113 protein-coding genes, 2 riboswitches and 1 other annotated feature (2 of these 116 cut by a window edge) are annotated in these 115343 nt (G+C 50.4%); of the genes, 78 read left to right on the top strand and 35 right to left on the bottom strand.

Annotation, left to right across the window (positions count from 1 at the left end):
* Positions 1-243: the 5' portion of an AraC family transcriptional regulator gene (locus M3194_RS18445; protein WP_251655549.1), read on the bottom strand. The gene continues 609 nt to the left of window position 1, outside the view; the window shows 243 of its 852 coding nt (coding positions 1-243); the start codon lies at positions 241-243; the stop codon falls past the left edge of the window.
* Positions 244-409: 166 nt separating this feature from the next.
* Between M3194_RS18445 and M3194_RS18440 the strand changes: the two genes are divergently transcribed.
* The 6 genes from M3194_RS18440 to M3194_RS18415 all read left to right on the top strand — a co-directional run bounded on the left by M3194_RS18440 (position 410) and on the right by M3194_RS18415 (position 7291).
* Positions 410-1690, top strand: a complete 1281-nt coding sequence (locus M3194_RS18440) for a glucuronate isomerase (RefSeq protein ID WP_251655548.1) — start codon at positions 410-412, stop codon at positions 1688-1690.
* Between the two features lie 133 nt (positions 1691-1823).
* Positions 1824-2165 carry a hypothetical protein gene (locus M3194_RS18435; protein ID WP_251655547.1) on the top strand — a complete coding sequence of 114 codons (342 nt, stop codon included), beginning with the start codon at positions 1824-1826 and terminating at the stop codon, positions 2163-2165.
* Positions 2166-2321: 156 nt separating this feature from the next.
* Positions 2322-3554 (top strand): MFS transporter, encoded by a 1233-nt coding sequence (locus M3194_RS18430; protein ID WP_251655546.1) that lies wholly within the window; start codon positions 2322-2324, stop codon positions 3552-3554.
* A 129-nt stretch (positions 3555-3683) separates the two neighbouring features.
* A complete protein-coding gene (locus M3194_RS18425) occupies positions 3684-3974 on the top strand; it encodes an ArsR/SmtB family transcription factor (protein WP_251655545.1) in 291 nt (96 codons plus the stop codon).
* Between the two features lie 51 nt (positions 3975-4025).
* Complete coding sequence (locus M3194_RS18420) at positions 4026-6518, top strand: DsrE/DsrF/DrsH-like family protein (protein WP_251655544.1); 2493 nt, start codon at positions 4026-4028, stop codon at positions 6516-6518.
* A gap of 74 nt (positions 6519-6592) precedes the next feature.
* Positions 6593-7291 (top strand): hypothetical protein, encoded by a 699-nt coding sequence (locus M3194_RS18415; protein ID WP_251655543.1) that lies wholly within the window; start codon positions 6593-6595, stop codon positions 7289-7291.
* A 95-nt stretch (positions 7292-7386) separates the two neighbouring features.
* Here the strand turns inward: M3194_RS18415 and M3194_RS18410 are convergent, their stop codons facing one another.
* A complete protein-coding gene (locus M3194_RS18410) occupies positions 7387-7614 on the bottom strand; it encodes a 3-dehydroquinate dehydratase (protein ID WP_091185155.1) in 228 nt (75 codons plus the stop codon).
* Positions 7615-7977: 363 nt separating this feature from the next.
* On the opposite strand from M3194_RS18410, the gene M3194_RS18405 reads away from it, so the two are divergent.
* From M3194_RS18405 to M3194_RS18390, 4 genes are all read left to right on the top strand, one after another.
* A complete protein-coding gene (locus tag M3194_RS18405; protein WP_251655542.1) occupies positions 7978-8748 on the top strand; it encodes a sugar phosphate isomerase/epimerase family protein in 771 nt (256 codons plus the stop codon).
* Positions 8749-8778: 30 nt separating this feature from the next.
* Positions 8779-9798: a Gfo/Idh/MocA family protein gene (locus tag M3194_RS18400; protein ID WP_251655541.1), complete on the top strand. Its 1020-nt coding sequence runs from the start codon at positions 8779-8781 to the stop codon at positions 9796-9798.
* Positions 9799-10176: 378 nt separating this feature from the next.
* Positions 10177-10992, top strand: a complete 816-nt coding sequence (locus M3194_RS18395) for a CAP domain-containing protein (RefSeq protein WP_251655540.1) — start codon at positions 10177-10179, stop codon at positions 10990-10992.
* Between the two features lie 128 nt (positions 10993-11120).
* The gene (locus tag M3194_RS18390; RefSeq protein WP_251655539.1) at positions 11121-11768 is read left to right on the top strand and encodes a 3D domain-containing protein; all 648 of its coding nucleotides are present in this window, start codon (positions 11121-11123) and stop codon (positions 11766-11768) included.
* Between the two features lie 32 nt (positions 11769-11800).
* Here M3194_RS18390 and M3194_RS18385 read toward each other — a convergent pair whose 3' ends face one another.
* The gene (locus tag M3194_RS18385; protein WP_251655538.1) at positions 11801-12598 is read right to left on the bottom strand and encodes a polysaccharide deacetylase family protein; all 798 of its coding nucleotides are present in this window, start codon (positions 12596-12598) and stop codon (positions 11801-11803) included.
* A gap of 134 nt (positions 12599-12732) precedes the next feature.
* On the bottom strand, positions 12733-13998 hold the full coding sequence (locus tag M3194_RS18380) for a methyl-accepting chemotaxis protein (protein ID WP_251655537.1): 1266 nt from the start codon (positions 13996-13998) through the stop codon (positions 12733-12735).
* Between the two features lie 242 nt (positions 13999-14240).
* On the opposite strand from M3194_RS18380, the gene M3194_RS18375 reads away from it, so the two are divergent.
* Positions 14241-14675 (top strand): O-methyltransferase, encoded by a 435-nt coding sequence (locus M3194_RS18375; RefSeq protein WP_251655536.1) that lies wholly within the window; start codon positions 14241-14243, stop codon positions 14673-14675.
* Positions 14676-14753: 78 nt separating this feature from the next.
* Here the strand turns inward: M3194_RS18375 and M3194_RS18370 are convergent, their stop codons facing one another.
* Together M3194_RS18370 and M3194_RS18365 are read right to left on the bottom strand one after the other, a co-directional pair.
* Positions 14754-15185, bottom strand: a complete 432-nt coding sequence (locus M3194_RS18370) for a DUF1980 domain-containing protein (RefSeq protein WP_251655535.1) — start codon at positions 15183-15185, stop codon at positions 14754-14756.
* A complete protein-coding gene (locus M3194_RS18365) occupies positions 15182-16192 on the bottom strand; it encodes a permease (protein ID WP_251655534.1) in 1011 nt (336 codons plus the stop codon). The genes M3194_RS18370 and M3194_RS18365 overlap by 4 nt, the downstream gene beginning before the upstream one ends.
* Positions 16193-16319: 127 nt before the next feature.
* Positions 16320-16575: a binding site (T-box leader), on the top strand.
* A 66-nt stretch (positions 16576-16641) separates the two neighbouring features.
* On the opposite strand from M3194_RS18365, the gene trpS reads away from it, so the two are divergent.
* Positions 16642-17631: a tryptophan--tRNA ligase gene (gene trpS / locus M3194_RS18360; RefSeq protein WP_251655533.1), complete on the top strand. Its 990-nt coding sequence runs from the start codon at positions 16642-16644 to the stop codon at positions 17629-17631.
* A gap of 28 nt (positions 17632-17659) precedes the next feature.
* On the opposite strand, the gene M3194_RS18355 is transcribed toward trpS, so the two are convergent.
* Complete coding sequence (locus tag M3194_RS18355) at positions 17660-17842, bottom strand: DUF5325 family protein (protein WP_251655532.1); 183 nt, start codon at positions 17840-17842, stop codon at positions 17660-17662.
* A gap of 129 nt (positions 17843-17971) precedes the next feature.
* Here M3194_RS18355 and M3194_RS18350 point away from each other — a divergent pair, with 129 nt between their 5' ends.
* Positions 17972-18193: an alpha/beta-type small acid-soluble spore protein gene (locus tag M3194_RS18350; protein ID WP_251655531.1), complete on the top strand. Its 222-nt coding sequence runs from the start codon at positions 17972-17974 to the stop codon at positions 18191-18193.
* A gap of 158 nt (positions 18194-18351) precedes the next feature.
* On the opposite strand, the gene M3194_RS18345 is transcribed toward M3194_RS18350, so the two are convergent.
* Positions 18352-19341 (bottom strand): metal-dependent hydrolase, encoded by a 990-nt coding sequence (locus M3194_RS18345; RefSeq protein WP_251655530.1) that lies wholly within the window; start codon positions 19339-19341, stop codon positions 18352-18354.
* A gap of 252 nt (positions 19342-19593) precedes the next feature.
* Between M3194_RS18345 and M3194_RS18340 the strand changes: the two genes are divergently transcribed.
* Positions 19594-19902, top strand: coding sequence for a hypothetical protein (locus tag M3194_RS18340; RefSeq protein WP_251655529.1), 309 nt, complete (start codon positions 19594-19596; stop codon positions 19900-19902).
* Between the two features lie 3 nt (positions 19903-19905).
* Here M3194_RS18340 and gerQ read toward each other — a convergent pair whose 3' ends face one another.
* Together gerQ and M3194_RS18330 are read right to left on the bottom strand one after the other, a co-directional pair.
* A complete protein-coding gene (gerQ, locus tag M3194_RS18335; protein WP_251655528.1) occupies positions 19906-20511 on the bottom strand; it encodes a spore coat protein GerQ in 606 nt (201 codons plus the stop codon).
* A gap of 42 nt (positions 20512-20553) precedes the next feature.
* Positions 20554-20976: a cell wall hydrolase gene (locus M3194_RS18330; protein ID WP_251655527.1), complete on the bottom strand. Its 423-nt coding sequence runs from the start codon at positions 20974-20976 to the stop codon at positions 20554-20556.
* Positions 20977-21168: 192 nt separating this feature from the next.
* Here M3194_RS18330 and cyoE point away from each other — a divergent pair, with 192 nt between their 5' ends.
* From cyoE to M3194_RS18315, 3 genes are all read left to right on the top strand, one after another.
* Positions 21169-22077 (top strand): heme o synthase, encoded by a 909-nt coding sequence (cyoE, locus tag M3194_RS18325; protein WP_285889380.1) that lies wholly within the window; start codon positions 21169-21171, stop codon positions 22075-22077.
* A gap of 93 nt (positions 22078-22170) precedes the next feature.
* Positions 22171-22800: an SCO family protein gene (locus M3194_RS18320; RefSeq protein WP_251655525.1), complete on the top strand. Its 630-nt coding sequence runs from the start codon at positions 22171-22173 to the stop codon at positions 22798-22800.
* Between the two features lie 3 nt (positions 22801-22803).
* Positions 22804-23742, top strand: coding sequence for an AEC family transporter (locus tag M3194_RS18315; protein ID WP_251655524.1), 939 nt, complete (start codon positions 22804-22806; stop codon positions 23740-23742).
* On the opposite strand, the gene M3194_RS18310 is transcribed toward M3194_RS18315, so the two are convergent.
* Positions 23720-24073: a toprim domain-containing protein gene (locus M3194_RS18310; RefSeq protein ID WP_251655523.1), complete on the bottom strand. Its 354-nt coding sequence runs from the start codon at positions 24071-24073 to the stop codon at positions 23720-23722. The genes M3194_RS18315 and M3194_RS18310 overlap by 23 nt on opposite strands.
* A 415-nt stretch (positions 24074-24488) precedes the next feature.
* Positions 24489-25649 carry an MFS transporter gene (locus M3194_RS18305; RefSeq protein WP_251655522.1) on the bottom strand — a complete coding sequence of 387 codons (1161 nt, stop codon included), beginning with the start codon at positions 25647-25649 and terminating at the stop codon, positions 24489-24491.
* A 236-nt stretch (positions 25650-25885) separates the two neighbouring features.
* On the opposite strand from M3194_RS18305, the gene M3194_RS18300 reads away from it, so the two are divergent.
* The 17 genes from M3194_RS18300 to M3194_RS18220 all read left to right on the top strand — a co-directional run bounded on the left by M3194_RS18300 (position 25886) and on the right by M3194_RS18220 (position 43841).
* The gene (locus M3194_RS18300) at positions 25886-26344 is read left to right on the top strand and encodes a hypothetical protein (protein ID WP_251655521.1); all 459 of its coding nucleotides are present in this window, start codon (positions 25886-25888) and stop codon (positions 26342-26344) included.
* Positions 26345-26390: 46 nt separating this feature from the next.
* Positions 26391-27548 (top strand): transglutaminase domain-containing protein, encoded by a 1158-nt coding sequence (locus tag M3194_RS18295; RefSeq protein ID WP_251655520.1) that lies wholly within the window; start codon positions 26391-26393, stop codon positions 27546-27548.
* Positions 27549-27576: 28 nt separating this feature from the next.
* On the top strand, positions 27577-29622 hold the full coding sequence (locus M3194_RS18290; RefSeq protein ID WP_251655519.1) for a peptidoglycan D,D-transpeptidase FtsI family protein: 2046 nt from the start codon (positions 27577-27579) through the stop codon (positions 29620-29622).
* Between the two features lie 205 nt (positions 29623-29827).
* Positions 29828-30793 (top strand): metal ABC transporter solute-binding protein, Zn/Mn family, encoded by a 966-nt coding sequence (locus tag M3194_RS18285; protein WP_397334354.1) that lies wholly within the window; start codon positions 29828-29830, stop codon positions 30791-30793.
* A 22-nt stretch (positions 30794-30815) separates the two neighbouring features.
* Positions 30816-31628: a metal ABC transporter ATP-binding protein gene (locus M3194_RS18280; protein WP_285889360.1), complete on the top strand. Its 813-nt coding sequence runs from the start codon at positions 30816-30818 to the stop codon at positions 31626-31628.
* Positions 31629-31638: 10 nt separating this feature from the next.
* A complete protein-coding gene (locus tag M3194_RS18275; RefSeq protein WP_251655517.1) occupies positions 31639-32595 on the top strand; it encodes a metal ABC transporter permease in 957 nt (318 codons plus the stop codon).
* Positions 32592-33464 (top strand): metal ABC transporter permease, encoded by an 873-nt coding sequence (locus tag M3194_RS18270; protein WP_285889359.1) that lies wholly within the window; start codon positions 32592-32594, stop codon positions 33462-33464. Before M3194_RS18275 ends, M3194_RS18270 begins: the two co-directional genes overlap by 4 nt.
* A gap of 194 nt (positions 33465-33658) precedes the next feature.
* On the top strand, positions 33659-34411 hold the full coding sequence (locus tag M3194_RS18265) for a Cof-type HAD-IIB family hydrolase (RefSeq protein WP_251655516.1): 753 nt from the start codon (positions 33659-33661) through the stop codon (positions 34409-34411).
* A gap of 7 nt (positions 34412-34418) precedes the next feature.
* Positions 34419-34904 carry a DUF456 domain-containing protein gene (locus M3194_RS18260; RefSeq protein WP_251655515.1) on the top strand — a complete coding sequence of 162 codons (486 nt, stop codon included), beginning with the start codon at positions 34419-34421 and terminating at the stop codon, positions 34902-34904.
* Between the two features lie 15 nt (positions 34905-34919).
* Complete coding sequence (locus M3194_RS18255) at positions 34920-35645, top strand: ThuA domain-containing protein (protein WP_251655514.1); 726 nt, start codon at positions 34920-34922, stop codon at positions 35643-35645.
* Between the two features lie 31 nt (positions 35646-35676).
* Positions 35677-37314, top strand: a complete 1638-nt coding sequence (locus M3194_RS18250) for a polysaccharide biosynthesis protein (protein WP_251655513.1) — start codon at positions 35677-35679, stop codon at positions 37312-37314.
* 124 nt (positions 37315-37438) lie between these two features.
* Complete coding sequence (locus tag M3194_RS18245) at positions 37439-39007, top strand: copper amine oxidase N-terminal domain-containing protein (RefSeq protein ID WP_251655706.1); 1569 nt, start codon at positions 37439-37441, stop codon at positions 39005-39007.
* A 30-nt stretch (positions 39008-39037) separates the two neighbouring features.
* Positions 39038-39385 (top strand): thioredoxin family protein, encoded by a 348-nt coding sequence (locus tag M3194_RS18240; RefSeq protein ID WP_251655512.1) that lies wholly within the window; start codon positions 39038-39040, stop codon positions 39383-39385.
* Between the two features lie 220 nt (positions 39386-39605).
* On the top strand, positions 39606-40538 hold the full coding sequence (locus M3194_RS18235) for a COX15/CtaA family protein (RefSeq protein WP_251655511.1): 933 nt from the start codon (positions 39606-39608) through the stop codon (positions 40536-40538).
* A complete protein-coding gene (locus M3194_RS18230; protein ID WP_251655510.1) occupies positions 40535-42295 on the top strand; it encodes a UbiD family decarboxylase in 1761 nt (586 codons plus the stop codon). Before M3194_RS18235 ends, M3194_RS18230 begins: the two co-directional genes overlap by 4 nt.
* 33 nt (positions 42296-42328) lie before the next feature.
* Positions 42329-43036 (top strand): Cthe_2314 family HEPN domain-containing protein, encoded by a 708-nt coding sequence (locus M3194_RS18225; RefSeq protein ID WP_251655509.1) that lies wholly within the window; start codon positions 42329-42331, stop codon positions 43034-43036.
* 19 nt (positions 43037-43055) lie between these two features.
* Entirely contained in the window at positions 43056-43841 is a 786-nt protein-coding gene (locus tag M3194_RS18220; RefSeq protein ID WP_285889358.1) for an SDR family oxidoreductase, read from the top strand.
* A gap of 53 nt (positions 43842-43894) precedes the next feature.
* On the opposite strand, the gene M3194_RS18215 is transcribed toward M3194_RS18220, so the two are convergent.
* On the bottom strand, positions 43895-44137 hold the full coding sequence (locus tag M3194_RS18215) for a NifU family protein (RefSeq protein WP_015846404.1): 243 nt from the start codon (positions 44135-44137) through the stop codon (positions 43895-43897).
* An 87-nt stretch (positions 44138-44224) separates the two neighbouring features.
* Here M3194_RS18215 and M3194_RS18210 point away from each other — a divergent pair, with 87 nt between their 5' ends.
* Entirely contained in the window at positions 44225-44458 is a 234-nt protein-coding gene (locus M3194_RS18210) for a YuzB family protein (RefSeq protein ID WP_285889357.1), read from the top strand.
* Between the two features lie 30 nt (positions 44459-44488).
* Here M3194_RS18210 and M3194_RS18205 read toward each other — a convergent pair whose 3' ends face one another.
* Both M3194_RS18205 and mqnE read right to left on the bottom strand, forming a co-directional pair.
* Positions 44489-45556 carry an NAD(P)/FAD-dependent oxidoreductase gene (locus tag M3194_RS18205; protein ID WP_251655507.1) on the bottom strand — a complete coding sequence of 356 codons (1068 nt, stop codon included), beginning with the start codon at positions 45554-45556 and terminating at the stop codon, positions 44489-44491.
* A 71-nt stretch (positions 45557-45627) separates the two neighbouring features.
* A complete protein-coding gene (mqnE, locus tag M3194_RS18200) occupies positions 45628-46731 on the bottom strand; it encodes an aminofutalosine synthase MqnE (protein ID WP_251655704.1) in 1104 nt (367 codons plus the stop codon).
* A 302-nt stretch (positions 46732-47033) separates the two neighbouring features.
* Here mqnE and M3194_RS18195 point away from each other — a divergent pair, with 302 nt between their 5' ends.
* Positions 47034-47390, top strand: coding sequence for a HesB/IscA family protein (locus M3194_RS18195; protein ID WP_251655506.1), 357 nt, complete (start codon positions 47034-47036; stop codon positions 47388-47390).
* Positions 47391-47859: 469 nt separating this feature from the next.
* Here M3194_RS18195 and pstA read toward each other — a convergent pair whose 3' ends face one another.
* The 4 genes from pstA to M3194_RS18175 all read right to left on the bottom strand — a co-directional run bounded on the left by pstA (position 47860) and on the right by M3194_RS18175 (position 52053).
* Positions 47860-48765: a phosphate ABC transporter permease PstA gene (gene pstA / locus M3194_RS18190; protein ID WP_251655505.1), complete on the bottom strand. Its 906-nt coding sequence runs from the start codon at positions 48763-48765 to the stop codon at positions 47860-47862.
* Entirely contained in the window at positions 48762-49715 is a 954-nt protein-coding gene (pstC, locus tag M3194_RS18185) for a phosphate ABC transporter permease subunit PstC (RefSeq protein WP_251655504.1), read from the bottom strand. The genes pstA and pstC overlap by 4 nt, the downstream gene beginning before the upstream one ends.
* Positions 49716-49798: 83 nt before the next feature.
* The gene (locus M3194_RS18180; RefSeq protein WP_251655503.1) at positions 49799-50665 is read right to left on the bottom strand and encodes a phosphate ABC transporter substrate-binding protein; all 867 of its coding nucleotides are present in this window, start codon (positions 50663-50665) and stop codon (positions 49799-49801) included.
* 56 nt (positions 50666-50721) lie between these two features.
* The gene (locus tag M3194_RS18175) at positions 50722-52053 is read right to left on the bottom strand and encodes a TolB family protein (RefSeq protein WP_251655502.1); all 1332 of its coding nucleotides are present in this window, start codon (positions 52051-52053) and stop codon (positions 50722-50724) included.
* A gap of 294 nt (positions 52054-52347) precedes the next feature.
* On the opposite strand from M3194_RS18175, the gene M3194_RS18170 reads away from it, so the two are divergent.
* From M3194_RS18170 to M3194_RS18155, 4 genes are all read left to right on the top strand, one after another.
* The gene (locus M3194_RS18170; protein ID WP_251655501.1) at positions 52348-53067 is read left to right on the top strand and encodes a response regulator transcription factor; all 720 of its coding nucleotides are present in this window, start codon (positions 52348-52350) and stop codon (positions 53065-53067) included.
* Positions 53064-54125 (top strand): sensor histidine kinase, encoded by a 1062-nt coding sequence (locus tag M3194_RS18165; RefSeq protein WP_251655500.1) that lies wholly within the window; start codon positions 53064-53066, stop codon positions 54123-54125. Before M3194_RS18170 ends, M3194_RS18165 begins: the two co-directional genes overlap by 4 nt.
* 140 nt (positions 54126-54265) lie before the next feature.
* Complete coding sequence (locus M3194_RS18160) at positions 54266-55042, top strand: ABC transporter ATP-binding protein (RefSeq protein ID WP_251655499.1); 777 nt, start codon at positions 54266-54268, stop codon at positions 55040-55042.
* Complete coding sequence (locus tag M3194_RS18155) at positions 55017-56945, top strand: ABC transporter permease (RefSeq protein WP_251655498.1); 1929 nt, start codon at positions 55017-55019, stop codon at positions 56943-56945. Before M3194_RS18160 ends, M3194_RS18155 begins: the two co-directional genes overlap by 26 nt.
* 23 nt (positions 56946-56968) lie before the next feature.
* On the opposite strand, the gene M3194_RS18150 is transcribed toward M3194_RS18155, so the two are convergent.
* On the bottom strand, positions 56969-57916 hold the full coding sequence (locus M3194_RS18150) for a hypothetical protein (protein ID WP_251655497.1): 948 nt from the start codon (positions 57914-57916) through the stop codon (positions 56969-56971).
* 87 nt (positions 57917-58003) lie between these two features.
* Positions 58004-59161: a metallophosphoesterase gene (locus M3194_RS18145; RefSeq protein ID WP_251655496.1), complete on the bottom strand. Its 1158-nt coding sequence runs from the start codon at positions 59159-59161 to the stop codon at positions 58004-58006.
* 171 nt (positions 59162-59332) lie between these two features.
* On the opposite strand from M3194_RS18145, the gene M3194_RS18140 reads away from it, so the two are divergent.
* The 3 genes from M3194_RS18140 (at position 59333) to sda (ending at position 62818) form a co-directional block, all read left to right on the top strand.
* Positions 59333-61492, top strand: coding sequence for a DNA topoisomerase III (locus tag M3194_RS18140; RefSeq protein ID WP_251655495.1), 2160 nt, complete (start codon positions 59333-59335; stop codon positions 61490-61492).
* Between the two features lie 123 nt (positions 61493-61615).
* On the top strand, positions 61616-62287 hold the full coding sequence (locus M3194_RS18135; RefSeq protein WP_251655494.1) for a YheC/YheD family protein: 672 nt from the start codon (positions 61616-61618) through the stop codon (positions 62285-62287).
* 387 nt (positions 62288-62674) lie between these two features.
* Positions 62675-62818, top strand: a complete 144-nt coding sequence (gene sda / locus M3194_RS18130; protein WP_251655493.1) for a sporulation histidine kinase inhibitor Sda — start codon at positions 62675-62677, stop codon at positions 62816-62818.
* Here the strand turns inward: sda and M3194_RS18125 are convergent.
* Positions 62815-63063, bottom strand: coding sequence for a hypothetical protein (locus tag M3194_RS18125; protein ID WP_251655492.1), 249 nt, complete (start codon positions 63061-63063; stop codon positions 62815-62817). The two genes, sda and M3194_RS18125, sit on opposite strands and share 4 nt — an antisense overlap.
* A gap of 85 nt (positions 63064-63148) precedes the next feature.
* Positions 63149-64150 (bottom strand): NAD(P)/FAD-dependent oxidoreductase, encoded by a 1002-nt coding sequence (locus M3194_RS18120; protein ID WP_251655491.1) that lies wholly within the window; start codon positions 64148-64150, stop codon positions 63149-63151.
* A gap of 354 nt (positions 64151-64504) precedes the next feature.
* Between M3194_RS18120 and M3194_RS18115 the strand changes: the two genes are divergently transcribed.
* A complete protein-coding gene (locus M3194_RS18115; RefSeq protein ID WP_251655490.1) occupies positions 64505-65698 on the top strand; it encodes an NAD(P)/FAD-dependent oxidoreductase in 1194 nt (397 codons plus the stop codon).
* On the top strand, positions 65698-65958 hold the full coding sequence (locus M3194_RS18110) for a hypothetical protein (protein ID WP_251655489.1): 261 nt from the start codon (positions 65698-65700) through the stop codon (positions 65956-65958). The genes M3194_RS18115 and M3194_RS18110 overlap by 1 nt, the downstream gene beginning before the upstream one ends.
* Positions 65959-66352: 394 nt before the next feature.
* Here M3194_RS18110 and hemQ read toward each other — a convergent pair whose 3' ends face one another.
* Positions 66353-67099 (bottom strand): hydrogen peroxide-dependent heme synthase, encoded by a 747-nt coding sequence (gene hemQ / locus M3194_RS18105; protein WP_251655488.1) that lies wholly within the window; start codon positions 67097-67099, stop codon positions 66353-66355.
* Positions 67100-67257: 158 nt separating this feature from the next.
* Here hemQ and M3194_RS18100 point away from each other — a divergent pair, with 158 nt between their 5' ends.
* The 12 genes from M3194_RS18100 to M3194_RS18045 all read left to right on the top strand — a co-directional run bounded on the left by M3194_RS18100 (position 67258) and on the right by M3194_RS18045 (position 79730).
* Complete coding sequence (locus M3194_RS18100) at positions 67258-67545, top strand: YuiB family protein (protein WP_091185295.1); 288 nt, start codon at positions 67258-67260, stop codon at positions 67543-67545.
* A 150-nt stretch (positions 67546-67695) separates the two neighbouring features.
* Positions 67696-69213, top strand: a complete 1518-nt coding sequence (locus tag M3194_RS18095) for a replication initiation and membrane attachment family protein (protein WP_251655487.1) — start codon at positions 67696-67698, stop codon at positions 69211-69213.
* 23 nt (positions 69214-69236) lie between these two features.
* Complete coding sequence (gene dnaI, locus M3194_RS18090) at positions 69237-70193, top strand: primosomal protein DnaI (protein WP_251655486.1); 957 nt, start codon at positions 69237-69239, stop codon at positions 70191-70193.
* A 376-nt stretch (positions 70194-70569) separates the two neighbouring features.
* Positions 70570-72312, top strand: coding sequence for a peptide-binding protein (locus M3194_RS18085; RefSeq protein ID WP_251655485.1), 1743 nt, complete (start codon positions 70570-70572; stop codon positions 72310-72312).
* Between the two features lie 119 nt (positions 72313-72431).
* Entirely contained in the window at positions 72432-73403 is a 972-nt protein-coding gene (locus tag M3194_RS18080) for an ABC transporter permease (RefSeq protein WP_251655484.1), read from the top strand.
* Positions 73400-74371, top strand: a complete 972-nt coding sequence (locus tag M3194_RS18075; protein WP_397334353.1) for an ABC transporter permease — start codon at positions 73400-73402, stop codon at positions 74369-74371. Before M3194_RS18080 ends, M3194_RS18075 begins: the two co-directional genes overlap by 4 nt.
* Entirely contained in the window at positions 74338-75363 is a 1026-nt protein-coding gene (locus M3194_RS18070) for an ABC transporter ATP-binding protein (RefSeq protein ID WP_251655483.1), read from the top strand. Before M3194_RS18075 ends, M3194_RS18070 begins: the two co-directional genes overlap by 34 nt.
* On the top strand, positions 75360-76349 hold the full coding sequence (locus M3194_RS18065) for an ABC transporter ATP-binding protein (protein ID WP_251655482.1): 990 nt from the start codon (positions 75360-75362) through the stop codon (positions 76347-76349). Before M3194_RS18070 ends, M3194_RS18065 begins: the two co-directional genes overlap by 4 nt.
* A 224-nt stretch (positions 76350-76573) precedes the next feature.
* Complete coding sequence (locus M3194_RS18060) at positions 76574-77680, top strand: sulfate ABC transporter substrate-binding protein (protein WP_251655481.1); 1107 nt, start codon at positions 76574-76576, stop codon at positions 77678-77680.
* Between the two features lie 35 nt (positions 77681-77715).
* Positions 77716-78558, top strand: coding sequence for a sulfate ABC transporter permease subunit CysT (gene cysT, locus M3194_RS18055; protein ID WP_251655480.1), 843 nt, complete (start codon positions 77716-77718; stop codon positions 78556-78558).
* Positions 78559-78571: 13 nt separating this feature from the next.
* On the top strand, positions 78572-79456 hold the full coding sequence (cysW, locus tag M3194_RS18050) for a sulfate ABC transporter permease subunit CysW (protein ID WP_251655479.1): 885 nt from the start codon (positions 78572-78574) through the stop codon (positions 79454-79456).
* Positions 79457-79508: 52 nt separating this feature from the next.
* Entirely contained in the window at positions 79509-79730 is a 222-nt protein-coding gene (locus tag M3194_RS18045) for a YezD family protein (protein ID WP_251655478.1), read from the top strand.
* Between the two features lie 56 nt (positions 79731-79786).
* On the opposite strand, the gene M3194_RS18040 is transcribed toward M3194_RS18045, so the two are convergent.
* The gene (locus M3194_RS18040; RefSeq protein WP_251655477.1) at positions 79787-79933 is read right to left on the bottom strand and encodes a YqzM family protein; all 147 of its coding nucleotides are present in this window, start codon (positions 79931-79933) and stop codon (positions 79787-79789) included.
* A gap of 225 nt (positions 79934-80158) precedes the next feature.
* Here M3194_RS18040 and uvrC point away from each other — a divergent pair, with 225 nt between their 5' ends.
* Positions 80159-82033, top strand: coding sequence for an excinuclease ABC subunit UvrC (gene uvrC, locus M3194_RS18035; RefSeq protein WP_251655476.1), 1875 nt, complete (start codon positions 80159-80161; stop codon positions 82031-82033).
* A gap of 32 nt (positions 82034-82065) precedes the next feature.
* Here uvrC and M3194_RS18030 read toward each other — a convergent pair whose 3' ends face one another.
* The 3 genes from M3194_RS18030 to M3194_RS18020 form a co-directional block, all read right to left on the bottom strand.
* Positions 82066-82818, bottom strand: a complete 753-nt coding sequence (locus tag M3194_RS18030) for a hypothetical protein (protein WP_251655475.1) — start codon at positions 82816-82818, stop codon at positions 82066-82068.
* 105 nt (positions 82819-82923) lie between these two features.
* Positions 82924-83427, bottom strand: coding sequence for a hypothetical protein (locus M3194_RS18025; RefSeq protein WP_251655474.1), 504 nt, complete (start codon positions 83425-83427; stop codon positions 82924-82926).
* 165 nt (positions 83428-83592) lie between these two features.
* The gene (locus tag M3194_RS18020; protein WP_251655473.1) at positions 83593-85185 is read right to left on the bottom strand and encodes a CPBP family intramembrane glutamic endopeptidase; all 1593 of its coding nucleotides are present in this window, start codon (positions 85183-85185) and stop codon (positions 83593-83595) included.
* A gap of 250 nt (positions 85186-85435) precedes the next feature.
* Positions 85436-85595, top strand: a riboswitch (cyclic di-AMP (ydaO/yuaA leader).
* A 72-nt stretch (positions 85596-85667) separates the two neighbouring features.
* Here M3194_RS18020 and M3194_RS18015 point away from each other — a divergent pair.
* Together M3194_RS18015 and M3194_RS18010 are read left to right on the top strand one after the other, a co-directional pair.
* The gene (locus M3194_RS18015) at positions 85668-87008 is read left to right on the top strand and encodes a TrkH family potassium uptake protein (protein WP_251655472.1); all 1341 of its coding nucleotides are present in this window, start codon (positions 85668-85670) and stop codon (positions 87006-87008) included.
* Positions 87009-87025: 17 nt separating this feature from the next.
* Positions 87026-87688 carry a potassium channel family protein gene (locus M3194_RS18010; protein WP_251655471.1) on the top strand — a complete coding sequence of 221 codons (663 nt, stop codon included), beginning with the start codon at positions 87026-87028 and terminating at the stop codon, positions 87686-87688.
* 378 nt (positions 87689-88066) lie between these two features.
* Here M3194_RS18010 and M3194_RS18005 read toward each other — a convergent pair whose 3' ends face one another.
* A complete protein-coding gene (locus M3194_RS18005; RefSeq protein ID WP_251655470.1) occupies positions 88067-88942 on the bottom strand; it encodes a LysR family transcriptional regulator in 876 nt (291 codons plus the stop codon).
* A 290-nt stretch (positions 88943-89232) separates the two neighbouring features.
* On the opposite strand from M3194_RS18005, the gene M3194_RS18000 reads away from it, so the two are divergent.
* From M3194_RS18000 to sdhB, 3 genes are read left to right on the top strand one after another with little or no spacing between them, the layout of a single operon-like run.
* Positions 89233-89904 carry a succinate dehydrogenase cytochrome b558 subunit gene (locus M3194_RS18000; RefSeq protein WP_251655469.1) on the top strand — a complete coding sequence of 224 codons (672 nt, stop codon included), beginning with the start codon at positions 89233-89235 and terminating at the stop codon, positions 89902-89904.
* A 27-nt stretch (positions 89905-89931) separates the two neighbouring features.
* Complete coding sequence (sdhA, locus tag M3194_RS17995) at positions 89932-91689, top strand: succinate dehydrogenase flavoprotein subunit (RefSeq protein WP_251655468.1); 1758 nt, start codon at positions 89932-89934, stop codon at positions 91687-91689.
* A 2-nt stretch (positions 91690-91691) separates the two neighbouring features.
* On the top strand, positions 91692-92450 hold the full coding sequence (sdhB, locus tag M3194_RS17990) for a succinate dehydrogenase iron-sulfur subunit (protein WP_251655467.1): 759 nt from the start codon (positions 91692-91694) through the stop codon (positions 92448-92450).
* A gap of 171 nt (positions 92451-92621) precedes the next feature.
* Here the strand turns inward: sdhB and M3194_RS17985 are convergent, their stop codons facing one another.
* Positions 92622-92930: a winged helix-turn-helix transcriptional regulator gene (locus M3194_RS17985; protein WP_251655466.1), complete on the bottom strand. Its 309-nt coding sequence runs from the start codon at positions 92928-92930 to the stop codon at positions 92622-92624.
* 195 nt (positions 92931-93125) lie between these two features.
* Between M3194_RS17985 and M3194_RS17980 the strand changes: the two genes are divergently transcribed.
* The gene (locus M3194_RS17980; RefSeq protein ID WP_251655465.1) at positions 93126-93524 is read left to right on the top strand and encodes a DoxX family protein; all 399 of its coding nucleotides are present in this window, start codon (positions 93126-93128) and stop codon (positions 93522-93524) included.
* Positions 93525-93598: 74 nt separating this feature from the next.
* Here the strand turns inward: M3194_RS17980 and M3194_RS17975 are convergent, their stop codons facing one another.
* The 3 genes from M3194_RS17975 to M3194_RS17965 all read right to left on the bottom strand — a co-directional run bounded on the left by M3194_RS17975 (position 93599) and on the right by M3194_RS17965 (position 96473).
* Positions 93599-94444, bottom strand: a complete 846-nt coding sequence (locus M3194_RS17975) for a DMT family transporter (protein ID WP_251655464.1) — start codon at positions 94442-94444, stop codon at positions 93599-93601.
* A 195-nt stretch (positions 94445-94639) separates the two neighbouring features.
* Positions 94640-95449, bottom strand: coding sequence for a histidinol-phosphatase (locus M3194_RS17970; protein WP_251655463.1), 810 nt, complete (start codon positions 95447-95449; stop codon positions 94640-94642).
* Positions 95450-95570: 121 nt separating this feature from the next.
* Positions 95571-96473, bottom strand: coding sequence for a LysR family transcriptional regulator (locus M3194_RS17965; protein WP_251655462.1), 903 nt, complete (start codon positions 96471-96473; stop codon positions 95571-95573).
* A gap of 258 nt (positions 96474-96731) precedes the next feature.
* On the opposite strand from M3194_RS17965, the gene M3194_RS17960 reads away from it, so the two are divergent.
* Positions 96732-97976, top strand: a complete 1245-nt coding sequence (locus M3194_RS17960) for an MFS transporter (RefSeq protein ID WP_311291203.1) — start codon at positions 96732-96734, stop codon at positions 97974-97976.
* Positions 97977-98045: 69 nt separating this feature from the next.
* Entirely contained in the window at positions 98046-98981 is a 936-nt protein-coding gene (gene cysK, locus M3194_RS17955; protein WP_251655461.1) for a cysteine synthase A, read from the top strand.
* 387 nt (positions 98982-99368) lie between these two features.
* Here the strand turns inward: cysK and corA are convergent, their stop codons facing one another.
* On the bottom strand, positions 99369-100304 hold the full coding sequence (corA, locus tag M3194_RS17950; protein ID WP_251655460.1) for a magnesium/cobalt transporter CorA: 936 nt from the start codon (positions 100302-100304) through the stop codon (positions 99369-99371).
* A 364-nt stretch (positions 100305-100668) separates the two neighbouring features.
* Positions 100669-100771: riboswitch (SAM riboswitch) on the top strand.
* A 103-nt stretch (positions 100772-100874) separates the two neighbouring features.
* Between corA and metA the strand changes: the two genes are divergently transcribed.
* The 10 genes from metA (at position 100875) to M3194_RS17905 (ending at position 111714) form a co-directional block, all read left to right on the top strand.
* Positions 100875-101792 carry a homoserine O-acetyltransferase MetA gene (metA, locus tag M3194_RS17945; protein ID WP_251655459.1) on the top strand — a complete coding sequence of 306 codons (918 nt, stop codon included), beginning with the start codon at positions 100875-100877 and terminating at the stop codon, positions 101790-101792.
* A 43-nt stretch (positions 101793-101835) separates the two neighbouring features.
* Positions 101836-102996 carry an aminotransferase class I/II-fold pyridoxal phosphate-dependent enzyme gene (locus M3194_RS17940; RefSeq protein ID WP_251655458.1) on the top strand — a complete coding sequence of 387 codons (1161 nt, stop codon included), beginning with the start codon at positions 101836-101838 and terminating at the stop codon, positions 102994-102996.
* Between the two features lie 5 nt (positions 102997-103001).
* Positions 103002-104174, top strand: a complete 1173-nt coding sequence (locus tag M3194_RS17935; RefSeq protein WP_251655457.1) for a trans-sulfuration enzyme family protein — start codon at positions 103002-103004, stop codon at positions 104172-104174.
* A gap of 153 nt (positions 104175-104327) precedes the next feature.
* Complete coding sequence (gene mqnC, locus M3194_RS17930; protein ID WP_251655456.1) at positions 104328-105467, top strand: cyclic dehypoxanthinyl futalosine synthase; 1140 nt, start codon at positions 104328-104330, stop codon at positions 105465-105467.
* 147 nt (positions 105468-105614) lie between these two features.
* A complete protein-coding gene (locus M3194_RS17925; protein ID WP_251655455.1) occupies positions 105615-106631 on the top strand; it encodes an FkbM family methyltransferase in 1017 nt (338 codons plus the stop codon).
* Positions 106632-107068: 437 nt separating this feature from the next.
* A complete protein-coding gene (locus M3194_RS17920; RefSeq protein WP_251655454.1) occupies positions 107069-108016 on the top strand; it encodes a putative sporulation protein YtxC in 948 nt (315 codons plus the stop codon).
* Between the two features lie 370 nt (positions 108017-108386).
* Positions 108387-110324: a threonine--tRNA ligase gene (thrS, locus tag M3194_RS17915; protein ID WP_251655453.1), complete on the top strand. Its 1938-nt coding sequence runs from the start codon at positions 108387-108389 to the stop codon at positions 110322-110324.
* Between the two features lie 60 nt (positions 110325-110384).
* Positions 110385-110987, top strand: coding sequence for a 3D domain-containing protein (locus tag M3194_RS17910; RefSeq protein WP_285889353.1), 603 nt, complete (start codon positions 110385-110387; stop codon positions 110985-110987).
* A gap of 65 nt (positions 110988-111052) precedes the next feature.
* On the top strand, positions 111053-111178 hold the full coding sequence (locus M3194_RS31295; protein WP_285889352.1) for a hypothetical protein: 126 nt from the start codon (positions 111053-111055) through the stop codon (positions 111176-111178).
* 158 nt (positions 111179-111336) lie between these two features.
* Positions 111337-111714: a hypothetical protein gene (locus M3194_RS17905; RefSeq protein WP_251655452.1), complete on the top strand. Its 378-nt coding sequence runs from the start codon at positions 111337-111339 to the stop codon at positions 111712-111714.
* Positions 111715-111762: 48 nt separating this feature from the next.
* Here M3194_RS17905 and M3194_RS17900 read toward each other — a convergent pair whose 3' ends face one another.
* Entirely contained in the window at positions 111763-113055 is a 1293-nt protein-coding gene (locus M3194_RS17900; RefSeq protein ID WP_251655451.1) for an ammonium transporter, read from the bottom strand.
* 315 nt (positions 113056-113370) lie between these two features.
* Here M3194_RS17900 and liaF point away from each other — a divergent pair, with 315 nt between their 5' ends.
* Both liaF and M3194_RS17890 read left to right on the top strand, forming a co-directional pair.
* Complete coding sequence (liaF, locus tag M3194_RS17895; protein ID WP_251655450.1) at positions 113371-114492, top strand: cell wall-active antibiotics response protein LiaF; 1122 nt, start codon at positions 113371-113373, stop codon at positions 114490-114492.
* A gap of 6 nt (positions 114493-114498) precedes the next feature.
* Positions 114499-115343, top strand: partial view of a sensor histidine kinase gene (locus tag M3194_RS17890; RefSeq protein WP_251655449.1) — the 5' portion only. The gene runs 202 nt beyond the window's last position; 845 of the gene's 1047 nt are visible here — the first part of the coding sequence; its start codon is at positions 114499-114501; its stop codon lies off the right edge, out of view.

Genomic DNA, 115343 nt, shown 5'->3' with positions numbered 1-115343 from the left:
GTGAACGACTGTACGGCAATATTCATAACGGTTATCGATAGACGGGTAGTGAAGGGTCATGCCATTCATAAGGATGAGGTTGCCGGGTGCAAGCTCATAGATGCTGTCGCCGATCAGCAGCTTGCATTTGCCGCTATGGAAATAGTAAATCTCGTATTCCAGATGGGAATGGAAGTCGGTCGGAATTTGGGATGTATTATACATGGCTTCAATCGGAAGGGAATAATGGTCTTGAGTACGCATGCTGTCCTCCGCATATTTGATTAGACTGCAGATCCATTATACTGCGCGGCATCCGAAGACACCAACCAGATATAAATAGGCTCGCGATGAACGATAACCGGATAGAAGCGATTCGCCTCCCGCGGTGGTACGATGAGTACAGGACAAGTCGAGGAGGATAATCGTAATGATCAAGGAACAATTGGCCATCGAATCCATCACTACCATGAAAGAAACCGTCGAACGGCTGGCCAAGACCATGCCGGTAACGGATATGCATACTCATTTATTTTCCGCTGATTTCGGTAATTTGCTCCTGTGGGGCATAGATGAACTTCTTATTTATCATTATCTTATTTCGGAGTCCTTCCGCTGGTCGAATGACCAGGAATCGTATGAAGCGTTCTGGGCGATGACGAAGCGGGAACAGGCAGACTGGATCTGGAACAAGCTGTTTATCGAACATACGCCGATCAGCGAGGCGGCGAACGGTTTTATTACCATTTTGCATCGCCTCGGATTGGACGTTTCGTCGCGTAACCTGAATGACTACCGCGAAGCGCTTGCCAGCCGTACAACGGCGGAGCAGGTAGATGAAGTGCTTCGAATCTCGAATGTCAAACACGTCCTCATGACCAATGATCCGTTTGATCCGGAAGAACGCGACGTTTGGCTGAACCGCGGGGGCAACTCGGATTCCCGTTTCTCGGCTGCCCTTCGGGTAGATACTTTGCTGAATGATTGGCCTAGCGCGGTCGCGCAGCTTCAGTCGCTTGGTTATGAAGCTTCCGAGCAATGGACCGAACGGACGAAGGAAGAGGTTCGCCGCTTCCTGTCGGAGTGGATCGCGCGTATGGATGCTTTGTATTTGGCTGTATCCATGCCAGGGGATTTTGTTTACCCCGCGGAAGATCACCGTACCCGCATGATTGATGAAGCGATGGTGCCGGTCTGTCAGGAGCATGGCATTCCGTTTGCCCTCATGATTGGCGTCCGCCGCCGCGTTAATCCGGAGCTTCGCCTTGCCGGCGACATGAGCATGGATTCGGATGTAACCGCGGTTGAAGCGTTGTGCAGACGTTACCCGACGCAAAAATTTCTCGTTACCATGCTTGCCCGCAGCAATCAGCATGAGCTGACGGTGCTTGCGCGGAAGTTCCGCAATCTGATGGTATTCGGCTGCTGGTGGTTCCTTCACATCGAGTCGATGGTCGAGGAAATGACGAAGTTCCGCCTCGAGCTGCTCGGTACTTCCGTAATTCCTCAGCATTCGGACTGCAGGGTGTTCGAGCAGCTGATTTACAAGTGGGAGCATTCCCGCCGTATTATCGGACAAGTATTGGCTTCGAAATACGAGCGTTTATACAACAACGGATGGAAAGTAACGGAGGAAGAGATCAAGCGGGATCTGGATGATCTGTTCAACCGGAATTTCTGGCGCTTCCTTGGCAAGGAACAGCCGCAATAACGGAGCGAGGAAGCAGACGATGTCTGCTTTCTTTTTGTGCTTGTACGACACCATGTCCCGTGAAAAAAATCGAATCTATGCGAGTTAGAGCCATATACTGTTTGTAATGCAACAGGAGTGGAGGCGATTACTCGTGTCCGAAAAGCGATTGCCGCGCAGCTCCCTTCTTTCTCTTGGCGGCATGTTGTTTCCAATCGTCGTGCATGGCATACATTTGCTAATTCCTCTGCTGCTCACTGGCGGCATTAGCGCATGGGAATGGAACAATATGCAGCATCATGGCAGCGGTGCGGGCGGCATGATGAATGACCCGTTTATGGATGGCATCATGATGGGGATTATGATCATCTCGGTCGGGTTTACCATTGGATATCTGGTCCGGATCTGGCGGCTAAGGGATTGCAGCAAAACGGCGGCTTGGTGTTATACCGGGGCATCGATTGTCTGTTTCGGCTTGCTGCTCCTAATCATGTAAGGGAAGAGATGTCATCTTCGGTCCAATTGCGGACCGATTTTTTTTGTAAGCCGGTCGAAAAAATGACTGTTGCGCTTTGCTGTAATCTCTGCTCTAATGGGAAAGACAGACCCGAAAAATATAAAAATGGATTGTGGAGCGAAAGGATTGCAGGAGATGGAGACAAAGGGAAGTGTCTATAAGCTGGGCATGCAGATGACGCCGCGTGTCTGGTTTAATGCGCGTATTGATTTAAGCGCAACTTTGCTATTTAGTATTTTTAACGTTGTATTGAATCAATTTTTTATGCCTTTCGCCATTCAAGAGGGAGCGAGTAAGCTGCAGGTTGGACTTCTGTCCGCCGCACCGGCGGTAGGCCTCTTGTTTTCCCCGATCTGGGCAGCCTGGATCGAGAAGACGGGCAATCCCAAACCGTTTGTCATTATACCGAACGTAATTGGCAGACTGCTGATCATTTTCCCTGCCTTATTCCCTTATCCATCCGTTTATGTGACAACCGCTCTGGCCTTCCAAATCCTAATGGGGATCCAGGCACCGGCTTATGCTTCTCTAGTCGCTCGGATGTACCCGTCGGATGTTAGAGGCAGACTGATGGGGTATGTACGGGTAGCGAGCGGCGTGCTTATGATTCCTCTAGCGTATATCGTTGGGAGATGGGCAGACGATGCAGGTCCTTCAGGTCCTTTGATTACCGCTTCTATCTTTGGCGTAGCTTCCATTTTCCTGTTTAATTCGCTCCGGCTGCCCAAGCAGCCCGTGCCTTTACAGTCGAGGAATGCGGCCAAATTCTCGCTGCGCGATCAATGGTCGCTGATGTCGGGCAACCGCAAGCTTGCCGTATTTTTAGTGGCTACGACTTTCTCCGGCTTCGGCAATATGATGGCTAATCCGTTGTATCAGATCATTCAGGTGGACGTGCTGGATTTGAGCAATGTTCAGATCGGCTTTGCCCGAATCGCTTATTATGCCGGGCTGCTGCTTACGTATCTCATTGCGGGTCGGCTAATCGACAGGATTGATATTAAGCATGTATTGTTATGCGGGATAAGCGCATATGCGATTGTACCGATGCTATATGGGGTATGGGGAACTTATCCTGCCGTTATTCTGGGCAACGGCATTCAAGGCGTAGGCGAGGCCATATGGGATATCGGCATCCTGGCCTTCGTATCCAGACTTGCTCCGGGCAGGGAAGCGGCCGTATTTGGCGTTCATCTCATGCTCTTTGGCATCCGCGGCACGTTGGGTCCGCTGTTAGGAGCAGGCTTGTCCGACAGTGTATCGTTAACGGTGCTGCTCGTTATTGCTTCGATATGCGGCTGGATCGGCACGGCGATGTTCCTGCTCGGCAACAGAAAAGAGCTTCCTCGGGAGGGAGCCTCCGGCTAACCCTTATCAACAAACGAAAGGACCTGACAACAGGTCTTTTTTTTTATTACATGCTCAGCTTGCATTATATATCTTTATATCGTAATATTAAGATATTATGATTCAATGACAGACTAGAGGAGTGGAGAAATGGATAACAACTTTAAAGCCTACGACGATGCTGCCGACATGCTGAAGGCATTGGCGCATCCGGTACGTTTGTGCATCGTGAAGGGACTGCTTCAGAAAGGCCGGTGCAATGTGTCGTTTATGCAGGACTGTCTGGATCTGCCGCAGTCTACCGTATCGCAGCATTTGCAGAAGCTGAGAAGCGCGGGGATTGTTGCTGCCGAGCGAAGCGGGCTGGAAATTCATTATACAATCGCTTCGCCGAAGATCGCGAAATTGATTGAAGCAATGTTTACCGAAGACGAGTCCTAGCCGGTCGCCATTCATACTATAGTTCGATAACAACAGGAGGCATTAAACAGCATGAGTAAAAAAGTCATTATTGTCGGAGGCGTTGCGGGAGGAGCTTCCGCAGCAGCAAGACTGCGCAGATTGGATGAGCGGGCGCATATTATGATGTTCGAACGAAACGATTATATATCGTTCGCGAATTGCGGCTTGCCTTATTACATTGGCGGTTCAATCAAGGAGCGCGGCAAGCTGCTTGTTCAAACACCGGAAGCCATGTTCAAACGATTTAATCTAGATATCCGCACGCAAAGCGAAGTTATTGCGGTCAGCCCGGAAGCCAAAACCGTAACGGTCCGGAATCTGGCAAGCGGCGAGCAATACGAGGAAAGCTATGACCAAATGATCTTATCGCCGGGTGCAAAGCCGATTCGACTTGACGTGCCGGGCGCGGATCTTTCTTCTATTGTCTCTCTCCGCAATCTTGCGGATACCGACCGGATTAAGGAAAAAGTAACGGCGGAGGAAACGCGTTCAGCTGTTGTGATTGGAGGCGGATTTATCGGCATCGAGATGGCGGAAAATCTGAAGGAACTAGGTCTGGACGTAACGCTTGTTCAATCCGGCAATCAGATTTTGTCTGCGTTCGATGCTGAGATGGCGGGAATGATGGCGAGCGAAATGGAGGATAACGGGGTTCGGCTGCTGTTTAACGAACAGGTTCAGTTATTTAGCGAGGCAGAACATAACCGCATAGAGATTCGTCTTTCTTCCGGCGCTATACTTCGGACGGAGCTTGTTATTTCGGCTATTGGCGTAACGCCGGATACGGCTTTTCTTCAAGGCAGCGGCCTTCGCTTTGGTTCACGCGGGCATATTCTGGTCAATGAGCACATGGAGACGAATCTGCCTGATATTTATGCCGTTGGGGATGCGGTTGAAGTCGCGGATTTCGTCAGCGGCAGGCAGACGGCCATTCCGCTTGCGGGTCCGGCGAACAAGCAAGGCCGGATTGCCGCCGATAATGTGGCAGGCTTGAAAACAACCTTCAAAGGTACGCAAGGCACCTCCATTATAAAAGTATTTGGCCTTACCGGCTCATCAACCGGCAGCAACGAGAAGTCCCTTCGGGCTCAAGCCATCCCTTATCAGGTGACTTATGTCCATCCGAATTCGCATGCCGCCTATTATCCGGGGGCCGTGCCGTTGTCGCTTAAGCTGATTTTTGATGAAGCCGGCCGGATTTTGGGGGCTCAGGCTGTTGGACGTGATGGCGTGGATAAACGGATCGATACGATTGCCACGGTTATGCGCTTAAGAGGTACAGTCACTGATCTGACGGAGCTCGAGCTGGCATATGCCCCTCCCTTCTCATCAGCGAAGGATCCCGTTAATATGGCAGGCTATACCGCCGAAAATATTTTGTCCGGCTTGACAGAAGTATTTGTTGCGGAGCAACTTGTTGCCCGAGACAAAGAGCGTTCGGTTCTTGTTGACGTAAGATCGCAAATGGAACATGATAACGGTCATATCCCGGGTTCGATTCTTATCCCGGTGGACGAGCTTCGCGGCCGTCTGGATGAGCTGGACCGCAATAAAGAGATATGGGTCTACTGCCAGGTTGGCCTTCGCGGTTACACGGCTTCCCGCATATTGCGGCAAAACGGCTTTAAAGTGAAGAATTTAACCGGCGGCTTCAAGACTTACAAGCTGACTCAATATAGGCCAAAGCAGGATGAGAAGCAGCCTGAAGCAGCCTTGGTTGATACTGCGATTGCCGGAGTGAAGGAAGCCGCTGCTGCGTCAGCTGCAATAAATGCTGATCTGCAAGCTGATGCCTCCTTGGATGCTTGCGGCTTATGCTGCCCGGGTCCGCTTATTCAGGTGAAGCAGCGGATGGACGATTTGCAAGCGGAAGAGGTATTGAAGGTAACCGCGACAGATCCGGGCTTTTACGAGGATATCAAGGCCTGGGCAGGCATGACGCATAACCGGGTCGAGAAGCTGACGAAGCATCCGGACGGCACGATAGAAGCTTTTCTAAGGAAGGGCGATATATCATCTGCTGCGATCCGTGTTCCAGCTAAGTCCCAAGGCGGGGACAACAGCACGATGATCGTCTTCAGCGGTGATCTCGATAAAGCCATTGCTTCGTTCATTATTGCCAATGGCGCGGCATCGAGCGGCAAGAAGGTCACGATGTTCTTTACGTTCTGGGGATTAAATGTCATCCGCAAATCCGAAAGGGTACCCGTAACCAAAAGTCTGATCGGAAGCATGTTTGGCATGATGATGCCGCGCGGCAGCAGGAAGCTTGGTCTGTCCAAAATGAATATGATGGGCATGGGAGCCAAGATGATCCGCGGGGTTATGAGCAACAATAATGTAGCTTCCCTTGAAGAGCTTATTGAGTCGGCAATTGCGCAAGGCGTAGAGGTTGTAGCCTGCCAAATGTCGATGGATTTGATGGGAATCAAGCAGGAGGAGCTTATCGAGGGTGTGAAAATGGCGGGTGTAGGCTATTATTTGGGGCAAGCCGACCAGTCGGGCATTAACCTGTTTATCTAAGCGACATGTTCATTTCTCGTTCATATTGGTCTGCTACAATGCAATTAAAAGACCATAGAAGGGGAATACGAGAGATGAATAACTGGAAAATCGTATTAAGCGCTGTCGCGATCACGGTTGCTTTGGCGGGTTGCGGCTCTAAGTCGGAAGAAACGGGCACTTCGGACGGAACAGCTGCCGGCGGCCAAGCCCAGGGGCAGAATCAGGGACAGCAAGGCTTCCAAGGCCGGGCGATGATGGGAACAATCGGCAAGATCAAGTCGATTAACGGTCAAACCATTACAATCTATAAATCATCGTTCCAAAGACCGGAGGGCGGCGGACGGGAGGGAGCACCTCCGCAAGGCGAAGCGCCGGATCAAGGTGATGCAGCACCAAGCGGTAATCCTCCAGCGGGTGATCAGGCCCAAGGCAATGCAGGCTCTGCGCCTCAAGCCGGCAACGGACAAGGCAATGGAGGCGGGCGCCAGCGCAGCATGGCGAATATGTTCTCGGATGAGACCATGGATATTACCGTAACCGATGCGACCAAGATCGTCTCCGTAACCAATACGGACGGCAAGATGACGGAAACGGACAAGACGCTGGCTGATTTGAAGGCCGATGATATTATTACTGTACAGCTGAAGGACGATACGCAGGAAGCGGAGTCGATTCGTCTAGGCGGATTTGGCGGTGGAGGCTTTGGCGGCGGCGGTGGCCGAGGGCAATTCCAGAACGGCGGCGGAGCTCAGAACGGACAACAGCAGGCTGACGGGCAAGCTGCAAGCTAAAGAAAAAGGAAGAAGCACTGAGGTGCTTCTTCCTTTTTTATCAATAAAGAACTGCCCCGGGCATATGGCAAGGCAGTTCTATACATGCTATTGGTTTAATACAATGAGATGGTTAACGTATCTTTCTCATACAGCGAGTGGAGCGTGGCTTCGCTGCCGTTGATTTCAACGCTGATCAGCGATTTGATACAATTTTTCAAGGCATTTTTGCCCGTTGTAAGCTTGCGGTTCAGTACATCGGATAACTTCTCGATTGCTTTTTTATTCGTATCGGTTAAATAAACGGGAATTGTGCGATTATTAAACAAGATCATTGTTTTCATGGGGAATGCCTCCATTCCATTAATAGACTTTTGATATATCCTATACGAATCAAACATTCAGAAAGTTTCGTTTAATATGATTTCGTATGTGTTCCGTGCTTTATGACCCTATTCTAAGTCATAAAGATTAAGATAATCTTAAAAAATGGTTATGATTTCTTTACAAATTGAGGTTTTTCCGCGTTACGGAAAAATGGTGGACAAGCCAAGAGGAGCCATGAAATGAAGAAATGGCAAAATCGCATAAGAAAAGAGTAATTAGACAACTATATTTTTGGTTCCCGCTGCCCGTATAATGGGTATCGTAGAACTATAAAATACAGACAGCTACAATGAATTGAATCATAAAGGAGTGCTTAACAGGTGACACGTCCGGGTATCGGTTTACAGATGTATACGCTTCGTGAGCAAACAGCTCAAGATTTTGAAGGTACATTGCGTCAAGTTGCTGCAATGGGTTATGAAGGCGTTGAATTTGCCGGCTACGGAGATATTCCTGCCGAACAAATGAAAGCGCTGCTAGAAGAGCTGGGTCTGATTGCAATCGGCAACCACGTACCTCTGGTTAATCTTGAAACGAAGATTGATGAGGAAATTGCCTATTTGACTACGATTGGCGCAAAGTACGCGATCTGCCCTTGGCTTCCTGTCGATGTGCGCGATGCGGAAGCATGGAAGAAGCATATTGTAAACTTCGCAGAATACGGTAAGCGATTCCAAGAAGCAGGCATTATCTTCTGCTACCATAACCATGAATTCGAATTCGAAGTTGAGATTGATGGACAAGTCGTATTCGATAAGCTGTACGAAACCGTTAGCGCTGACCTCCTGCAGGTAGAGATGGATCTTGGCTGGGTTCAATACGCTGGCCGCGATACGCTGGAGTACATCTCCAAATATGCCGGCAGACTGCCGCTTGTTCACTTGAAAGACTTCGTTAAAAATACGGCAAAAGCAGAAATCGACACGGTTGAGCTTGGCCGCGGCGATCTGGATCTGCTTCCGCTTATTCAGCGTTCCGAGGAATCGGATGTGAAATGGCTGATCGTTGAGCAGGACCGCTGTGCGAATCCGCCGCTTGAGTCCGTTGAAGAAAGCATTAACTGGCTGAAAACAAACTATCTGAACAAATAATACTGATCACAGAAGAGGCAGGGGAAATTCATGAGTAAAGTAAGAGTTGCGGTAATCGGTTGCGGTTCCATCTCCAAACATCGTCACATTCCTGAGTATGCAAGCAACAACCATGTTGAGTTTGTAGCATTCGTTGATCCTGTAATCGAGCGTGCAGAAGAATACGCTGCGAAGCATGGCGGCAAAGCTTATGCCGATTACGAGACTATGCTGGCTGAAGTAAAACCGGACGCGGTAAGCGTATGTACGCCTAACTACCTGCATGCTCCTATGAGTATTGCAGCAGCTAACGCTGGCGCACATGTCCTGGTTGAAAAGCCAATGGCCGTTACGGACGAAGAAGCAGCCGCAATGATCGAAGCGGCAGCGAAAAACGGCGTGAAGCTGATGGTAGGACATAACCAACGTCTGATGCCTCCGCACGTAAAAGCGAAGCAAATTCTTGAATCCGGCGTACTTGGCAGAGTGCTGACTTTCCGCACATCGTTTGGCCACCCTGGTCCGGACGGCTGGAGCATTGACGGTGCAGGAAGCTGGTTCTTCCGCAAATCGGAAGCAATCATGGGAGCTATGGGCGACCTTGGCGTGCACAAATCCGACCTGATCCGTTACCTGCTGAACGATGAAGTCTCTGAAGTTGCGGCATTTATCGGCACAATCGATAAAGCTGGCGACGTGGATGACAACGCGAACGTTGTTGTACGCATGAACAGCGGTGCGATCGGCTCCCTCGTGGCAAGCTGGACTTATTACAAAGGTGAAGACAACAGCACGGTATTGTGGTGCGAAAAAGGCGTTATGAAGATCGGTACGCATCCGGAGGATCAAGTTATTGTTGAACTTCGCGACGGTTCTGTTGAAAAACATAGAGTCGGCGAAATCTCTACAAATACGAAACAGCTGTCCAGCGGCGTAGTGGATGCCTTCATCGATTCAATCGTAAATGACACTGTTCCGGCTATTCCGGGTGAAGAAGGCCGCAAATCGCTCAAAGTTATTCTTAGCGCATTTGAGTCGCAGGCAACTGGCCAATTCATCAAAGTGAATTAATCGCTATATATAGAAGAAACTCCTCGAGGGATCACCTGAAACGGTGATTTTTCGGGGAGTTTTTTATTGTTTTGCAACTGTGAGAAAACGCTTTCTTAAAGGATTCTAATGTTTTGCGGTTCAGGAATCGAAATATTCTGACTTTTGGTTGGAAGGGCCAACAGCCGCCTGAATTTGCGGTTTTAGAGAAAAGTGAGCACATTCTCATAAACGTGCTGAACCGCCTGTTTTTACTGTGAAAACGCACTACTTGCCAGTTTTTGTGCCATGAAACAAGTTCGAAACACATGTTACGATAAGTGGCGTCGGAGGGCAAGTGCTTAACTAGCCAAGCCAAATAAGCTTTTATCAAATATATAATCCTAGGAGGATGATTTCATGAAGATGCAAACATTACGAGTAGGTGTCGCTAGCATAGCAGCAGCAGCTTTGATCAGTGTAGGTTTAACGACTCCAACCGCAGGTGCAGCACCAGCTGTGAAGACTTACTCCACAACTTTGAATAATGTTTCGATGGATCAAATCAACGAAATCGCAAAGCATTACGGTATTGACCTGAGCAAGATCACTTTCGGCGGCATTACAATTCAATTGCCAACGAAACCAAGCACGGGTACTGGCAATACAACAACACCAACAACGCCTTCAAAACCTACTACACCATCTAAACCAACAACACCAAGCACGGGTTCGGGCAACACGGGTTCCGGTAACACAGGATCTGGTAACACAGGATCTGGTAACACAGGCTCGGGCAACACTGGTTCGGGTAACACTGGATCCGGTAACACGGGTTCTGGCAACACAGGCAGCGGTACAGTATCGCAAAGCGAATTCGCTTCCCAAGTTGTAACGCTTGTTAACAAAGAGCGTGCTAATGCCGGTCTGAAAGCTTTGACGGTTGACGCGCTTTTGACTAAAGTAGCAACTGCTAAAGCACAAGACATGTACGACAAAAACTACTTTGATCATAACTCCCCAACTTACGGTTCGCCGTTTGACATGATGAAATCGTTTGGCGTGACTTATAACTATGCTGGCGAGAACATTGCAATGGGTCAAAAATCGCCTACTGAAGTAATGACAGCTTGGATGAACAGTGCTGGTCACCGTGCTAACATCCTGAATGGCAATTACACGAAAATCGGCGTAGCTTATGTGAAGGGTGAATGGGTTCAAGAATTCACAGGCTAATGCTTGCCCGGCAATTCTCGAAGTAATTTAATCGGATGATCGCAGCGTCAGGCGGTTCCGCCTGACGCTTCTATATTAAATACGGTACTTCCTATACTTAACGCATTAAACCAAGGGGGAAAACACATATGAAGAAAGCTTCAATGATGACAACGGCGGTACTTGGCTTATCTCTTCTATTTGCCGCGGGATCGGTTCATGCTGCAAGCAAGACACATACGGCTGTGGAGGGCGATACGTTCTGGAAGCTCTCGCAGAAATATCAGATATCCGTTGATAAGCTTATGCAAGCGAATACAAAGATTAATCCTTTGAATATATACGCAGGGCTTAAAATCGTCATCCCAACAGCAACTGCTTCCAAAACAACGACAGCAGCGGCTAAGACGACAGAAGCTAAGGCAACAAAAATTACTGCGCAAAGCGTAACGGCAAAGGATGGCACCATCCATACCTTCAGCAAGCAGATTACGGTTAAAGCAACGGCTTACAGCGGCGCAGCTTCGGAGAATGGCGGCTGGGCAGGTCTTGATTACTTCGGCAATAAGCTTAAAGTAGGCACGGTTGCCGTGGACCCTAAAGTAATTCCGCTTGGCACAAAGCTGTACGTTACGGGCTATAACTCTGATGGTCTTCCAACAGGCGGAATGGTTGCGACGGCATCCGATGTTGGCGGCGCGATCAAAGGCAATCGCATCGATATTTACTTGCCGGGCACTCCTGCCGAGGTAAGCAAATTCGGCATTCAGAACATAAAAGTATATGTTTTGAAATAAAGAAAGGATAACCGGAAGCCATGGTGCTCCGGTTATTTCATTTTGTCCGCCGGTTGGTTCAGCAACTCGGGCAGCGTAACGAACTTGTATCCTTTTTTCCTAAGCTGTGAGATAAGAACAGGCAAAGCCTCAATTGTACCGGTAAGATCCTGCCCATACCCTCCTCCTGCATGCTGCAGGACAATGGAGCCTGGCTGCAGGGTCCTTTTTATATTGTGCAGGATGATGCCGCTGCTTGGATTGTTCTTCCAATCCACGGAGTCTACGTCCCAGTTCACGACCGTATATCCGCTCTTTCTCGACCATGCCACTTGCTCCGGAAGCATCTCGCCATACGGCGGCCGTACGAAGCGGGGATGATACCCGATGATCCGGCTGACGATAGCGTCTGTACGCCAAATCTGGGTATGGAATTCCCTTGGCTTCAGCTTAGACAAGACGGCATGATTATAAGAATGATTGCCGATGATGTGCCCCTCGCGATGAATACGACGGACCATTGCCGGATGCTGCACGGCGCGTGAACCTACAATAAAGAAGGTCGCGCATACATCATAGCTCGCAAGGGCATCCAGAATTTGGGGGGTAAACCGCGGATCCGGGGCATCATCAAAGGTGAGGGCAATCCGCTTGGAGTTTCTCGAACCATTCAGGATAAAGGAGTCGGGAAATTGCTTATGCATCTTTACCCAGGACATTCCCGCCGGCTTTCGTTTTTTCGGTTGTGGCGAAGAAGAAGCATAGGCTTCCCCCGTAAAAGTAAACAGCAGCACGATGGTTAACGCCATCCATAACCATCGATAACTTCTGCCGGGCATTACCCACTTCATTATTGGATTGCCTCCGTTTCCTATTATGTAGTCGTGAAGCTATTTTTCCCGATACGGAAAGGATCATGCGCATTAAAAATAAAAACAGCCGTATCCAAAAGGCCTGGATACGGCTGTACTTCGTTACTTGAATATTATTTCACCTTGAATACTTGAATCGTGCGCTGAAGCTGCGTCGACATGTTGAGCATGCGCTCGGTCTCTTGAACAACGCCTTGCACGGAAGCAATCTGCTCGTTCATTGAAGCGGATACCTGCTCGGTGCCAGCTGCCGATTCTTCCGTAATCGCCGAAATGTTCTGAATCGCATCGGAGATTTTGCGGGCGCTCTCGAGCATTTGATCGCTTTCTCTCGCGAATGCGGCAATCTGCTCGGTAATGAATTGAACGCTTTGAACAATCTCCGCGAATACCATCTCGGACTCGCGGATCCGATCGGTCTGCATCTTAACGGCTTCTTCGTTCACTTTCATGTGATTAATCGTTTGCTTGATGCCTTGATCGATACTCTTCACCAGGCTGAACACTTCCTTCGTGGAAGCCGTTGATTCCTCCGCCAGCTTGCGGACTTCCTGGGCAACTACGGCAAACCCTCGGCCATGCTCGCCTGCGCGTGCAGCCTCAATGGAAGCATTAAGCGATAACAGGTTCGTCTGCTCGGCAATGTCGGAGATTGCCGTTGTCATCGCCGTAATGCCTTGTGCTTTGCGCGCGAGGTCGGCGATGGTCTCGGATACCTTCTCGGTTGCTTCTACGTTGCGGCGCATCCCGTCGGACTGCGCTTCCAGCGCTTCGCGTCCTTTATCGACAAGGCCCAGGGTAAGCTCGGAACGCTCGTTCATTTCTTTGGTTGCATGGGCATAATTCGCTACCTTTTTCTCGATCTCGGCAATGGATTCGCTCATATCCGCAACGTCTTCGGATATTTCGTTTGCCCCTGTCGCCAGCTCGTTGGAGGATGCGGCAACCTGCTCCATCGCAATCTGAATGTGATTGTTTTTATCGAAAATATTTCGGCTTGTTTCCGATACATGCCTTGTAATATTGGAGGTTTCGGTCAAAATATCGCGTAGCTTGTCCACCATGCTGTTGAAGGCATGGCCAACTTCGCCAAGAGACGCATTCGAAGCGGTGTCGATTCTTTGAGTGAAATCTCCCTTTGAGATCCGGAACGCTGCGTTTGACATTTCTTCAAACGAGGAGCTCAAAGCCTTCTCGATAAAACCGACCGTCGGATAGGCAATTATAGCTAGTACCGCCGTCACAATTATCCCGGCAAGGAAGGAGCCGCCGCTAAATAATAGGACTAAATTCAGTGCAATTGCCGCCAGTGCCAGATTGAAATAAATGGAGGTCAGTAGCTTACTTCTAACGGATAAGGAATAGTACCATTGGCTCATTATGTAAGCGCTCCTTTTTATAGAATAACCATATTATAGCATCAGCGTTGAAATTGGTCTATAAATGTCGAATAAGATCGAGGGAATTTCGAGTAAAGAAAAATATGTAATTGCGTGATAATTGTAAAAAATTATAATTAACTATATTGTCAATTTATTGAAAAGATTTTATAATCAGACCTGAGAACTAGTTGGAAACAACTAATTACAACATTTTCAGGGTAGAAAGGAGGAGAAATAATATGAGTTTAGATGCTATGCCATTGGCACGGCAAGTTGATTTTGTTTTTCGCCAATTAGAAGATGAACTGACGCATGCGGTTGGAGGTACGGTTCATATTCACATTCGGAATAACGCGGTTGGCAAATTCGGCCTTCGTCATAATCCGATTGAGAGCAGAAACGGCAAGCTGGAGCAAGACGGAGAAGGGGGGATGACACCTACTCAGGTCCAGGCTTTTCGCAAACTTGCGATCGATGCTTTGAAATTGAGAAGGAATTGGACACATGGCGAAATTATGTACGATTTTGCTGTCCGGCAGAACACGGGCACCTGGTCGGCTAGCATCTGCTACGAGTCGAATTATAATACAGCCAACTGGAGTTATCGTTACCAGCAGCCAAAGCATCAAATGCTGCGCGAAATGAACAGCGATAATGCTGGCTTTGATTTCTAGACTGGTAGCATTTATCTCTATGATAAACAACAGCCGTGCAGGTATCCTGCACGGCTGTTGGATCTGATATGAACGGGATTATTCGTAATCATCAGGCGGCAGCTTCTGCCCCGAATGAAGATGGGGGATTCCGCTGCTGTTTGCTTCATGATTTTGTGCCGCGGCGGGGAAAAGGAAGCCAAGCAGCAACGGCAGCAGGAATAAGCCGTACACAAGAATGCTCTTCAGAGGAGACATCGAGTGGTCGTGGTCAAGATGGTCATGGTCATGATGGTGATGATGATGAGCGTGATCATGGCCGCATTCGTTGCAGTCAGCAGCATGGGGCTTGCGCTGCAGAGCCAAGAAGGCTTGATGGACAGCGGCGGCGTTCAGAACGATAGCAGACAGCTTGACGTACAGCTCCATTCGCGGAGCAATATAGAGCGGCAGCTGACCTAGGCGGTCCAGGTAGATAATAAGGAAAGCGAAGGCGGCAAGAAAGCCTGCCCGTATCCAGTTATGATTCATCGCAGCACCTCCAGCAGCCATACGCTGGCCAGCACGAAAGCAAAGGTCAGGATGGTAATCGACAGAACAATCTTGACCCGGAAGGCCGACAGCATCATCAGCATGTTTTTCAAATCGATCATCGGACCAAACACAAGGAAGGCAAGCAAAGGACCATGTTCAAACATTCCGTTAAACGACGCCGCGATAAAGGCATCGGAGGTGGAGCAGATCGACAGCAGAAAGGCCAGCCCCATCATGAAGAAGTAGGAGAGAACAGGCTGGTCCGCAACCGATTCGAAGGCCTGCCGGTTAATAAAGGATTGGATAACGGCAGTCAGAAGAGCGCCAAAGATTAAATACTTGCCCATATCAAAAAACTCGTCGGAAGCATGACTAAGCGTTGCGGACAGTTTTCGGCCTTTTTTAACCGGCGCATGGCTTTCATGCACATGGTGATGATGAGCGTGGTTGTCGACAGCTGCGCCTTTGAGAGGACTGCCTTTCATGAACCTGTGAAGGAGCAGCCCAATGATAATGGATACGGCAAAAGCAATCATCAGCCTGTCGTAGGCCATCTGTGGCTCATTGCGGAAAGCGGCATAGGTGGATGTAAACACAATAGGGTTTATAATCGGGCCGGCCAGCAAATAAACGATACCGATATAAGCGGGCATGCCTTTGCGGATTAACCGCCGCACAACGGGGATCATGCCGCATTCGCATAACGGGAATACGAGCCCAAGCAGCGCGCCAAACAAAATGCCGACCATATGATGCTTTGGCGTCAACCTCTGAATCATTTCGTCGGTTACAAATACTTGCAGAAGAGCGGAGAAGATAACACCAAGCAGAATGAATGGAAAAGCTTCTAATATAATACTTAAAAATACAATTTTGAACTCCTGCGCGCCATGGGACTCCAGCAAGGCAGCGGACCAGGGTTGTCCAGCCCATATAAGGCAGATCATCACAAGACATCCGATGCCCAGAAGCGGGGTTCCGAACCGGAATAATAGGTTCCGCATAAGCCTACCTCTCTTTAACCATAAGGATCACGTTGATATACAGCTTATGCCGGGCAAGAGAAGGATAGGACAACTTTCTTTAAGCTGACTTGACACGGCGGTAGAGACTTGCGCTATAATCAGGATACGAAATGCGATGATGGGAACAAGTAAGCACAGGTGTTTATGCGTAACAGAGAGCTGGCGGACAGTGCAAGCCAGTGCAAGCCTGATTGCTGAATGGATCCTGGAGCGGAAAGCGGAACGCAGACTCTTGAAGGGCTGTTTATGCTTCTCCGGCCGTTCCCCGTTACGGAACAATGAAGGCTTGTTGCTGATGCCCCGTATACTAGCGGGAAGGCAACAAGTAAATTAGGGTGGCACCACGGTCCCTCGTCCCTTGCGGCGGGGGATTTTTTGCGTTCAAATACGCGTTTAAGAGCGATCCAAAGAAAAGGGGACGAATGGAAATGAAAAAAGTACTATCGGGCATTCAGCCTAGCGGACAGCTTACGCTTGGCAACTACATCGGCGCGATGCAGAACTTCGTGAAGCTGCAGGAAACGGAAGAATGCTTCTTTATGGTTGTGGATCTTCACGCGATTACGGTACCGCAGGATCCTGCGATGCTGCGCGAGCAGACTGAATCGGTTGCGGCTTTGTTCATCGCTGCGGGTATTGATCCGGCAAGAGCGAATATTTTCGTGCAATCGCATGTACGCGCGCATGCCGAGCTGGGCTGGATCCTGACGACGCTGACCGGTATGGGCGAGCTGGAGCGCATGACGCAATTCAAGGATAAATCGGCAGGAAAAGATTCGGTGGGCGCCGGTTTGTTCGTATACCCTTCCCTTATGGCGGCAGATATCCTTGTCTACAATGCCGACCTCGTGCCGGTTGGCGATGACCAGAAGCAGCATCTTGAGCTTACCCGCGATTTGGCGAACCGGTTCAACTCGCGATTTGGCGATTACTTCACCGTTCCCGAGCCGTACATTCCGAAGGTTGGCGCACGGATCATGTCGCTTGACGATGCAAGCAAGAAGATGAGCAAGAGCAATCCGAACGCAGGAAGCTTTATCGCCCTTCTTGACGAACCAAGCGTCATCCGCAAAAAAATCAGCCGGGCGACAACGGATTCCGGCCGTGAAGTGAAGTATGATCCGGCGAACAAACCTGAGATCAGCAACCTGATCAGCATCTACTCGCATTGCGCGAATATTTCCATTGCCGAGGTAGAAGCGCGTTATGAAGGCCAAGGCTACGGTCCGTTCAAGAAGGATCTCGCCGAGCATGTGGTCAATGTCCTTGAGCCGCTGCAGCAAAAATACAGAGCAATCCGGGAATCCGGCGAGATTCATGCAATCTTGAAGCAAGGCGCGGAACGCGCATCGGAGCTTGCTGACCGCACGCTTGCGGACGTGAAAGAAAAAATGGGCTTCCTGGCCCCGCGCGTTTAACAAAAAACAAAGGCTGACGCATTTCGCGTCAGCCTTTGTTTTCGTTCCGGCGTCGTAATCTTGCTTTTACGACAAAGCCGCCGCCGATCATAAGCAAGGTAAGAATACCAAACAAAATGGCGAGCCAAGCGTTGAAGGACATGGAGATCGCAGTGGCGCACATGAGCAATACCGATACAACGGCAAAGAACAAAGATAGTGATTTAGACAAGATTCTGACTCTCCTTTACGGATGCTTAATATATTTTTTTGAGGTTAGCATAATTTGCGTGAACATGCTCATAATAAGCTTGCAAGCTTGCAAAACATCACAGTGCTCAACTGAAGGGAGATTATCAACATGGCTAGCAACAAATCGAGCAATCAATTGGTGGTACCACAAGCACAAGCTGCTCTTAATCAAATGAAAATGGAAGCAGCTTCCGAGCTTGGAGTGCAAATTCCAGCTGACGGTTACTATGGTAACGTTACATCCCGCGAAACAGGTGCGTTGGGTGGATACATTACTAAGAAACTTGTCCAAATCGCAGAACAATCGTTGTCAGGCGGCAGCTTCCGCTAATCGTTTTTAAATACACAACGCTTCAGAGGAAGCCGCAAGCTCAAGGGTAAAACCTTGAGCTTTTTTCTAGTGTCATTAGGATCACGAAAAATGATCACGAAAAAAAGCCCCTCCTTATTGTGCGCCAGGGGCTTTCCTTCGTCAAGTCGTCACGGCCGTTAGTACGAGTTCATGCGCAGCCGCTTCATCAACCGGTCATCGCTTAACCAACCGACATAAGAACCAACGGTTTCGAACTCCTTGTTCATGAGCAGAACGGCTACAAACGGATATTGCTTGCGGTGCCGATATCTGACATCAGACCACCGGACTTCATAACCCCAGGGATGTTCTTTCACTTCCGCGCAAGCAAATTTCGTGAAGTAAAGGAAGGAGCGGATTGCGTTATCGTTCCTGGATTTGGCAACCGCGGGATGATCGGAACAGCGCACCTTGTCCAGCCATCTGAGCTGGCTTCCCCGAAGATCACCGATAACAAAGCTGCCGTCCGCTGCGCGCTTGACGATGTTCCAATGCGACAGCGAGATCGTAGGAATCGCGACGTACGCTTTTGTCCCGTCGTCCGGTTCCGGGTCAAGCGAAGGGAGCCGGCGAATGGTGCTTCTGTGCGCGAGCGTCCGCCATGTATAATAGACGATGGTAATGAGATACAAGAGCGGGAAGATGGCAACGGGACTGGCGAGGCCAAATGCCCAGATCAGAATAGCGCCGACATGGGTTGCAAATATAACCGGGTCAAAGATATGGATAATATTCCATGAGATCCACTTCTCCGTAAACGGTCTTGCGGCTTGCGTTCCATACGTATTGAACAAATCGGTAAAGACATGGACACAGACGGCAAGCAGCACCCAGGACCCGATATGAAGCCAAGGAAGACTGCCCCTGTAAAACAGCTGAAGAAGTCCGGTAATGGCGATTGTCCAAATGGCAATAGCCGGCAGGGAATGGGAGATGCCGCGGTGATTCCGGATGTAACTTGCATTGCCTTTTAGCCGCAGGAACGTATCAAAGTCCGGAGCCTGCGAGCCGACAATGGTTCCGATCAAGACAGCGGTGAAGATGGATGTGTTGTTTGCCACAACAGGATCGATGCAGGCTAGTCCTGCGAGTCCGATGCCCATGACAAGATGCGTGCCTGTGTCCACGGAAAAACCTCCTAAAATGAATTGCCACTCACAAAAGGCCGATTATCAGCCGTATTGTGGTGATTCATGCGTCGTAAGCATGGTCTTAATGAATTACCACTCACAAAAGGCCGATTATCAGCCGTATTGTGGTGATTCATGCGTCGTAAGCATGGTCTTAATGAATTGCCACTCACAAAAGCTTTTGGTTTCAATTATGATGTAGTATCAACGGAGAAGCATCACTTTATCAGTGGCAAAAGAAAGGGGTCAATGACAAACATGTATATCTGCTTTGCGGAATATAAAATTGCGGCAGCCGACCGGACTGCGTATTTGAACTATACCGGCACTCTAATGAAGGAATCGGATAAGATCCAATTATATGAAGGGACAGATCAATTGAACTTATTTGTAGAGATCTGGACGGCGGCAACGGAGGAGGAGGCGGAAGCCATAAAAAAAGAACGCTGCGATGAGCGTTCTCCTTGGTACCGGATCGCCGAATGGATTCCGGGCGGTGCGGACAAAATGCATGTATGGACATTCAAGCCGGCGGGGGCTGGCCCGAATGCCGGGTGAAGATTAACCTTCGCGGCTGGTCAGTGGCGTTGCATTCGTAATCATTCCGCCTTGGAACGGATATTCATAATTGATCTCGCCGTCAAACGTTACATAATCCAGATTCAAAGTCAGCAGCAGGTAACGCATGCCCGTGGAAGGATCGCTAATAATAATATGGTCGCGGCCGGCTGCTTCAATGATACCGCGGAATACTTTGGCGTTCCATTCGCGGTTGTTCTCGTAAGTCATGTAGAAGGTAGCCATTTTACCGCGGTTGAGTCGCAGAATGTTCTCTACATACGATTCCTCGACAACCGGAACTGTTACAATGTTCCCGCCCGCTGGCGTAATGACAGCGCCATTAGGCACTGGAGGAAGAGATTGGGCACCAAGCGTACCCATTCCAGGCATACCTGCCATACCAGGCATACCTGCCATACCAGGCATACCCGGCATTGCCATAGGCATAGGCATTCCCATTCCCATAGGCATAGGCATGTTAGGCGTTGTACTTGCAGGAAGGATAGATGCCTGGCCGTAGCCGCCACCTCCAAATGGGCTGACGCCGCCATAACCGCCAGTGCTGGCTGGACTTACTGCATTTTTGTAACCATAACCGTAAGACATGCTGTTGCTCCTCGCTTTCAATCTTTGAGATTTGTTGACTTATCAGTACACTCTTGGACAATCTTCTCTTGTCGGGATGAAGAAACAGTGAGCCTTATAACGGCCGCTGTTTGATTGATCCCACCAAGTATCCGGACAAGCGCCGGAAGGGCGGAAGAACCACAGTGCGTTCGACGCAGGGCGCTGGCGTTCACCGTTGATGACGCGTCTGGCTAAAGCAATATCCTTGTCGCGTGCACTCTGATAGAAATAACCTTTCAATGTAGCCTCAAAGCCACCCGGTCTTTGATAAACCATATCTTGGATGGTGCGAATGTCTTTGAAGTCGAGACAGTTGCCAAGAACACGGTTGACGCCAACGTTGCCGACCATCAGCATGCCAAGCTCGCCCTCGCCTTCTGCTTCGGCACGCATCAGTCTGGCGAGTATCTTCACCTGTTCATCATTTACCTTGATGACTGCCATATGTTCGACCCTTCACTTCCCTTCATCATACAAAGAGTTGGGCACTTGACTACATACCTATAGTATTGATGGGCGGTCAAAAGGGTTCCATATTTATTGTCACAATTTGAGTGGCGAATTGATGAACAATGGCGCCTGACATTGTCATGGCATCTATTTTTCTGTATGATTAAAAACGATTCATCAATGAAAATGTATAGGCGCGCGGTAAGCGTGCTTTGTTGCATAACTCGGGAGGCTCGCTTCGTGTTGAAAGATTTAATCGCATTAACCAAACCACGGCTGCTCCGTCTTAATGTATTTGCCGCAATAGGCGGTTTCTGGGTCGCTTCCAAATGGGATTTTGACTGGCTGAAGCTGTTATGGGTTGTTATCGGTTCAGCGGTTACGATAGGCGCCGCTTGCGTAATTAACAACTACTGGGACCGTGAGCTTGACCAGAAAATGGAGCGCACGAAAGACCGCGCGTTGCCGATGGGCAGGCTGAAGCCGGGCTTTGTGCTGGGATACGGCATTGTGCTTAGTATAGTTGGTCTTACGATCTTGTTTGCTCTCGTTAATCCGGTTACCGGCTGGCTTGGATTTCTGGGCTGGTTTGTTTATATTTTCGTCTATACGATCTGGCTTAAACGCACATCCACCTGGAGCACGTCAATCGGCGGTATTTCCGGGGCAATGCCTCCGGTACTAGGTTACTGCGCGGTAACGACTGAAGTGGATATGGGAGCATGGCTTCTGTTTGCCTTCTTGTTCCTGTGGCAGCCGGCGCATTTCTGGTCGCTTGCGATACGCCGGGTAGAGGAATACCGTACGGCAGGCTTTCCGCTGCTTCCGGTTGTGAAGGGGATCAAGCGGACGAAGCTGCAAATGATTCCTTATGTTGTGCTTCTGATTCCTACTTGCGTGCTGCTGTACACCTATCATTATACGGGCATTGTATTCCTGATTCTGTCCGTTATTGCGGGGATTGTTTGGGCCGTGCATACGCTGCAGGGACTTAAAGCAGAAAATACCGAGAAATGGGCGAAGGTGAACTTCCTTATTTCCGTTAACTATCTAATGGTTGTATTTATTGTGATGATGGCAAATACCGTGAAGTAATCCGCTTAGCTATTGCTTTCGAGGCAAGAATCACCGGAACGGGCAAGACTGGCCAATTGTGCGGTAATTCTTTTTAGGGGGAGTGAACTTTAAATGGCGTTTCTCAAAAAACACAGCTTTAAATTCGCCGTATTGGCGCTCTGTTTGGCAATGGGCATTTATTTATTCGTTACGAACTACTCGCAGTCAAGCGGCGGCAGCAAGATGCCCGTCCAAATGGCTGCTCCGTCATTCGCCATGAAAGATATTAACGGCAATGAGGTTTCTCTGGACTCTACAAACGGAAAAGCGAGGCTGGTCTACTTCTATTGGGCAAGCTGCCCGGATGTATGTCCTCCAACAACATTTATGATTTCCGAGGCAGAGGATCAGCTCCGCGAAGCAGGGCTTCTCGGCACGAAAGCAGAGCTGATCTCGATTACATTCGATCCGAACAAAGATACGCCTGATGTCATTCGGGACTTCGCAACCCGCAATTTTGCGCAGCTGGATGAAGGAGGCTGGGACTTCTTGCGCGGCGATGACGAGGAAGCATCGATCAAGCTGGCAAGAGATTTTGGCGTCAGCGTGAAAAGGGATGAGGCGACCAATTCATTCATACATATGAATGTCATTACGCTTGTTGATAAGAAGGGCCAAATACGCAAATGGATTAACGGCAGCGACGAATCGCTCACACCGGAAAGCTTAGTGGCGGATTTGAAGCAGCTCGCGAAGGAATAAGCGATGAACATATTTTGGCATATATTATGGAGCAACGTACTGCCGCTCACATTGATGATAGCTGTCGGCTTCACAATGCAGCGGCTTTTTTCTTTGGATATCAAAACCTTGTCGAAGCTGAACTTTTATGTATTTTCTCCCTCGGTCATTTTTAATTTGCTGTATACGACGGACATCTCCGCAAGCCTGATTGGGCAGGTGCTGCTGTTTGTTGTTCTGTTTATGACCTTGCAGGCGATTGCCGTGGAATTAACGGTCCGCCTGCGGGGGCTTGAGGGAGGCATGCGCGGAGCGATGCGCAACAGCGTCCTGTTCTATAACAGCGCCAACTACGGGATTCCGCTTAACCAGCTGGCCTTCTCCGCCAATCCGTATACCTTGTCGATTCAGATTATCGTCATGGTGACGCAGTCGCTGCTGCCGAACACGTATGGCATCTATAGTGTCAATGCGCATAAGATGAGCTTCCGCTCGACACTCCGCACCATATTGTCTCAACCGATTATTTATGTGATTCCGATCGCATTCCTGCTCCATGGATTCCATGTTCAGCTGCCGCAGTCCATAGAGACGCCCATTACATATTTGTCGAATGCTTTTATTGGCACGGCGCTGGTTACGCTGGGTGTACAGCTTGGCAATATGAAATGGGAGCTTAACCCGGTGCTGCTCAAAAACGTGCTGCTTGCAAACGGTCTTCGCCTTGTCGGAGGACCGGCGTTAGCCGCGCTGGTCGTATGGGGACTTGGATTTTTTATGTCAATCGATCATATGATGGCGGCAGCTCTTATCGTATCTTCTGCCGTTCCAACCTCGCTCAGCAGCGTTCTGCTTGCTGTCGAGTTCGACAATGAGCCGGAATTCGCTTCACAGGCGGTATTCCTGTCGACCTTAATCAGCATTATTACTGTAGCCGTCGTTATTTTCCTTCTTCATATTTAACGGGATATTGAATATATGGCTCGAGGCCGGCCTTCTCGAATTGTTCAATCAGATATTCTTCCGGCGTATGCTCCACGCCAGGGTATCCGCGGCGCGTATAAATATGCTCGGCATCCGGGAACAGGTCGCGGAGAATGCCGCGGATCCGCTTGCCGGAGGAATCATTGTCCGTGAAGATAAAGACGTCCTTGTGACCGACCTGCTTGCGCAGCTTCTCCAGCTGGACGGTACCTGGCGTTCCAAAGGTGCAGAAGATCGGAACGGAATCGTCAAGCACCCGGCGAATACGGCTTTTGTCGTTTTTGCCCTCCACAATAATGGCGATATCCATAGCAGTCACCAGCCTTTTATTCTGTAGGTTCTTACACGTAGTGTAGCTATATTCGTTCATGGCAACAAGAAAAAGATTCCTGAGGCGGGGTAAAAGGAAATGAAAAAAGGGACAGAGCGTTAAGCTCCGTCCCTTTTCATATTCATAAAAGAGTTTCTTAATATAATCCGCCGCAAAGTGTGCACACGATGATAACGAGCAGGATAAACAATACGAGGATGGACCCCACATGGTTAAAGCCGCCACCGCGATGATCGCTTACAGGTGAAACATGAATTTCAGACATTTAAGTCACCCCTCTCAAGCAAGCTTCAACGTCATGCCGGCCGGGCAATCGTCCTTCCGGAGCAACTGTCCTTGATGGCCACCTGACATAGTGCATTATATGCCCGGGTGAGCGAATGGCCTTGTGCATTCACCTAGATTTCGGGAAAATGGGTGTCAGCGTAGTTCTCCTCCGGTGGAACGGCAAGAGGGCAACTCCGATCATCAGGCCAAGGAAGGCCAGATAGTACGGGGACAGATTGTCCCTCAGATGGCCGGCAAGCATGGGACCCAGGAAGGCGCCGATCGAATAGGCAATCGATAGGACCGAGAAGGTCCGGCCGTATCTGGCACCGCCGCTAAGCTCAATCAGCAGGGTGGATATTGCCGGGAGAACGATCCCCTTAGCCATTCCGACAAACAAGAGAAGCATGGCGAACGGAAGCGGTGTATGGGCGGCAATCGTAAAATAAACAATGGCAAGTCCAAGAGCCCCCCATAATGTCCGGTAATAGGATGACAGCTTGTTAAGAAACAGCATGCTTAAGGTAATCAGGGCGCCAAGGCTAACGACGGAGAACAGCAGGCCGGTCTCCATCATTCCCTCCGCAGAGGTTGACATCAGCGGCAGCTCAAAGGACAGGATTCCTTGCGCGCAGCTCATGGCAACCGGCAGCAGGAAGACCAGCCACGGGATAGGCGAAGCCTCCACAATGGCCGGCTTTATTCCGCTAGGCGCAGGATCCGCTTCTTCGGCAGGAGCCGGCTTGATATCCCGGATGAAAAATAGTGCGCAGACAGCCGTGATGATAAGCACCCAGCCGAGCAAATAAAAGGCGGTTGTGAAGCCGATCTTCGCTACCATATAGGCACCGGCTGCGGGGGAGACGACTGTCGCGAGCGTATGGACAAGCCCGTTGCCGGCCATAAACTTCCCTTGTTTGGTTACATCGCTGGAGATGCGGGCGAGCAGGGCAAGACAAGCGGGAGACAGAAAGGCCAGCACAAAGCCGCTTATTGAGCGGAGAACCAGCAGCTGCCACGGATCCGTTACCTTGGACTGGAACAGGAGCACAACCCCGGCCCCCATGAGGCTAAAGACGATAAACAGCCTGCTTCCGAACCGGTCAACCCCGTATCCGGCCATAATATTGCCCGGCAAATGCGTGATGGAATACATCCCCATCATTAGACCGATGAAGGATGGAGCCGCACCAAGCGAAATCGCGAATGGCGTAAGAATCGGGTATTGCGCATGCAGATCAAAGAAAGCAACGAATAGAAACAGATAGAGCCAGATTGCGGTTTTCAAAGGGTACGTTCCTCCTTGCCTTAACCTCTTAATCTACTTGTACGTCAGAGGTGGACAGGATATGTCTCCAGGCAATCCGAAGCCTTACGTTTACGGCATATAATGGGTGGGTTATAATGTTTGATAATGGGACAATGCACGAGTTATAATAGGGCTAATGCTTACGAAGCAAGAATTACCACAGTAAGCAAAATCCCGCCTGCTTGTGTGAGAATTCTTTTTAGGGGGATTGTTTGTTGGAAAACTACTTTGATTTTTCCGGCTATGATTGGGACACATGGAGTGCCTTTTTACAGGATCATTGGCTTGTGCTCGTTATTGCGCTTGTTGTGCTGCTCTTTATTATCAGAGTCGTCAAGACGTTTGTGAAATGGGCGCTGGTGCTGGTCATTGTTGTGGGCATTGTGGCTTATAGCGGTTATACGCTGGATGATGTGAAGTCGATCGGCACGCAGGCCTTGGACAGCCTGAAGCAGGAAGCCGTATCGGCGATGGCGGGAGAAGTGGAGAAAGCAACGTTTACCTCCAATTCCGATGGAAGCTTTACCGTGAAGACCGAGAACCTGGAACTGACAGGCGTCCCCGGCTCAGGCGAAGTGAGCGTGAAATTCCACGGCAAATCGGTGGGTACGATGAAGATAGATTCAACCATTCAGACGCTTATTGATCAGGCGAAGGCGAATGGCAAAGTATAGAGAGACAAGATTAACGCAAAGCAGGTAAAGGCAAGGAGGGGTGAACATGATGGAATGGTTTCGCGCAGGAACGGATTGGGAGCCGGTCTCGCTAATCGTTCTTCTCCTTCTGCTTGGTTCGCTGCTGCAAGGAATGAGAAGAGGCGCGTCGGGTTCTGCGAGGCGCCTTTTCTTTTTTGTGTGGGACGGCATTATTATGGTCGTCTGTCTGGTGCTGGCGGGGAAAATAGCAGGCGAATTATCGCCTAGAGCAGCAGACTGGCTCAGCGCGCATGTGGAGGTTCCGCAGCGGGAGCTTGGTGCAACATCGCAGGCCTGGTACACGTTTATTACTAGTCTGCGGGATTTCGCTCTGCTCAGGTACGGAATTCTGTTTCTGCTCTCCTATCTGCTCCTCCGGTTAGCCGCATCATTCCTTGCGCCGCTGCTGGAGACGCTTGTTGCGAGCAGGCAGCAAGCCGGCAGACATGAGAATAGGGAGCGCCTTCCGGGAAGCGGAGCGGCGAGCCGTGCCGCAGGTGCGGTGTTCGGGACGGTTCATGGTGCGGGACGGGCCTTTGTATTTGTAGCGGCCTTGTTTATTTACGTATCGCTTGCGCCCAATGGCTTGTGGTCCAATCTCATTCAGCAGTCGCCTTTATACATGAAGGCATCGTCCGTGCTTGAGCCGGTCGCCGGCGATATGCTGGCCGGACGCGGACCCGTTCTCGCCGAGGCGGTGCAGGCCGAGTTCCAGAATGTTCTGCAGCGCAAGTACGAGATCATAGACTACAATATTCCTGCGGATATCGAGGAGGCGGCCCTTCAGATTACGAAGGACAAGAGCAGCGAGGAGGACAAGGCGCATGCCTTGTATGACTGGCTGGGCAGCCGGATCGCGTATGATTGGGATAAGGCCAACAATTATGTAGACAACGGAGTTTGGAAAGAGCAGAACCCGCAGGAAACGTTTGATACCCGCAAAGGTGTCTGTATTGACGTAGCCCGCTTGTATGCCGTAATGGCACGCGCTTCCGGTCTTGAAGTGAAGGTTGTTACCGGCACGGGACTGGACGGGAACGGAGGCTCCGGTCCGCATGCGTGGAACGAAGTGAAGATTGGCGGAGAGAATGGCACCTGGATTCCGCTTGATGCAACATGGGCATCTTCCGGCGATTGGTTTAATCCGGATGATTTCGACAAGACCCATATCCGGGCCGTATAAGTTAGATTTAGACAAGAGGTGAACAGGCTTGCATGAGGATCCGCAGAAACGGGAAATAACGAATCGGCGTCATTTCTCGTTTCGATTGAATTTTTTCTTTTTTGTCGTATTTGGACTATTTAGCGTTCTTATTATTCAGCTTGCTATTTTGCAGTTTGTGGAGGGCCCGAAGCTTAGCGCGCAGGGCAGCCAAAAAAGCACGAGAAGCGTCAAGATCGCACCGATCCGGGGCAATATATATGACTCGTCCGGTACTCCGATAGCTTATTCGACTTCCACGCAGTCGCTTTATTTCACGATCTCTCCTGATTTCAAGGATGGGGATGCGGAAGCGATTGCCGCGAAGCTTGCCGCCGTATTTAAGGAGTTCGGTGATCCGGATCCGAAGAAGCAATTGACGGATGAAGACATTATTCGGCAAATGGACCTGGACTTCCGCAGAAATACGATTTCTACTCCAAGGCGCATAAAAACCGGTCTAACCAATAAAGAAATTGCCTACTTTAGCGAGCACAAAGCCGAATTCAAAGGGATCGATATCGTGGAAGAAAGCGTCCGCAACTACACGGAGGATACGGTAGCGGTGCAGCTTGTCGGCTATTTGAAGAAGTTCAAAGGCGTTCGCGAATCGCTTGATTTCTACAAGGATAAAGGGAATGAAGACGATCCGCAGCTTCAATACCTGGACGATGAAGATGTCGGCTACGACGGTCTGGAATATATGTACCAAGATATTTTGCGGGGCAAGAACGGCCTGAAGACGTATCCGGTTAATAACGCGGAACGGATTATCGGGCCCGTACAGATTACGAACCCGAAGAAGGGCGACGATCTGTATTTGACGATTAACCGGAATGTGCAATTAACGACGGAACAGGCTATTGTTGATCAGATTCATAAAATCAGCACGTCGTCGATCAAGTCTGAACGCGCCGAATACGCGAAAATCGGCTTTGCCGTTGCGATGGAAGTAAATACGGGCAAGGTTATCTCAATGGCGAGCATGCCGGATTACGACCCGAACATTTGGTTTGGCGGCAAGATCAGCAACGAAGACTACAAAAACTTCGAATCCGTTCTGAACAACGGTACGATCAGAGAGGTATTCCCCCACTACGAAACCGACAAAGAGCGGAATCAGCATCCGTCGTCCCTGGTTCCTCCAGGCTCGACCATGAAGCCTTTGTCCATTCTGATCGGCTTAAATGAAAAGTTGTTCACGACAAGAAGCACGTATGTCGATAATGGCGCCTTCTTCTTTGGTGCCAAGGGCCACGAAGTACGGATTGGCAACGCCTCGAACCATGCTTACGGCTTGCTGGACCCGGCATCGGCGATTGCCCATTCCTCCAACCCGTTTATGGCGAAGATGGTAGGCAACAATATGTATGAGAAATACGGCAAAAAAGGCGTCGATGTGTGGGATAAATACATGAAGCAATTTGGACTTGGCGTCTTGACCGGAAGCGGTCTGCGAGGCGAATCCAAAGGCACCATTGACTACTATCACGAAACTGAAACGGCCAGCGCCCAGTCTGCCTTGGTGCGGGCTGCCTTTGGTCAACAGGCGCGTTACACCACGCTGCAGCTGGCGCAATACGCGTCTATGCTGGCGAATCACGGCAAGCGGATGAAGCCCCAATTCGTGAGCCAGATTAAAGACGCGGACGGAAAGGTTGTTCAGACCTTCAAGCCTGAAGTGCTCAATACCGTTGATTTCCCCGACGCTTATTGGAACGAGATCGAGGACGGCATGTCCCGGGTTAACGTACAAGGCTTTGACGGGGTATCGTACACGTTTGAGAGAAAAACAGGTACAGCCCAATCCGACGTAGCGGGCCGCCGTGCGGATAACGCGGTATTTATCGCTTATGCGCCTAGAGAGAATCCGAAGCTGGCCGTTGCGGTTATTGTGCCGGATGGCGAGTTTGGCGGCTGGGGCGCGGCTCCGATTGCGCGGAAAATTTTTGACGCGTATGATTACGAGGTTGGCTTGAACGGTACGCCGGGCAAGCTGAAGGATCAGGCGAATAATACGGCTGGCAACACGGCTGGAACGAATGCAAATCAGTAAGAAGGATGGCCATAAAAAGCCGTTTCCGGAGATTCGAAAAGAGAATCTTTGGGAACGGCTTTTTTTTTTTTGAAACTTTTTTAAACAAATTTCGTAAAAAATGTTGCATCAGAGAAACACTTTTGAATAAAATAAAAAAAGAGGCGTAAGGCTAACTAATGTTCGTCCAGGCAAAATAGGCACACATAAGGATGGGGGAAAGGTTATGCGGCTACCCAAAAAGCCAAACTCCGCAATTAAGCGGTTCATAATGACCATTTTATTTCTGGCGTTAAGTGCACTTCTGATGGCGGGCTGCGGAGCCGGGCAGGATGCCGGCGGCGCAGGAAGCGGCAAGCTTAAGGTTACGGCTACTACCGGCATGATTGCGGATGTGGCCCAGGAAGTAGGCGGTGAGGATGTTGCTGTAACCGGCCTGATGGGGGCGGGCGTTGACCCGCATTTGTATAAGGCGTCTTATGGCGATGTGAAGAAGCTGGACCAGGCGGACATTATTTTTTATAACGGGCTTCATTTGGAAGGAAAAATGGCGGAGATGTTCGAGAAGCTGGAGAAGCGCAAACCAACCGTTGCGATCTCTTCCCGTATTCCGGAGTCGCAGCTGAGGTCATTCCCCGGCGGCGGAAGCCAATCTCATGACCCGCATATCTGGTTCAACGTGAAGATGTGGATTTCGGCAACCGAGGTTATCCGCGACTCCCTGATCGAGAAGGATCCTGAACATGCCGAGGGCTACAAGGAGCGCGCAGCCGCATATATTGCACAACTGGAAGAGCTCGACCGGTATGCGAGCGAGCAAATTGCGACCATTCCCAAGGAGAGAAGAATTCTCGTTACCGCGCATGATGCCTTTGGCTATTTCGGCGATGAGTACGGGCTGGAGGTAACGGGTCTCCAGGGGATGAACACGATGTCCGAGTACGGTTCCAAGGATGTCAGCTCCCTTCGCGACTTCCTGGTCGAGAACAAGATCAAAGCGGTCTTTATCGAGTCCAGCGTGCCGAAGAAAGCCATCGAGTCGGTTATTGAAGGCGCACGTTCGATGGGGCATGAGGTGGCGATCGGAGGCGAGCTGTTCTCCGATGCGATGGGGGAAGCGGGGACGGAGGAAGGCACCTATATCGGCATGGTTAAGCATAATGTGGATACGGTTGTTAAGGCATTGAAATAACTACGGAAAGGCAGTGATGGTGATGTCAAAAGCAAAGGTACAGTCAACAGCATCTGTAATGGAGCGGGAGGCAGCCGCACCTCCGTTAACGGTCAGCGGGCTGAGCGCAGCCTATCAGAAGAAACCGGTATTACGCGGCGTCTCCTTCACCGTGACGGAGGGTGAGCTCATTGGGGTTATCGGGCCTAACGGCGCCGGCAAGTCCACGATGATGAAGGCAGTTCTTGGTCTTATTCCCCGCCTTAGCGGCGAGGTGCTTGTATACGGAAAGCCTTATAAACAGCAGCGCAGGCTGGTCGGCTACGTGCCGCAGCGCGAGTCCGTGGACTGGGATTTCCCGACGAATGCGCTTGATGTCGTTATGATGGGCCGGTACGGCCATCTGGGCTTGTTTGGACGACCTGGAGCGAAGGAGCGCGCCATTGCGATGGAATGTCTGGCGAAGGTAGGCATGGCGGACTTTGCATCCCGCCAGATCAGTCAGCTGTCCGGGGGACAGCAGCAGCGGGTATTCCTCGCGCGGGCGCTTGCGCAGGATGCAAGCCTGTACTTCATGGATGAACCGTTCGCAGGGGTTGATGCGGCAACGGAGAAGGCTATTATTACATTGCTTCAGGAGCTGAAGCAGCAAGGGAAGACCGTAATTGTCGTTCATCATGATCTTGCAACCGTGGAGGAATATTTCGATTCTGTGCTTCTTCTGAACGTGGAGCTGGTCGCTTACGGCAAGACCAAGGATGTATTTACACAAGAATTGCTGCAGCATACTTACGGCGGCCGATTGGCGTTCCTCGACCGGAACAGCCTGGTGAAGACGGACAACACGAAAGGGTGAGTGAGCGGAGATGAATACGTTATGGACGCTTCTCCAGGATCCAAACATGCAGTGGATCCTGATCAGCTGTACACTACTTGGCCTTAGCAGCGGCATTATCGGTTGTTTCTCTTATTTGCGGAAGCAAAGCCTGATGGGCGATACGCTTGCTCACGCGGCATTGCCGGGCATATGCATCGCTTTTATGCTGACCGGTACGAAGTCCATTATGTACTTCCTGATTGGCGCTGGCCTTGCGGGCGTGGCGGCAACCTTTGGCATCGGCTGGATTACGCGGCATTCGCGCATTAAGCATGATGCGGCAATGGGTATCGTATTATCCTCCTTTTTTGGTCTTGGCATTGTGCTGCTCACCCTTGTGCAGCATGGAGGGTACGGCAATCAAGCGGGACTAGATAAATTTTTGTTTGGGCAGGCGGCGTCGATGGTGGGTTCCGACGTTCTTACCCTGTCAATCGTCAGTCTTATTCTGGTGAGCGTCTGCTATCTTCTATTTAAACAGTTTAAGCTGGTATCCTTTGACCCGGGCTTTGCCAAGGGGATCGGTTACCCGGTTGCTTTTTTCGAGCAGCTGCTGATGCTCCTGATGGTTGTTGCGGTTGTTGTGGGCATTCAGGCGGTTGGGGTAATCCTGGTTGCTTCCCTGATCATTACTCCGGCGGTTTCCGCGCGGTACTGGACGGACCGGCTTGGCGTGATGGTTGTCGTATCCGGCATATTCGGAGCGCTTAGCGGCGCAACGGGTGCGATCGTCAGCTCGACCGGAGACAGCCTGCCGACAGGACCGCTTACCGTGCTCGCGGCAACGGCGCTGTTTGGAGTCTCCCTTTTGTTTGGCACAAAGCGCGGGATCATCGTACGCAGACTGGTGCAGCAGCGAATGAAGCGGACGCTTGGCTTCGGTTACGAGGAGCAGGCGGCAACGGCTTCTGTGGATGAGCGGATTAACAAGGAGGCGGCATTATGAGCGATTTCTGGATCTTGTTGACCGGGGTGCTGGTTGCGGCTTGCAGCGGTATCCTCGGCACCTTCCTTGTTCTGCGCAAAATGGCCATGATCGGCGACGCCATCAGCCATTCCGTCATGCCGGGCATCGTCATCGCGTTTCTGCTCAGCGGCTCCCGCGATTCTCTTCTTATGATGGTAGCTGCCATGGCCTGCGGGTTGTTCGCGGTATTCCTCATTCAGCTGTTTCAGAATAAAGGGGTGCAGGCGGATGCTTCTATCGGGGTCGTATTTACCGCCCTGTTCGCGATAGGCGTCCTGTTGGTCAGCTTGTTTGCCAGACAGGTGCATTTGGACCAGGATGCGATTCTTTACGGCGAGATCGCTTACGTGCATTGGAACACCTGGATTGTAAACGGGGTTGATCTGGGGCCAAAAGCGGTATGGCTGCTAGGCGTGACTCTGATCATTATCGTTACGGTGATCTCCTTGTTCTATAAGCAGTTCAAGCTTTGCTCCTTCGATCCCGCGCTTGCTGCCGCTTGCGGTATTCCGGTTGCGCTGTTCCATTACCTCCTGATGGGCTTGGTATCGATGGCAACCGTAAGCTCCTTCGAAAGCGTGGGAGCGATTCTGGTCGTAGGGATGCTGATCATTCCGGCAGCTACCGCTTATCTGCTGACCGACCGTTTGAGCGTTATGATTCTGCTCAGCGTTGGCGTGGGCATTCTGAGCGTCTTTGGCGGATACGGCGCTGCCGTTATGCTGGATGCCTCGATCGCAGGCTGTATCGTATGCGCGGCAGCGGTGCTGTTCGCGTTGGCCTTCCTGTTCTCGCCGTCTCACGGCATCGTTGCGAAGAAGCTTCGCCTTCGTAAGCTTGCGGCTTAAGCTGCAAAGCCCCGCTCCTTATAACAAGGGGCGGGGCATTTTTTGCGTTTGGACTAGCTTGCAATATGAATTGAACCCTTCCCGATCGTCCCAACGTTTAGTACATTAGGCGGTTTTTAAAACTGCTTCATTTGGAATCTCCCTAATCTGTGCTAAAATATTGCATAGTAGAAACTAGGCAGGAGGATTCACTCATGGGGAATTACAAATTAGTAGCACTGGACATGGATGGCACTTTGCTGAACGAGCAAAGCGAGATCAGCAAAGAGAACGCAGAATGGATCCAGCGGGCGCTTGATGCCGGCATTACCGTCAGCTTCTCAACGGGCAGGGGCTTCCGCGGAGCGCTTCCTTTTGCGGAACAACTGAAGCTGGAGACGCCGATGATTACGGTCAACGGCAGCGAGATCTGGCAAAAGCCTCATGTGCTTCACAAACGCACATTGCTTAGCTCGGTCTACATCAAGCAGCTGCATGAGCTGGCGCTGAAGCATGAGGGAACCTGGTTTTGGGCCTATTCGACGAACGGGATTTACAATCTGGAGAAATGGATTGATCCGTCGACGACGTACGAAGACCATCATTGGCTGAAGTTCGGTTACTACACGGAAGACGATGCTGTTCGGGGCCGCATCCTGGATGAAGTAACGGAATGGGACGCGCTGGAGATTACGAATTCTTCCCCGCAGAACCTGGAGCTGAATGCCAAAGGCATCACGAAAGCCAGCGCAATCCGTGAGTTATGCACGATGCTTGGCATCGAGATGTCGCAGGTGATCGCTGCGGGAGACAGCTTGAACGATATTGCCGCTATCCGTGAAGCGGGACTTGGGGTAGCAATGGGCAATGCGCAGCAGGCGGTAAAGGATGCGGCCGATGTGGTGACGCTCTCCAACAACGAGAACGGCGTCGCCGAAATCATCAAACAATATGTATTGAAAGGTTGATGCCTAAGTGGATATTTTAGGCTGGTCGCTGGTCGTAATCTTATTTGTTGTCGGGATGGCCGGAGCGATCTGGCCGATTCTGCCGGGAGTATTTGCCATATACGGCGCTTTCTTCGTATACGGCTTCTTCTTCTCGTTTGAGCCGTTTGGCTGGGTATTCTGGACGGTACAGACCTTGATTCTGATCGTTCTGGTCATAGCCGACCATGCGGTCAGCGCTTGGGGCGTTCATCGGTTCGGGGGCTCCAAGGCGTCCATTATAGGCAGTACGATCGGACTTATACTTGGTCCCTTCGTCATTCCCGCCTTTGGTCTTATTATTGGTCCGTTTGCCGGGGCTGTGATTGGCGAGCTGGCGGTTGGCTCCAATATTGAGAAATCGTTTAAGGTCGGCATCGGCTCGCTGGTTGGCTTGTTAACCAGCGTCGTTGTCAAAATCATTTTACAAGCAGCAATGATCGTGTTATTTATTATTTGGCTAATGTCCAACTAGGGAGATGAACAGGAAATGGTAAAGGTAACCGTATGGAATGAGTTTTTGCATGAGAAAGAGCATGAAGAAGTAAGAAGCATTTATCCTGACGGCATACATAACGCGCTTGCCCAAGGGATCCGTTCCGAGGAGATCGAGGTTCAAACCGCAACCCTGGAAGAGCCTGAGCATGGCCTGACCGAGGAAAAGCTGAACAATACCGACGTATTGATCTGGTGGGGACATATGGGTCATGACCGCGTAGACGACGCTATCGTGGAACGGGTTCATCAGCGGGTTATGGACGGCATGGGCCTTATTGTGCTGCACTCCGGTCACTTCTCCAAAATTTTCAAAAAGCTGATGGGTACCGGCTGCGATCTGAAATGGCGCGAAGCGGGCGAGAAAGAACGGATCTGGACCGTTAATCCGGCCCATCCGATTGCGGCAGGCATTCCGGAATACGTAACGATTGATCATGAGGAAATGTACGGCGAGCACTTCGACATTCCGGCTCCGGATGAGCTTGTATTCGTCAGCTGGTTCGAAGGCGGAGAAGTATTCCGCAGCGGCTGCACCTTCTTCCGCGGCCAAGGCAAAGTATTCTACTTCCGCCCCGGGCATGAGACGCACCCGACTTATTACCACGAGCATGTGCTGCAGATTATCCGCAACGGCGTGAAGTGGGCGGCGCCATCGCAAGCAGGCAAGCCGGTCCGCGGCAACCATCAGCCGCTCGAGCCAATCAAAGGCAACGCCTAAAACGGATACGTAATAGAAAGAGTAGGACGACATGAAAAAAGATTCTCTTATAAAAGGCACGTTGATTCTCGCGGCAGCCGCGCTTATTGCGCGGTTCCTCGGGATTTTTCAACGCGTGCCGCTTGACCACATCCTGACCGAAAACGGCGGGCTTTATTTCGCGGTGGCAAACAACGTGTACCTGACGCTGCTGGTTGTTGCAACGGGCGGGCTGCCCAGCGCAATAAGCAAAATGGTATCGGAACGCTACGCGCTGGGCCGCGAGCATGAAGCAAAGCGCGTCTATCAGGCTGCGTTGTTGTTCGGCCTTGTTACCGGCGTGATCCTGACGATTGCCCTATACGCGGCGGCTCCGTATTATGCCGTTCATATTGCCAAGACGCCTGGTGCGGAGGTGGCGATACGCGCGGTAGCGCCTACGCTGCTTATTTTCCCGCTCATCGCGATGATGAGGGGCTACTTCCAAGGACGCCAGTTCATGATGGCGGGCGGCATGTCGCAGATCGTGGAGCAAATTCTGCGCGTTATCGTAGGCGTAGCGCTCGCTTATTATGTTGTTTCGATCGACTGGGGCGAAAAATGGGGCGCGGCCGCTGCATCGTTCGGTAACGTTATTGGCGGCGTTGGCGCCTTGCTCGTTATGCTCTATTATGCAGGCAAGCTGCGCCGGGGAGACCTGGCGGAACGGCCGGTGGTGGATATTGAGGCGGTCAAGGCGGCGGCGAAGATTCCTTTCCGCTCGATTTACCGCGAAATTTTCACCATGTCCATCCCGATTGTCATAACAGCCATGACCGTTCAAATTATTTATACGTTTGATTCGTCCTTATTCGTCCGTTTGACGGAAACCTATTACGGCTATCATGAAGCGCTTCTGGTACTGAGAGATCTCAGCTTCAAGGCGCAGACGGTAGCGGGCATTCCGCCGATTCTCGCCATCGCGCTCAGCACCTCGATTATTCCGGTCATCTCATCGGCTTACTCCTTGCGCAACATGGGCGAAGTACAGCGCCAGACGGCGCTGGTCATGCGTATTGTCCTGTTCACGGGCGTGCCTGCAGCACTGACTCTGGCCGCCGCTTCGTACTCGGTAACGGGTCTGATCTTCACGGGACCAAGAGGTTACGGTATCGTTGCCGCGCTGACGGCGGGGACGATCTTCCAAATTACGATGATGACAAGCAACTCGATTCTGTTCGGATTAGGCAAAGCGCGCATTCCGATGATGAACACATTTGTCGGAATCGGGCTGAAAATCCTGTGCAGCTACGCCCTTGCGCCGATCTACGGCGTATATGGCGTCATTATGGCGACCAGTGTCTGCTTTGTCATCATGACATGGATGAATCTGGAGGCCATTCGAAGAGAAGTGAAGTTTACGGTGCTTGGCAGCCGCTGGCCTTCCTATATCGTAACGATTGTTGTATCCGTTGCGGCTGGCTGGGGAACAGAAGTTGGGATTCGCCATCTGACGGACAGCTGGCCGGACAAGCTGACGTATCTGGTATCGGCAGCCGCGGCAGGAGCCGTGATTGGAGCTTTGTATCTGCTCCTGCTTGTTCTGTTACGAGTGGTTACGATGGAGGACGCGAAGTCCTTCCCGGGGCCGCTGCGCAAGCTGTTCGTCCTGCTTCTGAAGCTGCTGGGCCGTACGCGGACGCAGAATTAGCATATAAAATCTTTAATTTCCATACATTTACAACCCCCCTGAACCTCAGGTACAATAGATAGGATTCTAGGTCTATTAATCTATCTATTACTGGCAGTGAAGGGAGAATTGTAAATTGAAGAGTATGAAGAGATTCAAAAGAGGGATCATTCTGATTTTGTCGCTTGCGCTGGTAATTGTGGCAGGCTGTCAGGCGATCCAGGGCGTAGATTTTAACACCGTGTTAAAAAATACACTTAAAGTGACTTCCGCAGAGAGCAAGCAATCGGTAGAGCTGAAGCTTCTCATGAATGAAGAAGCCTATGAGGGAATGCCCGAAGAAGAAATTGCTCTTATGAAATTGTTCTCGAATATGAAGATTCAGTTAGACAACGTGAAGGTACAGGATGCTACCCATTCTTCGTTTGCCGGCAAGCTGCTCCTGGGAGATTCGGTCAGCATCGGCTTCTCGATCAAGCAGGCGGATACAACGGCGGTTATCGAGGTAGAAGGCGCGAAGCTTCCGATCGTGCTGGACGTATCCGGCTCGGGTATTGGCTCCATGCTGGGCACCGGCAGTCTTGAGGATGCCGATGCAAGCTCGGATGAGGATGCGTTAACGGCGATTGGCAAAGAGATCACGGACAGCGCGACGTCTTATTTCATCGACAATCTGCCGAACCCGGATAAAATTTCGGTTAACGCGGTACAAGAACCGATTAACGGGGTAAACACCTCGCTGTTCCATGTGAAGGCCGAACTGAGCGGTACCGAGATTTGGTCGTGGGTGAAGAAGTATGTTGACGTTCTCGCAAACGACCGTGAAGGACTTGAAACGTTCGTGAAGCAGATCGTTACGATCATGAACAGCCATCCGGAGCTGTGGGAAGACATTGGCGTGAATCCGTTCGAGCAATCCGGACTGGATATGCCAACGACCGAAGACATGATTGCGGAAATGACGGATGAGCTTGAGGAGCTGTTCGTATCCCTTCAGGAAGAGCTGAAAGCGATGGAAGAAGAGAGCGGCGAAGAACTGAAGCAGATCTTCAATGACGATTCTTCGATTAAAGCAGAGCTTTACGTAGACAGCAAGATGGATATCCGCAAACAGGCGATCGACGTTACGCTTAAGCCTAGCGAGCAAGCTTTGTTCCCGCTTGACGGTCTTTCGCTGCATATCGAGAGCGAGATGTGGAACGTAAACGGCAAAGTAGAGGCCGATGCTCCTGTCGTCCCTGAAAAGGCTATTCGTCTGGATCAGCTGGATACCATGCAAGGTTACCAATTCCTTCGCATGTTCGATAAGCAATCGGATGCTTACGCTTTGCTTGACCAGCTGCAAATCGGTCAGCAAACAGTCGAGCTTTCCGTGGAATCGCGACTTTATCCGGCTATCGTGACACCTAAATACGTTACGATTATTCCGCTTCGCAAAGTAGCCGAGCAGCTTGGGGCGACGGTTAAGTATGATAAAAAGACGAAAAATGTAACAGTCTATGATGAAGCGACGAATACAACAATCGTTCTGAAGGAAGGCTCCGACCGCGTAACGGTGAACGGCAAACCAGCAACTTGGTCATTTGTGGCGAAAGCCGTTGACGGCACATTGTATGTGGCAGGGCGTAACTTTGCAAATGCGCTTGGAGCGAAGGTTCACTGGGATGACAGCTGGGGCAGCGATACCTTTGTTATCGAGCGCGAAGTACACTAATCGTTCTATACAGCAGGGAGGATAACAACGATGAACAAGCTTACAACAGATGCTGCCTTCCGGAAAGCCGTTCAAGGCGATGGGATTGCGGTAGTAGTATTCAAAACAACCTGGTGCCCGGACTGCCATTTTATCGATCCGTTTATGCCGGATGTCGAGCAGCAGTACAGCGGCAAGATTTCGTTCTACGAGATCGACCGCGACGAGCTGCCCGATCTGTGCTCCGAGCTGAACATCCTTGGCATTCCAAGCTTTATTGCCTTCCGCAACAGCAAGGAATTGATCCGGTTCGTCAACAAGCTTCGCAAGACGCGGGACGAAATCGAACAGTTCCTGGAGCGTGCGATACAGGTTGCAGAAGCACTTCCGCAGGAGTAAATAAAATAAAAAGTGCGGCTTAAGGAGATGATCCTAAAGCCGCACTTTTTATTGAGCGCTCAGATTAAAAAAAGGATGCGAACAAGGCCGTTTCGACTTGCGCGCATCATTGCCACGGAACTGTCACACCCTAGGAAGTGTCACATTTTCAACATGGCTTTTGGCCCCCTTAATCGCTATAATGAGGTGACAACAAAACCCGAAAAAAGGTGATTTTATTATGGTTACCGGCCGTTTTCGCGCGCTTGCTCTCGCATCGTGCATCGGAATGCTACTTGTTCTGCTTGCCGGAGCACTTGTTACCAATACCGGATCCGGACGCGGATGCGGTGATGATTGGCCGCTTTGCAACGGTGAATTTATTCCTGCGTATACAATGGAAACAGCGATCGAATTTTCTCATCGCCTGATTACCGGCTTTGAAGGTATGCTTGTTGTGGCAGCCTTTGTCGCTATATACCTGCTGTTCCGAAAAAACAATGCGGATTACAAAGAGCCGCTTATCTATGCGAGCGGTGCTCTGCTCTTCACGATTATTCAAGCTCTGATGGGCGCTGCAGCTGTCGTGTGGTATCAGTCTGACGCAGTAATGGCTATTCATTTTGGTATTTCCTTAATTGCATTTGCATTTACTTTGCTTCTTGTCGTTTGGTCTTATCGCGTGAAGAACGGCAAGCCGGCGGAATTTACGGTGCCGCGAGCTATTTTTCCTCGCATGCTGGCCGTATCTGTTTTCTGTTATATCGTGGTTTATCTTGGCGCGTTTATCCGCCACACCGAATCGGCTGGCGGCTGCCTGGGCTGGCCGCTATGTAACGGCGAAGTTGTGCCAGAGCTTCAGGGAGCAACGGCAGCCGTCTTTATTCATCGCGTAGGGGCACTTATTTTTGGTCTTGCTCTCATCGGATTGTACGTCCATGTCCGCAGAATCAGCGGCAAAGGCGAAGGGCTTACGAAAGCTGCCGGCTGGTCGCTTGTTCTTGTTATCGCTCAAATCCTGAGCGGCGCGTTGCTGACTAAGACAATCGGCAACGAAGACTGGTTCCTGTTTACGAACTTGCTTCATAATTTAATTATAACGGCCTTGTTTGGAATATTATGTGATATGCTGATACGTTCCTGGCGGCTGCGGGAAGGACGGGAAAAGGCTTGAGTTTTCAAAACCTGCGTGAATTTGTAGAGGTATTAAAAAGAGAGAAGGACCTGCTGGTCATTGACGTACCAGTAGATCCCAATCTGGAGCTGGCGGAAATCCACCGCCGCGTCATCGAAGAGGAAGGACCGGCACTGCTTTTCACGAATGTGAAGGGCAGTCCTTTTCCCGTTCTGACGAATATGTTCGGGACAAGCCGCCGTGTTGATCTGGCTTTTGGACCGCGTCCGGAAGAGATCATGAAACAAATCGTAGGCGCTGCGGACCGAATTATGCCTCCAACGCCAAAAGCATTATGGGGCGAGAAGAAGCTGATCTGGGACATGCTGAAGGTAGGCATGAAGGAAGTGCCAAGCGGCACCGCGCCGATTCTTCAAGTATTAAAGCGCCAGAATCCGCTTGCCGGACTCCCGCGGGTAACTAGCTGGCAGGAGGATGGCGGACCGTTTATTACGCTGCCTCTTGTCTATACGGAGAGCTTAAAATCCCGCAAGGCGCATAACCTAGGGATGTACCGCATGCAAATCTTTGATGATTCAACGACGGGCATGCATTGGCAAATACATAAAGGCGGCGGCTTCCACTACCATGAGGCCGAGCAGCGGAACGAAGCGTTGCCGGTATCCGTTTTCCTTGGCGGACCGCCAGCTCTGATCGCTTCGGCAATCGCGCCGCTCCCCGAGCATCTGCCGGAGCTGCTAATGGCTTCGCTTATTTTGGGCGGCAAGCTGCCGGTCGTATCCGACCCGCATAGCAAGCACCGGATTCCGGCGGAAGCCGAATTTGTAATCAGCGGTCAAGTGCCGCCGCATATCCGCCGTCCGGAGGGACCGTTTGGCGATCACTTCGGCTACTATTCGCTTGTTCATGATTTCCCCGTGTTTAATGTCAATCATGTATGGCACCGCAAGGATGCGATTTATCCGGCGACGATTGTAGGCAAGCCTCGTCAGGAGGATTACTATCTGGGCGAGTATTTGCAGCGTCTTCTGGCGCCGGCCTTCCCGATGGTTATGCCGGGCGTGAATGAGCTGTGGGCTTACGCGGAAGCAGGCGTCCACGCGCTTGCGGCTGCGGTTGTAAGGGAATCCTATTCGCGCGAGGCATTATCGACGGCTTTCAGTATTCTCGGACAGGGCCAGCTTACCTTGACTAAATTCCTCATGCTGACGGATCAGCCGATTGACCTGTCAAGATTTGATGTGCTGCTTGAGACGGTTCTTGAGCGGTTCCAGCCGCAGACGGATCTGTTCGTATTCGACGAAACGTCCCATGACACGCTCGACTATACAAGCGGCAAATTTAATCATGGCAGCAAGGCGGTCATGCTGGGTGTAGGCGAACCGGTCAGAGAGCTGCCGACAAGCTATAATGAAGGCGTGATCGAGGAGATCAGCAACGCGCAGGTATACTGCCGCGGATGTCTGGTTGTATCCGGCGCATCCTATGAAGCAGAGCCGCAGCTTGCGGAGCGTCTGCTCGGACGGCTGTCGGAGCGCGGTACGGAATGGCCGATGGTCGTGCTTGTAGACGATGCTGACATTGCGCACGGACAAACATCGTTCTTATGGACGGTATTTACCCGGTTTAACCCGGCGGACGATATATACGCGAATGCGGAAATCCGCCGCCATCATTTTGGCTACAAGCTTCCAATTGTTATTGATGCAAGAATGAAGCCAGGTTATCCGGCGGAGCTGTTCCCGCGTGAGGATATTACCGAGCTTGTTGACCGTAGATGGAAAGAGTACTTCTAATTACTTGAGTGGCAAGAGAGGCGGTAATGATCGATGCTGCGTTTTCTATTTGATGAACCGGAACGGGAGCCGGAGGGACGTCTTGCGGAAGCGATGCAGCTGATGAATCAGTTCGTGGCCATTCTGCATAAGAAGATTGAAGAGGGCAAGGATGCGGACCATAAGCTTCGTACGTATGAAGTGTGGACGAAGGGTCTGCTTGCTTCCCTGAACGAAATCGAGCAGAGCTGCTACGCTGCGCGCCGTTTCAAGGAGAAGATCAAAGCCCCTTCCGTGAGCCAGATGTCAGAGGAAGAGAAGCTGATGTATCAACGGTACGTGTATTTTGACAAAAATGCGTTTATCCGGATTTTTGCCCTGCTGGATAAGATGAGCATTTTGCTTAATGACATGCTTGATATGAAGACGGAGCGGATCAAACCGCATTTTTCATACTTCACGGTACTGCGCAATATGCGCGACAAGAAGGCGCATCCGGATTTGACCTGGAAGCTGAACGACATCAAGGAAAGCCTCAAGGAGCCGATGGGCCGGCTGCGGAAGCGCCGGAATACCGAGATCCATTACATGAATTCGGAAATGCAGGATGATCTTGCTCAAGCTCATACGATGTACGGACAGGAAGTTCTGCTTGAGAATATTCAAGCACAATCGGAGGATCTCCAGCATGGCTTGCAAATGGTGACAGGATCATTACGCCTTACCTTTGACTATGCTTGCAGACTAATACGAACCAGGTAGGCTTAAATCGCGAGGAGGAATGCTCGTGGAGCTGATGGGCAGAACGGCGCTTGTAACCGGAAGCGCCAAAGGGCTTGGCAAACGGACTGCATTGCAGCTCGCAAGTCTTGGCTGCAGCATCGTGTTAAACTACTTGGGAAGCAGGCAGGAGGCGCTGGAGCTTCAGCGTGAGATCGAACAACTGGGTGTTAGAGCAACCGCCATACAAGGCGATATATCCGTTCCCGCGGGTGTTGCGAGGCTGGCCGCGGAAGCGGAGGCCTGGAACGGGAGCATTGATATTCTGGTGAACAACGCGGGTCCGTTTATTCGGGAGAGGCGTTTGTTCGCCGAGTACAGCGAAGAAGCCATTATTCAGCTGCTTAACGGAAATCTGCTTGGCGTTATGCTCCTTGATCACAAGGTGCTTCCGGGCATGCGCGAGAGAGGCTGGGGACGTATCATCCATCTTGGCTTCGGCCATGCGGATGAAGCGAGGGCGTGGCCGCACAGGGCCGTGTATGCAGCGGCCAAGACGGGTCTTGTCTCCTTCACGAAGTCTCTGGCAGTCGAAGAGGCGCCTAACGGCATTACCGTGAACATGATAGCGCCGGGCGATATCCGCGGCCAGAATAAGGAGCGGACGATCGAAGAGGCGGCTTGCGAGAGAGATATCGAATCGCCGGTCGGCAGACCGGGAACCGGCGAAGACATCGCAAGGGTAATCGGCTTCCTATGCCAGTCGAGATCGGATTATTTGACCGGCAGCATTATTAACGTGACCGGCGGCTTTGATGCCATTCGTTCGAATATTATCGGATTATAAGAGTACAAAAAAAGAGTCTTGCCTGCGATATGCGGGCAAGACTCTTTATTCAATTAAAATACCTGAACAACTTCCTGTACGCCTTCAACCTCTTCGAGCAGCGCGCGCTCGATACCGGCTTTCAGTGTGATCGTGGAACTCGGGCAGCTTCCGCATGCACCCATCAGACGAAGCTTAACGATACCGTCCTCTACGTCCACCAGTTCTACGTCACCGCCGTCGCGTTGCAGGAACGGACGCAATTTATCCAGTACGTCCAGTACTTCATCGTACATTGTATCTTGTGCTTGACTCATTGCAATCATCTCCTTTCTCCCCTATTATAGTACAAAGTGCAGCAATTGAAAATGGATATCAACCGTTAAGGCCAGGTGATCATAAAATTGTCAAAACCGCTAATCGAGTTCTGCAACGGAAACATGCATCACGGAACCGAACTAATCATGAAGCAGCTCGAGCAGGATGAACAGCTGAAGGTAATCGAATACGGCTGTCTCGGCAACTGCGGCGAATGCTATTTGAAGCCTTTCGCCTTAGTTGACGGCAGCATTATCGCTGCCGATTCCGCCGAGGATTTGAAGCACCGTATCCGGGAAGCCATCAGCATAAAGCCATAATCTATCATTTCCGCTTATCGATATTGTAAATTAACCGAAGTGGCGTTTCGATTTCCAGAGAATACCGCTTTTGATCAAACGCGGAATTTTCCCCATCATCGGCGTGCTGCCCATGAGGCCGAAGCCGCTTTTCTTGCCAAGGGAACCCATTACGCCTTTCAGCTTGAGTTTGCCAAGCTTAGGCGTTTTGTTGTTCCAAATGGCATGAATAACCTCAGCAATTTGCTTGCCCTGCGCGCCGGCCGCTTGACCGCTCGGCGAGAAAGGCAGGGATGCGCAGTCACCGCAAATAAAGACATCGTTATAGTCCGGCAATTGATGGTATTCATTGACAATAAGCCGGCCTTGTTTGTCCTTCGGCAGATTCATGCGCTGAACAATCTCAACGGGTTGAATGCCGGCCGTCCATACCGTCACGTCAGTCAGGATCGTTTGATTCGTATTCGAATCATGCAATGCGCCTTGCTCCAGACGGCATAAGGAAATATGGCTTAGCATCTCAACATTATGCTCTCTGAACCAGGAAGCCACGAACTTCTGCAGCGATCCGGGGAATGCCGACATAACGCTTGGTCCGCGGTCAATGATGCGGATGTTCAGGTCGGAACGGGCTTCGCGCAGCTCGGCGGCAACTTCTACGCCGCTAAGACCGCCGCCGATGATCGACACTTGGCCGTAAGGCTTCACGTCGTTCAGGAGCTGATACGTTTTACGCGCGTTGGAGAGCGTCTGAATACTTGTCGAGAACTCCTCTGCGCCTTCGATGCCGTGATAATTGTCGGTACAGCCAAGACCTACGACAAGCCATTCGTAATCGATTGGATCCTGACCTTCCAGATAAACCAGCTTCTTGTCGAGATCGATATCGACGACTTCTCCGTAACGATTCGTTAAACGCGGATCCTGCGGGAACTTCACGCGGATTTCGAGATCTGAAACCGTTCCGGCGGCAAGTGCGTAATACTCTGTTTTAAGGCCTTGATAAGGCATGCGGTCAACGAGAACGACCTCTACGTCGATTGGCAGCTGCTTCTCGATGACATCTGCAGCGATAGCCTGCCCGCCGTAACCGCCGCCTAAAATCACAAATTTTCTCATATGATTCCCTACCCAACTCCAAAATGATGTATGACTTGTTGTGTGCCTAATATGCGCGTCTAACCGCGTGATTACTCATATACTTTGATTTCGTTATAGAACGTATCTCTCTCCACTGGGATACGTCCGGCTCCTTTAATGAGCCATAAGAGGTCCTCGCGCGTGATGCCTTCCGGCGTTAGAGCGCCCGCCGAGTGGCTGATTCTTTCTTTTACAATCGTGCCATGAGCGTCAGATGCGCCCATTGTCAGGGCAACCTGCGTCAGCTGAGTGCCGATGTTAATGAAATAAGCTTTAATATGCTGGATATTGTCCAGCATGAGACGGCTGATCGCGATCGTCTTCAAATCCTCGTACGCCGAGTTGCGGCGACGGATGCCGGCTTTTGGATTGATTGGCTGCATCGACAACGGAATAAAGACGAGGAAGCCGTTTGTTTCATCCTGCAGCTCGCGGATTTGCATCAAGTGACGGATACGGTCTTCATGGGTTTCAATCGAGCCGTACAGCATGGTTGTGTGCGTACGCAAGCCAAGGTTGTGAGCGGTGCGGTGAACGTCTAAATATTGGCTGACGTCCGCTTTCTCCACGCGCATTTTTTTACGGTAATGATCGGATAATATTTCTGCGCCGCCGCCTGTAAGCGACTTGAGACCGGCTTTCATCAGCTCTTCCAATACTTCCTTGTAGCTCAGTCCGCTAATACGCGAGAAAAAGTCGATTTCCGCAGCGGTGTAGGCTTTAAGCGTGACTTCGGGGAAGCGCTCGTTTAATGCCTTCAGGGAATCGACGTAATATTGGAACGGAACATGTGGGTTATGCCCGCCTACAATATGAAATTCTCGTACACCGGGGTGGAAGTGCTGTTCAACATACTCGATCATTTCTTGGCCAGACAGCGTGTAAGCGCCCGGAGCGCCTTCGTCTTTACGGAAGTTACAGAATGCGCAGTGTGCTTCGCAGACGTTCGTAAAGTACAAGCTCATGTTCTCGATAAAATAAACTTTCTTACCGTTCTTGCGAAGATTGACTTCATTAGCTAGTTGCCCAATCGTAAGCAGATCATCCGATTGATACAGGAATACACCGTCTTCAAGCGAAAGGCGTTCTCCGTTACGGACTTTGTCGATGATCGACTGCATTTGCTTATTATCAGATGGAATGGCGATGTTCATCATTGGCAACCTCCTTTTTCTCAAAAGTAAGTTCTGTGATCCGTGCTGCGGCATGCTATCATTTATCGTTCTTGTGACGAGTGGAATAAACTATGGCGATGCCTTTGTGAAAAAAATAACTTGCAAATCCGTTTAAGAAAGCTTCCATTATTATAAACCCGTATGTAAAAGGCGGCAACACCTAAAGTCTGCAACTCGTTCCAGTTGGCAGGCACTCATCTCTTGAGGTGGGGGAGGAAGAGGAGTATACTGTAACTATAACGATACACTTTAATTTATTTATCATAGAGGAGGGATGAGGCATGATCACGATTAGTGAAACTGCGTCTGGTAAAATAAAAGAAATGCTCGAGGAGGAAGGAACTCCCGGGCTGTTCCTGCGCATTGGCGTCAAGGAAGGCGGCTGCACAGGCTTCTCCTACGGCATGGGCTTCGATGACGAAGAGAAGGAGAACGACAAGTCGATGGAAGTCGCGGACCTGAAAGTGGTTGTTGACGACGACAGCTTGAAATACTTATTTGGTCTCATCATTGATTGGAAAGATTCGGCTATGGGCGGCGGCTTTACGATCGAGAACCCGAACGCGACGGCTACATGCGGATGCGGTTCGAGCTTCCGTACCGCTGCGGCGGCTGGCAAGCCGGATAGCGACTGTTAATATTGGGATGGCTGAGCAGTCTGTGCTCAGCCATTTTTATTGGCGGCCGGGGCAGGCTGCGCAAAAGTACCAATCGCCATTGTTCCCGGAATCTATGAATTTATCGTACAAGGTACGATTCCGTGAACAAAAGCGAGCACTCCGTTTCTCCAGAACATTCTTTTGCTCCGCCTGTACGGCGAAGCCAAAAAAATGCATTCGCAAAAGGCTGGCGCAGCCATCCTTTTGTTGACCTAATGAGACAGGTTGCAAATACAACCTGTCTCTAAATAAATCTAACCGGCGTCCCATATAGTGGACGCCGGTTTTGGTATTAATAAAGAAGTCGGCAGCGGAACGGAGGAAGTGAATGCTCTTGAGGAGCGGAGATTATGCTTCCGAAGTAGCTTTCTTTCAGAAAGCTTTTAGCCCGCCAACAGCGGCCGAAAGAGCATTCACTTTCGTAGTGGCCACCAACCGACTATCAGCGCTACCTCGTCATCCGTCGAGAATTCATCCAAAGAGGGATACGGAACACCAGGTTGATGAGCAGAACGAAGAACACGAGGACCGCCGCCGACTTCTGAGCGATCTCCTGGGCGTCCGGCACGATAGCTTCGGACTGAACGTACCACAGGTGCACGGCAAGCGTCTCGCCCGGCGAGAAGAGGCTGAAATCCCACATTTCGCCGGAGGTCGTAACGCCGGCAGTCAGAATAATAACGGCGCTTTCGCCAAAGGCGCGGCCGGCCACAAGACAGATCCCCGTAATAATTCCGTTCATGGCTGCAGGGATCAGGACGCGCATGATCGTCTGTAAATGTGTAGCCCCGAGCGCAAAGGAAGCATTCTTCAGCTCCTTCGGCACGGCGCGGATCGATTCTTCCGTCACGCGGGTCAGAACGGGCAGGTTCAGGAAAGCCAGGCTGACAGCACCGCCGAGAATCGTTAGGCCAAGCTCGAAGAACTCTACGAACAATGCAATGCCAAACAGGCCAAAGATAATCGAAGGGACGGAAGCGAGGGCTTCCACGCAAATCCGCACAAACGAGATTAGTTTATTGTCCGGCGCAAATTCGGCGAGATAAATGCCTGCCGCCATGCCGAGCGGAATAGCGATCACGAGCGACAGGAACAGGATATAGAAGGAGTTCAGAAGGGCAGGACCAATGCCGCCGCCTTCTTCGATTTCGCTAGGCAGGCCAAACAGGAAGTTCCAGGAGAGCTTAGGCAAACCGTCCTTCAGAATGAGGAACAGAAGTCCGAGAATAAAGAGAACGATTGCGATGCCAACCGTCCATACGAGAATCGTAAAAAGCCGGTTATTCAGGCTGTTGATTCCTCTTTTGCCGCTGAAAGGATTGCTTGGATTTGCTGTAGTCGTCACGTTGCTCATTGTTGTTGCACTCCTCTCCGTTGCAGCCAGCGTACGCCCACGATCATCAGAAGCGAGATGGCAAGCAGCAGGAAGCCCATCAAGTACAGCGCATAGTTCCATGTGGAGTCAAAAGGAACGTTAGCGATCTGCATAACGATGTTGCTCGTTAATACCGAGGTAGGCTTAAGCAGGCTGTCCGCGATTTGCGGGGTGTTGCCGATAACCATAACAACCGCCATCGTTTCGCCGATAGCACGGGCCATGCCAAGAATAACGGCATACATAATGCCGCTGCGGGCGGAAGGAATAAGTACCTTCACTACGGTCTGGAAACGGGTCGCGCCAAGGGCATAGGACGCGTCGCTGAATTTCTTAGGTACGGCCGTGATCGAGTCATCGCTGATCCGGCTGATGGTCGGCAGGACCATGATGGTCAGCACGAGAGAAGCAGCAAGAAGGCCGTCACCCATACCCGTACCGGTAACGTTCCGAATGAGAGGAATCAGGACAGTAAGGCCCAGATAGCCGTAAACGACTGACGGAATGCCGACCAGCAGGTCCATGACCGGGCGCAGCATGTTTTTCAGCCATGGCGGAATGAACGTCGACAGAAACACGGCAACCAGAAGCGAGAGCGGGACGGAAATAACCAACGTTATAATCGTGAGGGCAAACGTGCCGAAAATGAATAACAGTCCGCCGTATTGCTCGTTTTCCGGGCTCCATTCCTTGGACAGGAAAAATTCGGAGAAGGAAACATCGCCAAAGGTCAGCACGCCCGTGCGGAACATAAGCCCCAGAATAAGGAAAAGAATGAGACACACAAATGCAGCGCAGGCGATGCAAGCATAACGGAACAAGCGATTCATGACAAAAAGGCGTTTCCTGCGGTCAAACGGCTTGCCGTTTCCCGTCAAAAGACTGCCGCCCAGATCAATCTGGCCCGCAGTGGATGAGGTATCTAACATATTTAATGATCGGCTCCTTCGGTAGCAAGCAGCCGCCTGTCGCTTCGCGAAAGACGGCCGCCGTTACCTATTTTTAACTTGGATTATTTCATTGCGGAAAGCGGGATGAACTTAAGCTTTTTCAGCGATCCGTTTTGGAACTTCGCGCTTTGAATGTACTTAATGAATTCTTTAACAACGCCTGTAGGCTGGCCTTTAGTCATGTAGTAGCCGTAGCCCCAAACTTTATATTTGCCGTTGATAACGTTGTCTACGGTTGGAGCAACGCCATTGATGCTTACTGCAGTCATTTTCGTAGTGATGTAAGCGAAATCGACGTATCCGATCGCATTAGGAGTAGTTTCTACCGCTGTTTTCATTTCGCCGCTTGATTTAGCTTCTTTGTAGTTAGCGCCTTTTGTCATGAAGTCTGCGCCGTTCAACGCTTTTTCTTGGAAGTTAACGCGGGTACCGGAACCAAAAGCACGGTTAACGACGATAATATCAGCATCTTTGCCGCCAACTTCTTTCCAGTTCGTTACTTTGCCGGAGAAGATGTCTTGCAACTGTTTGGTAGTCAGGTTCGTAGCCGTAACGTTCTTGTTAACTACAGCAGCAAACGGAGTAACCGCTACTTTGTTAGCGACTTGACCCGTGAAGGCTTCGAAGCCCGGAACTTTTTTGGTAGCATCCCAGTCAACCGCGCCGATATCGGCGATACCTTTGCGTACCGATTGAGGACCTGTAATGGAGCCAGCACCCGATGCGGAGATTTTAACTTTTGGGTTCAGCTTTTTGAATTCGTTAGCCGCTTGAAGAGTAAGCGGGAGAAGGGCAGAAGAACCGTTAATCACGATTTTGCCGGACAGCTTGCTGGCTGCCTCTGTTTTAGTAGGGGCTTGGACGGAGCCAAGTCCGATTGTTGCGATAAGAGCGGCTACTGTAGCCACTTTGAACCATTTGAGTTTCATTGTTTTAATTTCCTCCTAAAATATGAATTGTGTAGCATGAGCTTATGAATTGTTGATTAGCGTGTGATGGTTGTGAATTTGCCGTTAACCGGTACTGCCAACTGGCCGTTGCTGATGGCCGCGATATCGCCTTTGCCGGATACGATCAGCTCGGATACTGCATCCGATACGCCGTACAGCTTGCTTGCGGTGCCTGTTGCCGGATCAATAGCGCTGATGCTGTTTGCATCGCCTTTTGCCGTGAGCACGATCAGCTTGCCGTCAGCTTGGTTCAATTGGAATACGTCTTCAGCGTTGTAGACGCTTGCTGCGGCAAGAGAAGCCGTATCAACCGAAGCAATGCTGCCTACGGAATCTTCGCCAATGCTTACGTAGTAAACTTTCGAACCGTCAGCGGACAGTTCCAGGAACGCCTTGTCGGTTGCGTCTTTCGTCAATTGAACCGGTTTGTTATCGGCTTTTGCCGAGTCATAGAAGAAAGCTTGCGTTTCCGTGCCTGTCGGGTCGATAGTGACATCGTCCTTGCTTACATCCGTCGCATCGTTTTTAACAACCGGCTGCTTAATTTGGAAATAAGCCACTTTTTTGCCGTCGGCGGATACCGCAAGATTTGCTTTGTAGTCGACTTTGTCTTCAAGCACGGTTGTTACGGCGCCGTCAGCAAGGCTGAGCTTGGCGATAACGGTGTTCTTGTCCCCTTGGAAGAAGAAGATCGAGCTGCCGTCAGCGGAGAATACCATTTCGTTCTTGATCGATGTGTCAGTGCTTACTTTTGTGGATTGCTTTGTGCTAAGGTCAATGACGTTAACAGTGCCGTCAGCTTCGGAATAAGCGGCTTTCGAACCATCCGGGGACACGATCAGCTCGGATGTGTCGGAAGAAGTAAGCAGCAGTTCATTTTTGCCTGTCGCAGCATCAACCAGATAATCTTCGCGGCCAGTATCGATAGATTTCGATACGATCAGCTTGGAAGCATTCACCCAAGTAACTTGTTCTGCATTCTCAAGGAACTTGACCGAGGTGATATTGCCGTTCGAGTAGCCAACACCAAGCTTGGTAAGGAAGCTTACCGGCTCAACAAAAGCCGTACCGCTCACGGTCACCGCATCGTTCAGTTGAACGACGTTGTGATTCAATTGAACGGTGATAGTGCTGCCTGCTACATTCAGGGAAGCTTCGAGAGCTTTCGCCAGGTCGCGAACGGAAGCGAGCGTAACACCTTGTGCGTCAATCGTGCGGATAGCGGCAGGTTGGCCGTTGATGGAAACTGTCAGTGAACCGATTTGAACCGCTTGTGCCGATTGTACGGCCGATTGTGCCATTACTGGTGTAACAGCTGCTGCTCCAATTGCTGTTGCGAGCACGGAAATGACTACTGCTTTTTTCATGTGTGGTTCGTCACCTTTCTTATTTTCGAATAATTGCTAGGTCCGATGGCCCTGCGCCGGTATGTATGAAAGGCCTTGATTTATCCCCCCGTCAAGCCGCGTCGGAACTATTTCGATTTCAAAGCTAGTCTAACAGCGAATTATTATCCCATTATTTAGAAATTGTAATGATTTTGTGAAGAAAGACCTAGGTTGATTGAAAATGTCGAAATTGCTATCCTAAAATGACATGGGTTGGTTTTACAGAAGTATCCATTAATAAGGATGCTTTTTAGCAGGAGGAGGAAGATCAGCATGTACCGGATATTTATCATCGAGGACGATGACAAAATAGGAGCTATTCTGAAATCTACGATGGAGAAATACGGGTTTGAGGCGCAAAGGGCCGTTCATTTCAAGGATCTGCTGGGAGAGTTTGCGGCTTATGAGCCGCATCTAGTCCTGCTCGATATCAATCTGCCTTATTTCGACGGCTTTTACTGGTGCCGGCAAATACGGACAAGATCCAACGTCCCGATTCTGTTCATTTCCGCCCGCGAAGGGGAGATGGATCAGGTCATGGCCATTGAAAACGGCGGAGACGATTATTTGCCCAAGCCGATCCACCTGGATCTTCTGCTTGCGAAGGTGAAGGGCGCTTTGCGGCGGGCATACGGGGAATATGCGGCGGCTTCGGCCGCCTCAGCTGCTTCGGCCGAGCTTGAGCTGTACAGCTTGAGGCTCAACCTTAGCCGCAATGAGCTGGAATGGCAGGGGGAGAGGACGGAGCTGACCAAGAACGAGCGGCTGCTTGCCGAAGCCTTCCTGAAGCGTCCGGACGAGATTGTGGCAAGGGAACAGCTGCTGGAAGCCTTATGGGATGATGTGCAGTTTGTAGACGACAATACGTTAACGGTTAACGTTACCCGTCTGCGCAAGAAGCTGGAGGAAATCGGAATAGAAAAGGCGATTGAGACGGTCCGCGGGCAAGGCTACCGGCTGAATGCCGATGCGCTGCGGGAGGCCAAAGCATGATTCGTTCTTACCTCTGGGACCGCAAATATATAATCGCGACTTATATAGCAGGTTCCGCTATGGCTTGCGCGATGTTCTTTCTGGACAAGCTGCGTTATGAGGGAAGAGCGGATGCGGGGCTTGTATATTACTACGCCGAGCTGGCTTTTTTTCTGCTGCTTGTTGGTCTAGCGGTCGATTTTCTCCGCCAGAGGAATTATTACAAGCAGCTTCAGGATGCCATTGAGCATGGAACGGAGCTTAAAGCCTCCATGGTGATTACATCCGGTGTGACGAGAGAGCAAATAGCCGTACAGCGGCTGCTTGCCGCGCAGTACGGGGCTTATCTGACCGAGCTCAGCCAATACCGCAGGCAGCAGGAGCAGCATAATCATTTTGTCCTGCAATGGGTCCATCATATGAAGACTCCCGTATCCGTTATTGATCTGCTTGTGCAAGAGGCGCTGCAGGAGCGGGATGAGGAGCATGGAGATACGGAAAGGCTTCAGAGTATCCGGGAAGAAGCGGGAAGAATGACAAGAGGGCTGGACATGATGCTTCATACGGCAAGGCTCGACAAGATTGAATTTGATCTGCATCCCCGTTCCGTCCCGCTGCACGAAGCGGCCCGCAGTGTCATTAACGCGCATAAGCAGCTATGCATCCGGCATGCGATCTTTCCGAGGATAGAAGGAGAAGCCGCAGCCGAAACGGACGAGAAATGGCTGACGTTTATTCTGAATCAGCTGATTGGCAATGCCATCAAATATTCGAAGAGAAAGCCGGGCTCGAAAAAGCTTGTTATCCGCATTGAACAGGAGCCGGATCTGAGCAGCGCCAAGCTGTCTGTTATAGATGAAGGAATTGGAATCGAAGCGCATGATTTGCCCCGGGTTTTCGACCCGTTCTTTACCGGGGAGAATGGACGGGCCGTTGAGGAATCGACGGGCATGGGGCTTTATTTGGCCAAGCAGGTATGCGGCCGTCTGGGACATGAGCTTCAGATCGAATCGGAGGCTGGCTCCGGCACAACGGCTACGGTTATTTTCCGCCCCGAAGGAATCCACCTGCTTCGTTAAGTGATGCAACATGACAAAATCGTAAGGTTTGAAGCCTCCAATTGAAAGGTAAATCGATGGGTTCATGCAGGCACGAGGAGCTATACTGAGTCCATAATGAAACAAAACGAACCATGGTGAATCATAGGGAGGCTATTACGATGAGCGTATTGCGGACGAAAGGGATTGGAAAGATCTATCATTCGAAGGGGAACTTGTCCTACCGGGCACTTGAGGATATTGATCTGAATATTGAAGCGGGAGAGTTTGTTGGCGTAATGGGACCATCCGGCAGCGGGAAAACAACCCTTCTTAATCTGCTGGCAACGATTGACCGCCCAACATCCGGAGAGCTTGAAATTAACGGCGTGCAGCCGGGCAAGCTTAGCGACAAGAAGCTGGCGCTGTTCCGCCGCAGAGAGCTTGGCTTTGTGTTCCAGGACTTTAACCTGCTCGATACGATGACAATCAAGGAAAATATTATTTTGCCGCTGGTGCTGGAAGGCGTAGCGCCGCGCGTTATCGAGGAGAAGCTTAAGCCGCTCGCGATTTTGCTCAACATTGATGCCATTCTCGACAAGCGGACCTATGAAGTGTCGGGGGGACAGAAGCAGCGTGCCGCTATTGCCCGGGCAATCATCCATCAGCCTGCGCTTGTCCTGGCCGACGAGCTTACCGGGAACCTGGACTCTAAGGCGGCCAAGGATGTCATGGACGCGTTGAAGGACATGAACGAGCGTCTTGGCGCCACGGTCCTGATGGTTACGCATGACCCGTTCTCCGCAAGCTACTGCAAACGGATTGTGTTTATTAAAGACGGCAAGCTGTTCTCGGAGATCCGGAGGGGGACGAACCGTCAAGCCTTCTTCCAGCAGATCCTGGATGCCCTGAGTGTATTGGGAGGTAATTTCGATGACGTTCCGTTCGCTCGCGCTTAGTAACATGAAGGGAAATTGGCGTTCCTACAGCGCCTTCTTCCTCAGCTGTGTGTTTTCCGTGCTTATCTTCTATATGTACTCGTCGTTTATTTATCATCCTGACGTCGTAAGCGGGCATATCATGCAGGCATCCAAGGTCAGAAGAGGAATGATGTTCTGTCTTTATATTATCGGGATTTTCTCGTTCCTGTTCGTCTTGTATTCCAATTCGGCCTTCCTTAAGACAAGGAAGCAGGAATTTGGCCTGTTGTCTTTATTCGGGATGACCAAAGCCCAGCTTCGAAAGCTGGTTATCTATGAAAGCATTGCGCTGGCTCTTCTGTCCATCGGAGCAGGAATCGGGCTTGGCATGCTGTTCAGCAAGCTCTTCTTTATGGCGCTGTCTGTTTTCCTTAAAGTAACGGAGCCGATTCCGTTCGCGGCACCGCTTAAGGCAATCGGGATTACGGGCCTCGGATTCTTCGTATTGTTTGTCGCGATTGCCGTACTTACTTCCCTGCGAATCGGCAAAGCCGAGCTTGTCGAGCTCTTCAAGGCAGGCCGCAAGCCTAAGGGACAGCTCTTGTTCTCTCCTTGGCTTGTTGCTCTGGCCCTGCTGTCGCTTGGAGCGGGATATACGATGGCGCTGCTGTTAAGTCCGTTTAACTTCTTCTATATGGCGCTTCTTATACTGGTTACGGTCATGATCGGAACCTACTTCCTGTTCACGCAGTTCAGCGTGCTGCTGATACGGTTCTTGCAGAAGCGTCATTCCGTCTTCTATAACCGGACGAATATGGTTGTGCTGTCGCAGCTTGGTTATAAATTGAAGGACAACGCACGCATCTTGTTTATGGTGTCCATCATGAGCGCGGTCATATTAACGGCATCGGGTACCTTCTATTTAATGCAGATCAGCTCCAAACAACAGATTTTTCAGTTCTATCCTTACGCTGTTGCCGTGATGGAGAAGGGACTTCAAAGCCATGCGGTGATTGATCCCGAAGAACTGAAGACCCATCTTCGCGAAGCAGGCCATCCGGTTACGGATGAGAAGATAGTTGCGGGGGCTGGCGTAGCAGATATTAAGCTGACACGGAGCAATGGCGATAATATCGATTATAGTCCGGAGACGATGATGATCTCGGAGTCCGACTATAACCGTTTGGCGGCAGCACAAGGGAAAAAGCAAATAAAGCTGAAGCCGGATACGGTAGCGATGCCGGGATCATTCAGCCCTCCCATTGAACGGATGCAGGGGACCGTGCAGGGCACGGCTTTCGATTATGCCGTATCGCCCGATCCGTCGGACGGCGTGATGAACCAGACGGATAAGAACTGGATGACCGTTATCGTGGAGGACAGCGACTATAAGCTGTTGATGGCGAGCGTGCCGGAGAACGAGCGGCTGGTCTGGTACGGTTATGAAGTGAAGGATTGGGAGAATGCAGGCGCAGCCATTAAGAAGCTGCAGGTACCGGAGGATCTTGAAGGGCAAATCAACCGCAATCGCGCGGATAATTTTGCGAACATGAAAGAAACAAGCTCTCTGACGCTGTTTATCGGCTTGTTCATTAGTCTTCTGTTCTTTATCGCGTCGGGCAGCTTGATTTATTTCAAATTGTTTACCGAATTGCAGGAGGATCAGGCGCAGTTTAGCGCTTTGAAGCGAATTGGCATGACCGGTCAGGAGATCAGAAAAATAACGGTGACGCAGATCGCCATCATATTTTATCTGCCCTGTCTGGTCGGAACGATTCATGCGCTGTTTGCCATGAAGGCGCTGGACGGCTTGATGGAATCCAGCGTGTGGTTGTACTCGCTTGTGATTATCGGCATCTTTGTTGTCATGCAGACGATTTATTTCCTGCTGGCAAGCATGAGTTATTCGAAAGGTTTGAATAGAGGAACGGCCAGCGCTTAAGGCGCCGGCCGTTTTTTTTTTTTTTATATGGCTGTCTGCTGCTCCATCCATGAAGTGCGTTTGGTCTGCAGGCCGCTTAGAATTCCTTCGGCGGATTTGTACTCGGATTGCAGCTTATTCACGACGATTCTTACTTGATGAGCCGCTTCACAGGTTCTATCCTGCGTCTCTTTAATCCGTTGCTGCACGATCCAGTCGGTAATCAGTCCGTCGAACCAATAGTCGCCAAACTTCAGCAGGCCGCTGATGTCGACTTGGATGTTAAGATTTTGCTTCAGGTCTGCCAGTTCATCCCGAAAGCTCTTCAGCTCATGATTGGCTGCCGCGATAGACGCCTTGGCATCATCGATATGCTCATGCTTTATATGCGTGGAAATAAGTCCGCCGTTGCCCCAGGTATCCCAATCGCCCCAGTTGATTGCCTTGTCCAGACTGTTTATTGCAGGCTCCAGTGAAGCAAGCACCCGCCTGCCTGCGGAGAACGCTTCATTCAGTTCGCGGACGACAGCCTTCTGAGCTGTAATATCGCTTTCCATCGTTATCAGCTCGGCGGCTTTATCGGGCATGCTTCTTAACGCCTGCTCCTGTTCGCCAAACAGTCTGTAGTAATCGTTCTCGGCATTGCCGTTAGAAGTAATGATGACGCCTGCCTGCGTGATTTCCTGCTGCAGCAAGTCGCGTTCCTGCTGGGCTTCCTGAAGCTTGAGAGCAACGGCAAGCACCTGCTGTCGCTCCAATTCAAGCTGCTCGTCCTTGCTGCGAAGCAGCGTATGGAACAGATTCGTCAGAGTCATCTTCGTGAGTTTGTCCACGTCGGCCTGCTCTGACTCCAGATCCAGCTCCAGACGTATCATTTGCCGTTCCAGCTCATTTAATCGGGAGCGGAATTGACTTTGCCTGCGCACCGCTTTGTCCAGCTCATATTTGCGTTCCTTCGCTGCCATTAATCGATCAAATAAGGAATCTGTCATAAGTAGGAATTCCCTCCTGAAATAGGGTAGCTGATTGCAACGTTTATACGAGCGGTGGTTGAAAAGGTTTCATCTCCCGCGAGCCGCTTATTGCCCGGGCTTGAACGCAAGCTCGACCTGAATAATTTCCGAACGGCTGCCCAGCCGGAGCGGGGGTCCCCAGGAGCCAAATCCTGAAGATACGATAGCATGCAGGCTGCCTTTCAGCTTATAGCCCCAATCCAGCTCGAATATGCGGCGGGTTATCAGATGGTTGGGCGCCATTTGCCCGCGGTGGGTATGACCGGATAAGGAGAGATCAATGCCGTTTAACGAAGCCTGCTCCAGATCGGAGGGCTGATGATCCATCATAATAAGCGGAAGAGCTTTGTCTACATGGGCAGCAAGCTCGCTGATCGGAAGACGGCCTTCCGGATCGCTGTGCCTCGCGGCCAGGTCTTTGCGTCCAATAATGTAGAAGCTGTCTTGAATAAGGACGTTCTCGTCGAGCAGCACGCGAATGCCGATTGCGTTCATTTGGGCGATATATTGGTCAATATGTCCGCCGATATACTCATGATTTCCAAGCACGGCATAGATGCCAAGCGGTGCCTTGAGCTTGCTCATCGTGGCAGCCATGTTGCGGCGGATAAAGGGATCGATGCTGTCGTCAATCACGTCGCCGGGCAGAAGAATCAGATCCGGCTTCATCTCCTCCATATGGCGGACGAGCCGTTCGAGATGCTTATTGCCGACAACCGTGCCAAGATGAATATCCGAGGCCACCCCGATCCGGAGCTTATCGAAAGTGCCGGCGTGTTTTGGAATCGTCAGCTGGTATTTACGAACGATAGGAGTCCAGGCGTTCCAAGCGCCGCGAATGAGGATCGAAGCGAGGAGTACAAAGGTAATCGTGCCGACAGAAGCCACTGCCGTCTTATATTCCACGGAGGCGAGAGTCAGCAGCCAGACGATCAGATCCGCCAGCGGCAGAATCATCAGGCCGTATTGCATGACGCCAAACCAGTAGGAGCCGATGTGTTTCAGGAAATAAGCAATCTGGCGGAACGGTGAAGCCGAATGCTGTCCTAACCGTCCGATGATCCAGGAGAAGGAGAGGATACCCACGATAATGCCGTACGGCAGGGCATGCTTCAGGTCGAACAGCGTGGACAGGTATACCCATCCGTTCCAGCCGATATACCCGTTCACGAGGCTGAATAACAGAAGGAAAACCGTAATAACAGGAATAAATCTAGCTCTCACATGCACAGCTCCTTACTTCCATTTATAGGTTGAGTTCATCCGTGAAACTACTATATCACACCGGTAATTGCCGGGTAAAATAAGGCGGATTCGTGCAGCCGGCATTGGTCTCGCCGCGACTTTTCTAGTATACTTGTACAAGAATTTACGGTCTGGAGAGAGGGATTGGGAATGAAATCATTAGTGCTCGCAGAAAAGCCAAGCGTAGCAAAGGAAATTGCGCGCGTTCTCGGCTGCAGCAGCAAACATAAAAGCTATATGGAAGGTCCGGACTATGTGGTTACCTGGGCCCTCGGACATTTGGTTACGTTAGCAGAGCCGGAGGATTACGATCCGAAGTACCGGACGTGGAATCTTGAGGATCTGCCTTTGCTCCCGGACAAGATGAACCTGAAGGTCATGCGGGAGACGTCGCATCAATACAAGGCCGTGGCGCAGCTTTGCAAGCGTTCGGATATCGGAGAGATGATTATCGCCACCGACGCGGGGCGTGAAGGCGAGCTTGTTGCAAGATGGATTATGGAGCTTGTCCATTGGCGCAAGCCGTTTAAGCGGCTGTGGATTTCTTCCCAGACGGACAAAGCGATCAAAGACGGCTTCAAGGCTCTTAAGCCCGGCCAGCAGTACAATAACCTGTACGCTTCGGCGGTCTGCCGGGCAGAAGCGGATTGGCTGGTCGGCCTGAATGTAACGCGTGCCCTAACGGTTAAGTACAACGCCCAGCTGGCTGCCGGACGCGTTCAGACGCCTACGCTTGGGGCGCTGATCGATCGCGAGAAGGAGATTAACGAATTCCAGTCACAGCCTTATTGGACCGTTACGGCGGATCTGGGAGCCTTCCAGGCAGCATGGCGCCAGAATGATTCCCATGACGGCAGGCTGTGGAACAAGAGCGATGCGGAAGCCGTAATCGCACGCATGCAAGGGAAGAACGCCAAGGTCGACAAGCTTCGGACGACCCAGAAGTCGGAGCCTCATCCGCAGGCCTTTGATCTAACCGAGCTGCAGCGGGAGGCGAACAAGCGGCTGGGCTTCTCGGCGAAAATGACGTCAAACGTTCTGCAGAAGCTGTACGAGCAGCATAAGCTTGTGACCTACCCGCGCACGGATTCGCGTTATTTGTCGAGCGATATCGTGCCAACGCTTAAAGGACGTCTTGAGAGCGTTGCCGTCGGACCGTACGCGCCGCTGGCGCGCAAGCTGCTGCGGGGACAACTGACCGTTACGAAGCGGTTCGTCGACGACAGCAAGGTTAGTGACCACCATGCGATTATTCCCACCGACGAGTACGTGAATTTATCCGCTTTGAGCAACGACGAGCGCAAGCTGTATGATCTGATTGTGCGCCGTTTTATCGCCTTGTTCTATCCGCCTTATACGTATGATGAGACAAGCGTCGTTCTTGCCATCGGGGAAGACCGGCTGTATGCGAAGGGGAAAGTCCAGAAGGATATCGGCTGGAAGGAGCTTTACGCGGGCGGCGATTCGAGATTTGCGGCCGATGACGAGGACGAGGATGAAGGCGGACGCAGTGAGGATAGAAGTACACCGGAGCAGCTGCTGCCCGAGCTTGTGCAAGGCCAGCCTGTCTCGGTCAAACAAAGCCGCTTGAAGGAGCTCCGCACTTTGCCGCCGGCCCGTTATACGGAGGCCTCGCTGCTCTCGAAGATGGAGAAGCATGGCCTGGGTACACCGGCTACGCGAGCGGACATTATCGAGAAGCTGCTCTCTACCGAAACGATCGACAGATCCCAGAACCGTCTTGTTCCCACGGGAAAAGGCAAGCAGCTTATTGAGCTGGTGGTAGACGAATTGCGCAGCCCCGAGTTAACGGCGAAGTGGGAGCGGGAGCTTGAATCGATTGCGCACGGGAAAGGAGACGCCAAGCAATTTATGGCGGGGATCCGGGAGCAGGCGAGCAAGTGGGTTTCTGCGGTCAAGAATGAGACCAAGGAATACAAGCCGCATAATTTGACCCATTCCCGTTGTCCGGAATGCGGCAAGCTGCTGATGGAAGTGAAGGGCAAGCGCGGCAAGTCGCTTGTCTGCTCCGACCGGGAATGCAGCTACCGCCGTCAAGCTGAGCCGGCGCTGTCCAATAAGCGTTGTCCGCAATGCCATAAGAAGATGGAGATTCATAACGGCAAAGCGGGCAAATATGCGCAGTGCAGGCCGTGCAACGTTATAGAGATGCTTGGCGATAAGCAGGGCGGAAGGATTAATAAACACCAGCAGAAGAAGATGATAGATCAATACAGCGATAATGTATCGTTGTCCAATAGTCTGGCCGATGCGCTGAAAGCGGCCATGAATAAACAGAATAACGAGTAAGGGACAGCAGAAAGGGAGCCAAGGTATTTTATGCCTTAGCTCCCTTCTTTGGCGTGGACAATCATCCAAGAGACAACCATTTCTCCTTCATATCCTATTAGTACAGGAAAGGAGATTGATAGTATGGATGATCATCTTGGCCGGCCAGTCGCTGACAAATGGGCGAAGCAGGCGGCACTGCTCGCAAACCCGTCTATTGCCCCTCATATCCCTCCAACGAAGCGGTTTAACGCCGGTAATCTGCGAAGTATGCTGAGCAAGCATCAAATGGTTGTCATCAAGCCGATTATAGGAACAGGAGGGCATGGGGTAATTAAGGTATGGAAGACGGGCGCAAGCTACAGCTATACTTCCCATTCGACTACCCATGAATTTAAAAGCTTTGAAGCGTTGAAGTCAGCCCTCGACAAGAAACGCAAAAATCGCCCATATCTCATCCAGAAGGGAATTCGGCTGGCGAAGGTCGGCAGGCGTCCGATTGATTACCGGGTGAAATACGTGAAGACGGAAGCGGGATGGGAATACCGTTCTATGGTTGGAAGGATTGCCAAACCGGGGTTATTCGTCACTAACCTCTGTCAGGGAGGTACGATGGTCACGGCAGCGGAAGGGATACGCAGATCCTTGTCTCCTTCACTGGTTGAAGAGAAAAAGCAGCAAATGCGCGACTTGACCGTGATGTCGACAAGGATGCTGGAGGAAAGGTTCCCTGGAATCGGACAACTAGGGTTTGATTACGGGATAGACGTGAACGGCAAGATATGGATTTTCGAGGTGAATACAAGGCCTCAATAAGGGAGATAACCGCTTATTAAAACACGCAAGTTTTTTCTATATTATGCTTATGGAAAAGCGCTTGGCAGTCACTGAACTGCCAGGCGCTTTTCACATTGTTTCAGCTTGAATCTATAAGCTTATGAACAGATTTTCAATATATTCCATTAATGGGGGAAGGGAATTCGATTAAAGTTTTTTATCGGAGTATTGGAAAAAAAAGGCTGTGTATAAATGTATCCACATCATCCACTGTGTCTAATCCTCATTTTTCGACGTATATTCACATCTCATACACAGCCTGTCCACAAGGATATGTGTATAAGGAGGGCCATTGTTGAAGGGAAAAGGGCATGTTACGATGGGAGCAGCTTAGGAAACTTTAGGAAGAAAGGAAGTGTGCCAGTAATGGAGCTGCTGTCAGACGAGCTGCTGGAAGACACCTACCTTGCCGCGATTCAGTACAAGCTGGAAGACGACTTCATCCGAATGCTGCAGCTTGAGATGAAGAGAAGGCAAATTAGCAAGGCTGCCGCATCCAACGTCGTTTAATGGGGAGACCCCCATTCCGCAACGGCAGCCTCAACCGTCCGCTGACAGGACGGGCAGTATACAATATGTAGGCAGTTTTTATCATCGGCCGATTGATCTAATGAAGTCATATCTGTCTCTAGTGGCACGTAAGGTGCGTAAGGACCAATCCAGTCTGTCATTCGGCCCCAATCTTCCATCGCTAGGTCACAATTGGCGCAAGCCGCGTTAATCGGCTGCAAGCCATTGCATACAGGACAAAACATAAGGGTATCCTCCTTGGCTTCGTGCATCTTGCCTGCACTTGAATGAATCGCCAACGTTAGGATACCCTTGTCGTATTTATTTAATCTATAGCTTCATGTTGCTGCTATGACCCGGCGACAGCTTCGCTTCCGGATCAATGTATACCTTGGCATTGTTAATGGCCGTGGGGGCTTCTCCGAAGCCAACGGCAATCAGCTTCAGCTTGCCCGGATAAGTCGTTATATCTCCGGCAGCGAAGATGCCGCTGACACTGGTCTCCATCCGGGTATCGACCACAATGGAGCCGCCTTGAATCTCGATTCCCCATTCCGCAATCGGGCCTAGGGAGGAGACGAAGCCGTAATTGACGACTACGGCGTCCACATCGAGCTCGGTTTGCTCCTTTGTTTTGACATCGGTAAGGGTTACGCGGCTGATCCGGCCGTCGCCATGAAGCGAGGTGATCTCCTTGGGTGTCAGAACATTCACTTTCGAGTTCATCAGGTTCTCAACGCTGTGTTCGTGTGCGCGGAACTTATCGCGGCGGTGCACCAGCGTAATGCTCTCGGCAATGGGCTCAAGCATAAGCGCCCAGTCGACAGCCGAGTCTCCTCCTCCCGTGAGAAGAACGTTTTGGCCTTTGAATCTGCTCAGATCGCCAACAAAATAATGCAGGTTGCTCTTCTCGTACTGAACCGCCTCCGGAAGCTCCAGCTTGCGCGGTTCAAAAGCGCCAACGCCTGCCGTTATTATAACGGCTTTTGCATAATGTACGGCTTTATTGGTTATGACTTCAAATAACCGTTCGCTTTGTTTGTTAACTTCTGCTACTTTTTCTTCTAATAATACTTCCGGCTGAAATAAGCCGATTTGTTCAATTAGTCGATCAACAAGCTCTTGGGCTGTAACTTTTGGAAATCCGGCCACGTCATATATGTACTTCTCCGGATAAAGCGCCGCAAGTTGACCGCCAAGCTGAGGCATACTCTCAATGATCTTGACGGATGCATGGCGCATTCCGCCGTAAAAGGCCGCGAACAAACCGGCAGGTCCGCCGCCAATAATGATAATATCTACAAGGTTATCTTGCATTTGAACGGATGACATGGAAAGCACCTCCAAAAAAATGATGATCTGCTTCCTATTATATGCCTCCCGTTTCGAAGAAGGAAATATTTAATTTGTATGCTGCTCTAAAGTTTTTCGTATATTTTGCTCTTGAAGTTTAAGTAAAAACTATGTAATATTTCTGATGTATTGTATGTATGGCGCCGGATTTGGACCAGTCAACAGAACATATAGAGGCTGGCAACGCGATAGTGGGGCGTTCAATCGGAGCGATAATCGGACCAAAAAATGACACAATTCGCTGGTAAAGAAATATAGATCCAGCACGGATTGTGTAATTTTTCACAAACAAAAAGACACATAAACAAGCTAAGGAATGGATGGGATCATACGATGAGCAACATACCCAAAATTGTCATCTTAGGAGCTGGCTACGGCGGTGTGCTTACTGCGCTGCGGTTGCAAAAAGAACTTAACTATAACGAGGCTGACGTCACATTAGTGAATAAGCACGACTACCATTATATTACTACGCATTTGCATATGCCTGCTGCGGGAACGGATAATCCTGAGAATGCGCGCGTCAGCATTTCGAAGCTGATTGACGAATTCAAGATCGACTTCGTGAAATCGACCGTCGTGCAAATTCGCCCGCAGGACAAAAAGGTTATCCTTGAAGACGGAACTCTTTCGTATGATTATCTGGTCATCGGTCTTGGCGGCGAGCCTGAAACCTTTGGCATCCCGGGACTTGGCGAATACGCGATGAATATCCGAAGCATCAACTCTGTCCGCCTGATCCGCGAGCATATCGAGTATCAATTTGCGCGCTTCAAGCGCGAGCCGCATCGCACGGATTATCTGACGTTTATCGTTGGCGGAGCGGGCTTTACCGGGATCGAATTCATTGGCGAGCTGTCCGACCGCATTCCTGAACTGTGCAAGCAGTTCGATGTGGATCCGGCACTCGTGAAAATTTATAATATCGAAGCAGCGCCAACCGCTCTTCCTGGCTTTGACCCTGAACTCGTGGAATACGCGATGGACGTATTAACGAAAAAAGGCGTTACGTTCCGCATCGGAACGGCGATCAAAGAGTGCACGCCTGACGGCGTCGTCGTTGGCGAAGGCGAAGAGATCAAATCGCAGACGGTTATTTGGACCGGCGGTATCCGCGGCAACCGTCTGATTGAGGATGCGGGCTTTGAAACGATGCGCGGACGCGTGAAGGTCGACGACAACCTGCGCGCGCCTGGTCACGAGAATATCTACATCGTGGGCGACAACTCCCTGATGTTTAATCCGGAAGGCCGTCCGTACCCGCCAACAGCGCAAATCGCGATGCAGCAAGGCGTTGTATGCGCGCATAACCTGATTGCTTCAATCCGCAACCAGCCTCTGAAGTCGTTCGTGTTCAGCAACAAGGGCACCGTGGCATCGCTAGGCAAAGGCGAAGCGATCGGTATCGCTTTCGGCAAGAAATACAAAGGACGCATGGCGGCTTGGCTGAAAAAAATGATCGACCTGCGTTACCTGTTCATTATCGGCGGCATTCCGCTCGTATTGCGTAAAGGGAAGTTCCTGTAATGCGCCACGCCAGCGTACAGGTTGTAGGGTTGTTAAAACGAGATGAACTTGATCGTTACAAAGCATTGATGGAAGTTGGGTCGTTTCTGGAATCCCAACAGCGGCATGATTTGTCTTATATTGTTCAAAAGGAAGTTGATATTCTAATCCAGCCGGGAATCGAGCGGCTGAAGGAGAAAGGCCGCGAGCGCGACCGTGCGACGGAGCTTTATCTCGAACAAAAACGCCTCGGCCTTCTGGACGAAGAAGACGAGGATTAATAAGGAAAAAGGCTTTCGCTTCGGCGACAATGCCATTAAGTTAAGCTGACTTAATGGCATTGCGCTTCGGCGAAAGCCTTTTTTGTTTTGTGCTCGAAAGTCAGCTGTAGGTTCCAATCCCGGGTTGCGCAAATTATCTAACCCGATAACCATCAAGACAAAGTACCAGTCCTACGCTGTCTATCTTTCTTAAAAAATAACGCCACCGGAATTACCCGGTGGCGTTATCGGTCTAATAAATATAGGTTGACGATGCCGTAGCAGCTCAAATGATTCTGGAGAAACGAAGTGCTCGCCTTTGTTCTCGGATTCCAACCTATAAAAATTAATTAAAGAATCCGGGAACAACAGCGATCGGAAGAACATTTGACTGTGCAGGTTTCGCTCTAACCTATTACAGCGAAAGCATCGACTTAAACTTTTCATCCGTCAGCAAATTCCCGACGAAGAAATCGCCAAAATCCCCGTAACGCGCGCTGACTTCGTCAAAGCGCATCTCGTAAACGAGCTTCTTGAACTGAAGCGCATCGTCGGCAAACAGCGTAACGCCCCATTCCCAATCGTCGAAGCCAACGGAGCCGGTAATGATCTGTTTTACCTTGCCTGCGTATTTGCGTCCGATCATGCCATGGCTGCGCATCATCGTGCGGCGGTCGTCCATGCTGAGCATGTACCAGTTGTCATTGCCGGAGCGGCGTTTGTTCATCGGATAGAAGCAAATATGTCTTGCTTTCGGCAGAGACGGCTTCAGGCGGGCAACAACCTCCGGATTTTGCATCGGGTCGCTGCCCGGGGAATTCACGTAGTTGCTAAGCTCAACAACGCTCACATAAGAATGAGCCGGCTGCGTGAACTCGGCGAACAGCGTTTTGTTAAAGGCGGTTTCAATGTCGTTTAGCTCTTCGAGCGTTTCGCGCAGGTGCATGAAGACGAAATCCGCTTTTTGACCAACGATCGAATACACCGCCGTGCTTCCTTGCTTGTTCTCGTCCACGCTGTTCCATTCGGACAGGAAGGACTGAAGCTCGTCCAGTGCCTGGCTCCGTTCTTTATCGCTTGCAAGCCGCCATGCCGCCCAATCCATCGAACGGAAATCATGCAGCGCGTACCAGCCTTCTAATGTAATAGCTACTTCACTCATGGGTAAATTCTCCTCTCGTCGCATTGCTTTTAACATTGTATCGTATATAATTCAGCTAGAGCAAATGGCGGACTTGTGACAAATGGACAACGCTGATTGACTTCCTTATTTCCATTATTTAAACTGATAAGCGAGACTTTCCATAAGGAGAAGAGGACATGCTTCAATTAATTGTAGCTACGGTGCTGTTTCTGGTCATGATGTTTGGCATCGGCTTTATACTTAACATGCTTCTCAAAACAACCTGGTTTCCCATTTATGTATTTATAATTATATTGTTGCCGCTCGGCATCTGGTCGACGTGGGATGAATCTGTTTCGTTTGTCGATAATTTTACGGAGTTTACCTATGTCGATGTCATTCCGGTTATTGGCGCCCTGGCCGGGGCGTATGTGAGCGGCTGGGCCATTCGCGCATTGCGCCGCGGCGGTTATAAAATGTTCTAAATCAACAGAAACGGCTTTCGTTATCCCTGGCGGGATGGCGGGGCCGTTTTTCTATCGGCTAGCTCCTCATATTTCTAGTTTTGTATTCGTCCCCCGCCCTTCTTTTTATGTTAAAATGATAGAAAGTACGAATGAGATGGAGAGATGCAATTGCGCATCGGTAATTTACTGCAATTTACGGAGCATCATCGTTATTACATTTTTCGGGATTTTTCGCTAAGCAGCTTGGACTATAAAATGATGTCGCTTATCTATCAGCCGATGATAGGCGCCTTTGCTATTGCCTTCTATCAACAGTTGTATCATGGGATTACGGAAGGCACTTCCGGTTATTCCACGATTGAATCGCAGCGTAAGCTGTTCCTTGGTCTTGGACTGGATATGAACGAACGAGGCAGAAAATATTTGATCGAGCAGGCTTCGCGCCTTGAAGCGGTAGGTCTCCTGCAGACCTCGCGGGTTGGCATGCCGGACCAGGCGGACATTATGTATGAATATGAGCTGTCGCAGCCGCTGTCGCCAGCTGAGTTTTTCCGAAACCAGCATTTAACCCTGCTTCTTCGGGACAAGATCGGCAAATACGCGGTTATATCGCTTCGCGAATCGTTTGGAGCACAAGAGCCCGACGAGCTGGCGCAGAAGAAGCTGACCAAAGAGAATATTTCCGTTCCTTTCTATGAGCTGTTCCAACTGAACACGCAGTCCGTAGATCAGGAGCTGGAGCAGGCCTTAACGGAGGTTGCGCCGACACGTCAGGCCGCGCCTCGTGCGCAGCTTGAGACGGCGGGTATTCCGTATGGCGAAATTATTCTACGTTTTCCGCGCAATTCGGCGAACCGGAGTTATGTAGAGCGAATGCGAGGAAACAACGAGCAGCTTTCACAAGTCAATTATGTCGCTTATAAATACAATCTATCCGTAGCGGACGTATGCCGGTTATTGGATGAAGACGGTATTTTCGCGTCAAATGGCGATCTTATCGTAGACGAACTGCAGCTTCGCGCTAATCAGCTGTATCGTCAGGATAAGAAGCGCGAAGGAGAGCGGCAAAGAACGCTTGCCCGCGTGCAGGCGGCGTCCGACCAGTCGAATGAGACAGAGGAAGAGCTCGTCGAGTTTGGCGTTCAAGAGGAATATTATCTGCTTGTGCCTAGCCAGCTGGCGGGCAGATGCGACGTGCAGCAATATAACATGCTCATGCGGAACGAGCCGCATACCCGGTTTATGCAGCGGTTTTTCCCTGGAGCCGTACCGGATTGGATCGAAAGATCGTTTGAGCGGATTGATCTTAATTATAAGCTTCCGGCACCCGTTATTAACGTACTTATTCATTATGTAATCGGCATGAATGACGCACAGCGCGTGACGAAGACGTTCGTGGAAGCCGTTGTGTCCAATATGCTCGTGAAGCAGGTAGACACGTTCGAGAAAGCTGTTCTTTATGTACGGGAACAAGCTGAAGTGGAAGCCGATAAGGAACGGCGGAATGCCAGAGCAGCCGGACAGCCCGGCACAAGAAGCACTGCTCGGGGCAATACGCGAGGCGGTATTTCCCGCAAGCCGTCCATTCCTATAGTACAGGATGAAGGAGCGGAAGGCGCGGCTATTTCGCCGGAGAAGCTGGAGCAGATGCGCAGGCTGGCCAGAAAGCTGGACGGCAAAGGTTAGAACATAAGGCGGGGTGAAAACGAATGGAATCGCTTGGTGAAATGTTAAAATCATGGCCTGGCGGAAAGTCAATGACCGATCAAGCGGAACAAAAGCTTGGAGAGCTAATGGCGGACCCTCTTGTTGAGCGTCTGTTCGTCAAGCACCCTGAGCTGGATGAACGCGCGGTAAGAATGAACATGAACCGGGTCTATCAATATGTGAAAGAATACAAGAACTGCTCGAACTGCCCGGGATTGAACAACTGCCCGAATGATTTCGAAGGTCACTATACGTTGCTTTCTTGCGAGACGGTTAGTGATCAGGTCCAGCTAATCGACCGTAAGGTATCCTGCAAGAAGTTTCTGGCGCGTCGCAGCGAGGATCAGATCAAGAACCGAATCCGCAGCTTTTATGTGGATGAGACGGCACTGAATAACGGCTATTCGGCGGATGAAATTTTGTTTAATGATCCGAAGCGGACGGAAGCGGCCTATCAGATTTTGGCTTATATCGATAAGACGAAGGAAGAGGGGCTGCAGAAGGAAGGCTTGTATCTTGCCGGCAAATTCGGCACGGGCAAGACGTTCCTAATGTGCTATCTGCTTCATGAGCTTGCGAAAGCAGGTTACTCGGGAGCTATTGTCTACATGCCGGAATTCGTAGAGGATCTGAAGTCGATGATGCATGATCAGGCGAAGCTTCGCGAGACGGTAGAGATGATGAAGGAGACTGATCTTCTTATCTTTGACGATATGGGAGCCGAGAACCTGAATCCGTGGGTAAGGGATCATGTGCTGGGATCTATATTGAACTACCGGATGAACCGCAAACCTACTCTATATACCTCCAATTATGAGCTTGATGCGCTGGAGAAGCACTTTAGTTTTACGAGCAAAGACGGCGATGAGCAGCATAAAGGGGAGCGCCTGATGAACCGCATCAGGCCTTATGTAGAGGTTGTTATGGTGACAGGCGAGAATAAGCGGGGTCGCAAATAAGAGGAAGAGGCTGCACATTTGTTCAATGTGCAGCCTCTTTTTATGAACATACTTTAACTATTTACCGCGTTAATCTCTTGTAGTATACTTTCCTCAAGAGGGGGTGTTATATTATGTTACATTATAATGCTAGGAACACGCTATATGTATTTCGGTGGAAATTTAAATCGGCAAATCCTAACTCAGAATGACTCGAAAGTCTATTCCCATTCCTGATTATGGTAGTAAATTACCAAAACATCAACATATTTCACCAAAATGGCATAACTTCTGACCTAGTTTTCTGAAAATTAAAATAATTAAACAAATGAACTCGTATTTTATGTGAGGTAACATGACATAAAGTTAACCACGTTAATTAATAGGAGGAAGTTTGATGATGAGACGGAAGAAGTCTATGAAATTTTTATTTCTATTAAGTATTTTAGCGATCGTAATTGCAGGATGCTCTAATAAGGGCGGCAACAATACGAACTCCCCTTCGCCGTCAGCAACGACAGCAGAGTCGACGGCTCCTTCCGCAGAACCTTCGGCAGATGCCAATACGCCCGTACAGGGCGGTACGCTAACAGTAAGCACATTCTCCGATATCGTATCCGTGAATCCACTGTTTATAAGTGATACAGCTTCCGGAGATATGGCGTATTTAATGTTTGCTTCGCTGTATGACCTCGACCGCGAAGGTAACCTGGCGGTTGAGCCTTGGTCCCTCGCTGCGGAGCCCCCGCAAATTTCCGAAGACGGTAAAACCTACACCGTAAAACTGAAAAATACCGCTAAATGGAGTGATGGTCAGCCGATCACTGCAGAAGATGTGGTCTTTACTCTTAACACGATTATTAATCCTAAGGCAGCCTCTCCGGCAATGAGCCAGTATGACAAGATTGCAAGCATTGAGAAGCTTGACGATTACACGGTAAAAATCACGCTGAAGCAAGTATACGCGCCGTTCGAATACTCGCTGATGCTCACCCCGGTGCCAAGCCATATCTTGAAGGATGTGAAGCCTGAAGAGCTGCAGGCGAACCCGTACGGTAAAGAGCCGGCCAAGACGGTTACGAGCGGTGCTTGGAAATGGTCGGAATGGAAGGCTGGTCAATACGTAAGCGTAGAAGCGAACCCGGAGTATTGGTCTGAAGTGAAGCCTAACATTCAAAAGATCGTTTACAAAATTTACGCCGATCAAAATACCGAGGTTCAAGCCCTTATCAAAGGCGATGTAGATTCGACTTCGGCCATTCCAATTACGCAGCTTGAAGCAGTTGAGAAGAACGACAAAATCTCCATCGTTAAAGGTGAAGGCAAGGCAAATACTTACGAATTCATCGGCTTTAACTTTGATTCGAATAACTTCCCGGATAAATTCATACCGTTCGCAACACAAAAGAGCCGTCAAGCCATTGCTTATGCCTTGAATCGCCAAGGTATGGTCGACAATGTCCTGAAAGGCACGGGCACCTTGCTGAACGCGCCATTCCTTCCAAATAACTGGTCGCACGCGGGTGAGAAAGCCGTTAATTACGCATTTGATCCGGAGAAGGCAAAAGCTCTGCTTGCCGAAGACGGCTGGGTAGCCGGTAAAGACGGAATTCTGGTGAAAGACGGCCACCGCTTCTCCTTCGAGCTGCAGTATAACGCCGGCAACAGCCGCCGTGAAGCAGTCTCGCAAATCATTCAGCAAAACCTGAAGGATGTAGGGATTGAAGTGAAGACATCCGCCATTGATTTCGCAACATGGCAAGACCAAAACATTGTTCCTGGCAAGTACTCTGCGATTCTTATTGGCTGGTCGCTCAGCAATCCGGATCCGGATTCCGAAAGTATTTTCTCGTCCAAATACTTCACGCCAACTGGACTCAACAGCGGCTGGTACAAGAACGAAAAGCTTGACCAACTGTGGGTGGACGGTTACTCCGTTGTAGATCGGGCTGCGCGCTCAGAGATTTACGGAAAAATCGCAGAAGAAATTTCTACCGATCTTCCTTATATCTTCATGTACCAATACGGCAACCCTCAAGGTCTGGGACCAAGAGTGAAGTTTGCACCGGAGGATGCTCCGGAACCAACGCAACAATCCGGTTACTTCTATCACATCATCAAATGGTGGGTGACCGAGTAAGCGGCGTATAATCAATGATTTGCAGGCGAAGAGGGCGCGGCCCTCTTCTTCCCTGTGGATGAAGGGGATTAAGCTTACGAGGTATGTTTGCTCGGCAAACATGATAGGAGGATGGGCAAATGACCGAGTTTTTTATTCGCAGAACGCTTCAGTCCGTCTTGGTGCTATTTTTGATTACGCTCGTGACATTCGGGCTTATCCATGCAGCTCCGGGAGGACCTTTTCAAATCATGCTGTCACCCGGCCTTACGCCGGAGGCTTTACAGATGCAAGCACATAATATGGGGCTGGATCGGCCTCTGCCGATTCAATATTTCAGTTGGTTAGGCGATTTGCTTCAAGGCGACCTGGGTTATACGTTCAAAAATCATGTAGCGATTGGAGATATTCTGTGGCCAACTATCAAAAACACTTTTATTCTGATGGGTGTTGCCTGGCTGCTGACACTGATTATCGCTATTCCATGGGGCATTTATAACAGCACGAAGGAATACAGCCTCTCCGATCAAACAGCTTCCTTCATTTCGTATATTGGATTTGCGATGCCAACCTTCTGGTTTGGGATCATTCTACAGCAGATCTTCTCTATAAAGCTGGATTGGCTCCCTTTGGCCGATATGTATTCCATGGATAAAGAAGGACAGGTCGGTAATCTCTTGCTGCACCTTATTCTTCCCGTTACCGTTCTGACGCTTGGCTTTCTTGCCGCTTATGTGAAATATTCGCGCGCGAGCATGCTTGAAATTCTTGATCAGGATTATGTCCGTACAGCCCGGGCGAAAGGGGTTCGGGAAGGGAAGGTCATCTACAAGCATGCACTTCGCAACGCTCTAATTCCCGTTATTACGATTGTAGCGTTGGACCTGCCGCTGCTTGTTGCCGGCGCAGCATTGACTGAAAGTGTCTTCAATTGGCCGGGAATGGGCCGGTTATTCGTACAGATGGCGGTTGCCCGAGAGTACTCCGTTTTGATGGCGATTACGCTTCTAACATCTGTTATCGTCATATTAGGCAATCTGCTCGCGGATTTATTGTACGCGGTTGTTGACCCTCGTGTACAGCTCGGCAAGAAAGGAGGGAAATCGGCATGAGTGAAGCTAATATGCAAACGTCAGCCGTTATTTCTCCGGTTGAGGTACAGGCAGCAAAACCATTGGAACGCCCTCCAGGTCCTTGGCGTACCGCCTGGTCCAAATTTCGCCGCAATCCTTATGCGATGACGGGTTTGGTTGTCCTGCTTGTTTTTATTGTCAGCGGGTTGGCTGCTCCATGGCTGACCAAATATGACCCGGCCAAGATCGATCTGCTTTATGCCAATCTGAAAGCAGGTACCGACGCTCACCTGCTTGGAACGGATGAGATGGGCCGCGATATCTTTGCCCGATTGCTTTACAGTGCCCGGGTCTCATTGCTTGTCGGTTTTGCCGTAGCTGCTGGATCCGTCGTCATCGGAACTCTGGTTGGATCGTTTTCCGGTTATTTCGGGGGATTTATTGATACTTGCTTTATGCGTCTGGTTGACGTAATGAATTCCATTCCTTTATTGTTCCTCAATATTCTGGTGCTTGCCATCTTTGGAACGGAATTTAGTTATATGATCATTGTGCTTATTCTAACAAGCTGGATGAGTGTCGCCCGGCTTGTGCGAGGAACGTTTCTTCAGCTTCGCGAAATGCAATATGTCGAGGCGGCAAGGGCTATCGGGGTATCTAATTTCGGCATTATCTTCAGACACCTGCTGCGTAATGCAAGCTTTCCGATTATCGTAAACGCGACATTAATGGTAGGCGCGGCTATTCTTAGCGAATCGGCATTATCCTTTCTTGGTCTAGGAATTCAAGCGCCGCAGACGAGCTGGGGGCTCATGCTCAGCAACGCTCAGGAATTTATGCTTGTTGATCCGCTTCAGGCGGTATACCCCGGCGTATGCATTCTGCTCGTTGTACTTGCTGTCAACTTTATTGGCGACGGAATCCAGGATTCCCTGAACCCAAGGCAGAAAATGTCCGAGAGGAGGATCGACAGATGGCGGAAAAGCTTCTTGAAATCGAAAATCTAACAGCCGGATTCCTGACAATGAGCGGAACAGTCAAGGCAACCGAGCAGGTGTCGATCTCGATCGATAAAGGACAGACGGTTTGTCTGGTAGGCGAATCGGGCAGTGGGAAGAGCGTCACCTCCCTCGCTATTATGAGGTTGATCGATTATAGCGGAGGGGCGATCCTTGATGGCAGCATCAAGTTTCGGGGCGAAGACCTGACGAAGCGGAGCCAGGCGGAGATGATCCAGACTCGCGGCAACAAAATCGCGATGATCTTTCAGGATCCGATGTCTTCCCTGAACCCTGTCTTTACCGTAGGAGATCAGATTGCCGAGAGCATCATGCTGCACCGGAAGAAAGGGAAGAAGGAAGCGCGTAAAATGGCTGTTGACATGCTCCGGTTGGTCGGTATCCCAGCCCCTGAAATCCGGGCGAAGCAATATCCTCATGAGCTGTCCGGCGGGATGTGCCAGCGGGTTGTTATTGCGATTGCCTTGGCCTGCGAGCCTGACCTGCTTATTGCCGATGAACCAACAACGGCGCTTGATGTAACGGTACAAGCCCAAATTCTGGACCTGCTTCGCAGCCTGCAGAAGGAGCTTGGCATGTCGATTCTGATGATTACGCATGATATGGGTGTTGCTGCCGAAATGGCGGATCGCATTGCGGTCATGTATGCCGGTATCATTGTAGAAGAAGGCAGCGCCAGTGATATATTCGCCCGGCCGAGTCATCCATATACGGAAGGACTGCTGAAATCCGTTCCGGGACTCGAGGGAGCTCGCGGAGAGGAATTGTTTACAATTAAAGGGAACATTCCGGGGCTTAGCCAGCTTCCGGAGGGCTGCCGTTTCCATCCGCGCTGCCCGCATGCCAAGGAGATTTGCCGGGAGAAAGCCCCTCCGGCTTTCACGGTGAAAGGTGATCATCATGCCGCCTGCTGGATGTACATGGGAGACGGCGGAGAAGCAGGATGGACAATTGAATCGATTCCCGAGGTGAGCCGATGAACACGGATAATTTACTTGAGCTGCGTGGCGTTAAAAAATATTTCCCCATTCGCTCGGGTCTCTTGAACCGGGTTGTTGGTCAAGTCAAAGCCGTTGACGATATAACGCTGTCGATTCGCAAAGGAGAGACCTTTGGTCTTGTGGGCGAGTCGGGCTGCGGCAAGTCCACGCTTGGACGAGTTGTGCTAAACCTTCATAAAGCTACTGAAGGCGAGGTTAACTTTAACGGTACGGATGTGCAAAAGCTGACCGGACAAGAACTGCGCCGGCTTCGCAAGGAGATGCAGATTATTTTCCAGGATCCGTTTGGCTCGCTTAACCCCCGGTTTCTGGTGAAGGATATTATCGGAGAACCGCTGCGGCTGCATGAACGGATGACGGAGAGGGAGATCGACATTCGAGTCGTTGAGCTGATGGAGCTAGTCGGTCTTGATGCTACCCGAAGAAACCGGTATCCCAATGAGTTCTCCGGCGGTCAGCGGCAGCGGATTGGAATAGCGCGGGCTATCGCTTTAAATCCCCAGTTTATTGTGGCGGACGAAGCGGTATCCGCTCTCGACGTATCGGTGCAATCGCAGGTGATAAACCTGCTGATGAAGCTGCAGCGCGAGCTGGGGCTAACCTTCCTGTTTATCGCCCATGGTCTTAACGTCGTCCGGCATATCTCCGACCGGGTAGGCGTGATGTATTTGGGGAAAATCGTTGAACTGGCTCCTACGGAAGAGCTGTTCGCAAGACCGCTCCATCCGTATACAGCAGCCCTTTTGTCGGCTATTCCAAGACCGGATCCAACTCGCAAGCGGGAGCGGATCGTATTGCAAGGGGATGTGCCGTCACCGGCCAATCCGCCATCCGGCTGCCGTTTTCACCCGCGCTGCCCGGCAGCGAAAGCGAAATGCAGCGTGGATGAGCCGAAGCTCAGGGAGCTTGGAGACGGAAGACAAGTCGCCTGCCATTTCCCTCTGGAAGCAGGCTCAATTGGATAATGTTGCAAAGGCTGGGCTTGCGCCCGGCCTTTTTGTTTGCTCTCATTTATAAGATTGGCTTATACAGGCAATAAATAATTTCCAATTTTCTATTGACAGATGATTGGGCGTGCTGGTAATATTCATCCATAACCAACTAAACAGGTAGGAATAATATTGACTACCCGGACCACCGGATGCCTGACATTATTCATCTGTCAATAAAAATAGGGGTGTGTTGACTAATGAAGAGATTGGCTATTATCCGTTCGTTTGTACTTATACTTACGTTTACCCTGGTGCTTGCGGCTTGCGGCAATAACTCCAATTCGAATTCAGCTAACAGTGGAAATAAAGAAACTCCTGCAGCATCGAATGCAGGCACTGCATCTGAAGCTCCAAGCGAAAAGCCTAAAGATCCGGTTGAATTACTTAACGTATCCTACGATCCTACTCGCGAACTTTATGTAAAATATAATGAAGCATTCTCGAAATACTGGAAAGACAAAACAGGCCAAGAAGTAACCGTTAAGCAGTCGCATGGCGGTTCAGGCGCTCAAGCCCGCGCGGTAATCGACGGTCTGAAAGCAGATGTCGTTACACTGGCGCTCGGCTATGATATTGACGCATTGGTAGAACCGGGCCTTATCAAACCCGACTGGCAAACGAAGTTCGAACATAACAGCGCGCCTTACACTTCTACAATCGTCTTCCTCGTGCGCAAAGGCAATCCAAAAGGCATCAACGACTGGAACGACCTGATCAAAGACGGCGTTGAAGTCATTACGCCAAATCCGAAAACTTCGGGCGGCGCGCGCTGGAACTATCTCGCAGCTTGGGGTTATGCTCTGAAACAAAACGGTAATGACGAAGCTAAAGCTCAAGAATTCGTACAACAATTGTATAAGCATGTTCCCGTTCTGGACTCCGGCGCACGCGGCGCTACAACAACCTTCGTAGAAAAAGGAATTGGCGACGTATTGCTGGCTTGGGAGAACGAAGCATACCTGTCCGTAAAAGAACTTGGTCCTGATAAATTCGATATCGTTTACCCATCGCTCAGCATCCTGGCAGAACCTCCGGTTGCTGTTGTAGATAAAGTAGCTGATGACCGCGGTACAAGAGAAGTGGCTGAGGCTTACCTGCAATACTTGTATTCCGACGAAGGTCAAGAAATTGCAGCACAAAACTACTACCGTCCAATCAACGAAACGGTTGCTGCGAAATACAAAGATCAATTCAAGGATCTCGAGCTGATTACCATTGACGACTTTGGCGGCTGGAAGACCGCTCAAGAGAAGCACTTTAATGACGGCGGCATCTTCGACAAGATTTACACGCCAGGCTCGTAATAATGGTAACCATAGATGAACGGAGCTGACTTCACATGAAAGGTTCCAAAGTAAAAAAGTCTAAAAATGTTTTGCCAGGCTTTGGCTTGTCGATGGGCTTCACCATCGCTTACCTCAGCTTGATCGTTCTCATCCCTCTTGCCGGTGTGTTTGTGAAAACAACCGGCCTGAGCTGGAACGAATTCTGGGCGATTATTACGAATCCTCGGGTAATCGCCTCTTACAGAATCAGCTTTACAACATCCTTTTTCGCCGCTCTGACCAATCTTGTATTTGGGCTGCTGGTGGCCTGGGTACTCGTCCGCTACCGTTTCCCCGGTAAAAAAATTATCGACAGCCTCGTCGATATGCCGTTTGCTCTTCCGACGGCGGTGGCTGGCATTGCGCTGACGGCAATCTACGCGCCAAACGGTTGGGTGGGCTCGCTCCTTGAGCCGCTTGGGTTGAAAGTCGCCTACACGCAGCTTGGTATTACAATCGCGCTTATTTTTATCGGCATTCCGTTTGTTGTTCGAACCGTGCAGCCTGTCTTGCAAGACTTCGATAAGGAAACGGAAGAAGCGGCGGTTATGCTTGGAGCATATCGGCTGCGTACCTTCTGGAAAGTGATTTTGCCGGAGCTGATGCCTGCGCTGTTAACAGGGTTCGCGCTCGCCTTCGCCCGGGGAATCGGAGAATATGGTTCGGTTGTATTCATCTCCGGCAACATGCCGATGAGAACAGAAATTGCTCCCCTCCTTATTATGACGAAGCTGGAACAGTTCGATTACAAAGGCGCTACCGCAATTGCGCTGGTCATGCTCATTATTTCCTTCCTGCTTCTTCTGCTTATCAATTTCATGCAATGGCGGATTAACCGCCGTACGATAGCGGATTAGGGGAGGGATAACAATGGCTGGAGCTGTTACCGCGCATTTGTCTCAGGAAGCGTCCAAGAGGCCGAAACATATAACCGAATCGGCAGGCGTAAAATGGGTATTGATTAGTATCGCCATATTATTTCTCGGGCTTGCCGTTGCCATGCCTCTTGTATCCGTATTTATCGAAGCCTTCAAGAAAGGCTTTGACGTATACAAAGCTGCAATTACGGATCCGGATGCTTTGTCGGCCTTACGTTTAACCTTGCTTGTTGCTCTGATCGCCGTGCCGCTTAACGCGGTGTTTGGCATCGCGGCAGCTTGGGCGATCAGCAAGTTCAGGTTTAAAGGCAAGAACCTTTTAATTACTTTGATTGATCTGCCGTTCGCTGTATCGCCTGTCATTTCAGGCATGATCTACATTCTTTTGTTTGGTGCACAAGGCTTCCTTGGACCATGGCTCGACAAGCATGATATCCAGATCGTATTTGCTCTTCCGGGTATCGTCCTGGCTACCATCTTTGTAACGGTTCCGTTTGTGGCGCGCGAACTCATTCCGCTCATGCAGGCGCAAGGCGTGCAGGAGGAAGAAGCTGCCGCAAGTCTTGGCGCAAAAGGCTGGCAAATTTTCTGGCGCGTCACATTGCCGAATATTAAATGGGGGTTGCTGTACGGCATTATCCTGAGCAACGCCCGCGCGATGGGAGAGTTTGGTGCCGTATCCGTCGTATCCGGCCATATCCGGGGCGAGACGAACACACTGCCGCTTCATATTGAAATTCTCTATAATGAGTACCAGTTTTCCGCATCGTTTGCCGTTGCTTCCCTGTTAGTTATGCTGGCCGTCCTGACGCTTTTAGTGAAAGCATTGTTTGAATGGAAAACAAACCAACGCGCATCCCAAGAAAAGCTGGATTAATTTTTTTTCAAACTAATACCGAGTAAATCGGTTGATTATGGAGGGGTTAATAATGGCAAAACCTTTGGAAGTAGATCAAGTATGGTTGGACCGTATTCTTGAGCAAGTCAATGGATTGCAATATGGTTCTGTCAATATTACCGTACATGATGGACGTATTGTTCAGATCGACCGTACCGAGCGTACGCGCTACGACCAGCCGTCGCATAAGCAGCAATCGGATCCGCAGAAAGCAACAGGCAATGGCGAACAGCTTCGCGCAGTTGCTCAATGATTCATAACGAAAAAAGCTCCGTACCGGATATCCGGTACGGAGCTTTTCTGTGTTTGTTACGAGATGATGAATTTCACAATGACAGCTGCAGCGAAGATCACGGTCATGAAACCGAGCATACCGCCAAAGCCTGCCATAACGTCCATCAAGTCGTGGCGCGGTTCTTCATTCACATGTTCGCGCGGATCACGTACATTTTCCATTATGGATTACGCCTCCCTTGAAGACCATTCAGCTTATAATAGTATACCCAACTTTACGAATAATTGTAAAGCAATTGATTGACAAATATAAGGCGAAACATGCGTTCGATATGCTAAAATGAAAGAATATAGGTACAGCCGCGAGCTTAGGCTTTCGAAGTAAGAATCACCACAAACTGGCAAGGATCGGCCAGTTGTACGGTAATTCTTTTCAGGAGGGAGAACATGGATCAGCATCAACAGAATACAGCCGTCAGCCGGGCAGAAGCCGAAGAACTAATCCGCAACAAATTAGCTCTGCTTCCGGACCAGCCGGGCTGTTATTTAATGAAAAACGGGGAAGGTACCATTATATATGTAGGCAAAGCGAAGGTGCTGAAAAACCGCGTCCGCTCGTATTTCAACGGCAGCCATAATGGCAAGACGCAACGGCTCGTCTCGGAGATTCGCGATTTCGACTATATTATAACCTCAAGCAATATGGAAGCACTTATCCTGGAGTGTAACCTGATCAAGCAATATCATCCGCGGTATAATGTCTTGCTCAAGGACGATAAGACCTTTCCTTATATTAAGATTACGAACGAGACCCATCCGCGACTTGAGGTAACACGGCGTGTCGTGAAGGATAAGGGCAAATATTTTGGACCGTACCCGAATGCTTTTGCCGCCCAGCAGACCAAGAAGCTGCTTGACCGGTTGTATCCGCTGCGCAAATGCGGGACATTGCCGGATAAGGTCTGTTTGTATTACCATATCGGGCAATGTATTGCCCCCTGCGAATTTGAGGTTGAACCGGGGCAATACGAGACGATGGTACAGGAGATTACGAAATTCCTCAACGGCGGCCATGATGTAGTAAAAGTCGACCTTCAGCGCAAGATGGAAGCTGCGGCCGAGGAGCTGAATTTCGAGCGTGCGAAGGAATACCGCGATCAGATTATAAGCATCGATGCCGTTATTGAGAAGCAGAAGATTACGATGAATGATGCCCTCGACCGCGATATTTTCGGTTATGCGGTGGAGAAGGGCTGGATGTGCGTTCAGATTCTGTATATGCGCCAAGGTAAAATGATTGAGCGCCGCGGCACGACGTTCCCGTATTACGGGGAAGAGTACGATGACTTTATGACATTCGTCACGCAATATTATAGCGACAATCCGGCTTTGCCGAAGCAGATTTTGCTGCCGCTCCCGACGGAAGAAGATGAGGGAACCGAGGAGTCGTCGAGTGCTGCGGATGAATTCGCAACGATGCTTCATAATTGGCTGAAAGTAAAGGTTCTGATGCCGCAGCGGGGAAGGAAGAGCGAGGCGGTATCGATGGCGATCGATAACGCCAAGATTGCGCTTGCCGATAAATTCCGTCTCATCGAGCGGGATGAAGAGAGAAGCGTCCGCGCCTCGGAAGGATTGGCGGAGTGGCTTGGTCTGCCGGAGGTGAGACGGATTGAAGCATTTGATAACTCGAATATTCAGGGTACGAATCCGGTCTCGGCGATGGTTGTCTTCACGGACGGCAAGCCGGACAAGAAGGAATACCGCAAGTACAAGGTAAAAACCGTTGTTGGCGCGGATGATTACGAGACCATGCGCGAGGTAGTCCGCCGTCGTTATGAGAGGATGCTGAAGGAGGACTTGACTCCACCGGATCTAATCGTAGTCGATGGAGGCAAAGGACAAATCTCGGCCGCTCTAGATATCCTGCAAAATGAGCTGGGGCTCTATATCCCGGTATGCGGGCTTGTGAAGGATGCCAAGCATAAGACTGCGCAGCTGATGACAGGCGATCCGCCCGAAGTGGTGCCGCTGCCTCGCGACAGCCAGGAATTTTATCTGCTGCAGCGTATTCAGGATGAAGTCCACCGGTTTGCAATTTCCTTCCACCGTGAACAACGCGGCAAATCGATGATTGCCTCTCAGCTGGATGCAATCCCTGGAATCGGCGAGAAGCGCCGCAAGCTGCTGCTTAAGCATTTTGGCTCGATCAAGAAGATTAGAGAAGCATCTATTGAAGACTTTAAGGCTTTGTCGATTGGCGAGAAGCTGGCTGCGCAAATACTCGAGGCATTAAATGAAAAAGAAAATGAAAAGGAATGAGGCAGTCTGCCTCATTCCTTTTCATTTTGTGATTACTTGCCTTTGCCACCGTTTTTATTGCCTTTTCCTCCGGATTTGCTGCCTCCGGATTTGCCGCCGCTAGCTTTGTCGGCTCCGGCGTTTCCGCCACCGGATTTGCCGTTTTTATTGCCTTTGCCGCCGGATTTGCCGCCGTTAGCTTTGTCGGCACCGGCTTTGTCAGAATTGCCTTTGCCGGATTTGTTGCCTCCGGATTTGCCGCCGTTAGCTTTGTCGGCACCGGCTTTGTCAGAATTGCCTTTGCCGGATTTGTTGCCTCCGGATTTGCCGCCGTTAGCTTTATCGGCACCGGCTTTGTCAGAATTGCCTTTGCCGGATTTGTTGCCGCCGAATTTGCCGCCGTTAGCTTTATCGGCACCGGCTTTGTCAGAACCGCCTTTGCCGGATTTGTTGCCGCCGGATTTGCCGCCGTTAGCTTTATCGGCACCGGCTTTGTCAGAACCGCCTTTGCCGGATTTGTTGCCTCCGGATTTGCCGCCCCCGGCTTTACTAGCTCCAGCTTTATTAGCCCCTGCACTTTTGCCGCCAGGACTTTGATTGCCGCCAGGACTTTGATTGCCGCCAGAACTTTGGTTGCCGCCAGGGCTTTGGTTGCCGCCAGGGCTTTGGTTGCCGCCAGGGCTTTGGTTGCCGCCGGGGCTTTGGTTGCCGCCAGGACTTTGGTTGCCGCCAGGACTTTGGTTGCCGCCGGGACTTTGGTTGCCGCCAGGACTTTGATTACCACCCGAGCTTTGGTTTTTTGGCAATTCTATCACTCCTCATGAACGTAATACTAGATTATATGAAGAATGCTAGAGTTGCTCTTGTACAGGAGTGGACATACGAACGAAATAGTTCCTTGTCCTGTTTCCTTACAAAGCGATGCTTGTAATTTTGTTCAGTGGAACATATACGATATAATTTGTTTTGTAGCTCACTGCAGAGAAAGTAGCGTTTCCGTTCTGGAAGCCTGCCCATTTCACTCTGTCGAGATCTTTCCCGTTATCGAGCGTCACGCGATGAATAACTTGTCCGAGCGACAGCTTGCTGAGGATGCTGTGAGCATATTTGGAATTGCTTTTGCCGCTCGATTTTTCTTCTTTGTTGTACGGAATTGCTGAATTGTCATGACAGCCTGAAGATTTGTGTTGATCGCATTTGCCCGAAGATTTGTCCTGGTAGCAGCATCCGGAAGACTTGCTTCCGTCGTTTTTGCCCGAGGATTTGTGCTGGCAGCGGTTTTTGCCGCCCGACTTGTGCCCGCCCGATTTTTTCTTTCCTGACGATTTGTGTTGGCCGCCGGATTTTTTGCCCGATTGGTTATTGCATTTTTGGCTTGAGCGACTAGAGCTATAACCGCTGATTTTGATTGCCAATCCTATCACCTCCATTATTGGTTTAATAGATTATATTAATATGATTGGAATTAAGCTTGGACAAAGTTACCCTTTCTATTAAATGGGCTTGTTGAACAGCCGGATGAAACGCAAAAAAAGGAATGTATCTCGTCGAGATACATTCCTTTTATAGGTCAAGTCTGTTTAGACAGGTATATGCCTTCGGTTATGCCAGTATCTAATTACCCATGCGATGATGACAGGCAGCACGGCATAAATCAGGGCAGCGGTTATATTTAAGCCTCCTCCAACGCTCACGAGCTCGAAGCCCATGATCAGGCTGTCCAGTATGGCATGGGTGAATACTGCGGTAATAAAGCCGTAGCGGAGGAAAATAAGACAGAACACGGTGCCGAGAATAACAAGCTCCACAATCCGGGTATAGAACGGGAAGATCGGGTAGCCGACATGTCCAAGCGCCCACATGACGGTGGGAATCAAAGTGGCAATAAACGTATTTTTGAACCACTTCTTGAAGAAGGCGATGCCAAACAAACGGAAAATGGCTTCTTCGGAAATCGCGGCGCACCAGGCCATCATCGGCATAAGCCAGAGCATGTTTGTATTATAGGAAGATTGAGTGGCGTCGCTGGTTGCCCAAGAACCGGCTATAAACTTCATGGCAATCATAATGACAGCTTGGCAGCCCAATATAATGGCGGCGAAGAGATAGGATAACCCAACGCTGCGCCATACGTGGTCACCGTAACCGCGTTCGCGGAAACCCGGCCATAACGGACGTTTTTGCGAGCGCCACATTCCGTCGCCGGCGACGAGAGCGAAATAGACAGCAAGGCCAACCGGAATTAGCAGCACGACGGTAATGATAATGGTTGCGTTCATCTCGGCATCTGATCGGCTCTGCTCGCCGAAGGTCGCCAAGATCCCGTCCATCACATTCAGGTTGTTGTAAATATAGAACACGATGAAGACCAAGCTGATAAATAGACCGCGTTTGAAGGTCGTGTGTTTGCGGTACAAGATAGCATAGATAATGGATAATACCAGCGAGATAAAGCACATATAAATCAGGCTGATAACCGAGAGCGCGCTGCCCGTCTTTTTCTGGCCTTCCACATACGTTATGTACTCCGCGGGAGCCTGGAAAGCCGGCTTGTATCTGGTTATGACCGCCTTATCTTTAACTACGCCAACGCCTACGATAAGTTCAAGGGAGGCATCTCCAAGCTTATAACCGTCCGGATGCAATACGGCATCGCCGTCATCATTAATGTACAAGCTGTCCAGCTCTTCGGAACGGAACCCTTTGGTTACGGCAAAATCCTTCGCTGACGTTTCAACCAGATTGCCGTTAGCCGCAGTCTCTGCGCCAAGCCAATGCCAGCCTGCAATGCTGCCGTTTGTCATATGAACATAGACATAAGCTTTGCTGCCGTCCTCGAGATCCAGATTGACCTGGAACGTATCAGTCGGGAACTTGGCATCGTACTTTTTTTCATAAGTGCCGAGCAGATCTTCCTTGGAAAAATATCCGTTTGCCAAACTATCGGTCTGATAAATTGTATGAGCAGATGAGACGGATACGCCAAATTGCTGCTTGGCGAATTCCTCGGCGGTTAACGCCGCTTCGCTTTTGGCAATGACTTCAGTTGTTGAGCTTGAGAAAAGCTGGTCCGATGCCGCAGGGCCGATCTGGGTAAAGAAAAAGATAATAGCACCTGCAACAGCAGCCCACAGAAACTTTTTCCAATCATGAGGGTTGATGGAAGGGATCATACAAAACCTCCAATTCGAATTCAGGCGATGCTTGACTATTGTAACTGTACCACTATTAACCTCAATTATCCAATGCGGGCGAAAGTAGAGGATGCGAGGGGAAAGCGGTGAAATAAGGACTTGCAGCCAGCTAGCGACCCGCTGCTCCATGCGATTGACTGTTTTTGAACGAATTCCCCTTAATTACCCCTTATGCTCATTTTGATCGCACCTGTCATTTGGGCGTATAATCGTTAACGTTATAGGAATTGAATAGCATCAGCCGAATTTCGTTTTCGAAAACGGGGGAACCAAACGTTGTCCGGAGCAATCCGCCAGCATGGGGTGAATTTCGAGCATCCGCTCGAATAGGGCTGCCTTTCCAGGCCCGAATCCGTCAGCTAACCTCGCAGGCTGTGTGGAACAGGGCTCACGTATGCATGGGGGTTCCCGTGCTTTTTTTTATGCTCAAATGAAGAGAGGTCCATGATAAAGGAGAGTATATGTCCAAATATTTCAATATCCTAAAATGGTCACCTCCGCGAATCCTTGTATTCGGCTTTGCCATGATCATTGTACTTGGGGCATTTCTGCTCACGCTGCCTGTTGCTTCTGCTAGCGGATCGCGGCTGCCTTTCATTGATGCGCTGTTTACGGCTACATCTGCTACCTGCGTTACCGGCCTAGTTGTCGTGGATACAGGTACATACTTCTCCGCCTTTGGCAAAATCATTATTCTAACCTTGATTCAAATCGGCGGCTTAGGCTTCATGACGATGGCCACCTTGATCGCGCTTGTACTGCGCAAGCGAATTTCGCTGAAGGAACGTCTGATCCTTCAGGAAGCGATGAACCAGACAAGTATGGAGGGGATCGTCCGGTTAATCCGGAGAGTCATCTTTTATTCCTTAACGATAGAGCTGGTTGGAGCCCTTTTATTTGCTGTTCGATTTGCTTTTGATATGCCGTTTGGCAAGGCAGCATGGTTTGGCGTCTTCCATTCAATCTCTTTCTTTAATAATGCAGGCTTTGATATCTTTGGCAATTTCCGCAGCTTAACGATGTATGTAGGCGATCCTCTTGTTAATATCGTTTCCATGCTGCTTATCATATTAGGCGGTTTAGGTTTTGTCGTAATGGCGGATTTACTGGAATTCCGGAAAAATAAACGGCTTTCTCTTCATAGCAAGGTTGTCTTGTCCACAACCGGAGCTCTAATCGCAGTTGGTGCCATTGTCATCTTTATATTCGAGTTTTCGAACAGTAGGACCCTTGGATCTCTGGATTGGGGAGGCAAAATCCTGTCATCCTTCTTCCAGTCCGTCACGCCGAGAACGGCGGGAGCCAATACGCTGGACTACGCCCATCTGCGGCAGGCTACCGTATTCTTTACCATTATCCTGATGTTTATCGGCGCATCGCCGGGCTCGACCGGCGGGGGGATCAAGACAACAACCTTCACAACGATGGTCGGAGCGGTAATCGCGATGATCCGCGGCCGCGAAGATATTGTTCTTTTCCATTACAGACTTGGGAAGGACCGGATCTTCAAGGCGCTGACGATCACGATGCTGTCGCTCACGCTAGTTATATTGGTAACGATGCTGCTGTCCACGACCGAAGACCAGCAGTTTCTGAAAATTTTATTCGAGACAACATCGGCTTTTGGCACGGTTGGCCTCACGACAGGCATTACGCCTGAACTGACGTCATTTGGAAAGATGGTTATTGCATTAACGATGTTCGCCGGCAGGCTGGGTCCCCTTACGCTGGCTTACGCGCTTGGACCAAAAACAGAGAAAGAGCTGTACCGGTATCCGGAAGGCAAAATTACGATTGGATAGGGGAATAGAGGGCAAGAATGAAAAACAATCAATTTGTGATCGTAGGATTAGGGCGGTTTGGCTCGAGTCTTGGAAGAGAGCTTATAAAGCTGGGTTATGAGGTGCTGGGGATCGACCGGGATGAAGAAGCCGTGCAGGAAATGAGCAACGTGCTGACGTATACGGTATCGGCCGATTGCACCGATGAAGAGACGCTGCGATCACTTGGCGTTCGTAATTTTGACTGCGGCGTTGTAGCCATTGGGGATGACATTCAGGCGAGTATTCTGACGACGATATTATTGAAGGATCTTGGCGTGAAGCGGGTAGTGGCAAAAGCGATGAGCGAGCTGCATGGACGCGTGCTGGAGAAGATTGGCGTGGACCGCGTGGTTTATCCGGAACGAGATATGGGCATCCGGGTTGCCCATCAGCTGGTCTCTCCGAATCTGCTCGATTATATTGAGCTGTCGAAGGAATATACCATCGCCGAGCTTTCGGTACCCAATTGTCTGAATGGCAAATCGCTTCATGAATTGAATTTGCGGGCCCGGTTCGGGTGCAGCATCGTAGCCATTAACAAGCCTTCCGGCATTATTATTGCTCCTACGGCGACGGATGTTGTAACGCAAAAGGACGTCATGGTCGTGATCGGCACAAACGACCAGATTGAACAGTTTGAAGAAACCATAATCAGGTGATGATAAGGACAGTGGGCGCAGTTAGCGTTCTCTGTCCTTATTTATTTGCCTTGCTATGATGATGGTCGGGATGGATGGGGCGGGATGGCTCGGTGGGACGGGGTATCTCTTACGGCCGCTGTTGTCATTCCTTTGCTCTGATTAGGTTTACATAGTTGTAGCAAAGGAAGTGACAAAGGCGAACGCCTCGCTCCTCCAGAGATACCCCTTTCCCACCTCGCCCCGCACCCATCCATCCCCCCTCGCGCGGGAATGTAAAGAAGGACAATGAAGCGCTAAAAAGCGCAGTCACTGTCCTCCCTGAAGGGAGGAGAGAGAGCCAAGAGCGAAGAGCCAAGAGCGAAAGACCGAGAGCGGAAACAAAGGCAAAACCCAGATCTAACCCAACTCCGAAATCCACTTGCGAACAGCAGGATGAAGATCGGAAGGATCGTTATGGATAAGACAAGTCGTTCGCTTGGTGTCCTCAAGCTCGCGGATGGGGACAACAATAAGCTCGTTGTCGTCCAGAAGCTGCTTGCGCATATAGGAATGCGGGAGCAGTGTAGCCGCGCGGCAGGTGTGAAGAAGACGCACGATCGCTTCGAACGAGTCGATCTCCATCCGGACATCCGGCTGCAGATGGTACTTGGCGAATACTTCGTCCGTCAATTTGCGGTACCAGGTTCCCTTGGAGAACAAAATCATCGGCAGTCCATTCAGATCTTCTATTGAAAGAGAGTCCTGATTCGTAACGGCAACGCTCGTCGGAATGACAAGCAGCAGATGATCGTCAAACAGCGGGACGCAGTGAAGCTGGGAGTCCTCGATCATGGACGCGATGATGGCGATATCCGCTTTGTTGTCGCGCACAAGCGTGACAATCTCATGGGTCTTGCCCGTTACGGCCTTGATATCGAACTCGGGGTGGCTGGCGTTTAGCGTCTTGATGAAATCGGGTAAGGTTGTCTGAAGGGTCGTCAAGCTTGCGCCGATGGTAATGGACGTTCTGCCTGCTGCCGTATATTCCGCAACGGAATCCATGTAACGGCGATGAAGCTTGCGCAGGGTAACGGCATACTCGTAGGTCAACTGTCCGACGCGAGTCAGCTCCAGCCGTTTTCCGACACGTTCGAACAGCTTGGCGCCAATCTCTTCTTCAAGCTTGGCGATCTTGCGGGATAGGGCCGGCTGGGACAAATTAAGCAGCTGCGCTGCTTTGTTCATGCTGGAATGCTCGACAATGGCAGCGAACATATTAAATTCTTCGATCATCCTGTTCTCTCCGATCGCTTATGTGAATTGGTTATAATAAATTATAATAAATATGCAATTCCATTATAAGTCGAAAAGGAGTAGGATTAAAGAGGTGATATACACGGAAAGTTCACAAATTCAATACCCTAGAGTACTTTGTGGGGGCCCCGCAGTGAAAATCGGAAGTGGGCGTAAAACTTTCGCATCTGGTGTCGACTTTTGTTGACGGACGAAAGAGCCGGGGGTACAATGTAGAATGGTTTGTCAAGAGTAAAAATGTCATGGAGCACTGGAAAGGAGAAGTATTAATGAAAGGAAATTCGTACTACTGGCGCAAGCTTCACTCTCTGCTTGGGGTGATTCCGCTTGGTGGGTTTATCATCGTGCACGCCCTGGCCAATTTTCAGGCGTATGAGCGGGGGCCTGAAGGCTTTACCAATGCGGTTCATTTTATTAACAGCCTGCCTATCGTAACACTGCTCGAGATCTTCGGCATCTATCTGCCGATTTTGTTCCACGGTGTTTACGGCTTGTATATGGCTTATCAGTCGAACCTCAACTCGGGACGTTTCAAATATGAGCGTAACTGGGCGTTTACGTTGCAGCGTATAACAGGGGTTATCACCTTTATCTTTGTTATCTGGCACGTGTTCGAGACTCGCGTGCAGGTAGCGCTTGGCAATGTTACGCATGAAGAGCTTGGCTCGACCATGCATAATATCGCGACCAGCCCTGCTTTGTTTATTCTGTATCTCATCGGTATTCTCGCTGCGGTATTCCACTTCAGCAACGGCCTTTGGGCGTTCTTGATCAGCTGGGGTATTACCGTTTCTCCGAAAGCGCAAAAGGTTTCGGCGAATGTTTGTATGGTTATCTTTGTTCTTGTAGCTGCGCTGTTCATTCTGTCCCTCGTAGCTTTCACAGGAGACGAGTTCAAGGAAGCAGCAAGTGCCGCATTGGCATTGACCAATATCGGTTAGTAGTATTTAGACAAGGAGCGAAACGTTATGGCTAAAAATAAAATTATCGTCGTTGGTGGCGGCCTTGCAGGCCTCATGGCAACCGTTAAGGCGGCGGAAGCGGGCGTGCATGTGGATTTGTTCTCCCTCGTGCCGGTAAAACGTTCCCATTCCGTTTGCGCGCAAGGCGGCATTAACGGCGCTGTTAATACAAAAGGTGAAGGCGATTCCCCTTGGGAACACTTTGACGATACCGTATACGGCGGCGACTTCCTCGCCAATCAGCCACCGGTAAAAGCGATGTGCGAAGCTGCACCTGGTATCATTCACTTGATGGACCGCATGGGCGTTATGTTCAGCCGTACGCCAGAGGGTCTGCTTGACTTCCGTCGTTTCGGCGGTACGCAATATCACCGTACGGCATTCGCGGGCGCAACAACCGGCCAACAGCTGCTGTACGCGCTGGACGAGCAAGTTCGCCGCTGGGAAGCAGCCGGTCTCGTAACGAAATACGAGCACTGGGAATTCCTTGGATCCGTTCTGGATGACGAAGGCATCTGCCGCGGTATCTCGGCACAAAGCCTGCGTACGATGGAAGTACATACTTTCGTTGGGGACGCAGTTATTCTTGCATCCGGCGGTCCTGGCATTATCTTCGGTAAAACAACTAACTCCGTTATCAATACGGGTACTGCAGCAAGCGCGGTGTACCAGCAAGGCGTTCAGTACGCAAACGGCGAGTTTATCCAAATTCACCCAACGGCAATTCCGGGTGACGACAAGCTGCGTCTGATGTCCGAGTCGGCACGCGGTGAAGGCGGCCGGATCTGGACGTACAAAGACGGCAAGCCTTGGTACTTCCTTGAAGAGAAATATCCTGCCTACGGCAACCTGGTTCCGCGCGATATCGCAACACGCGAAATCTTCAGCGTATGCGTTGACGATAAGCTTGGCATCAACGGCGAGAACATGGTATACCTCGATCTGTCGCATAAAGATCCGAAGGAGCTTGACGTCAAGCTCGGCGGTATCATCGAGATCTACGAGAAGTTCATGGGTGACGACCCTCGTAAAATTCCGATGAAGATCTTCCCTGCGGTTCACTATTCGATGGGCGGCATGTGGGTTGACTACAACCAAATGACGAACATTCCTGGTCTCTTCGCAGCCGGCGAATGTGACTACCAATATCATGGTGCAAACCGACTTGGCGCTAACTCCCTGCTCTCCGCGATCTTTGGCGGCATGGTTGCCGGCCCTAAAGCGGTTGAATACATCAAAGGCCTCAAGAAATCGTCTGAAGATGTTGCTTCTTCGGTATTTGACCGCGAGAAGAAACGTCAAACGGACAAGTACAACAACATTCTGGGCATGAACGGTACCGAAAATGCTTACGTCATTCACAAGGAGCTTGGCGAGTGGATGACCAACAATATGACCGTTGTACGGTTCAATGACAAGCTGAAGATTACAATCGACAAAATCAAAGAGCTGAAGCAGCGTTACCAGAACATCAACATCAACGATACTGCAAAATGGAACAACTCCAGCGTAGCGTTCACGCGTCAATTGTGGAACATGCTTGAGCTGTCCGAAGCGATGACACTTGGTGCTTTGCTCCGTGACGAAAGCCGCGGCGCGCATTACAAGCCGGACTTCCCGGATCGTAATGACGAGGACTTCCTCAAAACAACAAAAGCAACCTGGACACCTGAAGGTCCGCAAATCTCTTACGAGGAAGTGGATACTTCCCTGATCAAACCGCGTAAACGCGACTATACAGCTAACAAGAAGAAAGGAGAATAACAATGGCTCAAACGACAGCAACAAAAACCGTAAAGTTCGTTATTACCCGCCAAGACGGACCAGACTCCGCGCCTTATACCGAAGAGTTTGAGATTCCTTACCGCGCCAACATGAACGTTATCAGCGGCTTAATGGAGATTCAGCGTAATCCGAGAAAATCGGACGGCGGAAACACGGCTCCTGTATGCTGGGAATCCAACTGTCTTGAGGAAGTATGCGGCGCCTGCTCGATGGTGATCAACGGCAAGCCTCGCCAGGCCTGCAGCGCGCTGATCGATCAGCTGGAACAGCCGGTTCGCCTTGAGCCTATGCGCACATTCCCTGTCGTGCGTGACCTTGTTATTAACCGCGAGCGCATGTTCAACGCGCTGAAACGGGTTAAAGCATGGATTCCGATCGACGGTACGTATGATCTGGGCCCTGGCCCGCGTCTGGCTGAAGAGAAGCGCCAATGGGCTTACGAACTGTCGAAATGCATGACTTGCGGCGTTTGTATGGAAGCCTGCCCGAACGTCAACGATCGTAACAGCTTTATCGGCCCGCAAGCGATCTCCCAGGTTCGCCTCTTCAACGTTCACCCTACTGGTGAGATGAACAAGGCTGAACGTCTGGAGACTTTGATGGAAGACGGCGGTATCGAAGGCTGCGGCAACTCGCAAAACTGCGTACGTTCTTGCCCGAAAGGTATTCCGCTTACCACTTCGATTGCTGCTATCAACCGTGATACTACAAAACAATTGTTCAAAAAATGGCTTGGCTAAGAAGGATGCCCTCCGTAAATCGGGGGGCTTATTCTTTCCCTTCATTTGATAATGATAACTATTATCAATATAGTAAAATAGATAAGGGTGAAAGTCAACCAATGCAAAAAAACTGCGCCATTGAGGATAGGAACTATCCTTATATGACACAGCTTTTTTATGACTTACTTCTTACATCCAGTGCTCGCCCCAGTTTTGAATGGACTCAATAACCGGCTGGAGCTCCCGACCCTTCGGCGTTAGTTCATATTCGATTCGAACAGGCATTTCAGGATAGACAGTTCGTTTCACAATAGCTTGACTCTCTAATTCCTTCATCCGATCCGTTAACATTTTGTCACTCATCTCGGGAATCTGTTCTTTAATTTCCTTGAACCGTTTAGGTCCGCCAAGCATGACCCGAATGATAAGTCCTGTCCACTTCTTACCTAAAATGTCGGCCGCAGCTTCATACTTTGGGCACATAGTTGAATAATCCAACGCGATCACCCCTTTTTCTACCTATATTGTAGCATATGTTCTTTGGAAAAGTAAGTTCGTTCCGCTATCCAAAATAGGGTATTTGCTATTTTTATTTTACATACTTGACTAAAGTAAGTAACATACTTTATTATTAGTGCATCAAGAGCGGCCGCTCACAAAACTTATGAGAATAGATAAAGGGAGAGGTACTAAATGTTAGATACAGGGTTATTGATTATTCGGGTTATTATTGGCTTGCTTATGATTGGCCACGGTACGCAGAAGCTGTTCGGCTGGTTTGGCGGATACGGCTTGAAAGGAACCGGCGGATGGCTGGAGTCGATCGGAATGAAACCCGGCGTACTGATGGCAGCCGTTGCAGGCTTGTTGGAGGTAGCAGGCGGTTTGCTATTCGGAGCAGGCCTCTGGGTTGAAGTTGGCGCAGCATTGCTCATCATTACGATGATTATCGCAATCGCGAAAGTGCATGGAGCAAACGGCTTGTGGGTAACGCAAAACGGTTATGAATACAACCTGGTTCTAATTGCCGTGTTTCTTGGCGTAGCCTTTACAGGCGCCGGCGACTTCTCGATTGACGCATTGCTGAAATAAGCTAGATAAGGAAAAGCACCTCTGGATCCTGTCATGAACAGGCACCAGAGGTGCTTTGCATTTATGTATGCGGGCTAGATACGGATAATAACAAGTCCGGCAATGGTCAGGGCGAAAGCAGCCCATTGGACACGGTTTAACTTTTCTTGATAGATGAGAATGGATCCCGCGGCAACTACAAGGCTGTTCGTTGCGAAGATTGGCGCGGCAAGGTTGGACGGTCCTGTGGCCAAGGCAACGGCATATAATTGAAGTCCTCCATAAGAGAAAACGCCGGCTAGCAATCCAAGCTTCAAGCCTGTCCGGAAGGCTGCATGGTCTATGGCCTTGCGAAGCGGGAAGGCAAACCAGATCAGGGATAAAGCATATCCGATAAACAGGACGGGTGCACTTGATATTCCCAGCTCCTCCGTCACTTTTAGTCCTCCGTTTCGGAACGTGAAGAACAGGATGGCAGCCGTCACGTACAGGTACCAGCCAGATTGGACGGAGGTGGAGGTTGACTGTTTTTTGTACGAGATCATAACAACTGCCGCCAGCAGCAATACAATCCCGGTTGCTTCCGTCGCGTGCAAGGATTCGCCATAATAAAGCGTGCCAAGCGCGATAACGAGCACGATATTCATATTCGTAAGCGGGGACGTCAAAGCTGCAGGGCCATAGTCCAGTGCCTTCATAAATAAAGCATTGCCAAGGGCGGAGCCTGCCCCGATAATTATACCGGCCAGCCATACCCGGTAATCGCTTAATTCTCGAAAGGATCCTTCCACTGCCGCATGAATGCCAAACCCGGCTGTTCCCGTGGCATACAGCCCAAATAGCATAACCGAAGCATGTCCCCGGCGCATTTGGCTAACCTTCATCCACCAACCTGCCAGTCCAAACAGCACAGCGCTGCCGACCGCGATTGCGAGCCACATGAGATGTCATCTCCTACCTGAATTTGTTACACAATTGAAATAGTTCTGTTACGGTACAAACATATTATTAGGCTATTATAATAAACAAGACCCCCTTTTAATATATCGATTTTGGACCTGTGATCGCACAGGTCCACTTTTTTTGTCCGGATATAAAAAACCGCTTTGTAAGATACAAAGCGGTTGCCTTCTGTGTTATAGCGGAACGATGATTTGTTGGCGCTTGCGGTAGAACACCCATTGCGAGAAGCCGATTTCCTTCAACCGCTTGCGGACAAGCTCGAATTCGTCGCCTACGCGGCTTGGCTTATGGGCGTCAGAGCCAAAGGTAACGTTTACCCCGAAATGAAGCGCTCTCTCGAGAATCACATCGGATGGGTACCAGCCGCCAACATCCTTGGTGCTGCCGGAGGTATTAATCTCGATAGCAACGTCACACTTCGCAATAACACGGAGCGTATCATCAATCGCTTCATCGGCCGGAATATCGGAGAAGGCCGGATAGTAGCCCTTCATCGCATCGATATGGCCTAATATGTCAAACATGCCGCTTCGCGCGGATTGCTGGATCAGGTCGTAATACGATATTTTTTCAGCGATATGTTTTTCTTCCGATAAGCCCTTCCAACGGTTGCGGTTAAAGATGCTGACTCCGCTCACTTGATGGACGGATCCGATCAAATAGTCAAACGGTACGTCCTTGTAGGCATCCCGGTAAGTCTCCGCATGCTTAGGGAAGAAATCGGATTCCATGCCCAGCAGCACTTCTATGCGGTCTTTGTATTTCTCTTTCAGGCGAAGAACCTCATCTACATAGCTCTTAAAGTCGCTGCGGGCCATCGCGATGCCGGGAAAAGGCTGATCCTGCTCGCTGCCGAAATACGGCGAGTGGTCGGAGATGCCAATGACTTCAAGGCCTGCGTCAAGTGCGGCGATAATATAATCTTCGATCGTGCCGTTGGCATGGCCGCAACGTTCGTGGTGGGTGTGCAAATCGAATTTCATTATGAGTTCCTCCTAAAAAGAATTGCTGCCAAAATGGCCAAAGTTATTGGCCATTAGTAGTGATTCTTGCTTCGTAAGCATGAGCTTAAAGAATTGCTGCCAAAATGGCCAAAGCCGCGATTTACTCGCTGCCAAGAAAAGATTGCTCTGGCATGCCTTTCAAATCGCTTAAAAATTGCTGCATGGCTGTATTTAAATACCTGCCGGATTTATAGACGACAGCTACCGGGTGATACGGTTCCAGCTCTACGACTTTGATGATCTTGAGCGAGCCAAGCTTTAGCTCATTGGCAATGGACAGCTTGGATACGACGGCAATGCCAAGGTTAATCTCGACCATCCGCTTCACTTCTTCGCTGCTCGACAGCTCCATAATAATATTCGGCTGGATATTGTTCTTTTTGAAGATCTGGTCCAGGAACCGGCGGCCCAAGGTGTCTGGCGCAAGCATGATAAAGGGGAAGTCCTTGATCATATCTATTGTAGTATGCGCCACTTGGCTCAATGGATGAGCGGGAGAAGCAACGAGGACAAAGGAGTCGTAATAAAGAATAGATGAGTCCATATTCGGATTTTTTTCCGAGATGTAAGTAATGCCCATATCGACAGAGCCGTTCTCTACACTGGCCAGTACTTGCGAGGAAGGCATCGTATGAATTGTAGTTTTGATAAGCGGGTACTGGTCCTGGAAGTATGATAATACCCGAGGCAATATCTGAATGGCCATGGATGAGGTTGTCCCGAGTACAATATGGCCCTGAGGTATCGCGTTCAAATCGGACAGCTTCTGCTTTAATTCCTCGACAACCGCAAGGATCCGCTCGGCATGGTCCAGAAAAACTTTTCCGTGGTCGGTCAGGGTAACCGGCTGGTTGCGATCGATGAGAACTGTCTTGAACTCGTCCTCAAGTGTCTTGATTTGAGCAGAGACGGCTGGCTGAGTCAAATTCAGCAGTTCGCCGGCTTTGCGGAAGCTCATCGTCTTCGATATGGTGAGGAGCGTTTCAAGCTGGCTAATATTCAATTCCATTCCCCCTCGAACATAATCACTTATATTATAAAGCAAATGGATGATTACAGCAAAAAAGCAGGCAAGCTTCAAAAAATCTTAAACAGATGCTTCGAAGCGTGAATGGCCGCAAACGGTTAATGTTATTTTTTTGTATAGCCATTCGTTGCAAGAGGAATAAATGGGGGACTGTCGAACTATTGCTGAAGTATAGCCAATAGCTAATAAATGGAGGCGTTTGTTCTGGACCAAAGAGCATTGCGTGGCTGGAAAATGTACGACTGGGCAAACTCGGCCTTTGCAACTACGATGATGGCAGCGGTGCTGCCGGTTTATTATTCCGACGTGGCGGCTGTGCATCTTGCCGGCAACCGTGCGGAGACCTATTGGGGATACACCCAAAGCATTGCGATGCTGCTGGTTGCCGTTCTTTCTCCTATCCTTGGGGCTATTGCTGATTATACAGGATCCAAGCTGAAATTTTTATCCGTATTCATGCTGCTTGGCGTCTCGTCCAGTGTTCTTATGGCGTTTGCCGGGGAAGGGGATTGGATGCTGGCTTCCATTCTGATGGTATTAGGCTCTATCGGCTACTCCGGAGGGAATACGTTTTATGATGCGATGCTTGCGGACGGCGTGCCGCAGGAGCTAAGAGACCGGGTAAGCTCGCAGGGCTATGCTTATGGATATGCCGGAGGCGGTTTGCTCCTTCTCATTAATGTCATTATGATCGAAGGCTGGGAAATGCTTGGTTTTCCGAGCAAAACCTTTGCTACCCAGATGGCCTTTATTACGGTAGGGATTTGGTGGCTGCTATTTTCCATCCCCATCCTCCGTTCCGTTAAGCAAGTGAAGAAGATGCGCGGGAATCATGGAAATGGAGAAATCGTGAGGGCAGGTTTTGTCCGGATCGGGCAAACCTTCAAGCTGCTTAAGCGATATCCGGAGCTGCTCAAGTATATGGCTTCCTTCTGGTTTTTTAACGACGGGATCAATACCGTAATCGTGATGGCTACCATTTATGGCGCGGGCATCGGGATTGAGACAAGCGATCTGATTATTGCCCTGCTTATTACGCAATTTGTCGGTTGGCCTTGCACGATACTGTTCGGCAAGCTGGCCGGCCGTTTTGGTTCCAAAAGAATGCTGTATTATTCGCTGGCGGTCTATATCGTTATTGTTGGGCTTGGCTTCTTTATGACAAGCGCCATTCATTTCTACGCGCTGGCGATTATGGTTGGCTTTGTTCAGGGAGGCAGCCAGGCGGTTGCTCGTTCCATCTATGCCAATCTGGTTCCGCCATCCCGGACAGGCGAGTTTTTTGGCTTTTTGTCTCTGTCGAGCAAGTTCTCCTCCTTTGCAGGACCGTTTGTTTTCTCGGTTGTGGGAACGATCACGGGCTCCAGCCGGTTGGCGATTTTGTCCCTGATTGCCTTCTTCGTCATTGGGATTGCTCTATTATGGAAGGTGAACCTGGAAAAGGGCGCGCGCGAAGCGGCAGAGGAAATATCGGCTTGAGCATTCTTCAGATTGATCTCGCAAATGCTATAATGGGTAGAGATCCAAGACGAAAGGTGCGATACATCAATGCCAAACATCTATACCAATTTAACGGAGTTGATCGGCAATACACCATTGCTCGAGCTTACTCATTACAATAAGAGCCAGGAGTCACTTGCGAAAGTGATAGCAAAGCTGGAGTACTTTAATCCTGCGGGCAGCGTGAAGGACCGGATTGGTTATGCGATGATCAAGGACGCGGAGGAAAAAGGCAAGCTGGTTCCGGGCTCCGTTATCATTGAACCAACAAGCGGAAATACGGGGATTGCGCTGGCCTTTGCGGCAGCAGCATTAGGCTACCGGTTAATAATTATTTTGCCTGAATCGTTCAGTATTGAACGCCGCAAGCTGCTGGAGGCGCTTGGTGCGGAGCTGGTGCTCACGCCCGCATCGGAAGGCATGTCGGGAGCGATCCGCAAAGCGGATGAGCTGGCTGCCCAATTCGCGAATTCTTACATACCTATGCAATTCAGCAATCCGGCCAATCCAGAGGTTCATAAGTCGACGACAGCCGAAGAGATTTGGCGCGATACTGATGGACAGGTGGATATCTTTGTTGCGGGTGTGGGCACGGGAGGCACGATCTCCGGCGTAGGCGAGCGCTTGAAGCAGCTCAAACCGAATGTCCGGATCGTGGCCGTTGAGCCGTTCAGCTCCCCGGTATTATCGGGCGGCGAGAGAGGCGCGCATCTGATCCAAGGTATTGGCGCCGGATTTATTCCTGACAATTACAACGCATCCGTCGTTGACGAAATCATCAAGGTGAAAAACGAAGATGCTTACCGGACTTCTCGCCAGCTGGCTCGCAGCGAAGGCCTGCTGGTCGGCATCTCCTCCGGCGCGGCGGCATTCGCGGCCAGCGAACTCTCCAAGCGCCCGGAGAACAAGGACAAAACTATCGTTGTCCTTTTCCCGGATACGGGTGAACGTTATTTGTCGGCGAATTTGTACGACGAAGCCTAATGTTTCGTGATAAACGGTGTAAGAACAGTCATTGCTTAAGGCGGTGGCTGTTCTTTTGTTTGTAAGCGATAATCAGGCTCGTGCGTCAGCACCTGAGCCTTCCCTCGCGCTCTACCCACAGAGCTGCCCGGGTTGCGGGCGGCGACGGTACTGGGAGCGCGGGGCGGTCGGGGAGGGTCGCAGGGGTAAGGGGGAAATCTCCCTTGAAGAGCGCAGCGTCCGCCTTTGTCCGTTCTTATCCACCACTAGAAATTTTAGTAAAGATAAAAACGGGCAACAGCGGCTGAAAGGGAGATTTCCCCCGTCCCCGGAGCACACCGACCCGACCGCCCAAGCCACAAAGCAGACAGCAAAAAAGCCGCCCCAACACCGGGCGGCTCCCCACACTCATAACCATTTTTTCTTCCTAAACACAATCAGCATTCCTGCTCCAAGAGCCATCATAATGCCAAGCAGGATAATCGATCCGCCGCGCACATGCATCCCCGGGATAAAGTCGAAGTTCATTCCGTAAATCCCGGTAATAAAGGTAAGTGGCATGAAGATCGTTGTCATCGCGGTGAACACGCGCATGATTTCGTTCGCCCGGGCGGAGATGCTCGACTGATAGGCTTCTCGTAAGTTCCCCATGAGCTCTCGATACGTATCGAAGGACTCGGCGATTTTTACGGCATTCTCATAAATGTCGCTGAAGTACTTTTGCAGCTGGTCATCGATCAGTTTCAAATCCCGCTTGTTCAGCGTAGCGATGAGATCTTTCTGCGGGCCAAGCACTTTCTTCAGCCACAAAATCTCGCCGCGCAAACCGATGATTTCGTTCAGATGCGATTTTTTTGTGTTCATTAATATATCTTCTTCCAGCATCTCGATCCGATTGTCGATCCGGTCGCCTACAAGGAAGTAATTGTCGACTACAATGTCGACGAGATGGTATAAGAAGTAGTCCGGCCGGTTAACTTCCTGCTCCCACAGAATAGGCTTCAAGCTGCGCAGCTCGTTCAGCTTCTGCTTCGTAATGGTAATAATATAATGACGGCCCAGAAAAATGTTCAGCGCGCGAAGGAAAATCTCCTCGTCATCAAACCGGATACTGTTAATAACAATAAAATATTGGTTTTCATAAATTTCAAGCTTAGGGCGCTGCTCCTCTTCGCTCAGGCAGTCTTCGACGGCCAGATCATGCATGCCAAACAGCGGCTGCAGAATGGCAAGATCCTCAACGTCGGCATCAATCCAATAGAAGCCTTCCGCGGCGGGAACAAGCGTCTCGTTAATGTCTTCGATCGGGGTAAATAACCCGTTGTTTACATGACGAATTTTCATCCGAGCTTCTCCTCTCTTGTACCGGAGGCTGCCGGATGAACGTGCAAGAAAACGGACTTAAAGCGCAAACGCCCGCTTGAGCAACTGTAGATCCGGCAGCAGCCGTATTCGATTGTTGTCAGGCTTAGGTCGGTCGCCTTCCATGTCTTTTTGCACTCCTTTACCCTTTATTCTTTATGAAAAATCGGCTTTTAATCCTTGTCTAGTATACTCCCGCTTATGCTTTACATACAAGCGGAAAAATGGGCCGACTGCCCTTCGTGATAGCCTTCTACAGCATATGTCAACAACGTCCTTGACGCGAATGACAGAATCCATTAAAGTTAAGAATAGAATTGGTATTCAACAACCGAATAGAACCACTTTCTTATCAAGAGCAGGCGGAGGGACTAGCCCGATGAAGCCCGGCAACCGGCGTAAGCACGGTGCTAATTCTTGCGGAAACTTTAGTTTCTGAGAGATGAGGGAGGCGAGAGCTCTTTTTTTGACGAGCGCACGACCTTTTCTCACGGCAGAAAGGGTCTTTTTTGCGTTGAGAAGGCCGATATCGAAGAAAAGGAGTGAATCGCAATGCCGATTAAAGTACCTGATTCCCTGCCAGCCAAAGAGATTTTGAACAATGAGAACATTTTTGTTATGGATGAAAGCACCGCTTTCCACCAAGACATCCGTCCATTACGCATCGCCATATTGAACCTGATGCCTACGAAGGAAACGACCGAAACGCAGCTTCTCCGCCTGATTGGCAATACGCCGCTGCAGGTTGAGATTGTGCTGCTGCATCCAAAGACGCATACGTCCAAGAACACATCGCACGAGCATCTCGAATCCTTTTACAAAACATTCGAAGATATCAAGGATCAGTACTATGACGGTCTTGTCATTACGGGCGCTCCGGTCGAGCATCTGAACTTCGAAGACGTGAATTATTGGGAAGAGCTGAAGGATATTATGGATTGGAGCAGACGTCAGGTTACGTCGACCTTCCATATTTGTTGGGCCTCGCAGGCAGGCCTGTACCATCACTACGGCGTTCCGAAATATGAGCTGGACAAGAAGATTTTTGGCGTGTTCCCGCACACGACCGAGAAACAAAACGTTAATTTGCTCCGCGGCTTTGACGAAATGTTCTTTGTTCCGCAATCCCGCCATACCGAGGTTCGCCGCGAGGATATTGAGAATATCGGCGATCTGGATATTTTGTCCGAATCCGAAGAATCCGGCGTATATATTGTAGCTTCCAAAGACGGCAGGCAAATTTTCGTCAGCGGTCATTCAGAATACGATCCGCTGTCGCTGAAATACGAATATGACCGAGATAAAGCAAAAGGGATGGATATTGCCCTTCCGAAGAACTATTTCCCGGGAGATAATCCGGAAAAACTCCCTTATTCGACATGGCGTTCCCATGCGAACTTGCTGTTCTCGAATTGGTTGAACTATTATGTATACCAACAAACGCCTTATGATTTGGGTGCAGGTATCTAGAATAAATATCTACTATCGAAGACGAAGGAGACGGACGAATTTTATGAAAATTGAAAGTCATCTTGCGCATATCGGTTCCGAGAAGGAGCCAGTTACGGGTGCGATCAGCTTCCCGATTTATCAGGCAACAGCGTTCCGCCATCCTCAGCTTGGCCAAAGCACCGGTTTTGATTATGCCCGTACCAAAAGCCCGACACGCACTGTGCTGGAAGAAGCGGCCGCTCAGCTCGAATCCGGTGATGCAGGGTTTGCCTGTAGCTCCGGTATGGCCGCTCTGACAACGATCTTCGCTTTGTTTGGCCAAGGCGATCACTTGATCGTATCGCTTGATTTGTATGGCGGCACATACCGTTTGCTTGAAAAAATCATGACCAGATACGGCGTTACGGCTTCCTATGTCGATACAAACGATCTTGACGGCATGTCCGAGCTGCTCCAGCCGAACACGAAGGCCGTTATCATCGAGACGCCGACGAATCCGCTGATGATGATCACTGACCTGGAGCGGGTATCCGCTTGGGCGAAGTCCAAAGGTCTCCTTACCATTGTAGATAATACGCTGCTTACCCCGTTCTTCCAGCGTCCAATTGAGCTTGGCGCAGACATCGTTGTACACAGCGCGACCAAATATTTGGGCGGTCATAACGACGTCCTTGCCGGCCTTATCGTAACGAAAGGCAAAGAGTTGTCCGAGCAGATGGCGTTCCTGCATAACTCTCTTGGCGCTGTCCTTGGACCGCAGGATTCCTGGCTCTTGATGCGCGGCATGAAGACGCTGGCGCTTCGGATGGAACGCCATCAATTTAACGCAACAGCGATTGCGAATTACTTGATGGAGCATGAGGCTATCGAGGATGTTTATTATCCTGCGCTTCCTCATCATCCCGGCCATGACGTGCAAAATAGACAGTCCTCGGGCAACACGGGCATTTTCTCCTTCCGTTTGAAGGATGCCCGTTATGTGGAACCGATCCTTCGCCATATCAAACTGATCGCATTCGCGGAGAGCCTTGGCGGCGTGGAATCGCTAATGACTTACCCGGCTGTTCAGACACATGCGGATATTCCGGTGGAAATCCGTCAAAAAATCGGCGTTGACGACCGTCTTCTTCGTTTCTCCGTTGGGATTGAGCATGCAGATGATTTGATTGCGGACCTCGAGCAGGCATTGGCTGCAGCAAAACGAGAGATCGAGGAGGCTTAAACGCAATGAGTGAACGTCATAATATTGAGAAAATCGCAGCCCGCAACTTTGCGACAAAGCTGTTGCATTTCGGTGCCGAGATTGATGAACAGACAGGTGCCTCGAGCGCGCCGATTTTCCAAGCGTCAACCTTCCATCAGGCTGATATTTCGAATCCGCCGCATCATGATTACAGCCGTTCCGGCAACCCGACGCGTGAAGCGCTTGAGAATTATATCGCTTTGCTTGAAGGCGGTACGCGCGGTTTTGCGTTTGCATCCGGCATGGCGGCGATCTCGACGGCGTTTATGCTGCTGTCTTCAGGCGACCATGTCATCGTGACGGAGGATGTGTACGGCGGTACATACCGTCTGCTTACCGCGGTTCTGACCCGATTCAATATTGAAACGACTTTTGTTGATATGACGGATTTTGATCAGGTGCAATCGGCTTTGAAGCCCAATACGAAAGCGATCTTTATGGAGACGCCTTCCAATCCGACGCTCAAAATCACGGACATCGCGCTTGTATCGGGCTGGGCCAAAGAAAAAGGTCTCCTGACGATGCTCGACAATACGTTTATGACCCCTTACCATCAACGTCCGTTTGAGCTTGGCGTAGATATCGTGCTGCACAGCGCTACGAAGTTCCTGAGCGGCCATAGCGACGTGCTGGCTGGACTGGCCGTAACCAACGATGAAGCGCTAGGACGCCGCTTGTATCAGCTGCAGAACGGTCTTGGCGCGGTTCTGAGCGCTCACGAAAGCTGGCTTCTCATGCGCGGCATGAAGACGCTGCAAGCCCGCATGGAGCACAGCGAGCGCAGCGCCCGCAGGCTGGCGGAATGGCTGTCGGAGCATCCGGAGGTAACAAGAGTGTTTTACCCTGGTCTTGAGGATCATCCGGGCCGTGAGATTCACGAGAAGCAATCGAAGGGCTACGGAGCTGTCGTATCCTTCGACGTAGGCAGCGGCGAGCGCGCCGCATCGCTTCTGAGCCGCGTTCAGCTGCCGCTGGTTGCGGTCAGCCTTGGAGCGGTGGAAAGCATTTTATCCTACCCGGCCAAAATGTCGCATGCGGCAATGCCAAGAGATGTCCGTTATGAGCGCGGAATTACGGACGGACTCGTTCGTTACTCCGTTGGCCTTGAGGATATTGAGGATCTGATTGCCGATTTGGATGCTGCCCTGCGCGGATAGTTTTCGTTCAAATTAAGCGAAAAATGCGGCTGTCGCTTGCGACAGGCCGTGTTTTTTCGTTTTTCCGTAACATACGAAAGATGACGGACAAGAACGAGATATGATAGGATTAATTGATAGCTATTAAGAACGGAAAGATAAGGAGGTCTTGCGATGTCTACGTTGGACCAGATTTTGGATAAGGCGCTGCTTGGCGAACGGATTACGTTCGACGAATGCGTAACGCTGCTTGAATCCGATGAAATTGAAAAAATGGGCGAGGTTGCGAATCAGCTTATGCTCAGACGCCATCCAGAACCGATTACGACATTTGTCGTAGGCCGGAACGTCAACTATACGAATATTTGCGATGTGTATTGCCGGTTCTGCGCATTCTATCGCGCGCCGGGCTCGAATGAGGGCTACGTCCTCTCGAACGAAACGATACTTAATAAAATCCAGGAAACCATGGATGTAGGCGGTACGGAAATTCTGATGCAGGGCGGCACTAACCCGAACCTGCCATTCTCCTACTACACGGACCTTCTTCGCGAGATTAAGCAGCATTTCCCGGACATTACGATGCATTCCTTCTCGCCTGCCGAGATTCAGAAGATGAAGGAAGTATCGGAAGGCTTGTCGCTTGACGAGGTTATCCGCCAGCTGCATGAGGCCGGCCTTGATTCCTTGCCCGGCGGCGGCGCCGAAATTCTGGATGACCGTACCCGCCGCAAAATCAGCCGTTTGAAGGGCTCCTGGACCGATTGGATGGACGTTATGAAATCCGCCCACCGTCATGGGATGAACACGACGGCAACGATGGTGTACGGCTTTGGCGAAACTGCCGAAGAGCGTGCGCTTCACTTGCTTCGCATCCGCGATGCGCAGGATGAATGCATCGAGAACGGATATGATTCGAAGGGCTTTCTCGCTTTCATATGCTGGCCTTTCCAACCGGACAATACGAACATGAAGAAAGTCGAGAAGTCGAAGCCGGAGGAATATCTGAAGATGGTTGCGGTCAGCCGCATCATGCTCGACAATATCGATAACTTCCAGTCTTCCTGGGTTACGATGGGTCCGGATATCGGCAAACAGTCGCTTTCGTACGGCTGTAACGACTTCGGCAGCACCATGATCGAGGAGAACGTGGTATCGGCTGCAGGCACGACTCATAAAGTAAACATTGAACTTATTCTTCAGCTTATCCGCGAGTCCGGCAAAATCCCGGCGCAGCGCGACACGAAGTACAATACAATCAAGATGTACGACGATCATGAGCATGCTGCAAAAGACTTCGTTATGCAGAACTAAATCAGTTAATCAAGCATCCGGTCCCGGTTTATGGGGCTGGATGTTTTTTTATTGGGATTGGAGAGCTTGAGGGCTACTAAACGGACCTGGTGTTACATATTCTTTTTCAGAAACAAGCAAGCCTAATGGAGAAGGATGTGTAGAAGGATGGACCAGCAGAAACTGATTGCCGCCATCAAGCGGATGGAAGAAAGGCTGCACCGCAGCGATGTCCATATGAGGGAAGAGATAACCGGTCCTATACTTGATGCCATATTTGATGAGAATACGATTCTAAGGAAGGAGATTGAAGGAGGACTAACCTTTGATTTCTATTACCGGACTAAGATTGCGCGGGATTTTTGGCTCGCGGAGCCGGACCTTCCCGATCATGTATGGGAGCCTCAGACGACCAAGCTGCTGACGATATTGGCAAGACAGGCGAAGGATGTGTTGATTGGCGGGGCGTACTTTGGCGATCAGGCGCTTATCGTTGCGAAGCAAATTCTGCCGCAGGATGGAACCGTACACTGTTTCGAGCCGAACAAAGCCCAGTTCCATATGCTGCAGCATAATGCCGAAAGGAATGGGCTTGGCAATGTGAAAGCATGGCGCCTCGGCTTATGGAAAAACGAAGAGGGCAAGATGAAGCTGATCGGAGAGGATTCTTTTGCCCATGCGGAGCTGGTGTCGGAACAAATGGAGGAGGATTCGGCAGTGTTCTCCACTACCTCCATTGATACTTACGTGAAGGAACAGGGAATCGGCAAGCTTGATCTGATTCTCCTCGATATTGAGGGTCTGGAGCAGACGGTTCTTCAAGGGGCGGAGAGCCAATTGAATTTGCCGGCGGGAGAGGCGCCTAATATCATCTTCGAGGTACATCGCAATTACGTCGATTGGAGCAATGGTCTCGATCAAAGTGATATCGTCAAATACCTGCAATCCTTCGGGTATCATATCTTCGCTCTGCGTGATTACAACTCCAACGTAGCTATGACCGGCAAACCGGTCGAGATTATTCCTCCAGACCGCGTTTATCTGGAAGGCCCTCCTCACGGCTTCAATATGATTGCGGTTAAAAATCTTTCCGCCTTGGATGACCCTCAAATCAAAATCTGCTACGATGTCAGTCCCAAGCTCCTGACCCATAAAAAAATCTATCTTCATCAGCCGACGGAGTAGTGATGGCCACATTCCAAATGGAATACCGGCACTTTCCATTATTTTCGATTTTTCTTGGTTCTGGTTTAGATATACGCTGTCCGAGGAAATCGGGCATCACAATACGACTCCCAAACCAAGATTGGGGAGTCGTTTTATTGCGACACTTGCTAGGAGCGGAGCAAAAGTAACGTACTGGAGAAGCAAGTTTATGCTTTCGAAGCAGCTTTCTTTCAGAAAGCTTTTAGCTTTGTTCACCAGATTTCAACCGCTACGCGGTTCCATTCGAAGAAATCCGGGAACAACAGCGATCGGAAGGACGTTACTTTTGCGCAGCGAGATATACCATCGGCAAATATAAGCAAGCCATTTCATCTCCAATCACTCCCACCCACTCCATTCGTATATACCCAACCCCCCAGCCATATACTTATAAGGGGAATGAAAGGGGTGAGCTCATGGAGCTGTTTACCGTAACGCTGCCTTCGAACATGGAGCAATCGGCTGCCCAATTAGCGGCGTTGATGACGGACTACACAACCAACGATCTACATATCGCACACATCGAGGGAGACGCCATACAGTACACGCTGCTGTCCGAGAGGGAAATTAGCTGCGAAGCGATCCTGCCGTATTTTCAACTGGCTGACCATAGCCAATCGGTGTATCAAGCGGCATCCAAAGCCCTTGCAGAATTCATCGTAACCGATATGGAACCGCTCATTCTGGCAGCCATCATTCGGAGAAAATACAGGAATAACCACGCAATCGATGCACCTGTCATCGAAAAATATTGCCACGAGCTGCTGCACGGTACGGAATGGGATGGCCTGGGGACAAGATTTCTGGATGCGGACCGGCAGCGCCGAAAAACGAAGGTTGCCGATGAGATTGACCGTTATTTGCAGGAGAATTCGGTCTTGAATCTGGGAGGCTTAACGTCATTCCGACTGCAGCCATACCGGACGGAATTGGCCGAGATCGTGGATTACGCTTTGGACGAATATGTATTGGATAAACAATACCAGGAGTTTATATCGCTGTTGAAATATTTTGTAGGCTTGCAAGAATCCAAAGTGCCGATTGTCCATCTTGTGCACAAAGGAAGCCATGAGTTTGTCCTGTTCAATGAGAAATTTCAGCCTTTTGAACCGAAGCCCCACTCGGACAAGTTAGTGGCCGAGATGCTGGAGACCGAGATGAATATTGAAGATATGGTCATCAGCTCGCTTATTGCTGTCTCGCCGAAGCATATTATGATCCATACCAGGCAGGATGATATGCAGGTCATCCGGACAATCGAAACGATTTTTGACAACCGCGTTTCGATCTGCACGCAATGTCCGGCCTGCAGCCCGTGCTTTGAAGGCAACGGCACCATTCAGCCCGACAGCCGCATCTATTGACCAATTGGGGTCAAAGCGGCTATAATATTGCACATAACTATTTGAACAGCAATGACAAAGACATGTATTTGCCGGTAATGTCGGCCCAGAGAGAGGAAACTTGGCTGTAATTTCCTTCAAGACATTCGCAGATATACCCCTTTGTAGCTGTGCGGTTGAACGTGGCCAACCAGGTCATTACTAAGCTGCACCGGATGTCTCCGTTATCGGATCAATACAAGGATTGCTGATGCTAACTGTGATACGGTCTACATGCAGCGGTCGAAGTAGGGTGGAACCACGGGTATTCAAGCACTCGTCCCTTTGCGGGATGCGTGCTTTTTTTGCGTTCATCCCGCCTGCTATGCCAACTTTCTCAGGAGGGAAATCAATGTCTATCAAAGTTACTTTTCCAGACGGCGCGATTCGGGAGTACGCGGCTGGAACAACAATTGAAGAAGTAGCGGGTTCGATCAGCCCGGGTCTTCGCAAGAATGCAATCGCGGGTAAAATCAATGGCAAAGTCGTTGACGTATACGCGCCAATCGAATCCGATTCCGCAATCGAGATCGTTACCGTGGATTCGGCTGACGGCCTTGAGGTATACCGCCACAGTACAGCCCATCTGATGGCTCAAGCTATTAAACGCCTGTACGGCAATGCGAACGTCAAGCTGGGTATCGGTCCGGTTATCGAGGACGGCTTCTATTATGATATTGATATGGACCAATCGCTGACTCCGGAAGACTTGACTAAGATCGAGAAAGAAATGCAGCGTATCATTAACGAGAACCTCGACATTCGCCGCCGTGTGGTCAGCCGCGATGAGGCTCTTGCGATCTTCACCGAGCTGGACGACAACCTGAAGCTTGAGCTGATTCGCGATCTGCCGGAGGATTCCGTTATTACGATGTATGACCAAGGCGAGTTCTTTGACCTCTGCCGCGGGCCGCATCTGCCGTCCACCGGCCGCATCAAAGCATTTAAGCTGCTTAGCGTGGCGGGAGCTTACTGGCGCGGCGATTCCAAGAACAAGATGCTTCAGCGCATTTACGGAACTGCTTTTGCGAAGAAAGCAGAACTGGACGAGCATCTTCACTTCCTGGAAGAAGCGAAGAAGCGTGACCACCGCAAACTGGGCAAGGAGCTGAAAATGTTCACGTTCTCCCGCGAGGTTGGCCAAGGTCTGCCGCTCTGGCTGCCGAACGGCGCGAAGGTTCGCCGTACGCTCGAGCGTTATATCGTTGACATGGAAGAACGTCTCGGTTACGAGCATGTGTATACACCGGTTCTGGCCAACGTGGAGCTGTACAAAATCTCCGGTCACTGGGAGCATTACAGCGAGGACATGTTCCCGCTGATGGCGCTCGATAACGAAGAGCTTGTTCTTCGTCCCATGAACTGCCCGCATCACATGATGGTATATAAGAGCGATATGAGAAGCTACCGCGATCTTCCGGTCCGCATCGCCGAGATGGGTACCATGCACCGTTACGAGATGTCCGGCGCTTTGACTGGCCTGCACCGCGTACGCGCGATGACGCTGAATGACGCTCATATCTTCTGCCGTCCGGATCAGATCAAGGAAGAGTTCGCGCGCGTAGTGAACCTGATCCGCAAAGTATATGAAGATTTCGGCATTAAGGAATACCGTTTCCGCCTGTCGTACCGCGATCCGCAGGATACCGAGAAATACTTCCAGAATGACGAGATGTGGGAAATGTCTCAGCGCATGCTTCGCGAGGTAGTCGAGGAGCTTGAGCTGCCATTCTTCGAGGCAGAAGGAGAAGCCGCGTTCTACGGTCCGAAGCTCGACGTTCAGATCAAGACAGCGCTAGGCAAGGAAGAGACTTTGTCGACGGCGCAGCTCGACTTCCTGCTGCCTGACCGCTTCGAGCTCGAGTATATCGGCGAAGACGGCAAGAAGCATCGTCCGGTCGTTATCCATCGCGGCATCATCAGCACAATGGAACGGATGACGGCCTTCCTGCTTGAGAATTTCGCGGGCGCATTGCCGCTCTGGCTGTCGCCGGTTCAAGCGAAGGTTATTCCGGTATCGACAGCTTACGAGGCTTATGCTCGTGAAGTAGAAGAAAAGCTTAAGCTGGCTGGCGTGCGTGTGGAGAGTGACCTGCGTAACGAGAAGCTGGGTTACAAGATCCGCGAAGCACAGCTGGAGAAGCTGCCATACATGCTTGTTGTAGGCGAGAATGAGGCGCAGTCCGGCTCCGTATCAGTGCGTAAGCGCGGCGAAGGCGATATCGGCGCTAAGCCTGTAGCAGAGCTGGTTGAACTGCTGCAAAACGAAATCGCAACAAAAACAATCTAAGTCTCATGCATAAAGCTTGGACCGTTTGGGAAATATTCTTCTGAGGAGGAAGCTGCCCAAATGGTCACAAGCTTTTTTACTTGCAAAAAAACAATTTCAAGCCTATCGATAGCAGTCATGCTGACAGGAGGATTTACAACTCCAAGCCTTGCAGCAACGCCTGCGGTTAAGCATGAAATTCATGAAGCACCCAAGAAGAATAAGAACGGCAAGGAAACAACACCTGCAGCAGTAGAAGCGATTGCGCAGCAGGCGTTATCAACCGTACAGGTCGTAGCTACCGGCTATACGGCAGGTTATGAATCAACCGGCAAACGTCCGGGGCATCCGCAATACGGGATCACTTATTCGGGGGTAAAAGTCAGAAGGGGACAAGTATCGACCGTAGCGGCAGATACAAAGCTCTTCCCGATTGGTACACTGCTCTATATTCCGGGTTATGGCTACGGCGTTGTAGCCGATACCGGATCGGCTATTAAAGGCCATAAGCTCGATTTATACTTTGAGACGATAAAAGACGTATATAAGCAGTGGGGAAAACGGACGGTTGCTGTACAGGTGCTTCGCAAAGGCAACGGCAAGCTGTCGCAGAGCTGGCTGAACCAGATAAACCGGGCTGTGGAAGCGGGAAAACCGATCCCGCAGACGTATCTGGAATCGTAATGCGCATCTGAATAAGAAGCCTTCACACAGCCATACTAAGGTTGGACGGGGAGGTGAATACTACAATGGCTAAGAACAAAAACAACAAAGCGCAAAACAACAAGTTCAACGCAGAATTCGCTGAAGAGTTCAACCAAAACGCGGCAGCTGGCAAAGCTGCTAACCAAGCGACTCAAAAAGCGCAGAAGTAATTACTTAAACGAATCAACAGAGGAACCGGTACGGGTTCCTCTTTTTTTCTTTGTGCCAAATTTTCTAATGTTACATAAATTGAGTTTTCAAGAGCGTATCTTTGTTGTATGATAGTGTATGTAATAAATAATCACGCAATGAAGACAGGTGAGCTGACATGACTGATCCAATTATCCATACGAATCATTCTGCATCCCATCATCGCAAAGCAGCGGAAGTGCTGCCTTTTATCGATGCATACGTGGCGAAGAAAGAGCAGGAAATCGCAGAAATCGAGCAAATGGTTGAACGATATGAGAAGCGGCGTCTGAAGGAAGAACGGGCTTATCAGTCCATGTCCACGTTGCGTCGATTATTGTCCGGGCGGAAGCCGGATCATCATCTGGCAGTTGAATACATTCATTTCGTTAAGAAACCAATGGAGCAAGTACGCGCTCTTCGTCAAGAGATTGAGCATGCCAGATCCATTCAAGTATTGTCGCCAACCGATATTGTAACCGTCTCTGGAGATTTGGTTAATGAACTATATCGATAATCATACTTATATATAAAAGGCGTTCCCCCTCAGGAGGAACGCCTTTTATTATTTTCTAGTGATATGGTCTACGTCGATGAAATCATTCTCCTGGCTGTAGGCAGGCACGCCGTGGATACCAACATCGAGGCCGATAAGCTCCTCGTCCTTGGATACGCGAACCGGCATGACTTTGCGGATCAGCCATAATACGGCCCAAGTGACGCCAAAGCCCCAAATGACGATCACGACAAGTCCAAGCGCTTGTGCGCCAAGCAGATTCCAGCCGCCGCCGTACAGCAGGCCGTAATAGCCTTGTCCGACACCTTCGGTAAGCTCGGGGATCGCGCAGAGGCCAACAGCCAATGTGCCAATGCTTCCGCTGATGCCGTGCACCGCGAATGCGCCTACCGGGTCATCGATTTGTTTGCGTTCCATGTACTCCGTGACCAGCACCATAGCAATGCCGCAAATTGCGCCAATCCAGATCGCTGCACCGTCGGATACGAAGGCACAGCCGGCTGTGATGCCAACAAGTCCGGCCAGGGAGCCGTTGATGACCATCGGCGGATCCGCCTTCCTGTAACGGAACATCGTAAACAGGATACAGATTGCTCCGCCCGATGCGGCGGACAGCATAGTTGTTACGGCGATATGGCCGATTGCAGCATTGGTTGCGCTTAGTGTACTGCCGGCGTTAAAGCCGAACCAGCCAAACCAGAGGATAAAAGCGCCAACCGAGGCTAGCGGAAGATTAGAAGGTGATACGATGTTCACTTTGCCGTCGGGAGAGAACTTGCCAATCCTCGGGCCGATGAACAAGGTGGCAGCGAGTGCCGCAAATCCGCCTAAGGCGTGAATGGCTGCCGAGCCGGCAAAATCAATCATGCCGAGCTTGCCGAGCCAGCCGTTGACCGCCCATACCCAATGTCCGGACAGCGGGTAGATCAGACCGGTCATCGCGATCGTAAGCAAAATATAAGCCCGGAAATGGATCCGTTCCGCGACGGCTCCGGATACAATAGAGATGACGGCAATAACGAAGGCGCATTGGAACAGCCAATAGGTTTCGTGGGAGATATTCAAACTAATGTGAGATAAGTCCCCGTTAAGCAGAAACCCGGATGAGCCGAACAAGCCGCCGATGTCTTTGCCGTACATGATGGCGAAGCCGAAGAAGTAAAAGACAAGTGCACCAAAAACAATGTCGACAAAAACCTTCATAATAATGCTAACCGCATTCTTCTGCCGGACAAAACCGGCCTCAAGCAGGGCAAACCCGCCTTCCATCAGCAAAATCATTGCTGCTGTCAAGACAACCCAGACGGTATCCAGCCCTCTCGACAGTTCTGCTACATCCATTGATTCAACTCCTGTTGTTCATAGTCTGAATTGATGTAAGGTTTCTCTGTCTCTATGAATCCGCTCACCATTATAAATAGCCAAAGTGAGTAATGTCAACGTATTAACGTGATGTTTTATGACGCATGTTAGCTATTTTTTGTCAAAACAGCCTTTTTTCGTTCAATTTATTGGGAAAGGATCTCACAAAACTCCATCTACTCCGTCTCGAGACCGATGCAAAGTTCAATCGGCCGTCCCTTTATAACCCTTCTTTCATTAGCTATACTAAATAACAATAAGACATTTTGAAGTACTGGCAGGGAGTTGACTAAATTGAATGGAAGCTTTCTAAACCGACTGTTCTCGGGTCTTGTCATCATTTCCGTTGGCGTATTCTTCTTATTGAAACAACTGGGCATGATTGATTACGACATTAGTATTGGCGAGATTATCTCCAATTATTGGCCGGTCGTGCTGCTCTGGATTGGTCTGCATGGATTGCTTGCCGGCCGCCAAGGCCACGGCTCGGGCTGGTGGGCAGGGATGATGATTCTTCTCGGGTTCATATTCCTCGGTCATAATCTGGAGTGGTTCGCATGGTCGTTTGGCGACATCGTTTCTTATGCTTGGCCTATTATCATCATTCTTGTGGGCATTAACTTCTTGCGCCGCCCGCGGCACCGCCACCATGAACCGCCGCAATACGATGATGAATGGAAGTCGTACAATTCTTATTCCGATTACAAAGGCGACATCCCTTCTGCTCCGCCGCTCCATCCGGATCCGACAAAAGCCGGTGAAGAGACAGCGGATCCAGCTCATTCGCATAACCCAAGCCCGGGTGAAACAGGGGCATTCAAAGAACGGACTGCCGGCGGAGAGCCGGAAGCCGACCTTAGAAGAGAGCCGTATCATCATCTCAGGCGGCATCAGAACTTCAAACATGAACTGCGTCATCATATTCATGAGCAGAAGCGCCATATCCGGCAGCACAAGCAGCAGGTGAAGGAGCATATCCGGGAGCATCATCAGCGCTCCAAGCACGGATCCTTCGAATATTGGAATCATGATCCAAGCGCGCAGTCGAGATCGGGCTTTATCGGAGATATTCATATCGGCCAGGATTATTGGGAGCTGAAGCCGCTTAATATCTCCCATTTTATCGGCGATACGATTGTAGATCTGACGAAAGCGCAAATTCCGTTCGGAGAGACGAAGATCTGCATCTCTTCCTTTATAGGAGATGTAAAAGTATATGTGCCTAACGACTTTGAAGTAGGCGTGCAGGTCATCTCGAGCGCCTTTGTTGGCGACGTGAAGATTCTGGGCCAGAAGGAAGGCGGAATGTTCAAGAGCATTAATATCCATTCGCCTTATTATGAAGAGACGGATAAAAAAATCAAACTCGTCGTCAGCACGTTCATCGGCGATGTTCGCGTTACGAAGGTGGGATAGACGGTTATGATCGTTCGATTGTTCCGCGGCGGCAAATGGCAGCTGCTCACGATGTTCGTAGCTTCTTCGGTAACGGCTCTGCTGCTTGGAATTGCGGTCTGGATAGGGCTGGCAGACGGGGACCATGTACAGACGGAAGTGCGCTATGGCGCAGTCTCCGTCTTTCTGCTTGTCAGCGCGGGTTTCGGTTATTGGACCGGCCAGCATATTCAGAGGCGGATCGATACGCTTCAGCTTGCCCTCAAGCAAGCGGTGAACGGGAACTTTGAGGTCCGGATTACGGAATCCGGCGACTCGTCCTTCTCCGAGCTGTACCGCGAGTTTAACGAGCTTGCCGAGTTAATGGAGGAGAGGATGAAGCGGCTCCAGATGACCGGGGAGGAGCAGGTAATGTCGCAAGCCGCTTCTAATGAAGCTGCCGTTCAGGAAGAGAGAAAGCGGCTTGCCCGGGATTTGCACGATACGGTCAGCCAGCAGCTGTTCGCGATGCATATGTGCGCCTCTTCGCTGCCGAAGCTTCAGGAAATTGACCGGGAGCGTGCCGCTTCCGTATTGGATCAGCTCATTCAAATGTCTACGCTGGCCCAGAAACAGATGAGGATCTTTATTGCCCAGCTTCGGCCGATGGAGCTGGAAGGGCGCACGTTGCTGGAGGCGCTCGATAAATGGTACCCGGATTATTGCCGGCAGAACGGACTGCAGGGCGTGTTCGACTGGCGGCTGACCGAACCGCTCACGGAGGCGAAGGAGCATCAACTGTTCCTGATTGTTCAGGAGGCTATGGCTAACATCGTCAAGCATTCCGGCGCGCAGAACTGTTCGCTTAGCTTGTCGGAGACGGAACGGCAGGT

Source organism: Paenibacillus glycanilyticus, from assembly GCF_023715145.1.
GTDB classification, from domain to species: Bacteria; Bacillota; Bacilli; order Paenibacillales; family Paenibacillaceae; genus Pristimantibacillus; species Pristimantibacillus glycanilyticus_A.
Note: the sequence above shows the minus strand (reverse complement) of the source record. Positions and strands in the feature narration are given on the sequence as shown.

Bases quoted from the DNA above. Each gene is read 5' to 3' on its own strand.
- M3194_RS18440 (WP_251655548.1), top strand. From the start codon at position 410: ATGATCAAGGAACAATTGGCCATCGAATCCATCACTACCATGAAAGAA.
- M3194_RS18430 (WP_251655546.1), top strand. From the start codon at position 2,322: ATGGAGACAAAGGGAAGTGTCTATAAGCTGGGCATGCAGATGACGCCG.
- M3194_RS18425 (WP_251655545.1), top strand. From the start codon at position 3,684: ATGGATAACAACTTTAAAGCCTACGACGATGCTGCCGACATGCTGAAG.
- M3194_RS18420 (WP_251655544.1), top strand. From the start codon at position 4,026: ATGAGTAAAAAAGTCATTATTGTCGGAGGCGTTGCGGGAGGAGCTTCC.
- M3194_RS18415 (WP_251655543.1), top strand. From the start codon at position 6,593: ATGAATAACTGGAAAATCGTATTAAGCGCTGTCGCGATCACGGTTGCT.
- M3194_RS18410 (WP_091185155.1), bottom strand. From the start codon at position 7,614: ATGAAAACAATGATCTTGTTTAATAATCGCACAATTCCCGTTTATTTA.
- M3194_RS18400 (WP_251655541.1), top strand. From the start codon at position 8,779: ATGAGTAAAGTAAGAGTTGCGGTAATCGGTTGCGGTTCCATCTCCAAA.
- M3194_RS18395 (WP_251655540.1), top strand. From the start codon at position 10,177: ATGAAGATGCAAACATTACGAGTAGGTGTCGCTAGCATAGCAGCAGCA.
- M3194_RS18390 (WP_251655539.1), top strand. From the start codon at position 11,121: ATGAAGAAAGCTTCAATGATGACAACGGCGGTACTTGGCTTATCTCTT.
- M3194_RS18385 (WP_251655538.1), bottom strand. From the start codon at position 12,598: ATGAAGTGGGTAATGCCCGGCAGAAGTTATCGATGGTTATGGATGGCG.
- M3194_RS18380 (WP_251655537.1), bottom strand. From the start codon at position 13,998: ATGAGCCAATGGTACTATTCCTTATCCGTTAGAAGTAAGCTACTGACC.
- M3194_RS18375 (WP_251655536.1), top strand. From the start codon at position 14,241: ATGAGTTTAGATGCTATGCCATTGGCACGGCAAGTTGATTTTGTTTTT.
- M3194_RS18370 (WP_251655535.1), bottom strand. From the start codon at position 15,185: ATGAATCATAACTGGATACGGGCAGGCTTTCTTGCCGCCTTCGCTTTC.
- M3194_RS18365 (WP_251655534.1), bottom strand. From the start codon at position 16,192: ATGCGGAACCTATTATTCCGGTTCGGAACCCCGCTTCTGGGCATCGGA.
- trpS (WP_251655533.1), top strand. From the start codon at position 16,642: ATGAAAAAAGTACTATCGGGCATTCAGCCTAGCGGACAGCTTACGCTT.
- M3194_RS18350 (WP_251655531.1), top strand. From the start codon at position 17,972: ATGGCTAGCAACAAATCGAGCAATCAATTGGTGGTACCACAAGCACAA.
- M3194_RS18340 (WP_251655529.1), top strand. From the start codon at position 19,594: ATGACAAACATGTATATCTGCTTTGCGGAATATAAAATTGCGGCAGCC.
- gerQ (WP_251655528.1), bottom strand. From the start codon at position 20,511: ATGTCTTACGGTTATGGTTACAAAAATGCAGTAAGTCCAGCCAGCACT.
- M3194_RS18330 (WP_251655527.1), bottom strand. From the start codon at position 20,976: ATGGCAGTCATCAAGGTAAATGATGAACAGGTGAAGATACTCGCCAGA.
- cyoE (WP_285889380.1), top strand. From the start codon at position 21,169: ATGTATAGGCGCGCGGTAAGCGTGCTTTGTTGCATAACTCGGGAGGCT.
- M3194_RS18320 (WP_251655525.1), top strand. From the start codon at position 22,171: ATGGCGTTTCTCAAAAAACACAGCTTTAAATTCGCCGTATTGGCGCTC.
- M3194_RS18315 (WP_251655524.1), top strand. From the start codon at position 22,804: ATGAACATATTTTGGCATATATTATGGAGCAACGTACTGCCGCTCACA.
- M3194_RS18310 (WP_251655523.1), bottom strand. From the start codon at position 24,073: ATGGATATCGCCATTATTGTGGAGGGCAAAAACGACAAAAGCCGTATT.
- M3194_RS18295 (WP_251655520.1), top strand. From the start codon at position 26,391: ATGATGGAATGGTTTCGCGCAGGAACGGATTGGGAGCCGGTCTCGCTA.
- M3194_RS18285 (WP_397334354.1), top strand. From the start codon at position 29,828: ATGCGGCTACCCAAAAAGCCAAACTCCGCAATTAAGCGGTTCATAATG.
- M3194_RS18280 (WP_285889360.1), top strand. From the start codon at position 30,816: ATGTCAAAAGCAAAGGTACAGTCAACAGCATCTGTAATGGAGCGGGAG.
- M3194_RS18275 (WP_251655517.1), top strand. From the start codon at position 31,639: ATGAATACGTTATGGACGCTTCTCCAGGATCCAAACATGCAGTGGATC.
- M3194_RS18270 (WP_285889359.1), top strand. From the start codon at position 32,592: ATGAGCGATTTCTGGATCTTGTTGACCGGGGTGCTGGTTGCGGCTTGC.
- M3194_RS18265 (WP_251655516.1), top strand. From the start codon at position 33,659: ATGGGGAATTACAAATTAGTAGCACTGGACATGGATGGCACTTTGCTG.
- M3194_RS18255 (WP_251655514.1), top strand. From the start codon at position 34,920: ATGGTAAAGGTAACCGTATGGAATGAGTTTTTGCATGAGAAAGAGCAT.
- M3194_RS18250 (WP_251655513.1), top strand. From the start codon at position 35,677: ATGAAAAAAGATTCTCTTATAAAAGGCACGTTGATTCTCGCGGCAGCC.
- M3194_RS18245 (WP_251655706.1), top strand. From the start codon at position 37,439: ATGAAGAGATTCAAAAGAGGGATCATTCTGATTTTGTCGCTTGCGCTG.
- M3194_RS18240 (WP_251655512.1), top strand. From the start codon at position 39,038: ATGAACAAGCTTACAACAGATGCTGCCTTCCGGAAAGCCGTTCAAGGC.
- M3194_RS18235 (WP_251655511.1), top strand. From the start codon at position 39,606: ATGGTTACCGGCCGTTTTCGCGCGCTTGCTCTCGCATCGTGCATCGGA.
- M3194_RS18225 (WP_251655509.1), top strand. From the start codon at position 42,329: ATGCTGCGTTTTCTATTTGATGAACCGGAACGGGAGCCGGAGGGACGT.
- M3194_RS18220 (WP_285889358.1), top strand. From the start codon at position 43,056: ATGCTCGTGGAGCTGATGGGCAGAACGGCGCTTGTAACCGGAAGCGCC.
- M3194_RS18215 (WP_015846404.1), bottom strand. From the start codon at position 44,137: ATGAGTCAAGCACAAGATACAATGTACGATGAAGTACTGGACGTACTG.
- M3194_RS18205 (WP_251655507.1), bottom strand. From the start codon at position 45,556: ATGAGAAAATTTGTGATTTTAGGCGGCGGTTACGGCGGGCAGGCTATC.
- mqnE (WP_251655704.1), bottom strand. From the start codon at position 46,731: ATGAACATCGCCATTCCATCTGATAATAAGCAAATGCAGTCGATCATC.
- M3194_RS18195 (WP_251655506.1), top strand. From the start codon at position 47,034: ATGATCACGATTAGTGAAACTGCGTCTGGTAAAATAAAAGAAATGCTC.
- pstA (WP_251655505.1), bottom strand. From the start codon at position 48,765: ATGAGCAACGTGACGACTACAGCAAATCCAAGCAATCCTTTCAGCGGC.
- pstC (WP_251655504.1), bottom strand. From the start codon at position 49,715: ATGTTAGATACCTCATCCACTGCGGGCCAGATTGATCTGGGCGGCAGT.
- M3194_RS18180 (WP_251655503.1), bottom strand. From the start codon at position 50,665: ATGAAACTCAAATGGTTCAAAGTGGCTACAGTAGCCGCTCTTATCGCA.
- M3194_RS18175 (WP_251655502.1), bottom strand. From the start codon at position 52,053: ATGAAAAAAGCAGTAGTCATTTCCGTGCTCGCAACAGCAATTGGAGCA.
- M3194_RS18170 (WP_251655501.1), top strand. From the start codon at position 52,348: ATGTACCGGATATTTATCATCGAGGACGATGACAAAATAGGAGCTATT.
- M3194_RS18165 (WP_251655500.1), top strand. From the start codon at position 53,064: ATGATTCGTTCTTACCTCTGGGACCGCAAATATATAATCGCGACTTAT.
- M3194_RS18160 (WP_251655499.1), top strand. From the start codon at position 54,266: ATGAGCGTATTGCGGACGAAAGGGATTGGAAAGATCTATCATTCGAAG.
- M3194_RS18155 (WP_251655498.1), top strand. From the start codon at position 55,017: ATGACGTTCCGTTCGCTCGCGCTTAGTAACATGAAGGGAAATTGGCGT.
- M3194_RS18150 (WP_251655497.1), bottom strand. From the start codon at position 57,916: ATGACAGATTCCTTATTTGATCGATTAATGGCAGCGAAGGAACGCAAA.
- M3194_RS18140 (WP_251655495.1), top strand. From the start codon at position 59,333: ATGAAATCATTAGTGCTCGCAGAAAAGCCAAGCGTAGCAAAGGAAATT.
- M3194_RS18135 (WP_251655494.1), top strand. From the start codon at position 61,616: ATGGATGATCATCTTGGCCGGCCAGTCGCTGACAAATGGGCGAAGCAG.
- sda (WP_251655493.1), top strand. From the start codon at position 62,675: ATGGAGCTGCTGTCAGACGAGCTGCTGGAAGACACCTACCTTGCCGCG.
- M3194_RS18125 (WP_251655492.1), bottom strand. From the start codon at position 63,063: ATGTTTTGTCCTGTATGCAATGGCTTGCAGCCGATTAACGCGGCTTGC.
- M3194_RS18120 (WP_251655491.1), bottom strand. From the start codon at position 64,150: ATGTCATCCGTTCAAATGCAAGATAACCTTGTAGATATTATCATTATT.
- M3194_RS18115 (WP_251655490.1), top strand. From the start codon at position 64,505: ATGAGCAACATACCCAAAATTGTCATCTTAGGAGCTGGCTACGGCGGT.
- M3194_RS18110 (WP_251655489.1), top strand. From the start codon at position 65,698: ATGCGCCACGCCAGCGTACAGGTTGTAGGGTTGTTAAAACGAGATGAA.
- hemQ (WP_251655488.1), bottom strand. From the start codon at position 67,099: ATGAGTGAAGTAGCTATTACATTAGAAGGCTGGTACGCGCTGCATGAT.
- M3194_RS18100 (WP_091185295.1), top strand. From the start codon at position 67,258: ATGCTTCAATTAATTGTAGCTACGGTGCTGTTTCTGGTCATGATGTTT.
- dnaI (WP_251655486.1), top strand. From the start codon at position 69,237: ATGGAATCGCTTGGTGAAATGTTAAAATCATGGCCTGGCGGAAAGTCA.
- M3194_RS18085 (WP_251655485.1), top strand. From the start codon at position 70,570: ATGATGAGACGGAAGAAGTCTATGAAATTTTTATTTCTATTAAGTATT.
- M3194_RS18080 (WP_251655484.1), top strand. From the start codon at position 72,432: ATGACCGAGTTTTTTATTCGCAGAACGCTTCAGTCCGTCTTGGTGCTA.
- M3194_RS18075 (WP_397334353.1), top strand. From the start codon at position 73,400: ATGAGTGAAGCTAATATGCAAACGTCAGCCGTTATTTCTCCGGTTGAG.
- M3194_RS18070 (WP_251655483.1), top strand. From the start codon at position 74,338: ATGGCGGAAAAGCTTCTTGAAATCGAAAATCTAACAGCCGGATTCCTG.
- M3194_RS18065 (WP_251655482.1), top strand. From the start codon at position 75,360: ATGAACACGGATAATTTACTTGAGCTGCGTGGCGTTAAAAAATATTTC.
- M3194_RS18060 (WP_251655481.1), top strand. From the start codon at position 76,574: ATGAAGAGATTGGCTATTATCCGTTCGTTTGTACTTATACTTACGTTT.
- cysT (WP_251655480.1), top strand. From the start codon at position 77,716: ATGAAAGGTTCCAAAGTAAAAAAGTCTAAAAATGTTTTGCCAGGCTTT.
- cysW (WP_251655479.1), top strand. From the start codon at position 78,572: ATGGCTGGAGCTGTTACCGCGCATTTGTCTCAGGAAGCGTCCAAGAGG.
- M3194_RS18045 (WP_251655478.1), top strand. From the start codon at position 79,509: ATGGCAAAACCTTTGGAAGTAGATCAAGTATGGTTGGACCGTATTCTT.
- M3194_RS18040 (WP_251655477.1), bottom strand. From the start codon at position 79,933: ATGGAAAATGTACGTGATCCGCGCGAACATGTGAATGAAGAACCGCGC.
- uvrC (WP_251655476.1), top strand. From the start codon at position 80,159: ATGGATCAGCATCAACAGAATACAGCCGTCAGCCGGGCAGAAGCCGAA.
- M3194_RS18020 (WP_251655473.1), bottom strand. From the start codon at position 85,185: ATGATCCCTTCCATCAACCCTCATGATTGGAAAAAGTTTCTGTGGGCT.
- M3194_RS18015 (WP_251655472.1), top strand. From the start codon at position 85,668: ATGTCCAAATATTTCAATATCCTAAAATGGTCACCTCCGCGAATCCTT.
- M3194_RS18010 (WP_251655471.1), top strand. From the start codon at position 87,026: ATGAAAAACAATCAATTTGTGATCGTAGGATTAGGGCGGTTTGGCTCG.
- M3194_RS18005 (WP_251655470.1), bottom strand. From the start codon at position 88,942: ATGATCGAAGAATTTAATATGTTCGCTGCCATTGTCGAGCATTCCAGC.
- M3194_RS18000 (WP_251655469.1), top strand. From the start codon at position 89,233: ATGAAAGGAAATTCGTACTACTGGCGCAAGCTTCACTCTCTGCTTGGG.
- sdhA (WP_251655468.1), top strand. From the start codon at position 89,932: ATGGCTAAAAATAAAATTATCGTCGTTGGTGGCGGCCTTGCAGGCCTC.
- sdhB (WP_251655467.1), top strand. From the start codon at position 91,692: ATGGCTCAAACGACAGCAACAAAAACCGTAAAGTTCGTTATTACCCGC.
- M3194_RS17980 (WP_251655465.1), top strand. From the start codon at position 93,126: ATGTTAGATACAGGGTTATTGATTATTCGGGTTATTATTGGCTTGCTT.
- M3194_RS17975 (WP_251655464.1), bottom strand. From the start codon at position 94,444: ATGTGGCTCGCAATCGCGGTCGGCAGCGCTGTGCTGTTTGGACTGGCA.
- M3194_RS17970 (WP_251655463.1), bottom strand. From the start codon at position 95,449: ATGAAATTCGATTTGCACACCCACCACGAACGTTGCGGCCATGCCAAC.
- M3194_RS17960 (WP_311291203.1), top strand. From the start codon at position 96,732: ATGTACGACTGGGCAAACTCGGCCTTTGCAACTACGATGATGGCAGCG.
- cysK (WP_251655461.1), top strand. From the start codon at position 98,046: ATGCCAAACATCTATACCAATTTAACGGAGTTGATCGGCAATACACCA.
- corA (WP_251655460.1), bottom strand. From the start codon at position 100,304: ATGAAAATTCGTCATGTAAACAACGGGTTATTTACCCCGATCGAAGAC.
- metA (WP_251655459.1), top strand. From the start codon at position 100,875: ATGCCGATTAAAGTACCTGATTCCCTGCCAGCCAAAGAGATTTTGAAC.
- M3194_RS17940 (WP_251655458.1), top strand. From the start codon at position 101,836: ATGAAAATTGAAAGTCATCTTGCGCATATCGGTTCCGAGAAGGAGCCA.
- M3194_RS17935 (WP_251655457.1), top strand. From the start codon at position 103,002: ATGAGTGAACGTCATAATATTGAGAAAATCGCAGCCCGCAACTTTGCG.
- mqnC (WP_251655456.1), top strand. From the start codon at position 104,328: ATGTCTACGTTGGACCAGATTTTGGATAAGGCGCTGCTTGGCGAACGG.
- M3194_RS17925 (WP_251655455.1), top strand. From the start codon at position 105,615: ATGGACCAGCAGAAACTGATTGCCGCCATCAAGCGGATGGAAGAAAGG.
- M3194_RS17920 (WP_251655454.1), top strand. From the start codon at position 107,069: ATGGAGCTGTTTACCGTAACGCTGCCTTCGAACATGGAGCAATCGGCT.
- thrS (WP_251655453.1), top strand. From the start codon at position 108,387: ATGTCTATCAAAGTTACTTTTCCAGACGGCGCGATTCGGGAGTACGCG.
- M3194_RS17910 (WP_285889353.1), top strand. From the start codon at position 110,385: ATGGTCACAAGCTTTTTTACTTGCAAAAAAACAATTTCAAGCCTATCG.
- M3194_RS31295 (WP_285889352.1), top strand. From the start codon at position 111,053: ATGGCTAAGAACAAAAACAACAAAGCGCAAAACAACAAGTTCAACGCA.
- M3194_RS17905 (WP_251655452.1), top strand. From the start codon at position 111,337: ATGACTGATCCAATTATCCATACGAATCATTCTGCATCCCATCATCGC.
- M3194_RS17900 (WP_251655451.1), bottom strand. From the start codon at position 113,055: ATGGATGTAGCAGAACTGTCGAGAGGGCTGGATACCGTCTGGGTTGTC.